We start from the raw sequence: 115343 nt of genomic DNA on the forward strand, positions 1-115343 counted from the left end.
GCGGAATATCGCGACTACCGTCGTACTTCTATCTGACGCTTTGCCCGGCGGCAAACTGCTGCCGGGCGTTCAACACTTGCGCTTTTGCGCAACTTACGATTACACTTTCACCACCGATTAACATTCTGAAAAACAAAAGGAGGATACTTATGCTGTACTGTGAACGTTTTATCGTTTCACATGCTTTTGGCGATCGCCAGTGCTCAAGCGTTATCGGTATCGTGCTGCGATAACTTCTGCTTGAGCGAAGCTAACTTCTAAATCCCCTTCTCTCGGGCTTACCGGGTTATCGTCAGCGATGTTTGACGAGGCGTTTTTACGCCTGTAACTCTTGAGTAAGCAACAATGAGCACATTACTAACCGCACAATCCTTACACGTTGATACGGCATTCGGCACGCTATTCGACGATCTTTCCTTTACCCTGAAAAAAGGCGACCGCATCGGGCTTATCGGTTACAACGGCTGCGGCAAAAGCACGCTGTTAAAACTGCTCGATGGCACGATCTCGCCCACCAGTGGGGCAATCGCGCAGGCGAATCACTGCCATCTCGCGCGTGTAGAACAACATCTACCTGACGATATACTGCCTCTTACGCTGCAGGAAGCCGTTCTCGCTCAATTTCCCGAGCATGAACGCGCAGCTCAGCAGTGGCGAGTTGAAGCACTGCTTGCCGAAATGGGTTTTACGCCAGAGAATTTATCTCTTACAGCGCAAACGTTGAGCGGTGGCCAGCACACGCGCTTGCTATTAGCGCGGGCACTGATGCGTAATCCAGACCTGCTGCTGCTGGATGAGCCGGGTAACCACCTGGATTTGCCTACATTACTGTGGCTTGAGCAGTTCTTACAGAACTGGTCTGGCAGTTTTGTGGTGGTCTCCCACGACCCGCAACTGCTGGATGCGGTGACTCACGGAACCTGGATCTTGCGCGATCGCACCCTCCATGCGTTTGATCTACCCTGTAGTGCAGCGCGTAAGGCTCTGGCAGAAAGAGATGTCAGCGATGCTCTGCGCCACAAGGCTGAGCAAAAAGAAATAGACCGGGTGACTGCCAGCGCCAAACGGCTGGCAACCTGGGGGCGGGTCTACGACAACGAAGATCTCTCCCGCAAGGCCAAGCAGATGGAAAAACAGGCACAGCGCCTGAAAGAGGTACAAACAGAAGTGACGTCAGGAAGTCAGTGGACACTAACATTGCAGGGTGATGCCCTGCGTGCAGATCGTTTGCTGGAGATGACCAATCTGTCTGTAGCCCCTGCTCCTGGTGCAGATACACTGTTTTCCATTGCCGGTATCCGGTTAAAAAGCGGCGATCGCGTGGCGATTGTCGGGCGTAACGGTTGCGGGAAATCATCGCTGTTAAGGCTTATCTGGCAACAGTTCCAGGCACAGATAGCATCAACTTCACTGGTGTTACACCCGCGCGTTACGCTGGGTTATTACGACCAGACGCTGCATCAGCTTGCCGATAACGATTCATTGTTTGACGCGCTGGAAGCGTTTGCCCCGCAGCCAGAGATTCGCAAGATGGCGCTGATTAGCGCGGGATTTCCGTGGGTTCGTCATGCGCAGCGGGTCAGTACATTAAGCGGCGGTGAGCGCTCCCGGCTACTGTTTGTGGGGCTGACGCTTGCACGCTACAGTCTGCTGATGCTCGATGAACCGACCAACCATCTGGATATGGAAGGCAAAGAGGCGCTGGCAGAAACGCTACAAAGCTATAACGGCGGCGTGTTGCTGGTCAGTCACGACCGGCAGCTTATCAGCCAAAGCTGTAATCGGTTCTGGTTAATCGACAATGGCGAACTCAGTGAATGGCACGATCTGGAGGCGGTCAATGCGCGTATTCGGGAAACGTCTGCGGAGATAACCGTTCCCAAAACGGCGGTCGTAGAGAAAACTGAAATAAGCGGTGACAGCGATAGATTACTGGAACAACTTCTCGATCTTGAGCAGCGTCTGGCCGACGATCTCGCCCGCAAACCGAAACATCAAAAACCGTTGTTACAGGCGCAATGGCGCAAGGAGATAGAGGAGATAACGGCGAAACTCTGATAGCAACGCCCGGTGGCGTGACGCTTACCGGGCCTACAAAAACGTAGGCCGGATAAGCGCAAGCGCCATCCGGCAATGCGTTATTGCTGCGGTTTTTTCTCTTTCCAGGCATCCCAGGCCTGTTTGATCTCTTGCTTTGCCGTAGCGGCATCATTGAAACCGTTTAATTCGACCTTCTTGCGCCCTTCCGGCAGATCTTTGTACACGCGGAAGAAAGATTCCAGACGTTGAACTTCAATCTTGGGCAGATCGCTTAACTCTTTGATGTCGTCATAAGTGGGGTCAATTTTACTGGCCGGAACAGCGACAATTTTGTCGTCCTTTTCACCGCCGTCGATCATCTTCAGTACGCCAATAGCGCGCAGCTTAATCAACGTTCCCGGAGCAAGCGGCGCACGGGTATAAAAAATGACATCCAGCGGGTCGCCGTCACCGGCTAAAGACTGGGTGAGTGAACCGTAGTTGGCGGGATAGGCAACCGGCATTGACTGGAAGCGATCGGCAACGATAAAACCGGTTTTGGCGTCGGTTTCATATTTAATCATTCCACCTGCCGGAATTTCGGTTACGGCATAAAACTCTTCCGGGTTATTCTCCGGCTGAGGAAATTCGAGGATGTTCTGCGCCTGAGCTGAAGCACAAAGAAACACGCTGACAGCGAGTAATTTTTTCACCAGATGCATTGTCTTTTAACTCTTCTATTATCGGAAAGACAACACCTTACGTTCAGTAGATGACAGAAACATGACGTTTTTTTGGCAAAAAAATGGCGCTACCGATGTAGCGCCATTGCGTAGAGGGAACATCAGGGATTAGTTAACCCCTTCCTCGCTCTCTTTTTTCGCTTCTTGTCTTTCAACTTCGCGATACCAACGTGGGTGATGTTTCTTCGCCCAGCGACGGCTCACTTTCCCTTCGACCATACCTTTAATCGATCCTTTCACCCAGAATGCCATATACATATGGATGAGGATGGCGTGCATCAGGATAATCCCCGCCGCCGCATGGATCAGCAGGCTATAGCGCACGACCTGCATCGGGAAGAACTGCGCAAAGTACGGACGCCAGATAATGATACCGGTAATCAGCAGCACGAAAATCATGCTCATAATCGACCAGAACATCATTTTCTGCCCGGCGTTGTATTTGCCCACATCCGCCACTTTGTGTTCATTGCCTTTCAGTACTTCCACAATGTTTTTCAGCCACGGAATATCTTTCTTATCCGGGATGTTGTGGTGCACAAAGCGTACAAACATGAACATCAGCGCCACGAAGATCAGTATGCCGAAGAACGGGTGCAAAATGCGTCCCATCTGCGGCGTACCGAAGGTTTGCGTCAGCCATTGCAGAGTCGGGAAGAAAAATGAAATCCCCGACAGCGCTACCAGGAAGAAGCAGATCACCACCGTCCAGTGACAGGCGCGGTCGATAAATTTCGTGCGCACAATCATTTTCGACTTACTCATGATGATCCTCCTCGTCGTCGTCCACTTCCTTATTCGGACCAATACCAATGTAGTGGTAAATCAGTCCGGCGAAGGTGGCGATAAATCCGGCAGCGGCCAGCGGCTTCAGCGCCCCTTTCCACAGATTGATAGAGGTATCTATCTGCGGGTCTTTTGGCAGACCGTGATACAGTTCAGGCTGGTTGGCATGATGCAGAACGTACATGACGTGCGTGCCGCCCACACCTTCCGGGTTGTAAAGACCGGCATGTTCAAAACCGCGTGCTTTCAGTTTTGCCACACGCTGTTCGCCCATTTCCAGCATTTCCTGCTTGGTGCCGAAATGTATTGCCCCGGTCGGACACGTTTTCACGCAGGCAGGTTCCTGCCCGACGCTGACTCGGTCCACACACAGCGTACATTTATACACGCGGTTATCCTCTTTATTGAGGCGCGGAATATTAAATGGACACCCGGCAATACAGTAGCCGCAGCCGATGCAGTGCTCTGACTGGAAATCGACAATCCCGTTGGCGTACTGGATGATGGCCCCGGCAGACGGGCACGCCTTCAGGCAGCCCGGATCTTCACAGTGCATACAGCCGTCTTTACGAATCAACCACTCCAGCTTGCCGTTCTGTTCGGTTTCGGTAAACCGCATCACCGTCCAGGACTTGGCGCTGAGATCGGCGGGGTTGTCATACACCCCGACGCAGTGGCCAACTTCATCGCGGATATCGTTCCACTCTGAGCATGCCACCTGACAGGCCTTACAACCTATACAGGTGGAAACGTCGATCAGCTTCGCGACTTCTGCTTTGTAATCACGGGCCTGAGGCGGCGGCGTGATGGAGTTTGTTGCGGACCGTTTGATGATGTCCTGCGTTTCCATAGACATATGTTCGCCTCCCTTACGCCTTCTCGATGTTAACTAAAAACGCTTTGTATTCCGGCGTTTGCGAGTTTGCATCACCGACATTCGGCGTCAGGGTGTTGGCGATAAAGCCTTTACGCGCGACTCCTTCAAAGCCCCAGTGGATTGGGATCCCAACCGTTTCAACCTGCTGACCGTTGACGTTCAGGGTACGCAGACGACGAGTGACCACGGCAACTGCGCGAATAAATCCACGTTTGCTGCTGACTTTCACGTGATCGCCGTTGTTGATCCCTTTCGCTGCCGCTAGCGTTTCGCTGATTTCCACAAACTGCTCTGGCTGGGCAATCGCATTCAGTAATGCGTGCTTGGTCCAGGTATGGAAATGTTCGGTCAGACGATAGGTCGTCCCGACGTACGGGAAGTCCTGTTTCGTGCCCATACGGAGTTTATCCGCTTCGTACAGACGAGCTGCCGGGTTGGAGATCACATTCGGGTGCAGCGGGTTAGTACCCAGCGGCGTTTCCATCGGCTCGTAGTGTTCCGGGAACGGACCTTCCGCCATCTTATCGATAGCAAACAGACGCCCCAGCCCTTCCGGCTGCATGATAAACGGATTGGTGCCACTGCCCGGTGCCGCGGTGTTGAAGTCCGGGATATCGTTCCCCGTCCACTTCGTACCGTTCCACTGGATAAGCATGCGTTTTGGATCCCACGGTTTACCCTGCGGATCCGCCGAAGCGCGGTTATACAGTACGCGACGGTTCAGCGGCCATGCCCAGGCCCAGCCCAGCGTATTACCGAGACCTGACGGGTCGGCGTTATCGCGATTGGCCATCTGGTTGCCCTGTTCGGTCCAGCTACCGGTATAAATCCAGCAGGACGATGACGTAGAACCATCATCGCGCAGCAACGCAAAGCTGTTGAGCAACTGACCTTTTTTCGCAACCAGCACGCCGTTGGCATCATAGAGATCTTCCAGCGCATAGCCGTTGTTCTCTTTTGCCACTTCCTCGGAATGCGGTTCGTCCGGCTGCTTATAGTTCCAGCTCATTTTCAGAACGGGCTCTACAGCTTTACCGCCTTCAGTGCGATACATGTCGCGCAGACGATGGTAAATACCGGCCAGAATTTCGCCGTCGTTGCGGGCTTCACCCGGTGCGTCCTGACCTTTCCAGTGCCACTGTAGCCAGCGGCCGGAGTTGGCAATGGAGCCGTCCTCTTCCGCAAAGCAGGTCGATGGCAAACGGAAGACTTCGGTCTGAATCGATGCCGGATCGACGTCGTTTGATTCACCGTGGTTCTGCCAGAACGTTGAGGTTTCGGTCACCAGCGGATCGATAACCACCAGATACTTCAGTTTGCTCAGGCACTGCACCACTTTGTTTTTGTCCGGGAAGGACGCAACCGGGTTAAAGCCCTGACAGATGTAGCCGGTGACTTTTCCGCTATCCATCATGTTGAAGTATTTGATGACGTCGTAGGACTGATCCCACTTCGGCAGCCACTCAAAGCCCCAGTCGTTCTCTTTCTGCGCTGCATTGCCGTAGAAAGATTTCATCAGGCTGACGAAGAACTTCGGATAGTTGCCCCAGTAGTTAACCTGATCGGCCAATGTCGCTTTTGGCGTATTAGCAGCCAGATAGGTTTGCAGATCCGCCTGTTTCTCTGACGGCAGCGTCAGGTAACCTGGCAGACTGGTAGAGAGCAGACCTAAGTCGGTTAATCCCTGAATGTTGGAGTGACCACGTAAGGCGTTAACCCCGCCACCTGCCATCCCCATGTTGCCGAGCAGCAACTGGATCATCGCCATGGTTCGGATGTTCTGTGCCCCGACGGTATGCTGTGTCCAGCCCAGCGCATACAGGAACGTAGTGGTGCGATCGGCTGCGCTGGTGGAAGCCAGCACTTCGCAGACTTTCAGGAAGTCTTCTTTCGGCGTACCACAAATGTTTTCCACCACATCCGGCGTGTAGCGGGAAACGTGCTGTTTTAACAGGTTCCAGACACAGCGAGGATGGCTTAACGTTTCATCGCGTTTCGCGTAGCCGTTTTCATCGAACTGGTAGTTCCAGGACGATTTATCGTATTGGCGTTTTTTCGCGTCATACCCGCTGAACAGACCGTCTTCAAAAGCATAGTCATCCCGCACCAGCAGGCTGGCGTTGGTGTAATGCTTAACGTATTCAGCGTTAATTTTGTTATTTTCAATCAGGTACAGCAAGACGCCGGACAGGAACGTAATGTCCGTGCCGGAACGAATTGGCGCATAGATATCCGCCACCGATGCTGTACGTGTAAAACGAGGGTCAACAACAATCAGCGTGGCATCATTGTTGTTTTTGGCTTCCATCGCCCAGCGGAATCCCACTGGATGTGCTTCAGCGGCGTTACCGCCCATCACCATCACGACGTTAGCGTTTTTGATATCAACCCAGTGGTTGGTCATCGCACCGCGACCAAATGTTGGAGCAAGACTTGCTACCGTTGGTCCGTGTCAGACGCGCGCCTGGTTGTCTACTGCCAGCATGCCGAGTGAGCGCACAAATTTTTGCGTCAGCATGCCGGTTTCATTACTTGCCGCAGATGCACACAACATCCCGGTTGAAAGCCAGCGGTTTACCGTTACGCCCTGCTCATTCTTCTCAATAAAGTTGGCGTCACGGTCAGTTTTCATCAGCTTCGCGATACGGGTGAATGCTTCATCCCAGCTGATACGCTGCCATTTGTCGGAACCAGGAGCGCGATATTCCGGGTAACGCAGACGGTTTTCACTGTGCACGTAATCCAGTAATCCTGCGCCCTTAGGACATAATGCCCCGCGGCTCACCGGATGATCCGGATCCCCTTCAATATGGTAAATCGACTCTTTGGCGTTTTTTGCTCCATCTCCCAGGCTATACATTAATAGCCCGCAACCTACGGAACAGTATGTGCAGGTGTTTCGGATCTCTTTGGCGCGTAACAGCTTATAGTTTCGCGCCTGAGCCAGTGCCATTTTGGGTGCAAAACCCAAAGCGGCTACTGTTGTTCCCGCCATACCGCCCGCGCAGATTTTAAAAAATTGTCTGCGGCTGACGTCCATTGCTTTCCTCTTTTTTGCAGGGATTCGTACAGGACATCTCTCAAATCGCGCCAGCGCGGCATAATTGAAAGATGACATGTACAACTTCGCGACGAAACTATCAGCTATATCCATATTTTTTTTGCGTCAAATCAATAACGAAACGGTTCCGCTACTAAATAGTGCACTTTGTTTAACCTTTGTACCCATAAGGGAGTATGTGAAAAGCAATTAATTAGCGCGCTACGGTGTAAAGGTGCTATAAATTTCAGCTTAAATTTTTGCCAGTACCATGGACAGACAATCAGAATGACAAAACAAAAAGCAACGTTAATTGGGCTCATTGCCATTGTGCTCTGGAGTACGATGGTCGGACTCATGCGTGGGGTAAGTGAAGGACTGGGTCCTGCGGGCGGCGCAGCAATGATTTTTTCGTTAAGTGGCCTGTTGCTGATTTTTACCGTCGGCTTTCCGAATATAAGAAAGATTCCTGTGCGTTATTTAATCGCGGGTAGCGTGCTTTTTGTTACCTATGAAATATGTTTAGCGCTGGCTCTCGGTTATGCGGCTACTCGTCACCAGGCTATTGAAGTCGGTATGGTCAATTATCTCTGGCCGAGTTTAACGATATTGTTTGCTATTTTATTTAATGGTCAAAAAACAACCTGGCTGGTAATCCCTGGATTAATTATCGCATTGACCGGGGTTTGTTGGGTATTGGGTGGTGAAAACGGCCTTAATCCTGGTGAAATTATAAACAACGTTGCCAGCAGTCCGCTGAGCTATTTCCTCGCCTTTTTGGGCGCATTTATCTGGGCAACGTATTGCACGGTGACCAATAAATATGCAAAAGGCTTTAACGGCATTACGGTATTCGTTTTACTGACGGCCGCAAGTTTGTGGGTTTACTATTTTATGACTCCGCAACCAGAAATGATTTTCAGCACTTCGGTGACTATTAAAATGTTCTCAGCGGCATTAACGTTAGGATTTGCCTATGCGGCGTGGAATATTGGCATTTTGCATGGCAACGTGACCATCATGGCGGTAGGTTCCTATTTTACTCCAGTGCTCTCCTCCGCCCTGGCTGCTGTGTTACTCAGCGCCCCGTTGTCGCTATCTTTCTGGCAGGGGGCATTGATGGTTTGTGCGGGTTCGCTACTTTGCTGGTTGGCAACACGCCGCGCCTGAAAAAAATCCGGGTTTTATCGCGCAAATCTAAAACCCGGCTACACTGTAATCAAATTAATGAATAATAAATGTTCATTCCACTTGTGGCTTATGTTTATTTTTGTTTAATTAAATGTTAATAATTGGTAATTAATTAACTCCAGAAAATATTTCATGCTTATCTATAATCCTCGACATGTATATATTACACCTGCGTGACTAACGTCATTTAAACCATAGGCGGCACAATAGTCCCCTACGTAAATATACCCATTCAGATTTGTCACATATAAAGATTAATACAATCAGCTATATTATGTAGATCTGGATCACACAAACTCAAATATTTCGCAATATTATGAAACTTATTATTGAACTTATACCACTGCGTCATTTAAAAATAGTTTGCCATTGACGAACCCCTTCGTTTAGCAATGGTTTAGGAAACACACCAAGAAAAAATTATAAGGATTATTTAGAATGAAACTTAAATTAGTTGCAGTGGCAGTGACTAGCCTGTTGGCGGCAGGTGCGGTAAACGCAGCTGAGGTATATAACAAAGACGCAAACAAACTGGATATCTACGGTAAAGTTCACGCTCAGCATTACTTCTCTGACGACACCAGCAGCGATGGCGACAAAACCTACGCACGTCTGGGCTTCAAAGGCGAAACTCAGATCAACGACCAACTGGTTGGTTTTGGTCAGTGGGAATATGAATTCAAAGGCAACCGTTCCGAAAGCCAGGGTTCCGAAGCAGACAAAACCCGTCTGGCATTCGCTGGCCTGAAATTCGCTGAATACGGTTCTTTCGACTACGGTCGTAACTACGGCGTAGCTTACGACATCGGCGCATGGACCGACGTCCTGCCTGAGTTCGGTGGTGATACCTGGACCCAGACCGACGTATTCATGACCCAGCGTGCTACCGGCGTTGCAACCTATCGTAACACCGACTTCTTCGGTCTGGTTGAAGGTCTGAACTTTGCCGCTCAGTACCAGGGCAAAAACGATCGTACCGATGAAGTTGAAGCGAACGGTGATGGCTTCGGTCTGTCTACTACCTATGAATACGAAGGTTTCGGCGTTGGTGCTACCTATGCGAAATCTGACCGTACCGATCGTCAGGTGCGCAACGGCACCAACGGTCTTTACGCTTCAGGTCAGAATGCGGAAGTGTGGGCTGCTGGTCTGAAGTATGATGCGAACAACATCTACCTGGCGACCACCTACTCCGAAACCCGCAATATGACCACATTCGGTAAAATCGACGGTATTGCTAACAAAACTCAGAACTTTGAAGCTGTTGCACAGTACCAGTTCGACTTCGGCCTGCGTCCGTCCATCGCTTACCTGAAATCCAAAGGTAAAGATCTGGGTGCATACGGCGACCAGGATCTGGTTGAATACGTAGACTTGGGTGCTACCTACTACTTCAACAAAAACATGTCTACCTTCGTTGATTACAAAATCAACCTGCTGGATGACACTAACTTCACTAAAAATGTTGCGCAGATCAGCACTGACAACATCGTAGCTGTTGGTCTGAACTACCAGTTCTAATTTTGTTGTAGTCTGAATACAAAGCCAGTCCTTCCAGGGCTGGCTTTTTCTCTTAATGTAGACTCGGTCATAAGGAGTATGCCGTGCAGACATTCACTGGTCGTTGTCTTTGCGGACAGAGTCATTTTACCGTTGACGTCGAAATGCTGGATGTCTATGCCTGCCACTGTACGCTGTGTCAGAAATGGTCAGGCGGCATCGCCATGTATCTGGAAGCCAGCGCTCACCCGCTGATGTCGCCAGAATCGGCAGAACCTTCGCACTTCCCTTCTTCAAATCGTGGTGAACGGTTCTTCTGTTCCGGCTGCGGATGCCCACTGTGGTTTACTTTGACGGACAGCGATCGCTACTTTATTCCGTGGACACTTCTGGAACTTAATGAGGTAGATCGCCGCCGCCTGATATTAGCGGCAGAAATCTATACGGAAACACAGCCTGCGTTCTGGAGACTGACGGGGCAATACGCTCGACTGAGTGGGAAAGAAGTCGAAGAGATGGATTACCCCTGTCATTTAGCTCACTAGTTATTAACGTTGTACCTTTGCCAGACTGAACCACATTCCTATCGCTAATACGATAAGCATGCTGCCGGCGCTGCTTAATGCCACGCTATGTGACCAGGTGAACGCTTCTCTGGCAGCCGTCAGCAATGCTTCACTCAGTGACGGCGGGAGCGAGTGCGCCAGTTGTACCGCCTCCCCCATTGACGATGAGGCACGTTCCATTTCCTGCGCATTAAGTCCGGCTGGCGGCAGAATCGATGTAGAAAAGCTACGGCTCAGCAGTAAGCCAAAGATAGCGATCCCAAGTCCTGCCCCCAGTTCATAAGCCATTGTCTCGATGGCGCCAGCGGCCGCGGCTTTTTCCGCCGGCGCTGCTGCCATGATAGCCGCTGTTGAAGCCAGGAGCGCACTGGCGGCGCTAAAACCAAGCAAAGCCATCAAAATCCAGGCTTGTACCTGTTGGCTACTGAAATCCGTCATCGCCAGGCCGTAAAAACTAACGGCGCTCAGCGCCATGCCCGCCGTTGCCACACAACGTAATCCCAGGCGTGAAACCAGCATACCGGCAATCGGTCCGCTGAAACCACTGGCCAGCATCACCGGCAGCATGAACAACCCTGCCTGATACGGTGTTAAACCGTGAACAAACTGTAGTTCCTGTGCCATCAGCAACTCAAAACCCACCAGCGTTATCATCGCGGTCATCGCCATCACTACGCCACTTAAGATAATGCGGTGCGTGAACAGACGCATATCAATCATCGGGCGGGCTGCCGCAAGCTGGATACGGACAAACTGCCACAACAGTAAAGCGCCGGTTAACAGCGTCAGGGCGATGGCAACGGTCGCCGTATGCCCTTTCAGCGCGGTTTTGGCGCTGTAAACCAACAGCAGAATGGCAACAATCAGCATGATCGCATGACCAAAATTTAACGATTGATCGCGACGTCCGGCCTGGCGTGGCACTAAGCGTGCGGTTAAGGCCATTACCACCAGGACAATTGGTACATTAATTAAGAATACGGACCCCCAGTAGAAGTGCTCCAGCAGCATCCCGCCAACCAGTGGGCCAAACGCCGCACCGCCGGAACCGACCGCTGCCCAGACGCCGAGCGCCATATTTCGATGCCGTTGCTCAGAGAACGTGGCGCGAATACCCGCCAGCGTTGCCGGAACAATCATCGCCGCGCCAATCGCCAATACCGCCCGGGTGGCAATCAGCCAGCTTGCGCTATGAGCAAAAGCGGCCGCCAGCGATGCGAGACCAAATAATCCACCACCTAACAGCAGCAGACGTTTAAAGCCGATGCGATCCCCCAGCGCGCCCATTGGCAATACCATACCGGCCATTACCAGGGAATAAATATCAATGATCCACAGCAGCTCGTTACCACTGGCACCCAGCGTCATACTCAGCGTGGGCGCGGCAACGTGCAGCACCGTTGCATCAATCGCAACAGGGATGTAGACCAGCACAATAATGACTAACGTTAACCACTGACGAAACATAAAACTCCCTAACGAAACCAAAACTGGACACATGTCCAGCTTTAGCGATCCTACGGAAAATTGAACATATGTCCAACTTTTTGTTAGACTGCGATCTATACGGATACAGGAGGAATGATGAGCTATCTAAATCGGGATGAACGTCGGGAAGTGATTCTGCAAGCGGCAATGCGTGTCGCACTTGAAGAAGGATTTTCCGCCATGACGGTTCGACGCATTGCTGCCGAAGCTCACGTCGCGACGGGCCAGCTACATCACCATTTCGCCTCTGCCAGTGAGCTCAAATCCCAGGCATTTGTGCGCCTTATCCGCACCCTACTTGATGCCGAACTGGTCAGCGAAGACGCCAGCTTCCGTGAGCGGCTGCATGCGATGCTAGGCAGTGAAGATGGTGGTCTGGAACCCTATATTAAGCTATGGCGTGAAGCACAGGTTGTTGCGGGTAAAGATCCGGAAATTAAAAGCGCCTACCTGTTGACCATGCGAATGTGGCACGAAGAAACCGCCAACATTATTACCCAAGGACAGAAAGCCGGTGAGTTCTCATCCACGCCTGATGCCGCCGACGTCGCATGGCGTTTAATCGCATTAGTCTGCGGCCTGGATGGTATGTACATATTAGGTATTGAGGAAATGGCCGATCCTGCATTCGATCGTCATCTTGATCGTATGATTACGCAGGAGTTATTTATTTGATGTAATAGATGAATTAACAATACATCTTTTATGTTTACAATTAGTAACACTTAAGCAACGTGTAATTCTCCTATCACGCCGCGTTATTGCACTTTTTTATCTATTCTTTCAGTCAATATTCCTAAAACTTTTCAATAGTTTCTAAAAAGAAGCCGCGCGGCGCTGCATGCGTTTATTTCTTTTTCATGAACGGCATGTGCATGGAGAATAATATGTCATCATCAAATGAGAAAAATAATCGTTATCTTTTAACGGACTGGAAACCAGAGAACCCCGGCTTTTGGGAAAATAAAGGCAAGCACATTGCGCGCAGAAATCTCTGGATATCAGTAAGTTGCCTGCTGCTTGCGTTCTGCGTCTGGATGTTGTTCAGCGCCGTTGCCGTAAATCTGAATAAAATTGGCTTTAATTTCACCACCGACCAACTGTTTTTATTAACGGCACTGCCTTCTCTTTCTGGTGCAATATTGCGCGTTCCCTACTCCTTTATGGTACCTATATTTGGTGGGCGTCGTTGGACCATTTTTAGTACGATTATTCTGGTTATTCCCTGTGTCTGGCTCGGATTTGCCGTGCAAAATACCACTACTCCGTTCGGTGTATTTATTATCATTGCGCTGATGTGTGGTTTTGCTGGCGCTAACTTTGCCTCCAGCATGGGCAATATCAGCTTTTTCTTCCCCAAAGCGAAGCAAGGTAGCGCATTAGGCGTTAACGGTGGTCTCGGCAACCTCGGCGTCAGCGTGATGCAGTTGATCGCGCCACTGGTGATCTTTCTGCCCATATTTACCTTTTTGGGCGTACAGGGCGTACCACAAGCTGATGGCTCGTTATTGTCGCTGGCCAATGCCGCATGGATTTGGGTGCCGTTACTGCTGATAGCCACCGTGGCAGCGGGCATGGGAATGAACGACATTGCCAGCTCGAAGGCCTCAATTGCCTCCCAGTTACCGGTCCTCAAGCGTTTTCATCTGTGGTTATTAAGTCTGCTGTATCTCGCCACCTTCGGTTCATTTATCGGTTTTTCGGCAGGCTTTGCCATGCTGGCGAAAACCCAGTTCCCCGACGTGAATATCCTGCAACTGGCGTTCTTCGGCCCCTTCATCGGCGCGCTTGCACGATCGGCGGGCGGTGTTATCTCTGACAAGTTTGGTGGTGTACGTGTCACCTTAATTAACTTCATCTTTATGGCACTGTTCAGCGCCCTGCTGTTTCTCACTTTGCCCGGCTCGGGCGAAGGTAGCTTTATCGCGTTTTACTTGGTGTTTATGGGCTTGTTCCTGACCGCGGGTCTGGGTAGCGGTTCAACCTTCCAGATGATTGCGGTGATCTTTCGCAAAATCACAATTTATCGGGTGAAGCTGCGCGGTGGTACCGAAGAGCAAGCTCAGCGGGAAGCGGTAACCGATACTGCAGCCGCACTGGGATTTATCTCCGCCATTGGCGCTGTGGGGGGCTTTTTCATTCCTAAAGCGTTTGGCTCATCGCTGGCGTTGACCGGCTCTCCGGTGGGTGCCATGAAAATATTCCTCGTGTTTTACATCGTCTGCGTGCTGGTGACCTGGTTGGTCTATGGCCGTAAATCACAAAAAAAATAACAAAATGGATACCGCAGGATCGGACATTCAGGTAGGCCGGATCAGGCCTGGCGTTCGATTCACCGTCGGCAATATTATCGAAGCAGGAGTTATGTCATGAGTAAACTGTTAGACCGCTTTCGCTACTTTAAACAAAAGGGCGATACGTTTGCCGAGGGGCATGGGCAAGTAATGCACACCAACCGGGACTGGGAAGACAGCTATCGTCAGCGCTGGCAGTTCGACAAAATTGTGCGTTCTACCCACGGCGTTAACTGTACCGGCTCATGCAGCTGGAAGATCTACGTTAAAAACGGGCTGGTGACCTGGGAAACGCAGCAAACCGACTACCCGCGTACCCGTCCTGACCTGCCAAATCATGAGCCCCGTGGCTGTCCACGCGGCGCCAGTTACTCGTGGTATCTCTATAGCGCGAACCGCCTGAAATATCCGCTGGTGCGTAAACGCTTAATCGAATTGTGGCGCGACGCCCTCTCCCGCCAGCCCGATCCGGTGCTGGCCTGGGAATCCATTATGAACGACCCGCAAAAATGCCAGAGCTACAAGCAGGTACGCGGGCGCGGTGGGTTTATCCGTTCTAACTGGAAAGAGCTTAATCAGCTGATTGCTGCCGCCAACGTCTGGACGGTGAAAACCTACGGCCCGGATCGCGTGGTCGGCTTCTCCCCGATCCCTGCGATGTCGATGGTTTCCTATGCCGCCGGCACACGCTATCTCTCGCTAATCGGCGGAACCTGTCTGAGCTTCTATGACTGGTACTGCGACTTACCGCCCGCGTCACCGATGACCTGGGGCGAGCAGACCGACGTTCCTGAATCCGCCGACTGGTATAACTCCAGCTATATCATCGCCTGGGGCTCTAATGTGCCGCAGACCCGTACCCCGGATGCGCACTTTTTCACAGAAGTACGCTACAAAGGCACCAAGACGATTGCCATTACGCCGGACTACTCGGAAGTCGCCAAACTGTGCGACCAGTGGCTGGCACCTAAACAAGGGACCGACAGCGCGCTGGCAATGGCCATGGGCCACGTCATCCTGAAAGAGTTCCACCTCGACAACCCCAGCGATTATTTCCTCAATTACTGCCGTCGCTATACCGACATGCCGATGCTGGTTTTACTGGATGCCCGGGAAGATGGCAGCTACGTGCCTGGACGCATGATGCGTGCTTCAGACCTTGTCGATGGTCTGGGCGAAAGCAACAATCCGGAGTGGAAAACGATAGCCTTTAACAGCGCAGGTGAACTGGTTGTCCCGAACGGATCTATCGGTTTTCGCTGGGGGGAGAAAGGCAAATGGAACCTGGAACCACTGGCGGCTGGCGCTGAAACTGAACTTTCTCTTTCGCTGCTCGGTCTGCATGATGAAGTGACCGGCGTCGCATTCCCCTATTTTGGCGGCAACGAAAACCCACATTTTCGCAGTGTAAAACAAGAACCGGTGCTGATCCGTCAACTGCCGGTAAAACATCTTACCCTCGCTGACGGTAGCCGTTGCCCGGTAGTGAGCGTCTATGATCTGGTGCTGGCGAATTATGGCCTCGACCGTGGTCTGGATGACGTTCATAGCGCACAAGATTACAGCGAAGTGAAAGCCTACACCCCGGCCTGGGGCGAGCAAATTACCGGTGTGCCACGCCGTCATATCGAACAGATCGCCCGTGAGTTTGCCGATACGGCACACAAGACACATGGCCGTTCGATGATCATTCTCGGGGCTGGCGTTAACCACTGGTATCACATGGATATGAACTACCGTGGCATGATTAACATCCTGGTGTTCTGTGGTTGCGTGGGACAAAGCGGCGGCGGCTGGGCGCACTATGTGGGTCAGGAGAAACTGCGTCCGCAAACCGGTTGGTTGCCGCTGGCCTTTGCGCTGGACTGGAACCGTCCGCCGCGTCAGATGAACAGCACCTCGTTTTTCTACAACCACTCCAGTCAGTGGCGTTATGAAAAGCTCACCGCGCAGGAACTCCTCTCTCCGCTGGCCGATGCGTCGAAGTTTAGCGGACATTTGATTGACTTTAACGTACGTGCTGAACGAATGGGCTGGCTGCCGTCTGCGCCGCAGCTTAACCTTAACCCATTGACCGTCAAAGCGAAGGCGGAACAGGCTGGGTTATCTCCTGCGCAATACACTGCCCAAGCGCTGAAATCGGGTGATATTCGTTTTGCCTGCGAGCAGCCGGATAACGGCATAAACCATCCGCGCAACCTCTTCGTCTGGCGCTCTAACCTGCTCGGTTCCTCCGGTAAAGGGCATGAATACATGCTCAAGTATTTACTGGGTACCGAAAGCGGGATCCAGGGGGAAGCGCTCGGTTCAAGTGAGGGGATTAAACCTGAAGAAGTTGAATGGCAGTCCGCGGCGATAGAGGGCAAGCTCGATCTGCTGGTTACCCTCGATTTCCGTATGTCCAGCACCTGTTTGTTCTCCGATATCGTTTTGCCAACCGCGACCTGGTATGAAAAAGACGATATGAACACCTCGGATATGCATCCGTTTATTCACCCGTTGTCCGCGGCGGTCGATCCGGCATGGGAATCGAAGAGCGACTGGGAAATATACAAAGGCATCGCCAAAGTATTCTCTGAGGTTTGCGTCGGACACCTTGGACAAGAAACGGATGTGGTGTTGCAACCGCTGCAACACGACTCTCCGGCAGAGCTGGCACAGCCGTTTGACATTCTGGACTGGCGCAAAGGCGAATGCGATCTCCTGCCGGGGAAAACGGCACCGAATATCGCCGTTGTGGAGCGTGACTACCCCGCCACCTACGAACGCTTTACTTCACTCGGTCCGCTCATGGACAAGCTTGGTAACGGTGGGAAAGGCATTGCGTGGAATACCCAGGCGGAAGTCGATTTCCTCGGCAAGCTGAACTACACCAAACGCGAAGGCCCGGCAAAAGGACGCCCGCTGATTGACACCGCGCTGGATGCCTCTGAGGTGATCCTCGCCCTGGCACCGGAAACAAACGGTCAGGTGGCGGTGAAAGCCTGGGAAGCGCTGGGGGCGATGACCGGACGCGACCATACGCATCTGGCGTTGAACAAGGAAGACGAGAAGATCCGCTTTCGCGATATCCAGGCGCAACCACGCAAAATCATCTCCAGTCCTACCTGGTCCGGGCTGGAAAGTGAACATGTTTCCTATAACGCAGGCTATACCAACGTCCACGAGCTGATCCCATGGCGTACCCTGTCCGGTCGCCAGCAGCTGTACCAGGATCACGCGTGGATGCGAGCGTTCGGTGAAAGTCTGGTGGCGTATCGTCCGCCTATCGATACCCGCAGCGTCAGTGAAATGCGCGAGGTTCCGCCTAACGGCTTCCCGGAAAAAGCGCTCAACTTCCTGACGCCGCACCAGAAATGGGGGATCCACTCTACCTATAGCGAAAACCTGCTGATGCTGACGCTGTCGCGCGGCGGACCGATTGTCTGGATCAGCGAGACCGATGCCAAAGAGCTGGGCATTGAGGATAACGACTGGATTGAAGCTTTCAACGCCAACGGTGCGCTCACCGCACGTGCAGTGGTGAGTCAACGTGTGCCGCCGGGAATGACCATGATGTATCACGCTCAGGAGCGAATCATGAATATCCCTGGCTCTGAAGTCACCGGGATGCGTGGCGGGATCCATAACTCGGTTACCCGCGTCTGCCCGAAACCCACGCACATGATCGGTGGCTATGCGCAGTTGGCATACAGCTTCAACTATTACGGTACGGTCGGCTCTAACCGCGATGAGTTCATCATGATTAGAAAAATGAAAAATATTAACTGGCTGGATGATGAAGGTCGCGATCAGGTACAGGAGGCGAAAAAATGAAAATACGCTCACAGGTAGGCATGGTTCTTAATCTGGATAAGTGCATCGGCTGCCACACCTGCTCCGTCACCTGTAAAAACGTCTGGACCGGGCGTGAAGGGATGGAATATGCGTGGTTTAACAACGTCGAGACTAAACCGGGGATTGGGTATCCAAAAAACTGGGAAGATCAGGAAGAGTGGCAAGGCGGCTGGGTTCGCGATGTCAACGGTAAGATAAGACCGCGTCTGGGCGGTAAGATGGGCGTCATCACCAAAATTTTCGCCAACCCGGTGATCCCGCAAATCGATGATTACTACGAACCGTTTACCTACGATTATCAGCATCTGCATAGCGCGCCGGAAAGTAAGAATCAGCCCACCGCACGTCCGCGTTCGCTGATCGATGGTAAGCGGATGGACAAGATTATCTGGGGTCCAAACTGGGAAGAGTTACTTGGCGGCGAATTCTCAAAGCGTGCCCGCGACCGTAACTTCGAAAAGATGCAAAAGGAGATGTACGGCCAGTTCGAAAACACCTTCATGATGTATTTACCGCGCCTGTGCGAGCACTGCCTGAACCCAAGCTGTGTCGCCACCTGCCCAAGCGGTGCTATCTATAAACGTGAAGAAGACGGCATTGTGCTGATCGACCAGGACAAATGTCGCGGTTGGCGCTTGTGCATCAGCGGCTGTCCGTACAAAAAAATCTACTTTAACTGGAAAAGCGGTAAGTCTGAGAAGTGCATTTTCTGCTACCCGCGTATTGAGTCCGGCCAGCCGACGGTATGTTCGGAAACCTGCGTTGGGCGTATCCGTTATCTCGGCGTATTGCTCTACGACGCCGACCGCATCGAAGAAGCGGCCAGCACCGAGCATGAGACCAATCTCTATGAGCGTCAGTGCGATGTGTTCCTCAATCCGCACGATCCGGCGGTCATTGAAGAGGCGTTAAAACAAGGTATTCCGCATAACGTCATCGAAGCGGCCCAACGTTCGCCAGTCTACAAAATGGCGATGGACTGGAAACTGGCGCTGCCGCTGCACCCGGAATATCGCACCCTGCCGATGGTCTGGTATGTACCGCCATTGTCACCGATTCAGTCGGTCGCCGACGCGGGCGGACTGCCGCACAATGGTAACGTTTTGCCGGCGGTTGAGTCGCTGCGAATTCCGGTTCAGTACCTAGCTAACATGCTCAGTGCGGGTGATACCGGTCCGGTGCTGCGCGCGCTGAAACGTATGATGGCCATGCGTCACTATATGCGTGCGCAAACAGTGGAAGGTGTGACGGACACCCGCGCGATTGAGGAAGTGGGTTTGACCGTTGAGCAGGTTGAGGAGATGTATCGCTATCTGGCCATCGCCAACTATGAGGACCGCTTTGTGATCCCGACCAGCCACCGTGAAATGGCGCGCGATGCCTTCCCGGAGAAAAACGGCTGCGGATTTACCTTCGGTGACGGCTGCCATGGCTCAGATACCAAATTCAACCTGTTTAACAGTAGCCGTATTGATGCGATCGACATCACCGAAGTGCGCGATAAAGCGGAGGGTGAATAATGCAAATCCTGAAGGTTATCGGCCTGCTGATGGAATATCCCGACGAGCTGCTGTGGGAGTGTAAAGACGACGCGCTGGCGCTTGTGGCCAGCGATGCCCCCATGCTTACCGAATTTAGCCAGGGATTGCTCAATGCGCCACTGCTGGATAAACAAGCGGAATGGTGCGAAATCTTTGACCGGGGCCGGGCCACCTCTCTGCTGTTGTTTGAGCACGTCCACGCCGAGTCCCGTGACCGGGGTCAGGCGATGGTGGATTTGTTGGCGCAGTACGAAAAGGTCGGGCTACAGCTCGACTGCCGCGAACTGCCGGATCATCTGCCGTTGTATCTGGAGTATTTGAGCGTGTTGCCGGAGGCCCAGGCCAAAGAAGGACTGCAAAACGTTGCACCGATTCTTGCGCTGCTTGGCGGACGCTTAAAACAGCGCGATACGCCGTGGTATCAACTGTTTGACGCCCTACTGCTGCTTGCCGGAAGCCCTCTTTCAAGTGACAGTGTCACTAAACAGGTTGGTGCTGAAACCCGCGATGATACCCGTCAGGCGCTGGATGCGGTGTGGGAAGAGGAACAGGTGAAGTTTATCGAGGATAACGCCACCGCCTGCGACAGTTCACCGTTACAAAACTATCAACGACGCTTTAGCCAGGACGTGGCGCCGCAGTATGTCGACGTCAGCGCGGGAGGCCCGAAATGATACAGTACCTGAACGTCTTTTTTTACGACATCTACCCGTACCTGTGCGGTACGGTATTTATCCTCGGCAGTTGGCTACGCTATGACTACGGGCAATATACCTGGCGCGCCTCTTCCAGCCAGATGCTGGACAAACGCGGCATGGTGCTGTGGTCAAACCTGTTCCACATCGGCATTCTGGGGATCTTTTTCGGTCACCTGTTCGGCATGCTAACGCCGCACTGGATGTATGCCTGGTTCCTGCCGATTGCGGTAAAGCAACAGATGGCAATGATTGCCGGTGGGCTTTGTGGCGTACTGACGCTGGTTGGTGGCGCAGGTTTGCTGGTGCGCCGTCTGACCAACCCGCGTATTCGTGCGACATCTTCCACCGCCGATATTCTGATCCTCTGCGTTCTGTTGATTCAGTGTATCCTCGGCTTAACCACCATCCCGTTCTCTGCGCAACATCCAGACGGCAGTGAAATGCTGAAACTGGTCGGTTGGGCGCAGTCAGTGGTGACTTTCCAGGGCGGCGCATCTGCGCATCTGGATGGTGTGGCGTTGATTTTCCGTTTGCATCTGGTTCTTGGGATGACTATCTTCCTGCTGTTCCCGTTCACTCGCCTGGTCCACGTCTGGAGTGCGCCGTTTGAGTACTTTACCCGTCGCTACCAAATAGTGCGTTCCCGCCGATAATTGAACTCTGATGCCCGGTAGCGCTTGCGCTTACCGGGCCTGCATCGCTATCCCGCTTTTTGTGCGTTATGATGCTTCTCCATTTCAGGGAGAACGCTAATGAAACCACAGGTTTACCACGTCGATGCCTTTACCCCGGTCCCTTTTCGCGGCAACTCAGCAGGTGTGGTTTTACATGCTGATGGACTGAGCGACGCGCAGATGCAGCTCATCGCTCGCGAGCTGCGTCATTCAGAAACCGCATTTCTGCTGACCAGTGACGACAGCGATGTTCGCATCCGCTATTTCACCCCGACGGTCGAAGTTCCTATCTGTGGGCATGCTACCGTCGCCGCGCATTACGTGCGGGCCAGGGTGCTGAGTCTGGGTAACTGCACGGTCTGGCAAACCTCGCTGGCCGGACGTCATCGCGTGGATATTGACGCTACCGGGAACGACTATCGCATTAGCCTTGAGCAAGGTGAACCGGGTTTTGAACCTCCGCTGGAGGGCGCTGTTCGTACTGCGATTCTCGATGCGCTGCACCTGAGCGAAGACGATATGCTGGCAGGCTTACCCATTCAGGTTGCCACGACCGGGCATTCGAAAGTGATGATTCCACTGAAACCCGAGGTGGATCTCGACGCCCTTTCCCCTGATTTACCGGCTTTGACCGCCATCAGCCAACAAATTGGCTGTAACGGTTTCTTCCCTTTTCAAATCCGCGAGGGCGAAAACGCCACTGATGGCCGCATGTTTTCACCTGCTATTGGTATTGTGGAAGACCCGGTTACCGGCAATGCCAACGGTCCAATGGGCGCATGGTTGGTCCACCATGGGCTGATGGCGCATGATGGGAAAACGTTACGTGTTCAGGGGCATCAGGGCCGTGCGCTCGGGCGCGACGGGATTGTTGATGTGACGGTGACTATCCGTGAAAACCAGCCGAAAAAAGTCACCATTACCGGTTCGGCGGTGATCCTGTTTCACGCAGAATGGGCGATAGATTTTTAATTGTTCCCGAAAGCCGGATAAGGCGATGACGCCGCATCCGGCATGACTTCCGATGCCCCTATTTCCCCGCCTCCGGATGCGTATCAAACGCCGCCATTACCGTCGCTAACTCATCTTCGGTAAACCCATGCTTCACGTCATCCACACCCAGTCCAAATCGTTCTTGCAACAACGCATACAAACTGGCGACGTCAGGCAAATTAATCTGCTCTACCGCATGTCCATCCTGATAATGGGTAAAGTGAAAATTGGTTAACGTTAATTTCCCGCCGTCGGGCAGATGACGGCACATCAGCAGATGATGGCGAAAATGTGATTGCGGCCAGTGTGCGGACCAGAAGTTGCCCATCAGATAATCGCTCTGATGCTGCACGACCAGATCGAAACGGTACATTGACTGCCAGTGTTCGTGATGACGGAACTGGAGGATCCAATCTTCACCTTCCTGAATCAGCCGATATTCGCCGTGTGGCGTCTTCTGCTCAGTGTTGGCCTGCAGACGAATTGGTGCTGTCAGCGTTTGCCCGCCGAAACCAACGTCGGCAATCCACTGTTCACCCTGTAATTCAATCAGCAACAAACGATGCGTGCGCGGCGGCAGGCTTGACGGATTTGCCAGTACCACGCGACCGAGAAGGCTACGTACGTTAAAACCGATTTCGCGTAGCGCGCGTTCAAACACGCCGTTCTGTTCAAAGCAATAACCGCCACGACGCGCCGTTACCAGCTTCTCTTCCAGCGACAAATCGTCAAGCTGCATCTCTCTTGGCAGTAATACGTCCAGGTTTTCAAAGGGAATCGCGGCGTTATGCAGTAAATGCAGCGCTTGCAAGGTTTCAATGTTGACGTTGGCCGAATCTGACCAGCCAATACGGACAAAGTAAGCGGTTAAAAAAGGCGTCATACGGAGTTCCTGTTCGATTAATGCAGTACTTATAACGTATTTTTCGTTTTACGCTGTCGATTTTGTGCGTTGTTAATTCCTGTGAGGCGACAAAATCGCTAATACCGTTAATATCTATGTTTATTGTGGTGTGTTATCTCTCAGCCAAGGAGCATCCATGAGCCATTTTCGTCCGATCGAATTAAAACATGCCAGCCGGCTACTCAATCATGGCCCAACGATATTGATAACCAGCCGGGATGAGCATACCGAGCGGCGAAATGTGATGGCTGCGGCATGGTCAATGCCCGTGGAATTTGAGCCGCCGCGGGTAGCAATTGTTGTTGATAAGACCGCCTGGTCGCGGGATCTCATTGAACGTAGCGGTAAATTCGGCATCGTTATTCCGGGTATCGCCGCCGTCAACTGGACCTGGGCCGTAGGCAGCGTTTCCGGTCGCGTGGAAGATAAATTCAACTGTTACGGCATTCCCGTGGTGCAAGGACCCGTGCTAGGTTTACCGCTGATAGAAGCGAAATGTCTGGCCTGGATGGAGTGTCGCCTGTTGCCAGCCACGGCGGCACAGGAAAAATATGACACTCTGTTTGGGGAAGTGGTCTCCGCTGCCGCTGATGAGCGAGCCTTCGTGGAAGGACGCTGGCAGTTTGATGATGGCAAGCTCAATACTCTGCATCACCTTGGGGCCGGAACGTTTATCTCCAGCGGGAAACGTATTATCGCAGGTGAATGATAGTATGCTAACGGATGGCAGTTCTGCTCTGTCATCCGCAACTGTTTTCTTAAAACCTCTGAAAAACCAGTTAGATAAATTACTCTGCCTTCCTTGCCTAATCATTCATGTGAATTATAGTTAATCTTGCACTAACTCAAATACCTAATCAAAACGCTATCCGTCAAAGCAGCATCCCCAACTGTACTTTTGAAGTGTCAGAGAGGTTTTACGATGCAACTTAATAGAATCGCACAAAGTTTTATACTTGCTGGGTTACTCACATCGTTTTCTGTTCCCCTTATGGCCGCTGAAGCCCCCAAAGACGCTACAGCCGCCACGCAACAAGCCAACAACGCGCTTTACAATCAACTGCCCTTCTCCGATAACACCGACTTTACCGACGCCCACAAAGGCTTTATCGCCCCACTCCCGCAGGACGTGATCAAGGGCGAGCAGGGAAATGTTATCTGGAATCCGCAGCAGTACGCGTTCATCAAAGAAGGCGATAAAGCCCCGGATACGGTAAACCCGAGCCTGTGGCGTCAGTCTCAGTTGATCAATATCAGCGGGCTGTTTGAAGTAACGGATGGCGTTTACCAGATTCGTAACCTCGATCTGTCAAACATGACCATTATTGAAGGTAAAGAAGGCATCACCGTCGTTGACCCGCTTGTCTCGGCAGAAACGGCCAAAGTCGGGATGGATCTTTACTTTAAAAACCGCGGTCAAAAACCGGTTGTCGCGGTAATTTATACCCACAGCCACGTTGACCATTACGGCGGCGTTCGCGGCGTTGTTGATGAAGCCGACGTTAAAGCGGGCAAAGTGAAAGTTTATGCACCAGCCGGCTTTATGGAAGCCGCGGTCGCTGAGAATATCATGGCCGGTAACGTCATGAGCCGCCGCGCGAGCTACATGTACGGCAACCTGCTAAAACCTGATGCCAAAGGCCAGGTCGGCGCGGGGCTGGGAACCACGACCTCAGCGGGAACCGTTACCCTGATTGCGCCAACAAATATCATAGAGAAAGATGGACAAAAAGAGGTCATCGACGGCCTGACCTATGACTTCATGCTGGCCCCGGGTTCCGAAGCACCGTCGGAAATGCTGTGGTACATCGAAGAGAAGAAACTGATTGAATCCGCTGAAGATGTCACCCACACCCTGCACAACACCTACTCCCTGCGCGGGGCCAAAATTCGTGAGCCGCTGCCGTGGTCCAAATACATCAACGAAGCGATTGTGCGCTGGGGTGATAAAGCCGAAGTGCTGATGGCGCAGCACCACTGGCCAACCTGGGGTAATGACAAGGTGGTCAGCCTGCTGAAAAGCCAGCGCGATCTGTATCGTTACATCAACGACCAGACGTTACGCATGGCTAACGAAGGTCTGACCCGCGATGAAATCGCCGCCAACTTTAAGCTGCCGAACTCACTGGCCCATACCTGGGCTAACCGCGGTTACTATGGTTCCGTGAGCCATGACGTAAAAGCGACCTATGTGCTCTACCTCGGCTGGTTTGACGGCAACCCGGCAACGCTGGATGAGCTGCCGCCGGAAGAGTCTGCGAAGAAATTTGTCGACTACATGGGCGGCGCTGACGCCATTTTGCAGAAAGCCAAAACCGACTATGACCAGGGTAACTATCGCTGGGTGGCTCAGGTGGTGAGCAAAGTGGTATTTGCCGATCCAAATAACCAGGCCGCGCGTAATCTGGAAGCGGATGCGCTGGAGCAACTGGGTTATCAGGCTGAATCCGGCCCGTGGCGTAACTTCTATCTGACCGGGGCGCAAGAGCTGCGAAACGGCGTAGTCAAAGGCCCAACCCCGAATACCGCCAGCCCGGATACCGTTCGCGCCATGACGCCGGAAATGTTCTTCGATTATCTGGCGGTGCATATTAACGGACAAAAAGCAGGTGATGCGAAGTCTGTATTTAACATCGATCTTGGCAGTGATGGCGGTAAATATAAGCTTGAACTGGAGAATGGCGTCCTGAACCATACCGCCAATGCCGAAGCGAAAGATGCCGACGCCACTGTCACGCTTAATCGCGATACGCTGAACAAAATCATCCTCAAAGAAGTGACGCTGAAACAGGCACAAGACAGTGGTGATGTGAAGATTACCGGTGACGGCGCCAAGCTTGATGCCATGCTCGGCTATATGGATAAATTCGAATTCTGGTTCAACATCGTTACACCATAAGCACAACGAAAACGGGCGGAAATCCGCCCGTTTTTTCTTACATGCTGTAGCCAGGTTTTTTAATCAACCTTGCCATCTGCGGCGCAATTTCCGCATCCCACACGCCCTGCCACGCCTCTGGCTCAACTTCATTGAGCGCCACGCTGACTGAACTGTCTTTGCTTTGCAAATGGCGAATAATAACCTCGGAAATATCCGCCGCCAGGGCGGTTTTTTGTTCGTCGGTAAGAGAGCGAGGAAAACATTTAATATCAACGTGCGGCATAGCAGATTCCTTATTGTTTTGGGTTGCAGGTAACTTATGCGGACTCTCGTTCTACCAGATGAAAACCGACATCAATAATATCGTCTTCACGCGGAATTTGTTCGATACGATCGGCAAGCAGTGAGGCAGCACGTTGCCCGATGGCCCGTCTGTCGACGCTGACGGTGGTGATGGCGGGCCGGTTGCTGGCAGCAAAATCCAGATCGCCAAAACCGATTACCGCTAACTCTTGCGGCACGCGTATACCGCGGCTCTCGGCTTCCATGATCGCCCCCTGAGCTAACGTATCTGAGCTACAGACAATGACATCAAACTCGCGATCCGCCAATAGCTGCGTCAATCCTGCGCGTCCCAATGCCAGAGAGGCCGGAAGCGGGACATCCACCTGTGTGTCAGCCGCAATACCATGACGACTCAACGCATCGCACAGTCCTTGTTTACGCTGGCCTGCCCGACGATCGGCTGTCCATAACAACCCCGGACGTCGATAACCTTTTTCCAACAGATAGTCTGCCACCGCCTGCCCGACCTTTTCATGCGAAAAGCCGACCAGCATATCGATGGGTGTTGGGGTTAAATCCCAGATTTCCACGACCGGGATGGCCGCATTAAGAATCACCTTTTTCAGCTCGGCGGTATGATGAATACCGGTAAGTACTACGCCATCCGGGCGACGAGAAAGCAGCGTCGCCACCAGCTCTGCCTCAGTTTGCGGCGTATAACCCGACACGCAAAGCAAAATGTGGTATCCGCGTTCTGCCAGTTCATCACTTAATGACTGGATAGTATCGACAAACATATTGTTGTTAATTTGCGGAATAACCACGGCGATAAGCTTGCTGCGACGTGACGCCAGTCCCCCGGCCAGTGCGTTGGGAATATAGCCGGTGGCGCGCACCGCCTGCATCACTTTTTCCACCGTTTTCGGGCGCACCAACTGCGGGGTATTCAACGCCCTGCTCACCGTCATGGGTGACAATCCCGCGGTACGGGCAACATCTTCCAGCGTGGGTGCGCGCGGTGGTTTGGGATTTTTCACTGTCGATGCCCTTGTCAAAAATCGCTGATTTATGCTGGCATTATTCATCATGATTTGGGCTATTGCCAGCGACTCTCGGCGATAACGCTGAGAAAACAGCAGCTTAGTTAATTATCGTTAATTAAAATGATAGCGCAATCACAACAGTTTGTGCATTTCTCCATAAAGTACTGGAATGTGACGTCGTTTATAATTTACCACCCTTTTCTCTCTGTATTTGTGAGCAATTGTTCAAATCGCAGTCAATTCGCTGGCACAGTGATTGCGCTAACATTAAAAATGATAGCGCAATCATTTGTTATCACCAGGAGAGAACAATATGTCTTTAAGTGCCAATTCCGATGCCGTGACCTATGCCAAATCGGCCAACGCCAAAACCGCAGCAGAAACCGGTGACCGTATTGAATGGGTAAAACTGTCTCTGGCTTTCCTTCCGCTGGCAACACCCGTGAGCGATGCCAAAGTGCTCACCGGTCGCCAGAAACCGCTAACCGAAGTCGCCATAATCATTGCCGAGATCCGCAGCCGCGACGGGTTTGAAGGTGTGGGATTTAGTTACTCCAAGCGGGCTGGCGGCCAGGGAATCTATGCGCATGCCAAAGAAATTGCCGATAACCTGTTAGGCGAAGATCCAAACGATATCGACAAGATCTACACCAAGCTGCTGTGGGCTGGCGCTTCCGTGGGGCGCAGCGGCATGGCGGTACAAGCCATCTCCCCTATTGATATCGCATTATGGGATATGAAAGCCAAGCGTGCAGGATTGCCGCTGGCAAAACTGCTTGGCGCGCATCGGGACTCTGTGCAGTGCTACAACACCTCCGGGGGATTCCTGCATACGCCGCTGGATCAGGTGCTAAAAAACGTGGTTATTTCCCGTGAAAATGGCATTGGTGGTATCAAACTCAAGGTTGGTCAGCCAAACTGCGCTGAGGATATTCGCCGCTTGACCGCGGTTCGTGAAGCACTGGGGGATGACTTCCCGCTAATGGTCGATGCCAATCAGCAATGGGATCGGGAAACCGCCATCCGTATGGGACGTAAAATGGAGCAGTTCAATCTAATCTGGATTGAAGAGCCGCTGGACGCCTACGATGTTGAAGGCCACGCCCAACTGGCCGCCGCGCTTGATACCCCAATAGCCACCGGTGAAATGCTGACCAGCTTCCGCGAACATGAACAGCTGATCCTCGGCAATGCCAGCGATTTTGTGCAGCCCGATGCACCGCGTGTGGGGGGAATTTCGCCGTTCCTGAAAATTATGGACCTGGCGGCTAAACATGGTCGCAAACTGGCTCCACACTTCGCTATGGAAGTTCACCTGCATCTGTCCGCCGCTTATCCACTTGAACCATGGCTGGAGCATTTCGAATGGCTGAACCCGTTATTTAATGAACAACTTGAGCTGCGTGATGGCCGGATGTGGGTTTCCGATCGTCACGGTCTGGGCTTCAGCATCAGCGAGCAGGCGCGCCGCTGGACGCAATTAACCTGCGAGTTTGGCAAACGACCTTAATGTATTTGGCGGGTAAGCAATACCCGCCCTCCTCCCCTACAAAAACGCTCTCAACCTTATGAAAGGAGTGGGTGATGAACACAATAATAAAGCGCACAAAAGTGCGTTACGGCATTCTGATATTTCTGTTTCTTGCGACCGTATTTAATTATGCCGATCGCGCGACGTTATCCGTCGTGGCGCCGATTATGAGCAAAGAATTAGGTTTTGATCCTGAAGCTATGGGGCTGGCCTTTTCTGCCTTCGGTATTTCTTATGTCATTATGCAACTACCCGGCGGCTGGCTGCTGGATCGCTATGGCTCGCGTCTGGTATACGGCTGCGCACTGATTGGCTGGTCGCTGGTGACTATGTTTCAGGGCACCATTTATCTGTACGCCAGCCCGCTTGTCGTATTGATTATCTTACGATTACTGATGGGTGCGATTGAAGCTCCGGCCTTTCCGGCCAACAGTCGATTAAGCGTGCAGTGGTTTCCTAATAACGAACGGGGCTTTGTTACCTCAGTCTATCAGGCCGCGCAATATATCTCGTTAGGGATCATTACGCCGTTAATGACGATTATTTTGCATAATCTCAGCTGGCATTTTGTGTTTTATTACATTGGGGCAATAGGCGTTATTCTTGGCATCTTCTGGTTGGTCAAAGTCAGAGATCCTATGCACCATCCAAAAGTGAACCAGCAGGAAATTGACTATATCCGGGAAGGCGGTGGCGAACCGTCGCTGGGTAATAAAAAAGAGCCACAGAAGATTACCTTTGCGCAAATTAAAAGCGTCTGCGTCAACCGCATGATGATTGGCGTTTACATCGGACAGTTCTGCGTAACGTCAATTACCTGGTTCTTCCTGACCTGGTTCCCTACCTATCTGTATCAGGCGAAAGGCATGTCGATCCTCAAAGTGGGGTTTGTTGCCAGCATCCCTGCCATCGCCGGTTTTATCGGTGGATTATTGGGCGGCGTTTTCTCCGACTGGCTATTAAAGCGCGGCTACAGTCTGACGATTGCCCGTAAGCTGCCGGTTATCTGCGGGATGTTACTTTCCTGCGTCATCGTTATCGCCAACTACACTTCGTCAGAATTTGTGGTGATCGCGGCGATGAGTCTGGCGTTTTTCGCTAAAGGCTTTGGCAATCTGGGATGGTGCGTTCTCAGCGATACCTCGCCAAAAGAAGTGCTTGGCATTGCAGGCGGCGTATTCAATATGTGCGGCAATATGGCCAGTATCATCACGCCACTGGTAATCGGCGTCATTCTGGCGAATACCCAGTCTTTTGATTACGCCATTCTGTACGTCGGTTCGATGGGGCTGATTGGCCTGATTTCTTATCTGTTTATCGTGGGTCCATTGGATCGTATTACGCTGACCCCTTCTGTCGCGTAATTTAAACTTATGGCGATAGTTCGCCCGCTGTTCCGGGATTTGCACTCCTGCGGAACAGCGTTTTTTTATTCAAATAATCTTATTGCTTTTCAGTACAGTACGCAGTCTCGGATGCTGACAAACCGCATCGGCGATGGCGCTAATATTCGGCGTGTTGTCCTGAAACCAGTCATGCCCTGGTCCCCAGGTGCGCATAACGGCAATGTAAATGTCCAGCAGTGTTAGCTGATCCCCAAATGCGTACGGCTCGGCGCTTAGCTGGTTGTTCAGCCACATATAGAGGGATTTACGGTACTCGATACAGTTCTTTTTCAACTGAGCCGGGGCGTCCGGTACCCATCGACCAGGATAATCGGCATAGGTAAACGTGGGATAGACATTTGCGACCAACCATATCAGCAGACGCTGAAACTGCTGGCGCTCAGGGTGCCCAACGGGTGGCGAAAGTTCAGGGCGACGATCGAGGATCATCAGCGCGATCGCCGCCGTTTCCGTCATCACGCTGCCATTTTCCAGTACCAGCGTGGGCACCTGACACAGTGGATTCATTGTTTTAAGCAACTCTCGTGCAGGGCCATCGCAGTCAAAACCGTCCACATCAATAAAGCTGTAAGGGATATCCGCCAGTGTGAGCATCACTTCACTGATGGCCGATCCCCAGCCCGGCACCCCATAGACCTTAATCATGCTGCAACCCCAAAGTTAAAACCCTAAGTGTAGAGCAGCATTCGACAACCTATGCAGGCATGATTATTACTTTCATAATAACAATGGTCGAATACCGGGGGAGAATAAGCAATGCGTTCCAGTATGTTTGAATACATGAACATTTTTGTACAGGTTGTTGAGCAAGGTGGATTTGCCAGAGCCGCAGATGTGTTACACCTGCACCGCCCTGCGGTCACCAAAGCTATCCAACATCTTGAAGACGATCTGGGGGCAAAGTTGCTTAACCGCACGACTCGTAAAGTGAGTCTGACAGAAGAAGGTGATGCCTTTTACCAACGCACAAAAATACTGCTCAGCGATGTTGATGACATCATGGCTTCTTTTTCACCTACTCGCCCGCCACGCGGAAAACTCAGGGTTAATGCTCCTCTGTCGCTTGCGCACTCCGTGTTAGTTCCTGCGCTGAAAGATTTCCAGTCGCGATATCCTGACATCGAGATGGTACTCACCTCCACCGACCGTAGAATCGATATGCTTGCCGAAGGCATCGATTGCATGATCCGTATTGGCGAGCTACAAGATTCGACCTTGATCTCCAGGCGGCTTGGTGAGGTCAAAATGGTGACCTGTGCTTCACCTGATTATCTGCAAAGGCAGGGGGTGCCGCAGGTGCCAGAGGATTTATCCCGACACCAGGCGCTTAACTTTTTTAGCGAGCGTCATCGCGAAGCGCTGGAATGGACCTTCATCAATAGAGGTAAAACCGAATCGTTCACCCCCGCAGGGCGGATAAGCGTTGATAACTCCGATATTCTGTTAACCGGCTGCTTATCTGGACTCGGCATTATTCGTGGCGTTCATGCTGTCCTTGCGCCCTATCTTCAGTCAGGCCAGCTTGTTGAGGTGCTGGCCGATTATACCGGAGAATCAAAACCAGTTTCGGTGCTTTACCCGGACAGACGTCATCTCGCCCCTCGGGTTCGGGTATTCATTGACTGGTTATGCGAACTTTTTAGCCAACAAAAACCGCGGCTTCAGGGATTATTACAAAATAAGTAATAATGAAGTTCCGCAACAGCGGTTTTTCACTCTCATCTGAGTCGTTAAATTGTGCAGACCCAATACAGAACAATTTACTGAGGTCTGCTATGTCTAAGGTCGTAGTTTTTAATCAAATTGGTGGCGCTGAAACCCTGAAGATTCAGGAGATGCAGGTTCCCGCGCCTGATGCAAATGAGGTTCAGATCCGCGTGCGGGCTATTGGTATCAACCGTGCTGAAGTTATGTACCGCACCGGACAGTATATTTACCAACCTAATTTCCCGGCGCGACTGGGTTATGAAGCCGCTGGAGTCATTGAATCAGTGGGAGACAACGTACGTGAGTTTGCACCTGGCGATTACGTTAGCGTCATCCCGGCATTCAGCTTTCATCAATATGGAATGTATGGTGAAGTCGTTAATGCCCCCGCTCACGCGGTCGTAAAGCATCCACAAAACCTGAGCTTTACTGAGGCTGCTGCCAGTTGGATGATGTATGTGACCGCTTTCGGTGCGCTGGTTGAATATGCGGATATTAAGCCCGGTGATAACGTGCTGATCAATGCTGCTTCCAGCAGCGTCGGACTGGCGGCAATTCAGATTGCTAACATGCGGGGAGCAAAACCGATTGCGATGACACGGACCAGTGAGAAACGTGATCAGCTGCTGCAACTGGGCGCGGCAGAGGTTATTGCAAGCCAGGAGCAGGATCTGGTGGCCGAGATTCAGCGGATTACTGAGGGTAAAGGAACCCGCGTGGTGTTCGATCCGGTCGGTGGCCCAGCGGTGGCAAAAATTGCCCAAGTGATGCCAGCCGGTGGGCTCTTTTTCCAGTATGGTTCGCTTGATTCACGTGACCTTTCTATCCCGGTCATTGAGATACTCGGCCGTCATCTGACCTTCCGCGGCTATGAGATTTTCGAAATCACCACGGATGCAGAAAAACTTGCGCGGGCGAAACGGTTTATCTTTGAAGGATTGCAGTCTGGCCAGCTCAAGCCGCTGATTGATAAAACCTTTGCCTTTGATGATATCGTCGAAGCACATCAATACATGGAAGCCAACGGCCAGGTAGGCAAAATCGTCGTCACTGTATAACCTCTGTGCGGCACAGCATTGTGCCGCAATGTATCTCAAAGCACTTTCGACAAAAACTGCTGAGTGCGCGTGTGGCATGGATGATTCAGCACCTGCTCGCTGCTGCCCTGCTCGACGATTTTGCCATCGACCATAAACACCACCTGATCTGCGACTTCTCGGGCGAAGCCAATCTCATGCGTTACCACAACCAGCGTGGTTCCCGACTTCGCCAGCGCTTTAATGACATCCAGTACTTCACCGACCAGTTCAGGATCCAGTGCAGATGTAGGCTCATCAAACAGCATGACGCGCGGATTTAGCGCCAGCGCACGGGCAATAGCGATACGCTGCTGCTGACCGCCGGATAAGTGACGCGACCAGGCATCGGCTTTATTCCGTAACCCTACCGCATCAAGCAGTGTTAATGCCCGCTCGGTGGCGGCTTTACGCGTTGCCAGTCCGTGCGCAATGGGCGCTTCAATCAGATTCTCCAGAACCGTTAAGTGCGGGAACAGATTAAAGTTCTGGAACACATAGCCGACATTAACCCGCTGGCGCAAAATTTCCGCCTCTTTCAGCTCATACAGCTTGTCTCCCTGTCGACGATAGCCAATGTAATCGCCATCGATTTGAATAAACCCCTCATCGACGCGTTCCAGATGGTTGATGGTCCGCAGGAGTGTTGATTTCCCTGAACCGGACGGCCCAAGAATGACCGTTACCGTGCCGGGAGGGATCTCCAGAGACACATTATCCAGCGCTTTGTGGCGACCAAAGTATTTGCTAACGCCGGTAATAGAAATATGGCCTTCAGGCAAGCGGGACATGGACGGCCTCCTGCTGTGGGCGTTGACGACTGCGTTTTTCTGCACGACTTACCCGGGCGGTATTGATGGCTGAACGTCGTTCGCTGCGTGCCAGCGCACGTTCGACCAGGTGCTGAATTAACGACAGGACGCTGGTGATCACCAGATACCACACCGCACCTACCATCAACAGCGGGATCACTTCCTGCGTGCGGTTGTAGATCATCTGGATGGTGTAGAACAGCTCCGGCATTGCCAGCACGTATACCATCGCCGTCCCTTTCGCCAGGCTGATGATTTCATTGAAGCCAGCAGGCAAAATGGTGCGCAGCGCCTGCGGCAGAATAATCCGCAGCGTACGTCGCCATGCCGGTAAGCCCAGCGCTGCCGCTGCCTCGTACTGACCGTGATCGACCCCTAAAAATCCACCGCGAATAATTTCAGCGGTATAGGCGCTTTGTACCAACGTCAGGCCAACCACCGCAGTAGAAAACTGGCCGAGCACATTGATGGTCTCAAAACTTCTCCACTGAATGGGAGTGAACGGAATACCAATTGTCAACGTGTCGTACAGATAGGAGAAGTTGTACAAAACGATCAGCACCACAATCAGCGGTAACGAACGAAACAGCCAGATGTACCCCCATGCCAGACCGTTCAACATCCAGGAAGATGAAAGCCGCGCCAACGCCAGCAGACCGCCGATGACAATACTCAACAGCGTCCCGATCAGCGTCAGTAACAGCGTTTGCCCGAGGCCGGACAAGATAACCGGATCAAAGAACCAGCGGGCAAACACGCTCCATTCCCAGCGCGGATTAAACGCCACGGACTGAAGAATTACCGCAAGGGCAAATAAGGCAATGACCGCGCCTACGGTACGCATGGGATAACGTGCCGGTACGACTCTAATGCTATCTGTCGTTTTCATTTTCTCTCCTCAGGCGATTCTGGCCTGACCGGCAATAGTCAGCAGTTTGGTAAAGCGCAGCCGTCCATCAAACGGCGGCAGGCTGTACTCTTCGGGATCGCGCGTCGTATCAAATTGCGGATCGTAGCCCTGGCTTAAATAAAGTCTGACGGCCTCCGGCTGGCGAAATCCCGTGGTCAGATAAATCCGGCTGTAGCCTGCGAGCAGCGCTCTACGTTCCAGTTCCTGCACCACGCGCGCTGCCAGCCCCTGCTGACGCAGGCTGCTTTTTGTCCAGATACGCTTAATCTCGGCGGTGTCCTTGTCGTAAGGTTTGTAAGCCCCGGTGGCGATAATTTCGCCGCGGCGCTCCAGTACCACAAAAAGTCCCTGCGGCGCCAGATACCATTCGGTCAGTTCCACTTCAGCGTCGCGAGAAAAGTAATCGCCATAGCGGGCGGCATATTCACCGAACAGACCGTTCAAAATGGGCTGCAGTTCGCTGGCTTCCGGTGAGAGCACGCGAAATTGATCGCTCACGATGACCTCCTTAGTCGCCTAAACCGACCGGGTTGATTTCAGATTGTGGAATGCGTTCCACCCCTTCTCCCCAACGATTCAGCACCTTGTCATAGTCGCCGTTGCCAATCACGCCGTTGAGGGCGGTTTGTACCGGCAGAACCAGACCGCTGTCTTTTTTCAGCGTCACAGCGATATGTGCCGCTTTTGGCCAACCGCCATCAACGCTACCCACTAATTGCGTTTTACCGTTGAGTGCAGCTTTCCACGCGCCGATTACATTAGGACCGAAGTAGGCATCGGCGCGGCCTGACTGCAGGGCCAGGGTTTGCGCGGCATCATCTTTGGTATACACCGGCGTAAACGGCTGTAACCCTTTCTTCACGTTCTCATCGTTCCAGGCCAGCAGGATGGCTTCCTGGTTAGTCCCCGAACCGACGATAATGCGCAGTCCGGCGATATCTTCCGCCTGCTCGATTTTCTTCAGCTTGCTACCGGTTTTGACATAAAAGCCAAGAGAGTCCTTCCGATACGTCGCGAAATCGAATTTTTCTTTGCGTGCTTTGGTGACGGTAATATTGCTGATCGCGGCATCGTATTTGCCGGAAGTGACGCCCAACGGCCAGTCTTCCCATGACGTAGGTACAACGTTGAGTTCCAGCCCCAAACTGTCAGCCACCAGACGAGCGATGTCCGCCTCGCTGCCGATCAGCGTTTTATTGTCATCGGCAAAGACGGTCAGCGGCGGCTGGCTGAGCCCGGCAATCGCCACGGTGAATTTGCCCGGTACGGCCAGGTGCAGGTTTGCGGGCAACTGTGCAATCGCCTGCGGATTTTTTACCGTATTAATCGGCGCTTTATTGGCTTCCAGGCTTACGCCCGTGCCATTAATCGTCACCTCATTTGCCCAGACGGTAGCGCTGAAAGCCAGTGACAGCGCGAGGAATAGTGATTTTTTCTGCATAGCGTTTTTCTCTTATTGTGTGAATTGATTTGCAGGTGTCGCTAATCCCAGGCTTGCGCGCAGGGTCGTACCGGGATATTCATGGCGGAACAGGCCGCGCGCCTGAAGCTCGGGGACAACCTGTTCGACAAACCGCGGAAAGGTATCCGGCGTGCCACCCTGGATGATAAAACCGTCTGCGGCTTTTTCGTCGAACCACTGTTGCAGTCCGTCGGCAACCTGTTGTGGCGTGCCGCTGAAACGCGGACGAGGACTGGCCGCTTCCAGAGCAACCTGACGAAGTGTTAAACCACGCTCGCGTGCGTTGCGCTTGATCTCATCAGTCGTACTGCGAAAGCTGTTTTGTCCGAGAGAGCCCAGATCCGGGAACGGTGCGTCCAGCGGATATTGGGCAAAATCATGATGTTCAAAGTAGCGGCCAAGATAGTTCAGCGCGTCAGTAACGGAGACCAGCGCAGCGGTAGTCTGATACTGCTGCTCAACGTCCTCTGCGCTGTCGCCAACAATAACGCTAACGCCCTGGAATATATGCAGTTGATCGGGATGTCGTCCGGTGTTTTCCAGCTGACTTTTTACATCCTGATAGAACGCTTTCGCCTCTGCCAGCGACTCCTGATGGGTAAAAATGGCATCAGCATTCTGTGCCGCTAATTTTTTACCATCTACTGAAGCGCCCGCCTGAAATATAATCGGACGGCCTTGTGGCGTACGCCCAATATTTAACGGTCCGGCGACCTGGAAATAATCTCCATGATGGTTAAGCGTATGCAGTTTTTGCGGATTAAAAAATTCTCCACTTGTTTTATTACGGGTGAAAGCATCGTCTTCCCAGGAATCCCACAGCCCTTTCACTACCTGTAAATATTCATCGGCAATACGATAACGCTGGGCATGCTCTGGATGCTGAGCGCGAGAGTAGTTTTTTGCCGATCCTTCCAGAGGTGACGTAACCACGTTCCACCCGGCGCGCCCCTGGCTGAGATGGTCCAGGCTAGCGAACTGCCGAGCGGTAGTAAACGGCTCGCTGTATGATGTGGACACAGTGCCAACCAGTCCCAGATTCTGGGTGATGCTGGCCAAAGCGGATAATACCGTCAGCGGCTCAAAACGATTTAAAAAGTGCGGGATTGATTTTTCATTAATATACAGACCATCAGCGACAAAAATAAAATCCAGCTTCCCTTTTTCCGCAATAAGCGCCGTCTCTTTGACAAAATCAAAATTAATACTGGCATCGGCCTGAGCCGCCGGATGACGCCATGCGGACATATTTCCCGATGCGCCATGCAGAATAGTGCCGAGCCGTAGTTGCCGATTTTCAGCCATAATAACCCCTACCCAACAGGTAAACTTAAAGATGTGCGAATGCCGTTTTTGCTAACTGCACAAAATAATGCGCGGCAGGTTCAATTAAACGCTCGTCCGGATTGAATCCCGGGTGATGTAATCCGTATTCACTGGCGCTGCCAATACTGACAAATGCGCCAGGCGTATTTTGCAGGTAGACGGCAAAATCCTCCCCGCCCATATGCAGGTCGGCATGGTGGGTGGTGTAGCCTGATTGTTTCGCCACCGCGGTGGCAATATCGGCCCAACGATCGTCATTTACTAACGCGGTTGGCCCTGCATGCCAGATTACATCGATTTGTGCGCCAAAGGCGTGGGCAAATCCGGCGGCGATGTCATTAACCCGGGCCTTAACCTGCTGCTGTACCTGGGTTCGGTGCGTTCTGAGCGTCCCTTCCAGCTCAACGGACTCTGGCAGTACGTTCCATGTGTTTCCTCCCTGAATACGTGTCACGCTGAGCACCACCGAATCCAGCGTGTTAACGTCGCGACTGGCAACGCTTTGCAACACCGTGACCAGTTGGCTGGCGAGCAGAATGGCATCTTTACCTTCATGCGGACGCGCCGCATGTGCGCCCTTGCCATTTATGCGCAGTACGAAGCGGTCGACATTGGCATAAAATGCGCCGCCGCGTGTGGCAAATTCGCCCACCGGCAAACCGGGCTCATTGTGCATACCGAAAATAGCCGCTACGTTTTGCAGCGCACCGGCGCGGATCAACGTTTTTGCGCCGCCAAAACTCTCTTCAGCTGGCTGAAACAAAATACGTACTCGCCCCGGTAAGGTTGTTTCCTGTTGTTTTAGCAGAAGTGCTGCACCAAGCATAACGCTGGTATGGACGTCATGCCCGCAGGCATGCATCACGCCCGGCGTGAGGGAGCGAAACGGAACGTCGGCGCTTTCTTCTATCGGTAGCGCGTCGATATCCGCCCGCAGCGCGATGACATCTTCCCCCTGACCAATTTCCGCGACCAGACCGGTTTTCAGCTCGAATGGCAGAATGTCGACGTCCGCAGCGTGCAACCAGGCGTGAATGCGCGCCGTGGTTGCTTCCTCCTGTAGAGAAAGCTCCGGATGCTGATGTAGTTCACGACGCCAGTCGATAAGCGTTGAGCCGAGAGTCATCAGAGCACCTCCACGGCATTATGGGCTTGCGCCAACAAACGCAGCGATGTCAGACGCGCATGCCCTTGCGCCACTGGCGTGTCGATAATGAATTCGTCAATGCCAAATTGCGTATGCAGAGCATTCAGCTTTGCCATCACCTCCTGAGCGGTGCCGTGTAGCAACGCCTGCTCACGACGCGCGATTTTGCGTGGTGGGCTGCCAGACTGAGCGGCAAACGCCAGCGCCTGTTCTTCGCTGGGTACCGTGACACGTTGACCATCTTCCAGCTCCACGCCCCAGAGTTGTACGTTTTCCGCCAGTTGCGCAGCGGTGTCGTAACTGTCAGCCACAATCACCTGCACGGCGACTATCGTCGGGCGTGCACTGTGGGTCTGCCAGAAGGACAAAACGTCATGCAATAACGCTTTGTCACCATTGAGGTGCGCTGCGAAGATGAAATTCCAGTCGGATTGTGCTGCTAGCTGCGCGCTTTGCACACTGGCTCCCAGTACAAACCTTTCCGGTGGTATCGGTGGAATTGGCGTCGGGAATACCGTTTCCCCGCTTTCCGTTCCGCTCAGCGCCAGCCAATTGTTAAGCTGAGAAAGCTGGTCGGCAAAACTACCTTTTTCTTCCTGATGCAGTCCATGCTGTAACGCCTTGGTCGACAACGGTAAGCCGCCAGGGGCTTTCCCTACGCCGAGATCGACACGTCCAGGAGCCAGTGATGCCAGAAGATTGAAGTTTTCCGCCACTTTGTACGGGCTGTAATGTTGCAGCATCACGCCGCCGGAACCTACGCGGATATGCTGGGTTTGCCCGAGGATCCAGGCGATCACCAGCTCCGGCGATGGGCTGGCCAGCTGTGGTGTATTATGGTGTTCCGCGATCCAGAAACGATGGTACCCCCACTCTTCTGCCTGTTGCGCCAGGCGCAACGTCCGGGAAAGCGCGGTCGCGGCAGTTTCACCTTCCCCGATGGGGCTTTTATCCAGAATACTCAGGCGATATGACATGTTACGAGCCTATGTTTGTTAACATGTCTTTATTATTAATTTATCAAATAGCCATACTGAAACATTTAATTCACATTTGCTCAGCTAAAAAGTAGATAACAACCCCTGTCGCTGCCAGGGTTAAAATTTGGATCGCCCAGTACAGGTTGTAACGCCAAACTAAAAAAACACCCGCAATTAATAGCCTACGAAATATAATAGGGTCGTTGCCATCACGGTAATAACATTAAAATCATTTCATGCCAGTTTTCTTTTTACGAAAAGGTTTTTTAACGCGATTTACGTTAAGTCAGTTTAAACGACTTGTCACGTTATACGCTTGTATTAATTGTTTCAATTTTATGACGCAGGATGAATGATTTACATAGAAATTTTTATTTTAACTACTTCCACAGAATTGATGATTAGTAGAGAATGCAACGTTTCTTATTAAAACGGTCTAAAACAGATTTTTATATCCCCCGATTTTATTGCGGGGATTTTTGTATGGATTATACATAGCACCATGGGACCTCTATGAAAAGTAACATGCCCGTTACACAAATTGAGCACGCACTTAACGATAAAGCGACGCTGCTTTCTACGACGGATAAAGAAAGTCATATTACCTACGCTAACTCCGCGTTTATTGATGCCAGCGGATTTAACGAACAGCAATTAATGGGCGAACCGCATAATATTATTCGCCATCCCGATATGCCTCCCGCGGCGTTCGCCGATATGTGGTACACGCTACAGCAGGGAGACAGCTGGACGGGGATGGTGAAAAATCGCCGGCAGAATGGCGACCATTACTGGGTTCGCGCCAACGTTACGCCGGTCTGGCACAATGAAAAACTCACCGGCTACATCTCGGTGCGTACCGTTCCTTCGCGCGATGAAATAACTCAAAGCGAAAGCTTATATCATAAAATTAATAATCAGCAGCTTAAAGGATTTCGACTTTTTAAAGGCATTGTCATTCGTCGCGGAATATTGTCATGGGCATCAATGTTTAAATGGCTGAGCATTAGCCAGCGCGTCAATTATTCTTTAGGGGTAATCGCCCTGCTCGCTGTTCTATTTCTCTTCGCTCCTGTTAATCCATTTATTCAGGCGGGAGGGTTGCTGTTCTTATTTCTGATGCTTGCTATTTACCTTAAGTATCAAATTTGTCAGCCAGTTAATACGCTACTGACGCAAATGAAGAAAGTGGTCTCCGGGAGAAAACCTGATAACTGTCATTTAAATCGAGTGGATGAGATCGGAATGCTGATGCGTCTGGTTAATCAGTCCGGGCTTAATCTGAATTCACTGGTCGATGATGTCAGTACGCAAATATCCGGTATTCGCGCCATCAGTCAGCGGGTATCAAAAGAAGGTACGGCGCTGCACAAGCGTTCAGAAGAAACCTCTGCCGACCTGCAACAAACCGCTGCCGCCATTGAAGAAATTGGTAGCGCCGTACAGCAAACTGCTGAGACTGCGGCTCATACTATGACCATGGCCGATAAAACCAGCGCCAATGCGGCAGAAGGCGGCGATATTATGAAACAAACTATTGCCATGATGCAGGCGATATCGCGTGACAACGGGCAGATAGTCGACATCATCGGCGTTATCGACAGTATTGCTTTCCAGACTAATATTCTGGCGCTCAATGCCGCGGTTGAGGCCGCGCGAGCCGGGGAGTCCGGGCGTGGTTTTGCCGTTGTGGCGGCAGAGGTCCGTAATCTGGCGCAACACTCGGCGTCTGCAGCAAAAGAGATCAAACAACTGATCGAGAAGAACGTCGCCAACGTCAATAGCGGCGTCAAAATGGTGGAGCAAACGGAAACGCATCTCACCGGGATGATTGGCGATGTCCTGCAGATGTCGATGATGATCAAAGATATTAGTCTGGCGACGCGTGAGCAAACCCAGGCGCTGGATCTGATTAACGATTCTATTTCACGCGTTGGTACCATGACACACAATAACGCCGAGATGGTGGAGCGTGTCACCGATGCTACCGCCGATCTGACTCAACGTTCATCGCGCTTACAGCAGGCCGTTCAGGTCTTTGGCGTATCAGCATAACCTTACGGCGCTTATCGGATGAATGTCTCGATAAGCGCACACCTCTCCACGTATTTACACCCTTCTCTTTTATTTGCTGAATCGAGGCCACACCGCGCCAGTGCTGGCTGTACAAAATGCTGAATTCTTGTTATCGGGGCTTTGCGGAACCGAACAATTGAATGTAGGATGCTCGGCCGGCAGTTTTCACCCATAACACAATGAAGAGTAAGGCTGTTTTCGCCGCAGCTGGTGCGGCAAAAAGGATTTGGTATTTTTGTCAGGTCAACAGGAAAAGTAATGAACACAAACAACACGCAAGCCGCGGAACAACATGCGGCGAAACGACGCTGGTTGAATGCCCACGAAGAGGGGTATCACAAAGCGATGGGTAATCGACAGGTACAAATGATCGCCATTGGCGGCGCAATTGGTACCGGGTTGTTTTTAGGGGCTGGAGCACGCTTGCAGATGGCGGGTCCCGCTTTAGCGCTGGTTTATCTGGTGTGCGGTATTTTTTCGTTCTTTATACTGCGCGCGCTTGGTGAACTGGTTTTACATCGCCCTTCCAGCGGCAGCTTTGTCTCCTACGCTCGTGAATTTTTAGGTGAGAAAGCCGCCTATGTGGCTGGCTGGATGTACTTCATCAACTGGGCGATGACCGGCATTGTCGATATCACCGCGGTGGCGTTGTATATGCATTACTGGGGCGCATTTGGGGATGTACCGCAGTGGGTGTTCGCCCTCGGCGCGCTGGCTATTGTCGGCACCATGAACATGATCGGCGTGAAGTGGTTCGCGGAGATGGAGTTTTGGTTTGCACTGGTCAAAGTGCTGGCGATTGTGATTTTCCTGGTGGTGGGTACCGTCTTTTTAGGCACTGGAAAGCCGCTGGATGGTAACGCCACCGGTTTTCACCTGATCACCGACAACGGTGGATTCTTCCCACATGGCCTGCTGCCGGCGCTGGTACTGGTTCAGGGGGTGGTTTTCGCATTTGCCTCTATTGAACTGGTGGGCACTGCCGCTGGTGAGTGCAAAGATCCGCAAACCATGGTGCCAAAAGCGATCAATAGCGTTATCTGGCGTATTGGTCTGTTCTATGTCGGTTCTGTGGTGCTGCTGGTTCTGTTACTGCCATGGAATGCCTATCAGGCGGGGCAAAGCCCGTTTGTTACCTTCTTCTCCAAACTGGGCGTGCCGTATATCGGCAGTATCATGAATATTGTGGTGCTCACCGCGGCGCTTTCCAGCCTTAACTCTGGGCTGTACTGCACCGGGCGTATTTTACGTTCCATGTCGATGGGCGGATCGGCGCCTAAATTCATGGCTAAAATGAGCCGTCAACAAGTACCCTGGGCTGGGATCCTCGCCACGTTGGTCGTCTATGTCGTCGGGGTATTCCTGAACTATCTGGTGCCGTCGCAGGTGTTTGAGATCGTGTTGAACTTCGCGTCGTTGGGCATTATTGCGTCGTGGGGCTTTATCATGGTCTGTCAGATGCGTCTGCGCCGGGCCATAAAAGAAGGTAAAACGGCAGACGTCAGCTTTAAACTGCCGGGCGCTCCGTTTACCTCGTGGCTGACCCTACTGTTCCTGCTGAGTGTGCTGGTGCTGATGGCGTTTGACTATCCAAACGGCACCTACACCATCGCGTCATTACCGTTGATTGCCATCCTGCTGGTTGCAGGCTGGTTCGGTGTGCGTAAACGCGTCGCGGAAATCCACCGCACCGCGCCATAATGGCTGAAGGCCTGACAGGTTAACCCTTCAGGCCTTCTTTTTTAGTTCGCTTCAATCAACTGCGCTACATCGCTGCTGTTAATTTCCCGCGCATTTCCATCCTGATCGGTATAGCTGGTCATTCCCGTATCTTTATCCAGTTTTGGCTTGCCCTGGGTGGTAATGGTTTGTCCGCTTTTGGTCGTCATGACGTAATCGGTGGTGCATCCTGCCAGGGTAAACAGCATTACGCCTGCACAAAGACAGATAAATGGCTTTTTCATGGTATTCCCGTGTTATTCAGTTAGCCGTTGAGGGCGTAGTGTAAGTCCCTGAAGTGGGTCGGGCTACCGCCGGGGTGTAACGAGGCGTATCGTGGGGTTTAGAGAAATGACAGGAGGGGTTTCCCCCTCCAGATTTTTTACAGCGCAATACGAATAACATCGTCCGGCTGGGTAGCTTCCTTCTCGCGGGTAGATTTCTGTTTCACGCTGACGTACAGGGTTTTACCGTCGGCGGAGAGCGCCAGGCTATTCGGGAACGTTGGGGTCTCGAATGTTTTGACGACTTTATAGCTTTTCGCGTCGATCACACTCACTTTACCGGCCTGGCGATGAGTCACGTAGGCTTCATTACGCGCTGGGTTGAACAACACGGCCAGGGATTCCGGCGCGGCGACTTTTGCCAGTACATTGCCATTACGGGTGTCGATTACCAGCACTTCCGCCGCTTTAGAGTCGGTGACAAATGCGCGGTTGCCCGCTGTGTCCAGGCTCAGGTTGATAAAGAAATGCTCTTTCCCATCATCCAGCAGTTTTTTGCGGCTAAGAATTTTGTTGGTGGCGGTGTCGATGGTAATGAATTCACCGTCCGCATTGGCGGTGTACAGGCGTTTAGCCTTGCTGTCGACCGCCAGAGCGGTGCTCATTTTGCCGGTATTTTGGATGGTGTCCTTCAGCTTGATCGTCTCACCGTCCACCACCCAAATCACACTCTCTTTACCAATACCGCTAATGTATACCGTGTTGGTAGCATCATCGGCGACCAGCTCACGCGGCTGCAGCGGGCGAACGTCTTCAGAGCGCTTACGCGCATCCAGCACCAGACGTCCTTTCACCGCGCCCGTTTTGGCATCCATCGCCGTTACCGCGCTGTTTACCGTGTTGCCGAACCACAGCGTTTGCGTGGCGTTGTTGATGGTGGCACCAAACGGTTTGAGATCGTTATGAATCACTTGAGTCACTTCGAGGGTGACCGGGTCAAGGCGGTAAACCACCCCGCCGGTATCCAGTTTGCGGCTCTGTGAGGTCGCCAGCCACAGCGCGTTCTCTTGCTGGCTGTACGCCATTTCATAGGCGCCTTTGCCCACGGCTTTGCGCAGCAGTTCTTCTGCGGCCTGCGTAGTAAAAGATGATGCAACGAGCAGTGAACCTAACAGTAAAGAACCACGCAGACGCGGTGAAAACAGATGACGTAAAGACATGACGACTCCCTTTGATAAATTCGTTTGTTACTGCTTCACATAGCTTCAATGAGCAAAATCATGGTTTTGCCTTTTTAAGAATGAGAATAGTAATCATTATTTATCTCAATGTGGAGTGTTTATTCGCTTTCGTGTAGTAACCTTCTTATTTTCTCCATGAATAATCGCTTTTCATCCAGATAACGTCATTGGCATTTTACCAGGCCTACATTTTGTACGAAGCAGGCCTGGTTACAGGCATTCACCGTCTTCCACCTTTACGTATCAATCCTCAGCAAGACGAATCACTACCTTGCCGAAGTTTTTGCCGGTCAGCAGACCGATAAAGGTTTGTGGCGCATTTTCCAGACCGTCGGTCACCTGCTCGCGGTAGTGGATTTTGCCCTCTTTAACCCAGCGCCCCATCTCCCGCTGAAATTCATGAATGCGGTGCCCATAATCCTGACCAATGATAAAACCCTGCATGCGGATACGCTTTTTCAGCAGCGTTGCCATTAACAGCGGTAATCTGTCAGGTCCGGCCGGAAGCGACGTGGCGTTATAACCACTGACAAGGCCACAAAGTGGAATCCGCGCTGAGGTATTGAGCAGTGGCAGAACGGCATCAAATACTTTTCCGCCGACGTTTTCGTAATAAATATCGATCCCCTGCGGGCAGGCTTTTGCCAGTTGTTGCGCAAAATCTTGTGCGTGGTGATCGAGGCAAACATCAAAGCCCAATACCTCGGTGGCATGTCGGCATTTCTCTGCCCCACCCGCCACACCGATCACCCGACAACCTTTAAGCTTACCGATCTGCCCGACCGTTGCGCCAACCGGCCCGGTTGCGGCGGCTACCACCAGCGTTTCTCCCGCTTTCGGCTGACCGATATCCAGCAGGCCCATATAAGCGGTAAACCCCGGCATACCCATAACACCCAGCGCCCAGGAGGGATGTTCGGGATGATCGCCAAGCTTCACCAGCCCGTTACCGTCGGAGATGTCATAGTCCTGCCAACCGCTGTAGCTCAATACCCATTCGCCTGGCTGGTAGTCCGGATGGTGGGATGACACCACGCGACTTACGGTCCCCCCCACCATAACACCACCAATCTCTACTGGTGGTGAGTAAGATGGCTCATCGCTCATACGGCCACGCATGTAGGGATCGAGGGAAAGATAAACGGTGCGCAGCAAAATCTGGCCTTCACCTGGTGTTGCCACCTCATCTTCTTCAAGACGGAAGTTCTCTGGGACCGGCGCGCCATGCGGGCGGGAAGCCAGTACCCAGCGACGGTTACGATTAGTCTGTTGACCCATGATGTGCTCCTCTGCTTTTGGCATGAATCCATCAATAGTAGCAGTCTGTGCCTGCTATTTAGCTGACGACGTGGTTTAACCGCACAACCAGGTAAACGCAGGGTTGCGCGGTTTCATTGATAAACCGACAGTCATTCGGCGGGCCTAGTTCCAGGCAATCACCTGCCTGCATTTTATGGCGTACGTCCCCTTCGACAAAGACTAATTCACCCTGCTGTAACCAGATAAGTTGTCTGGCCTGCACATAGGAAGAGGCTGGCATCGGGATATCACTTCCGGCGGGTAATTCGATCTGTACCAGATCGATAGGCAGATCGCTGCGCGGTGAAACATGGCGGCGCAGATAGTGACTTTGCGGGTCGTGCCAGACGGGCTGATCGACGAAGCGCAGCAGCTTGCCCTCCTGCATTTCAGCCCGCGCAATCAGGGTAGACATGCTGATGCCAAACGCACCGGAAAGCCTACCCAGCAGCGTAGCCGTTGGACTACTCTCGCCGCGCTCTATTTTATGGATCATCGCCCGCGACACGCCCGCGCGCTCGGCAAGTTCCGTGAGTGACCAACCGCGAGATTCCCGCTCGATGCGAATTCTTGCACTGATCCGTTGATTTATGCTGTCTTCAATAGTATTCATATTGTAATACTATAGTGAACAACCCCTGAGGTTCAACATGTCAATTCGATTTGCCAGCAAGGAAGACTGCGCCGCCATTGCAGAAATCTACAACCATGCGGTACTGCATACGGCGGCTATCTGGAACGATCAAACGGTCGATGCCGAAAACCGTATTTCCTGGTATGAAGCCCGCCAATTGATGGGGTATCCGGTGCTGGTGAGTGAAGAGAATGGCGTGGTTACGGGATACGCCTCCTTTGGCGACTGGCGTAACTTTGATGGCTTCCGTCATACCGTTGAACATTCGGTGTATGTTCATCCTGAACATCAGGGAAAAGGGCTAGGACGGGCACTGCTCAGCAGACTGATAGACGAAGCCCGCGCATGCGGCAAGCATGTGATGGTGGCAGGTATTGAATCTCAGAATCAGGCATCACTGCATCTGCACGGCTTGCTGGGTTTTAAAACCACCGCGCAAATGCCGCAGGTTGGCACCAAATTTGGGCGTTGGTTGGATCTGACCTTCATGCAGTTACAGTTAGACGATCGCCGCGATCCGGATGCCCGTAGATGAACCAGACGCTGACCCTCTCCTTTCTGATTGCCGCAGGTATTGGTCTGGTGGTGCAAAATACCTTGATGGTACGCATCACCCAGACGTCCTCGACGATCCTCATCGCCATGTTGCTTAACTCGCTGGTCGGGATCGTGCTGTTTGTCAGCATACTGTGGTTTAAGCAAGGAGCTGCGGGATTTGGAGAACTGGTATCCAGCGTGCGCTGGTGGACGCTCATCCCCGGATTGCTGGGATCGTTCTTTGTTTTTGCCAGCATCAATGGGTACCAAAATGTGGGGGCCGCTACCACTATCGCGGTGCTGGTGGCTAGCCAGTTAATCGGCGGGCTGGTGCTGGATATTCTACGTAGTAACGGCGTGCCGCTGCGGGCGCTGGTGGGGCCGGTCTGCGGCGCGGTAATGTTGGTCATCGGGGCGTGGCTAGTGGCGAGACGTTCGTTTTAATTGCCTTATGGCGCTTCGCTTATCCGACCTACAGAGCGTGTCTGCAGGCCGGATAAGTGAAAATCAGAGGATTGTGCCACCTTTGGTCAACTGTTCGCGACGGGCTTCCATATCCTCTTTATGTTGACGACCATGATGTGCGATCGCCGTACGCAAACGCTGTTGCTGGGTATAGCGATCTTCCCGGCTCAACGCGACATCATCGCTGAGCTCAATCAGCAATTCATTCATATGCGTAATGACGCTCTCTTCAATGGCGGCATCAACACGTGCGCTGACCTCATCCAGATGCGACATAACCTCTCCTTAACTCATTAATTTAATTTTGCTTTTGAAAAATCACTGCCCATCAGGCTGACGCTGTATCCGCTGACATTGCTGCGCGTAGCATAGAACGTTTTACCGTTTGCCAGGGCTATCCACGGAGCCTGCTGGTAGAAAATCTCTTGCGATTGCTGGTAAAGCGCGGCGCGCTCTTCCGGTTTACTCACCAGCTTCGCCTTTTGAACCAGCGAATTATACTCTTTATCGCACCAGCGCGCGGCGTTAGATCCGGTTTTTATGCTGTCGCAGCCCAGCAGCACATCGGCGAAGTTATCCGGATCGCCGTTGTCTGACATCCAGCCAAACAACGCGGTGTCATGCTCACCTTTACGCATTCCGGAGAGATATTCCCCCCACTCGTACGACACAATTTTCGCTTTCACGCCCACCTTTGCCCAGTCGCTCTGGATCATCTCAGCAATCCGTCGGGAGTTCGGGTTGTAAGGGCGCTGAACCGGCATTGACCACAGCGTCGCTTCAAAGCCGTTTTCCAGCCCCGCCTGCTTCAGCAGATCTTTCGCCTTTTGCGGGTCGTAAGTGTAATCCTGCAGATCTTTATTGAAGCCCATCATATTCGGCGGAATCGGCGATTTTGCCACCGTACCGGAACCTAAAAAGACGGCGTTAATAATGGCCTTTTTATCGGTCGCGTAGTTTAGCGCCTGACGCACCAGTACGTTATCAAACGGTTTTTTCTCGGTATTAAACGCCAGATATCCGACGTTCAGCGCTTCAACCGAATGCAGCGTCAAATCTTTATTCTTTTTAATCTCGTCAAACTGTACGGGGGCTGGCGCCGGGATTATCTGGCACTCATTGGTTTGCAGTTTTGCCAGCCGCGTCTGGACGTTTGGCGTGATTGAGAAGATCAGGTGCTTCGTTGGAACGGCGCCATCCCAGTAGTTAGGGTTGGCAAGATAGCGGATTTGCGAGTCCTGCTTGTACTGTTGCAACACGTAAGGCCCGGTGCCAATCGGCCAGTTATCGACGTTTTCCGGGGTGCCTTTTTTCAGCATCGCGTCGGCATATTCCGCAGAAAGGATGGAGGCAAAATCCATACCCCAGTCGGCAAGAAACGCGGCATTAGGTTCATTGAGGACAAACTGAACGTGAAAATCATCAACCTTCTTCACTTCTTTAATCAGTTTATCCAGACCGACATCGTTAAAGTATTCGTAGCTTCCCTGAGAAACCTTGTGATACGGATGATCGGCATCTTTCTGCCGTAATACCGAGAAAATCACGTCATCAGCGTTGAAGTCGCGGGTCGGTTTAAAGAATTTATTACTGTTGAATTTCACGCCCTGACGCAGGGTAAACGTGTAAGTCTTACCGTCCGGGGAAATCGTCCAGTCCGTTGCCAGAGACGGTATCGGGGTATTCTTTACCGGATCAAAGTTGATGAGTCGGTTGTAGAGCACCTGTGAACTGGCCACAAATGAAGGACCTGAACTGGCGATTTGCGGGTTAAATGACTCCGGCGATGCTTCAGATCAGTAGATGATGGTGTCAGTATTGGCCGCGAACGCAGCGCCTGACGGTAAGACTGTGCTGAGAGCCAGCGCGAGTAACGTTTTCCTTGCAATCATGGTTATAAGCCTTCTTATTTTATTATTAACCGAGATATCAGAGCATAGCTGACAAAAACTGACCAATAACAAATCACTATCAGGTTATTCTAATCCGGTGTATTTCGCTGAATAATTCATCACCCTAAGCGAATTAATTTCCCTTAAGTCTTTTTCAAAACGTCAAGATTTTTCCCGGCACTCTATGCCATGAAAATTAGCCCCTTTTTGCCTCTCTTTCGCCGTTTGCTCGTTTTTATAAAACGTAAAGTAGATACGTGAAGAAGTCTAAGGGGTAACAACGTGGCAAAAACTCTCTTGCGCAGCGGCAATTTGGATGACTATCAGGCCGTGGGCGGCGGTGGTCAGGCCGTGTTTGATTCAGCATTGCAAATTCGTGAAACGCTTCGTCTGCGTAAACAGCAGGCGATGGTGGATTGTCTGGCGATCCCACAAATTAACGACAGCGGCGATCGGGTTGACTGGTATTCCCCGATAGAAGGGAAAGCCGTGGCGTGGAAAGCCGCTGATGAAGAGGCACGTTTTCGTGCGCTGCGCTATCTGGGAAGCACGCTGGAAAATGCGGCGACCCTGAGCCGTAAAAGTCTGCAATCGGGGAAAACCTCGCTACAGCTATTTGGCTCGCTGCTCGAAAAAGCCATCCAGTTTCCCGGTGAAAACCACGTATTTCTGGTTGATGGCAAACCCGTTATTACGTTCTGGGGCTTCGTCAATTTGAATGAAAATCCCCGCGACGATGTCCTCGACTGCCTGCGCATTGCCGATGTTCCTCCTGTGGTTACCGTAGCAGAGCCAGAACAGGAAGCAGAAATCGCACCGGAAATTACCTTTGCCGAGGCCGATGTCCCCTTACTGACGCCGGTCGTTGATCTGCCAAAACCGACTGAACCTGACCCCCCGGTCATTGTTAACGAACCTGAAGTTACTGCGCCGCCGGTACAGGAGAAGCCCATACGCCGCCTGCCGCTGTGGAGCCTGCCCGTTGCCGCAGTGATTATTGCAGCCATCGTTGGGCCGCTGCTGTGGAAGCAACAGACCGCCCAGCCCGGACCCGCAGTCGCCGCTGTTGAAGTCGCTAAGGTTGATATGGCACCGCTGCCAGCATTGACATCTGCACTGCCCCTGCATCGTGCTGAAGTGACTCCCGCGGTGAAGAAAGAGAAACCTGTCGAAGGACCGGTGGTGATTGCCGCAATTCCAAAAGATGCACTGGTGATGGATGCCAACCAGATGAAGGCAGGAACGACACGTTTTCTCAACGGTAACTGGCGCGTCATGGTCGATGTTAAAGATCCGGTGAGCGGCAAAGCGCCGTCCCTGCGCTATCAGATCCAGGCCAATAAAGGCACTGCACGCGTGGTTCATGGTGACAATATTGTTTGTCGTGCCGAGATTTTCTCCGGTTTGCACCAGTCGGGTGAATTAATGATTAAGAGTCGCGGCAATGCCCGTTGTACCGACGGGTCACGTTATCCGATGCCTGAAATTACCTGTAAAGCGGGAACCAACGACGTCGCCGCCTGTACCGCGCGTTATGACGATCACGCGGAAATCCCTCTGACGATCAAAAAGATAGGTGCCTGATTTTATGTTGGTGAATCTGTGTGATTACAAACAGAGCGTGACGCTCATCGCCAATAGCGGTGTACAATTTCTGGATTTCGGCCTCACGCCGCAGGAATCTGCGCACCATGGACGCTTTGTGCGCAAAACGGCAAACGGTCCGCTACTGCGACTGGACTTCGATCTGACGTCAGGACGCTATACCCTACCGGGCAGCACCGGCGCACAACCCGAAGTGGTGAAGCCGGAAAGTACCCAGACGTTACATTATTCGCTGGACGTGCTCGACGGTGTCTGGCTGCCGCTGCCGTTTCTGCGCTTTAACCCGCCGCGTACGTTTGTTGAAGGCCCGGATAACTGGGCACGCGTGCAGGTGCGAAAGCTTGCGCAGCCGGACAGCGCGGGTAACACCCACCGTGTTACCGTAGCGCTGGACAGCCAACTTACTGAAAATGCCCCTGCGGCGTTAACTCCCAACGAAAATGATCTGCTTAACGGTACACGGTTTGCGCTGGCCTGGCATGACAACGAAATTGCTGATTTCCTTGACCAGACCTGGATTGACGGCTGGTTGCGCGAATCTTTTATGCACCATGTCACCCAACATGAGAACCGCTCAGAACAAGAGATCCAGCAGGCGCTGCGTAACTTTGAATACCAGGCGCACTGGCTGAATGTGCTGACCCTGTTAGGTGAGCAGCTTTCTGTCCCGGAAGTGAAACTGGTTACGCACACCCTTAGCACACCCGCCATTCCCGTCGATCTTATTTTGGATATCGGTAATACCCATACATGTGGTGTCCTGATTGAAGATCACGGGGATGCCAATGACGGGCTGCGTCAGACCGCTGAATTGCAGGTCCGTTCGTTAAGCGAGCCGCAGTTCCTCAACGATCCGCTATTCACCAGTCGGCTGGAGTTTTCCGAAGCGCGCTTTGGTAAGCAGCATTTTTCCGTTGAGAGTGGGCGTGATGACGCCTTTATCTGGCCGTCGATTGTGCGTGTGGGTGATGAAGCCCGTAAGCTGGCGATGCAGCGTATGGGCACCGAGGGCAACAGTGGGATCTCAAGCCCGCGCCGCTATCTGTGGGATGAAACGCCGGTGTTACATGACTGGCGCTTTAGCCAGATGAATGGCAAAACCCAGCGCGAACCGCTGGCTACCGCCTTCCCGCTGATGAACCTGATGAACGATGACGGGCAACCGCTGTTCAGCCTGCCGCAGGACGATCGTCTACCAGTGTTCTCACCACAATACAGCCGCAGCACGCTGATGACTCATATGTTGTGCGAAATACTGGCCCAGGCGCTGGGGCAAATTAACAGCGTAGCGACGCGTTTGCGCCTCGGATTCCCGGCGTCTCCGCGTCAGTTGCGGACGCTGATCCTGACCCTACCGTCGGCGATGCCCAAACAGGAGCGCGAGATTTTCCGCCTGCGCATGTTTGAAGCTATTGCCCTGGTCTGGAAAGCGATGGGCTGGCACCCACAGGATGAAGACTTCACCACCCGTAAGCAGCAGGAAAAAAGTGTGGTTCCCGTACCTGAAATTCAGATGGAATGGGATGAAGCCAGCTGCGGGCAACTGGTGTGGCTGTATAACGAGGCTATCTCACACTACGATGGCCACACCGAATCGTTCTTTAACTCCCTTGCCCGCCCGGACCGTTTGCCGGAGCCTGGTGAGACTAAAGGCCGTGCGCTGCGCGTAGCATCGATCGACATTGGCGGCGGGACAACGGATATGGCCGTCGTTCATTACCAGCTTGATGACGGCGTTGGCGCGAATGTCAAAATTACCCCGCATCTGCTGTTCCGTGAAGGTTTTAAAGTTGCGGGCGATGACATGCTGCTGGACGTGATTCAGCGCTGCGTGTTGCCTGCGCTGCAAACCCGCTTACAACAGGCTGGCGTGACCGACGCCGCCGCATTGCTGGCCACGCTGTTTGGCGATTCCGGGCGCATCGATACTCAGGCAATTCTGCGTCAACAAACGGCGTTACAGCTCTTTATGCCGCTCGGTCATGCGGTCCTCTCTGCCTGGGAACAAAGCGATATTAACGACCCGGTCGCCGGGCTACATGCCACCTTTGGGGAACTCCTGAGTCAACAACCCACGCGCAACGTGATGAACTACATCCAACAAGCTATCGACCATGCGTTACCAGCAGGGTCGCCTGCGTTTGATGTTCTGAGCGTGCCGTTACAGGTACAGTTCAGGCAGTTACAAGAAGCACTATTGGCGGGGCAATTTACCCTGACTTCCCCGCTGCACGCGGTTTGTGAGGCCATTTCACATTATCGCTGCGATATCTTATTAGTGACCGGCAGGCCCGCCTGTTTACCGGGTGTACAGGCGTTGATCCGCCATCTGCAACCTGTCCCGGTTAACCGTATGATCTGGATGGATAACTACCGCGTGCATGAGTGGTATCCGTTCAGCCAACAGGGGCGAATTGGTAACCCTAAATCCACCGCTGCTGTAGGCGCTATGCTGTGCAGCCTGGCGCTGGATTTGCGTTTGCCACGCTTTAACTTTAAAGCTGCCGATATCGGAGCTTACTCGACCGTACGCTTTCTCGGTGTGCTGGATAATACGGTCAATACCCTGCGTGATGAGAACATCTGGTATCACGATATTGATCTGGATAAACCTGGGGCGAAGCTGGATGCCCGGTTGCATTTCCCGTTACGTGGCAACGTGACGTTAGGATTCCGGCAACTGGCAAACAGCCGCTGGCCTGCCACGCCGCTGTATACGCTCAGCATAAACTCTGCCGAACTGGCAAAGACTATCGCCGGAGATGGCGTGTTGAATGTTCGGCTGCAGCTACGCGGCGGCAGCAAAGAAAGTGGCCCGGAATTCTTCATCCTGAGTGATGCCTGGTTACAGGATGGCACCCCCGTTGCCGCCAATGCCTTAACGTTAAAACTGAATACGCTGGCAGACCGTCGCCATAGCGGAAGCCATTACTGGATTGATAGCGGGAGCGTGTACCTGAAATGAGTAAGATGTTAAATACCGCGCAGGCCGCCATCGAGTGGGTGGTAGATACCCGTCAACGTGCAGCGCGTCTTGATGATGAAGCGGATGCCCTGCTGGCACAGCTTACGCTAGCCGCAGTGAGTGAATCTGCGCTGAAGACGACCTTTTCATCGCAAGGATGTATAGGGTTATATGGACACTCACAATCGGCAAAAGCACATCTGCTGGCGGCATTGTGCTGCAATGCCGCTGGCAAAGTGAATATTGTTACCCCGGATCGCAGCTTTGATTATTTCTCGCATATTAATCCGGGCCATGCACCAACCAATATGGCGATCCGCTTTACGCGCGATGAAAATCCGCATGATAGCGAATGGCCGTTGCGTCTGCGGTTGCTCAGTGAAGCCGAACTGGTACAGCTATTTATCGCCCAGTTCAGTGCGCTCCCGGACAACCGACAGGTCGAGAAATCGATTATTGAGGCGCGCCTGGAAAAATGGCAAACGCTGCGTCAGCGTCACCCGGTCCCGGGCATTACCGCACATGATGTCGCGGCAATCGGTCGTTTCTGGCGTTCCTGCGTACCGGCAAACCAGCAGCAAATTGACGATGCGCTATGGCACCAGTTTGCCACGTTGCTACCCGCACTGGATCTGACTACCCGGGCAAACGCCTGGGCGTTACTGTGGGGAGAACAACCGGAGCTGACGCAGCAGTGGCTGGCGCTGGCGCACACGTTGCAACAAACCGGACACGCGCAAGAATTAGCGGCCCCGCTGAGCCTGCTGGTTGATCATTTTGGTTTACCTGCTGAAAGTTTCCTGGCCCAGGTGGCATTGACCGGCAATAATGAGGCGCAAAGCGATGTGGTGGTTCATCCGATTGAAAATCATCAGTTGCTCAATGCGGTCAGCCTTTCTTTGCCGTCACTGGCGCTGCTCACGCGCGAGCTGGTCCTGACGGTTGAAGACGCGGTGCTGGAGAATGTCGATCTGCTCGATATTCCCCTCGCCCCGGATGCTCATCCGCATCCACTGTGGCAGGCAAAATTAGGTTGGATGCTGGAACATTATCGCCAGCATCTGCAACCGGATGTGCTCTTAATCTGCAACGCGGTCTCTGCCCGCGCCCAGACGCCCGCCATCACCCGCAAGCTGTTGGGCTGGGTCAACGATACCCAACCCGTTCATGATGCCGCATTACCGGGCGTGGTTTGGGCCATTACCCCGCAGGATGCGCGTTTTAGTACCCAGCAAAACCTTGATGAATCCGTGCAGCAATTAATGGGCAAGCCCGGGCTGCATTGGGGTACGTTGCAGGCGCTGGATAAACATAGCTTACAACGCCTTGTCGAATGGCTGACTCAGGCAACTTCACCACAGCAGCGCCAGGCCAGGTTGACCTCTCTACGCGAGCAGCATCAACAGCGCATCCGCGAAACCCTGATAAGCTGGATTAATCCCGCGCAAGCCGAATCGGGTAGCCACGAGTCGGTGATCCGCCAGTTACAGGCGCAAGCGGCAAAACATGGCGAACTGCTGGATGGTTTGCTCCCGCCGATGCGCATTTTTGAGTCGCTGCTGCGTATTCAGCAACCGCGCGAGGAGCAGGTAAGCGGTTTATTTAATGAAGAGATTGATCTTTTTGCCGAGGTGCGTGACACACTGCACTCGCCAGAAAGCCAGGAAACCGGATATCAGGCACACAAAATGTGGATTAACCACATGCGCCAGTGGTGTCGCGATGAAAATAATGCCCATCGTTTACGACTCGATCCCCGTACGTTAAGGCAGGTTGCCGACATTCTCGTCACCACCAGCTATCGCCTGGAAATGCCACAACGCTTACAGCGCATTATGCAGCGAGAAAACGTCTGTGCCGCGCAGCTACACGCCGATATTGGTGATTTTATTACCTGGCTTGGATTTGCCGACGTTGCTGAGGAACAGCGCCCTGCCAGCAGGATCCAAAAAGGATCGGCTATTTTTAGCGCGCCGAAGCAATCGCCGATGCTACGCCTGACGAAGCTGGATGAACAACCCTCGCATGGTGCAAGCCGTTACGTTTACGACTGGCTGGTTGCCTTGTACACCCGTGCGAATGAGAATGCGGGATATCAGCACCCACAGGATGTCACTGAAACCGACAAAAAACGATTAGATGCCCTGCTTTTCTCCTGAAACGGCGAATACGCCGTCATCAGAAAAGAGAAAACATCAGCGCAACGGGAAAACTCATCGGCCAGGTCGCCCCGACTAATACCGCGCTAAGAAAGCGAATCCGCTTTTTATCGCGGGAAAGAAACCAGGTGATGATTGCCGTGATGACGGCCATCACCGCATAAAAAACCAACATTTTTTGGTATAGGGACATTTAAGGCATCCTGGCCAGAAGGGAAAATCGCGCGCAATATGCTCTTTTTCATGACTCACATCAAGTTTTATTAATTAATTTAAGAAAAACGGCTGTAAAACAACCCATTTTCATTATGTTCAGAATTCGTACTATTGCGGATAGTTATAAGCCGTACTATACCCATAAGGGTTAAAACGAAAGGTGGCAAAAATGAATGTTTCCAGTAAAACTGTGGTGCTGATAAATATATTTGCTGCTGTAGGACTTTTCAGTCTGATATCCGCAAGGTTCGGCTGGTTTGCTTGATGTAACTCTTCTTGATTAATTGCAGCGTCCGCTGGCAGAGAGGATCTTCTCTCTGCCATCAGTAAACGATCTTCCCACTCTGCTATCACTGGGTAAATTATCCTTAATATGTAATACCCCTAATCCTTCTGCGGCATTATATTGCCCGAATAACGGCCAGGTGTTGTGCCGGTATGTTGATGGAAGAAAGCAATAAAAGCACTGTCGCTGACAAACTCCAGATATTGCGCGACCTTGCTGATATGGCATCCATCAGCCAACATTTCCATGGCTTTTAACAACCTAAATTGCTGCCGCCAGTCCTGATAATTCATCCCGGTATCCCTGATAAATATTCGACTGATCGTCCTCTCGCATGCCCCAACCTGTCGGGACAATTGATTCAGTCGTGGTGGCAATTCACCCATGCGTAATCCCTTGAGCCACACGTTAAGCCGCGGATCTGAGGGATATTGCAATGTCCAGTTTTCACTGCGGGCGGCACGCATTTCCTCACAAAAAACGGTAATAAGGCTGGACTGCTGTGCGGCAGGCATTTCCCATGGCCAGAATGCCATACGTTCTATCACTTCAAAAAAAAGCGGATTAACTTCGACTATCTGCAGCGGTAACTCAGATAACGGCAATGTGGTTGAAAAATACAAAGAGCGATAAGCCATGACACCACGCATTATGGCGCGATGTACCGTGCCTGCCGGGATCCAAACCGCACGACGTGGCGGTAGCAGACACAGGGCCTGCTCCAGTTCAATCGTAATACTTCCCGCTGCCGAAAAAAGTAGCTGATGACGAAGATGACTGTGCCGCCCGGAATCATGTACGCCCATATCGGCAGCAATACCGATTACCGGTTTATCAAAGCTATCCGCATCAAAAGCATCATCGGGGGCAATTTTCATTATACGTCCGATATTTGATATTTAAAGTCCTGATAATGGTAATGCGACATATTCCTTTCAGCAATAATGCCCGCCTGTTTTCTGTCTGTCTGGATATTGCTATGAACACACTTCGTCGCCCACCGCTGTGGCTTCTTACACTACTGATTATGTTTCCACAACTGGTGGAAACCATTTACAGCCCGGCATTGCCGGGTATCGCTATCTCTTTTCACGTAAGCAGTGAGCGCGCGGCTCAAACGCTCTCCGTTTATTTTGTTGCTTTCGCCGTCGGCGTAGCGATGTGGGGGTGGCTAAGCGACTGCATCGGACGACGTTGGGCGATGCTGGCAGGACTTATCTGCTATGGAACAGGTTGCGCAGCAGCTGTTGTTGCCACCGACTTCAGCGTTTTGCTGATGGCGCGGATGATCTCCGCCATCGGTGCGGCTGCCGGGTCGGTCGTGGTACAGACCATGCTAAGGGACTGTTATGAATCAACTGCGCTATCCCGCATATTTTCTGTAATGGGTGCTGCGCTGGCATTGAGTCCAGTTTTTGGCCTGCTAAGCGGCGGTTGGCTGGTAAGCCTGTATGGCCATACCGGTGTCTTTGTTGCCCTTGTGCTGTTGGCGCTGCTACTGCTAATACTGACAGCGACCATGCTGCCAGAAACCCGGCCCGAACATACGCTCAGCCCGAAGCTTGCCGGATTGTTCTCCCGCATGATGCGGGACAATGATTTGCGGAAAAACGCCATGCTGGTTGCCCTACTGAACACCATGCTGTTTAGCTATTACAGCCTGGCGCCGTTTCTTTTCGGGCAATTAGGATGGAGCTCCAGAGCCTTTGGCTGGACGGGGTTACTACTTGCGTTTGCTTCTCTGTCAGGTAGCCTGCTGAACCGAAGACTGTTAACGACTGGTCTGACGCCGGAGCGACTGGTACGTTATGCCTGTGCGCTGGCAGCGTTGTCAGGTCTCGTCGCGTGGTGTTTACAGCACTCCGCGTGGATCCTGATTCCGGTGTTCGGCGTGGTGATTGCCTATGGTATCGCCATTCCCAATGTGCTGAGTCAGGCGCTGCGTCACTACCGTGAACAGGCCGGTGCCGCCGGTGCTTTGTTCGGATTAAGCTATTACCTGTTACTTGGGATGATGCTGGGTTTAGCAGGCATGGTGCAGCAACTGGGGCTGGTTCTGAGCGTCTGTGCCCTACTCGCCTGGCTTTGCAGTCTGGGCCGTAGATAAACCCGATGGCGATCCTGAAAGCACAAAGCCCCGGCTATATGCTGGGGCTTTGTTGTATCAATTAGCCTGACCTCGCGGATATTTCCAACTTACCGCCGTCCGATGGCGACGAGGCCAGTGGCGCGAATAGTATAGACACACGTATGCCAATATTTAGCTATCCGTGCCCCATTCGCCGATCGCGCTTAAGATATTACTCATGCTTGATCATAACATGGCGAATAACCGTGTAATCCTCCAGCCCATAAACCGACATATCCTTTCCATAGCCGGACTGTTTTTGCCCACCGTGCGGCATCTCGCTAACCAGCGTGAAATGGGTATTGACCCAAGTGCAACCATATTGCAGGCGAGCGCTAAAGCGATGCGCTCGCCCAACATCCCGGGTCCAGACGGAGGATGCCAGGCCGTATTTCGAATCGTTGGCCCATGCCAGCACCTGATCTTCATCATCAAATACGGTCACGCTGACCACCGGACCGAAAACTTCCCGCTGTACGATGGCATCGTCCTGCTTCGCCCCAGCAAGCAGCGTCGGGGCAAAATAGTAGCCTGAACCATCCACTTTTTTACCGCCGGTGATGACCTTAATATGGCCCAACGCTTTAGCCTCATCGACCGCTTTAGTCACGCGATCGAGATGTGCCTGCGAGCTCACCGGTCCCAGCTCGGTCGATTCATCATTCGGCGGACCGATTTTCAGGCTGGCAACGGCGGCGCCAAGTTTTTCGACCAGTGCATCATAAATGCCTTTCTGGGCATAAATTCGGCAAGCGGCGGTACAGTCTTGCCCGGCGTTGTAATAACCAAAGGTCCGCACGCCGCTCACCACAGCATCCAGATCGGCATCATCAAAAATGATCACCGGAGCTTTTCCGCCCAGTTCCATATGCGTACGCTTAATTGACGGCGCGGTGTGCTGAATAATGTGTTCGCCGGTTGCAATGGAGCCGGTCAGCGAAACCATGCGCACTTTTTCATGGCCGGTCAGCGGATCGCCCACCGTTTTACCGCGACCAAACAGCACGTTAATCACGCCAGCCGGATAAATGTCTTTGGCGAATTCGGCCAATTTAAGCGCCGTCAGCGGGGTAATCTCTGACGGTTTAATCACCACGCAGTTTCCCGCCGCCAACGCTGGAGCCAGCTTCCACGCCGCCATCATCAGCGGATAGTTCCACGGCGCAATAGAGGCCACCACGCCCAGTGGATCACGGCGAATCATCGAGGTATGCCCTTCCAGATATTCACCGGCTGCCTGTCCTTGCAGGGTACGCGCCGCGCCGGCGAAGAAGCGGAAAACATCGACGATAGCGGGTATTTCATCGTTGAGGACACAGTGCAGCGGCTTACCGCAGTTAAGTGATTCCAGCTCAGCGAAGGTTTGCGCGTTATCAGCAATAGCATCCGCCAGTTTCAGCAGCAGTTCAGAGCGGACTTTCGGCGTGGTTTGCCCCCAGGTGGCAAACGCGGCGTCTGCTGCACGTACAGCGGCATCAACCTGCATTGCTGACGCCTCAGCAATCTCCAGAATGAGTTCACCAGTGGCAGGGTTATAGACTGGCTGCTTTTCACCTTCACCGTTGACCAGCTCGCCATTAATCAGTAATTGATGTTGCATAGCAATTTCCCATATCGTCGTTTATTTACCGTTTCCGGCGAGAGTGTCGCCTTCACGCGTTAGCCACCAGGCCCCTAAAATTGGCAGTGTTGTCACCAGCATTACCAGCAATGCCACAACGTTGGTGACCGGCACATCCCGTGGACGACCCAATTGATTGAGCAGCCACAGAGGAAGTGTTCTTTCATGTCCGGCGGTGAACGTTGTCACGATGATTTCATCAAACGACAAGGCAAACGCCAGCATCCCCCCCGCCAGAAGTGCCGATGCCAGATTTGGCAGCACGACATAACGAAAGGTTTGCCAGCCATTGGCGCCAAGATCCATAGACGCTTCGACCAGACTCCATGAGGTACGGCGAAAACGCGCCACAACGTTGTTAAACACCACCACCACGCAAAACGTCGCATGGCCCACCACGATCGTGAGAAAACCCGGTTCCAGGTTGATGGTTTTAAACGCCGTCAACAGCGCAAGGCCGGTAATAATGCCCGGCAGCGCGATCGGCAACAGTAGCAACAGCGATATTGCACTTTTGCCAAAAAAGTCCCTACGCCACAGCGCGGCCGCGGCCAGCGTCCCCAGAACAAGGGCAATAGCTGTGGACAACGCAGCGATCTTAAGTGACAACGTCACAGACTCCAGGATATCGCTACGCTGCGCAGCAACGCTAAACCACTTCAGTGTTAATCCCTGGGGTGGAAAACTAAAAGCAGCCTCCTCAGTATTAAAAGCATAGGTGGCGATGATGAGGATGGGAAAGTGCAGGAAAATAACCCCGCCCCATGCCGCCAGTTTGAGTAGCCAGGGTGCGCGTTCAGAGTGCATCGAAAGCTCCCAGACGCTTCACGAACGCCAGATACAGTGCGATTAACACAATCGGCACCAGAGTAAATGCCGCCGCCATCGGCATATTGCCGATCGCCCCTTGTTGCGAATACACCATATTGCCGATGAAATAGCCCGGCGGTCCCACCAGTTGCGGCACAATAAAGTCGCCCAACGTCAGAGAGAAGGTAAAGATCGAACCCGCTGCAATGCCCGGTATCGCCAATGGAAGCACCACATAGCGGAAGGTTTGACGCGGACGCGCGCCCAAATCAGCAGAAGCCTGTAACAGCGACGGCGGAAGTCTCTCCAGCGCGGCCTGTACCGGCAGGATCATAAACGGCAGCCAGATATAGACGAACACCAGGAAACGCCCTAACCCTGAAGTCGACAGCGTATTGCCGCCTACCGCAGGTAATGTCAGGAACGAAAGCAGCAACGGCTCCAGCCCAAGGTGGGTTAAAAACCACTGCGCCACGCCGTCTTTAGCCAACAGCAGCGTCCACGCATAGGCTTTAACGATGTAGCTGGCCCACATTGGCAACATTACGGCAATATAAAAAAAAGCCTTCATTTTGCCGCTGGTATAGCGAGCCATATACCACGCCATCGGAAATGCCAGAATCGCGCTGGCGATGGTGACCGCTACCGCCATCGTCAGAGTGCGCAAAATGATGTCGTAGTTAGCGGGATTAAACAGCGCCTGCAAATTCGCCAGCGTCAGGTCTGGTGTGACCGACATGGTGAAATCGTCGAAGGTATAAAAACCTTGCCACAACAGTGTCAGTAATGAGCCAAAGTAGACGATGCCAAACCACATCAGCGGTCCGAGGAGCAGCAAAAACAGCCCCAGCCCCGGATTACGCCAGAAGTAACCTGAGATCCGATTCAGGTTGGTCGACTGTGGAGGCGAATGTAAGACGTTCATAGCCATTCACCTCTCCTCAACCAGCGGTACCATCACGTCGCGTGACCAGGATGCCATCACCTGCTGACCTGGCGACAACGTTGACGGTAGCATTTCGCCCGTCAGATTCGCCTGGCTAACCAGCAATTTTTCCCCTCCGGCGAGTTTTAGTTCAAACCGCGTCGCCGCCCCCTGATACTGCACCGCCTGGATAACACCCCTGGCCTGAACTTCTCCTCCGGTATCATTCAAGCGAATGTGTTCCGGACGCAGGGAGAACATCCCCTGTAGCCCGCAAACGTTCGCTGACATCGTGGCATCAAAGACATTGGACGTCCCGACGAAACTTGCCACAAACGGTGTCCGCGGACGCATGTACAGTTCGCGCGGAGAATCCACCTGTTCGATGCGACCGTTATTAAACACCGCCACACGATCGGACATCGACAGGGCTTCCCCCTGATCGTGAGTGACGAAAATGAAGGTGATACCAAGGGATTGCTGTAATTTCTTCAGCTCCAGCTGCATCTGCTCACGCAGTTTGAGATCCAATGCCCCGAGCGGTTCATCCAACAGCAGGACGCGCGGCTCATTGACCAGCGCCCGGGCAATCGCCACGCGCTGCCGCTGACCACCGGAAAGTTGCGACGGTTTGCGTTCATAAACAAAACCGAGCGCAACTTTATCCAGCGCCTCTCGCGCTTTGGCGTGGCGCTGTTTTTTATCGATGCCTTTGACCATCAGCCCGTAAGCGACGTTGTCGAGAATCGACATATGCGGGAATAACGCGTAATCCTGAAATACCGTATTTACATCCCGCTCCCAGGGCGGCAATTCGCTGGCCTGTTTACCAAAAATAGTGATTGCGCCGCCTGACAGTTGTTCAAACCCAGCAATCAGGCGCAGACAGGTGGTCTTGCCGGAGCCGGATGGCCCCAGCATAGAGAAAAACTCACCGTCGTTAATCGCAATACTTACCCCATCAACTGCTCGAACATCCCCATACAAACGCGAGACGTTATGAAACTCCACTGCGTACGTCATAAAACCCCCAGCGGAATTAACGACCGCCCATAATGGCGATGTAATCCTGCGTCCAGCGACTGTAAGGAACGAATTTTCCACCTTCGGCAATCGGCGTTTTCCAGAAGGCAATTTTGTCGAAATAACTATAGCCGTTGGTTTCACAGCCTTTTTCACCCAGTAACGGGCTGGCTTTACAACCTTCAGGCACTACTGGCAGAGAACCAAACCAGGCCGCTACGTCGCCCTGTACTTTCGGGGTTAATGACCAGTTCATCCATTTGTAAGCACAAACCGGGTGTTTCGCTTCACTGTGCAGCATGGTGGTATCAGCCCATCCGGTAACCCCTTCTTTTGGGAAGACCGTGGCAATTGGCTGACCTTCGCCTTTCAGGGCGTTAGCCTGATAAGGCCAGGCGCTTGACGCCACCACGCCTTCGTTTTTGAAATCGCTCATTTGCACGGTGGTATCGTGCCAATAGCGATGGATCAGCGCATGCTGATCGCTCAGGACTTTGATTACTGCCTGATACTGTTTTTCAGTGAGCTGATAGGGGTCGGTAATACCCAACTGCGGCTGAGTGGCTTTAACGAATAACGCGGCATCGGCAATATAGATCGGGCCATCGTAGGCCTGAACGCGCCCTTTATTGCTTTTCCCGTCCGCAAGTTTTTGCTCAACAAACACCACGTTCCAGCTATCCGGCGGCGTTGGGAAAATTTTGGTGTTATACATCAGCAGGTTTGGTCCCCACTGGTACGGTGTGCCATAAACTTTTCCGCCAACGTTAAACCATTCGCCTTTTACCACGCGTGGATCGATGGTTTTCCAGTTAGGGATCAGCGCGGTATTAATTGGCTGAACGCGTTTTCCCATAATCAGGCGCAGTGAGGCATCACCAGAAGCGGTAACTAGGTCGTAGCCGCCTTTTGCCATCAGGCTGACCATTTCATCAGATGTGGCTGCCGTTTTTACATTAACCGCGCAGCCGGTATCTTTCTCAAACTGTGAGACCCAGTCATATTGTTTATCGGTTTGCCCACGTTCGATATAACCCGGCCAGGCAATAATATCCAGGCGGCCTTCCGGTTTATCTAATGATGTGGGGGGTTCGGCTGCCTGCGCAGTCATCAGCGTCATACTGAGTGCGCACAGGCTACTGAGGGCAAACTGCTTGCTCATAACGTCTTACTCCTGTCTAAAAAATATTGAGCGGCAGCCTTGCCGTAAATATATGTCCTTTTCTAAAAATAGTCGGGGTGTTGTAAGCGTTCCTGCTGGCGCAAGGAAATTTAATCAGGTTGTGAGCTAACGCTCATTACGCTACAGACTCTGACCAGGGGGTAATCTTCTGGAGTATAGACAAGGAGTTAGACGCAGAGGTGGCAATAGTATTAACTATTGATATTTTGTATGGACGCACCCGATATAAATAATACCGTGGTTCAGCATTCACTATTTCGAAAATAAGAACACGCTATTCATTTATATTGAATAGCGCGTTATGGTTTATTTCATCATTTCACGAATTAATTTACCAAGCTGTTTTACGGCCTGCTCTTCGCGATCTCCCCAGTGCCATGCAGTATTAAAACGAAAAAAACGTGTCCAGCTTCCCGAGGTCGAGAACATTTTCCCCGGCGCAATACTGATGTGGTGTGCCAGCGCATGGGTACTGAGCACACCGGCATCAAGCGGTTCCGGCAGCTCCAGCCACAGAAAATAACCGCTGTCGTTGTGGTGAATTTTGACTTCCGCCGGAAGATGACGCAGCAGCGTTTGCCAGGCCTGTTGTTTACGTTCCGCCAGTTGCCGACGCAAGCGCCGTAAATGCGCGTCATAGCGCCGGGTTGAAAGATAATCAACAAGGGCAAGCTGCATGGGTGAACTGGTAGATAAGGTGCTCATTAGCTGGAGTCGCTGAATACGCCGGGCATGTTTCCCTGCTGCTACCCAGCCAATACGAAATCCTGGCACCAGGCACTTCGAGAAAGACGAACAATGCAGAACGCTGTCGGCGCGATCCCAGGCTTTGGCAGGCAACGGTTTTTCGCGGCCAAAGTACAACTCGCTGTAAACATCATCTTCAATCAACATTACGTGGTATTTTTCCAGCAAGGCGACCAGACGCGCCTTTTTCTCTGCGCTGAGCGTAAAACCCAGTGGGTTTTGGCTGTTGGTCATTAGCCAGCAGGCTTTTACCGGATACTCCTGCAACGCCTGCTCCAACGCAGCAAGATCGATCCCCTCTTTAACGTCGGTGGCCACCGACAACGCCTTCAGACGTAATCGTTCCAGGGCCTGCAACGCCCCGTAAAAACAGGGGTTTTCGACAATCACCCAGTCACCCGGTTCAGTGACCGCTTGCAGGCTCAGATTAAGGGCTTCCAGCGCGCCGGTGGTGATGACGATTTCGTCAGGTGAAATGGTCATCCCCTGTTGAGCATAGCGACGGGCAATGGCATGACGCAGCTCAGCATTCCCCGGCGGCAGGTTTTCAATCACGCTCATGGCGGTGGCAGTTTTACTCACCTGCGCCAACGAGCGATTCAACTGCTGAAGTGGAAACAGCCGCGGGTCGGGGAATGCGGAGGCAAAGGGCATCACTGACGCATCCCGGCTGGCCTGCAACATATCAAAAATGTAGGTATTGATATCCACTGCTTCATCGCGCATGACCTGCACCTGCGGCGCAGCAAGTTCACGTTCGGGGCGCGCGGCGACATAATAACCAGACTGCGGTCGGGCAATAATCCGCCCCTGGCTTTCCAGCAACTGGTATGCGTGTCCGACGGTCATAAAACTCATGCCGCTGCTGACCACCTGCTCACGCAAAGATGGCAAGCGATCGCCCGGCAGCCATACGCCAGACGCAATTTGATCGCGAATTTGCTCTGCCAGTCGCTGGTATTTTTTCATTTTTCGTCCTGATTACCGGTGTCGGTGACAACCACTGTGTATATCAGTTTACATAATCAGGGTATTTTATTTAACTGTTATAGTTAACAGTTTTACAACATCGGTAATGACAGTTCTTTGCCTACGGCGCGTATTTCAAGAAGAGAACGCTATTCAATAACAGGAATCAAGCTTCCAGATTTCATATCAGCGAGTGCAACTTATAACAGCACTGCAACTGTTATGGTTAAAAAGAACTGTTCTGTTTCTGCCTTCCATTGCTCCTCAGACTTAGAATTGCGCTAAATCAATTTTGCCTGCGGAGTTAAGCATGTTCGGTCTTGACGCGTTTCACCTGGCAAGGATCCAGTTCGCGTTTACGGTATCCTTTCACATCATCTTTCCGGCTATTACTATCGGACTCGCCAGTTATCTGGCTGTGCTTGAAGGGCTATGGTTAAAAACGAAAAACCCCACCTGGCGATCGCTTTACCATTTTTGGTCGAAAATATTCGCCGTAAATTTTGGTATGGGTGTCGTTTCCGGGCTGGTGATGGCTTATCAGTTCGGCACCAACTGGAGTGGTTTTTCCGAGTTCGCCGGGAGTATCACTGGGCCGTTACTGACCTATGAAGTATTAACCGCCTTCTTCCTCGAAGCTGGTTTCCTTGGGGTGATGTTGTTTGGCTGGAATCGGGTTGGTCCAGGACTTCATTTCTTTGCCACCTGCATGGTCGCACTGGGTACCATTATTTCAACCTTCTGGATCCTCGCCTCCAACAGCTGGATGCAGACACCGCAAGGCTATGAAATAGTTAACGGACAGGTCGTTCCCGTCGACTGGTTCGCCGTTATTTTCAATCCTTCATTCCCCTATCGTCTGCTGCATATGTCGGTTGCCGCCTTCCTGAGCAGCGCGTTGTTTGTTGCCGCCTCTGGGGCGTGGCATTTGCTGCGCGGGAATAACACACCAGCAATTCGAGCGATGTTTTCGATGGCGCTGTGGATGACATTAATCGTCGCTCCACTGCAGGCCTTGATTGGCGATATGCACGGTTTGAATACGCTGAAGCATCAGCCGGCAAAAATTGCTGCGATTGAAGGACACTGGGAAAATCGCCCCGGTGAACCGACTCCGCTGCTGCTGTTCGGCTGGCCGGATATGGAGCAGGAACGCACCCGCTATGGGCTGGAAATCCCGGCGCTGGGCAGTCTGATCCTGACCCATAGTCTGGACAAACAGGTCCCGGCCCTAAAAGAGTTTCCTAAAGAAGACAGGCCCAACTCCACCATGGTGTTCTGGTCGTTTCGCATAATGGCCGGGCTAGGCATGCTGATGATCCTGCTGGGTACTTTTGCCCTGTGGCTGCGCTATAAGCAGCGTTTATACACCTCACGCCCTTTTCTGCGCTTTGCCTTATGGATGGGCCCCTCCGGTCTGATTGCCATCCTTGCCGGTTGGGTGACCACTGAAGTTGGCCGTCAGCCGTGGGTGGTTTACGGTCTGCAACGTACGGCGGATGCGGTTTCTGCACATGGCGATTTGCATATGAGCATCAGCCTGCTGTCCTTCTTTGTGGTGTACAGCTCAGTGTTTGGCGTGGGTTACAGCTACATGATCCGCCTGATCCGTAAAGGGCCACAGGAAGATGACCCGACTATTCCGCCAACAGGCACGCCTGCCCGGCCGCTTTCAGCCGCCGTCCTCGATTCTCAACCGGAGGCACATCGCTAATGGGTATCGATTTATCAGTTATCTGGTTTGTAATTATCGTCTTCGCCACGCTGATGTATATCGTGATGGACGGTTTTGATCTCGGGATTGGCATTTTATTCCCAGCGATTCAGGACGCTGACGACCGCGATGTGATGGTCAACAGCGTCGCCCCGGTATGGGACGGCAATGAAACCTGGTTGGTGTTGGGCGGAGCCGGATTATTCGGCGCTTTCCCCCTGGCCTATGCGGTGATCGTCGATGCGCTGACCATCCCGTTGACCCTGATGCTAATCGGCCTGATTTTTCGCGGCGTCGCGTTCGAGTTTCGCTTCAAAGCCACACCGGCTCACCGACCATTCTGGGATAAAGCCTTTATCGGCGGTTCAATCCTCGCGACATTCACGCAAGGTGTCGTGGTGGGTGCCGTACTCAACGGATTTTCCGTTACCGGACGCAGCTACAGCGGCGGTTCTTTCGACTGGTTGACCCCGTTCACGTTGTTCTGCGGCGTTGGTCTGGTCGTGGCTTACGCCCTGCTGGGGGCGACATGGCTGGTGATGAAAAGCGAAAATCCGTTGCAGGATAAAATGCGCAGTGTGGCCAAAAAACTGCTGCTGGCAATGTTGGTTGTGATTGCCATTATCAGCCTGTGGACGCCGCTGGCGCACAGTGCGATTGCCGAGCGTTGGTTTAGCCTGCCCAACCTTTGGTTCCTGATGCCGGTTCCGCTGCTGGTTGCGCTTATCAGTCTCTGGCTGTGGCGATCGCTGGGGCAACATAACTGCCATACGCTGCCTTTTGTATTAACGCTGGGGCTGATTTTTCTCGGGTTTAGCGGGCTGGGGATCAGTATCTGGCCACATATCATTCCACCGTCTATTACGCTCTGGCAGGCGGCGGCTCCGGCACAAAGTCAGGGCTTTATGTTGGTTGGCGCACTGCTGATTATCCCGATAATCCTGGTGTACACCTTCTGGAGCTACTACGTTTTCCGCGGCAAAGTTCAACATGGTGAGGGGTATCATTGATGCAACAAACAATCTGGAAACGCCTGATGTGGCTGGTGATCCTCTGGGGCGGCAGCGTGCTGGCCCTGGCCGCCGTTGGTATGTTCTTTCGTCTCCTGATGACGGCCGCCGGATTTAAGTCCTGAATCTCGCCCTGATAACACCCGGTCAGCGCGCTGCACTGCCCGGGTGTTACAAATCCCAACATTGACTAAACAAAAATGTAAAAAACATCGAAATGACAAAACAGAGATTGTCATTATCCCGATTAAAATATTGAATAGTCACCAGGCGAAATTATCGCCAATTCCGCAGCTAACGTACCAGAGGGTGCATGATGTTTAAGAAAGGGTTAACGGTGTTATTGCTGACCAGCGCGCTTTTTTCCGGTCAACTTTTCGCTACTAATCAGGGACATGAATATCTTCAGGTACAGGATGCCGATCACTTACTACGACACACGGCCGACAGCGATGAGCTGCGAGTGACGGCGGAAGAATCCGCCGCCGATCTTCGAGAACACCATCACTGGCAAAAATCACGCAAACCCGATACGCATCTGAGCTAACGATTAACCTTTACGCTTCGGCAGTGTCTTCATCAGTTCTTCGGGGCTGACGGAAGCCACGACGCTGCCCGGCAACGGCATCTTCAGAATGTGATGTTTCATCTTGCCGATCACGTGCATTTCGCACGGTCGGCAATCAAATTTCAGTGTCAGGACTTCATCGCCGTTAACCAGTTGCATCGGCGTGGCTTTCCAGCTTTTAATATTCCCTTTCGCCTGTTTCGGACACAGGTTAAAGGCGAAACGCAGGCAATGTTTGGTGATCATCACCGGCACTTCGCCCTTTTCTTCATGAGCTTCATAGGCTGCATCAATCAACTGAACGCCATAACGGTGATAAAACTCACGCGCTTTTTGGTTGTAGACGTTAGCCAGGAAACTCAAGTGCGTTTGTGGATAAACCGGCGCTGGCTGAGATACCGGTTTGCGGCTACCGCGCTGATAGCTTTGCAGGCGTGCTGCATCCAGCATATCAACGGCTTCACGCCGGAACTGATTTAGTTGACCGTTTGGCACAAACAGCGCGCCTGGCAGATTCACCTGAATATTGCGGGCGTAGTACATCGTCTGACCCAGTTTTGCCAGTCCATCCTGTAGGTTACTCAACGCTTTTTCCGCATTGTTCGCTTCCTCAAACTGGCCGTCCAACGTATGGGTGATACTCACGCCCTCTTCACTGGTGAGCGTCAGAATCAACTGCTCCTGCCAGCCGCCGAGCTCAATATCGATCGCAACACGGCGTTCGCTGGAAGTTTTTGTTAACGCTTGCTGCCAGTTATGATCGAGGTTGCGATTCAGCGGATGATGCGGACGCACTTTGTGCAGGTCGGCGGGCATTTCATTCGGCCATACCCGATAACGATTGTTCCCCGTTTTTTCCACGGTGTTGGCGCGGAATCCAACAACCTCGCGTTTGATTAACACGTTCAGGCCATCCCCGTTTGCCAGCGGTTCAGTCACCTCAACATCGAGATGATCTTTCGCCACCTTCAGGACTTCGCCGACCGGCAAACCGATAAACTTTGGCGAGTCGAATGCGCCGATATCCCCTTTACGGGCATTCACAAAATAATCGGTGCTGCCGCGATGGAAGGTTTTCTCTGTAGATGGGATAAAGAAATGTTCGGTACGTCCCGCTGATGAACGGGCCAGATCGCCGCGTTCTTCAATGATGGCGTCGAGCATCTGGCGATAATGCGCGGTAATATTCTTCACATAACTCATGTCCTTATAGCGCCCTTCAATTTTGAAGGAACGCACACCTGCGTCAATCAACGCACCCAGGTTGGCGGTCTGATCGTTATCTTTCATCGACAGCAGATGTTTTTCATAGGACACCACGCGCCCCTGATCGTCTTTCAGGGTATACGGCAGACGGCAAGCCTGGGAACAGTCGCCGCGGTTAGCGCTGCGTCCGGTTTGTGCATGTGAAATATAACACTGTCCTGAATAGGCAACGCACAGCGCACCGTGAATGAAAAACTCAATGGTCGCATCGGTAGCCTGATGGATAGCGTTAATCTGCTCAAGGCTCAGTTCGCGCGCCAGCACAATCTGGGTGAATCCCACATCAGATAGAAATTTCGCCTTCTCAACGCTGCGAATATCGCACTGGGTGCTGGCGTGCAGTTCAATCGGGGGAATATCCAGTTCAAGAATCCCCATATCCTGCACGATCAGGGCATCAACGCCGGTCTGATACAGATCGGTAATTAACCGTTGTGCGGGCTCCAGCTCATCATCATGCAAGATCGTGTTTAGCGTCACAAAGATTTTTGCCCCGTAACGATGGGCAAAAGGCACTAATTCGGCAATATCTTTCAGGCTATTACTGGCGTTATGACGCGCGCCAAAACCTGGTCCACCAATGTAAACGGCGTCTGCGCCGTGCAAAATGGCTTCGCGCGCAATGGCGGTATCCCGAGCCGGGCTTAACAATTCAAGGTGATGAGGCTGCTGGCGCATACAGTTGTTACCATCCACAAGCGGTAAAAATGGCGGTTATTGTAGTCACAAGCGCGGCGTTTCGGAATAGTTTTCCCGATTAACCGCGTGGGTAATGGATCAGCGAGTGAAAATGAACCGTTTGCTCGCTACTGTTACGGTAGCTATGTGCCGTATCTCCGGCGAAACGGACACCCTCACCGGATTTAAAGGTGCGCCACTGCCCCTCAATACACATATCCAGCAGACCACTAATCACCACCACGTGCTCAATTACGCCGGTTTCATGCGGAGTAGATTCACTGAGCGCGCCGGGTGCCAGCAGTATCGAAAAATGCTCGAAGCACAGTTGCGGATCCCACGGGAACAACGGCGTGACGACCATCGCCTGCTGCTGGGGATCGAATGTTAGCGTGCCGTCTGACTCTGGTGGTGAAATAAACGTTGAAAACGGGACGTTCAGCCCAGTGGCAATTTTCCACAATGTTGCCACCGTTGGACTGGATTCGTTGCGCTCAATCTGCCCCAGCATCGCTTTTGAGACGCCAGTTTCCTCCGCCAGACGCGAAAGGCTCCATTCACGCTGGTGACGTAGCGTCTTGAGCGTTGTGGCCAGATAGTGGGTTAAGTTGTCCATTTTACTCCTTCGTCGCTCTCCTTTCTCGGGCTACAGCTTAGCACTTGTACGCTATAACGCACAGTGCTACAGTAACTGACCGTTATAACGCACGCGGAGTTGCTATGCGCACATTTTCCATCCCCCTGCCTACAGTTTTGTCGGGTTTTGTGGCGGTCCTGGTCGGCTACGCCAGTTCAGCGGCCATTATCTGGCAAGCGGCGCTCGCCGCAGGTGCGACGACCGGACAAATCGCAGGCTGGATGACCGCACTTGGGCTAGCAATGGGGGGCAGTACGCTGGCGCTGACATTGTGGTATCGCGCCCCTGTACTCACCGCATGGTCAACGCCTGGTGCCGCGCTGCTGGTGACGGGCCTGCAAGGGGTATCGATTCAGGATGCTATCGGTGTTTTTATCGTAGCTAATGCGTTGATTGTGCTGTGCGGTATAACCGGGCTGTTTGCCCGTCTGATGAAAATTATTCCCCACTCGCTGGCATCAGCCATGCTGGCCGGGATCTTGCTGCGTTTTGGTTTGCAGGCGTTCAATAGCCTGAACAGTGAGCTTATCTTGTGCGGCAGCATGCTGCTGGCGTGGTTAGTACTAAAAGTGATTGCCCCACGGTATGCCGTAATCGCCGCAATGTTCGTAGGCATAGCTATCGCCCTGGTTAAAGGTGACATTGTCACCGATGGTGTTAATCTGTCACCGGTGTTGCCAGCGTTTATTGCCCCACACTTTTCATTAGCCCACAGTATCAGCATTGCGCTACCTCTGTTTCTGGTTACTATGGCTTCGCAAAATGCCCCAGGTATTGCGACCATGAAAGCATCTGGATATTCGTTACCCGTTTCACCCCTGATTGTTTTTACGGGTCTGCTGGCACTGCTATTTTCGCCGTTTGGCGTCTATTCCATCTGCATCGCCGCCATAACCGCCGCAATTTGCCAAAGCCCCGAAGCCCATCCAGATGCAAATCGACGCTGGCTTGCCGCAGCGGCAGCGGGTGTCTTTTACATTCTGGCTGGAGTGTTTGGCGGTTCGGTCACAGGACTGATGGCAGCCCTCCCCGTAAGCTGGATCCAGATGCTTGCTGGTCTGGCATTACTCGGCACGATTAGCGGTAGTTTATTCCAAGCCTTACATAATGAAGCAGAACGCGATGCGGCCATCGTGACTTTTCTGGTTACGGCCAGTGGTCTGACGGTATTTGGTGTTGGGTCTGCATTCTGGGGGCTGGTCGTCGGCGGTATCTGCTACTCAGTGTTGACATTATTTCGCCGCGCGTAGCTGCGTTGGCGTTTTACCCGTCACTTGTTTAAACCGGTTACTGAAATGGCTCGCCGAACTGAACCCACAGGCCATTGCAATATCCGACAGGCTGCGTGATGAATAACAGACCAGTTGCTGCGCCAGCGCCATACGGCGTTGCATGACGTACTGATGAGGCGCCATATTCATCGACTGGCGAAACATTCTGGCAAAATGGAATTCACTTAGCGCTGCCTCGCTTGCCAGATCGCTCAACGTTATGGGATACGCCAGATGTGCTTCAATATAGGCCAGCACGTTGCGCAATGTGGCAGGCGCAAGCCCTCCGGTGACAACGGGAAGTCGCCATTGCACATTGCTGTAATGCTGGATCAGATGCGTTAACAGTAGTGAAGATGCCGCGCTAAGCGTGAGGTGATTGGCCGGTTGCTGCCAGTCGTTACCAAGCAAAAACTGACGGTAAACCGCCGTGATCCCCGGGTCACTGCCAAACGTATGCTCGTCCAGCGTGAAACTATAGGGGCTTTTGTCCCAAACTTTTTCACCCACTTCTCGCAAATGCGCGTCCGTACAATAGAGATGAACAAAGGAAAGATCGTCACGAATATCCCAACTGGACTCACTCTCTTTCGGCATCAGGCAAAAACGGTCTGGTCCCCCGCCATTCTTCCATCCTCCCGCCGTCTTGTGGTAACTCTCGTAACCATCTGCGATGTATAAACTGAGCGTATGGTGATCGCAATATTGGGTGATGGTATCGCGCTTGTTCGACCAGGCCGCCAGTTGGATCCCTGAATGTAACGCAACCGATTCATGCAGCACGGCATTATGTTTGCGCAAGTTTTCAAAGGCACCGTAGGGCTGAGACATACCATCACATTCAAAATAAGTTAGCAGGCTTTCAGTCTATATCAGCTACATATCGTTAACAGCTGCCTTTTCACTATTACGCTAAAAAAAGCGCAAGATTTTGCAAGTACACCGCAAGCCGATGAAAGTCTCCTGCATTCCGTCGTGACACAGTGTAAGTCTGACGACAAAAAGAGAGAGTTGTATGAACGCACTGTTGTACTGCCTGGTGGTGGTTATTTGGGGAACGACATGGATTGCGATTTATTTGCAGCAAGGTCCGGTTTCTGCGCCGGTTTCTATCTTTTGGCGCTTCGCAGTTGCCAGCTCGGTGATGATAGTGATCCTGTTGCTAAGCGGTAAATTACGCAAACTGTCTGGCCGCGATCATCTGTTTTGTCTGTTACAGGGCGGATGCGTTTTTTGCTTTAACTTCTGGTGTTTTTATACGGCTGCGGCGTGGATTAATACCGGCCTGGAGTCGGTGATTTTCTCGATGGCCGTCCTGTTCAATGCAGTTAATAGCTTCATCTTTTTTGGGCAAAAACCACCGCTGCGCTTCTATATTGCAGCGGGTCTGGGACTGACGGGCATCGTGACTCTGTTTTGGCAGGATTTGCTCAACAGCGGGTTTAATCATTCACTGTTACTGGGCATCGGTTTGAGCGCTCTGGGAACCTTCGGCTTCTCACTGGGCAATATGATCAGTCTGCGTCACCAGAAAAAAGGGTTAGAAGTGTTAACGACCAACAGCTGGGCCATGCTGTACGGCACATTGCTGATCGCGGCCATTGCGCTGGTGCGCGGCGACAACTTCACGCCACAGTGGACATTCAGCTATCTTAGCGCGCTGTTATATCTGGCTATTTTCGGCTCAGTGATTGCCTTTGGCGCTTATTTCACGCTGGTAGGTCGCATTGGTCCCAGTAAGGCGGCATACAGCACGCTGCTGTTCCCGCTGGTGGCGCTGACGTTGTCAACATTGTATGAAGGATACATCTGGCAAGTTAATGCGATTGCCGGATTGGTGTTGATCTTACTGGGAAATCTGGTGATGTTTGCCCGACCGGAAGCATTGATGGGTAAAATACTCTATCGTCGTCGTGTGGCATAAAAAAACGCACCATCCTGAGATGGTGCGTTCATCATTTTTATTGTGGTTTTTTGTTCACATCAAACATGGAGGCATCGGTCGCCATGTCATCAACAACTTTCTTCAACGTTTCGAACGCCATCGGCGTGCTTTCGTTGTTCAGGTCTTTACCTTCACCCTTACGTACAACTTTAATCACCGGTTTATTGGTCGCTGCATCAATCAACTCACCCTCGAAATAGAGGTTGGTATCCATGGTACGGTGACCCGTCGCCATTTGCGTTCCTGCAACGAGCAGTGCAACCGGGACCACTTCATAGAACTGCAGTCCTTCTTTGCTGGTCGCTACACCGGTAATCGCCCCGCGGAAAATCAGACTACGTGGCCCTGGAGTTGTAACCAGAGGTTTACGCTGACCGATCGCCGTTTTCAACTTCGTATTGGTATAGGTCAGTAATTGATCAAGAACCTGCTGCCCTACCTGCGTAGTAGGTTTAGGAACCGGATAATACGTTACCGGGTTATAAACAATGTTGTCATATTTGGATTCGTTGTAGCTCGGGTCAACCCAACGGAGTACCGTTTGTCCCGATGCTGATTTTGTTTCCTTCAGATCAGAGTAATTTTTTAAAAACCCAGAATATTTATCCGGCTCGGTCACTTTTGACGCACAGCCGGATAATGCCAACAAGCCAGTAAGCACTGCAACTTTAAATAAAGTTTGAGTACGCATGAAACGATCCCTTTAGTTTTCGCAATGATGCCTAAAAAGGATAGCAAAACAGTTTCATTTTGGATGTACTAAAAATGGTAAGCACCGCACAATTTTATCTCTGCGCTCAGCACAAAAAATGCTGAACGCAGAAAGAGTTAACCCAAACGGGAGGTTCAGGAAGTTTTGCGTGCCAGCATGGTGGCAAAGCGCAGTTTAATTCGATTACCGTTTTCATCTGTACGATGAAGTTCACCTACGTCTTCGTTATATTTCAGCAGATCCCACCCACTGTAATAGTTGCGTAATTCTCCGGTTTTAAACGCGAACGGAAAACCTACTGTGCACGGAAAATCATCAGTATCCATCGCTGCGACGATTAAGTTATATCCACCCGGTTTAGTACAACGTTGCATATTCTCAATAAGGCCAGGGATCGTTTTAGCTTCAAGGAACATCAGTACAACGGTAGAAAGAATAAAATCGTATTCACCCTCAAAACGTAACGCATTAAGGTCAGCGACCTTCGCGTTGAGGTTGGTCAGCCCCTCAGCCGCTTTGATGCGCTCAAGGTTAGCGATGCTCATTGGGTTTTTATCCCATGCGGTAACGTCATAGCCGTTTGCCGCCAGGTACAGGCTGTTTCGGCCGTTACCGCAGCCCAGATCTAACGTTTTACCTGGTGCAACCACTTTTGCCGCTTCAACGACATCGGAATGCGTACGGGTTAAATCATATTTTTCAGTAAAGTAGTTTTCGTCGCAAAGGGTCATTATTTATCCTCAGATTTCAGTAATGCAGCACGCTCCGTGCGGATGAGCAGTTTCCCCTGCATCAGCAATGCAAACGTACGTATCAGTAATAATGCAATGATAAAATTGGTAAAAATAAACAGTGGGATAGACAGAGTATGAAAAAATCCTGATTCACTGCCGTGTCCAAGATGCAATCCCGTTGTCGCCAACGCAGACACGCCAAACGAGAAGCTCCAGAAAGACGCATTAAATGGCTGTGACAAATACCACGGCATAAGGCGTAGCATGAACAGAAGTTGCAGCAGACCATAACCAAATAGCATTTTAGCTAACGTATCCCCCTCGCCGCCGTTGACGCTAAGCCAGGCGCTACAGGCGACCAGCGCGGGTGCCAACTGTATACCAAGTGAAGTACGTAAAACCGTCGGTAGTTCACCGCAGCTACGTAAACGCTGCAGAATCACCGGCTCCAGGCTAAGCCAGGAAAATACCCCGGCGCCCAAAAACACCAACCCGGCGTCGTTGAAGCCAAGCGCACCACAGGCCATGGCGCTGATAAAATTATTGGCAACGGTTGGCAGATACAGGCCCGGTGTGGTGGCCTCTTCCGGGTGCTCACCACGCCATAATCCTGCCGTTTGCCAGGCGGCGTACGCCAGCTGTATCACCACGCCAATGCTGAACAATCCTAGCGCCAGCGGTCGATACCAAGGTACAAAACCAATCGCGACCAGCATCGTTGTTGCTGGAAACAGACTGACAAAACTGCTCATCACCGGATGACGAATTTCCGCCAGTACGCTGTGCGGAAAACGTAGTAAGCGATTCACAAATGCCAGCGTCAGCAATCCCCAAATGACCATTGCGAGGATCACTAAGCCATCACCAATCCAGTGGCTCACCGGCCACACCTGGCTGGCGTAACGCCACGCAAATCCCATCCCGATGGTACCCAGTACCATGCCAAAATAACCGGCCGGAAGATTGAGGACCCGTTCACTCTGTTTGTTCTTACTCATTTTGTTTATTTTTTAAAGTATATTTGAAATGCATTTTATGGAATATCTGCCGGTTTAGCCAGTGCAGAAAACTTTGCTACGTTTAACTAAGGTGCGCAACATGGAAATGAGCTATGACCAAATACCGTCTAAGCGATGAATCTCGCTCCTTTAGTTACCTGGATAATGGCAATAAAAAAAGTGTATTACTACGCCAAATCATCGCACTCATTGATTTTAATGATGTTAGATCCGGTACGCTCGGTGGCTGGATTGATGATGAAAGCGTTCTGTCGCAAAGCGGTAATTGCTGGATATACGATGAGAATGCGCTCGCGTTTTCCGGCGCGACGATAACCGGAGACGCCCGTATTACACAGGCAAGCGTGGTCAGAGATGGCGCGCAGATTGGTGATGCCGTCTGGATTGACCGAGCAGAAATCAGCCATAACGCGCAAGTGCGTGACAACGTCACCATTCAGGATTCTGTTGTTCGCGGTGAGTGCCTCATCTGCGGTGATGCACGCATTGTGTGTGACTCTGAAATCATTGCGGCCAGAGGGTTAACCCGTGAAAGCGACCAGCTCCTGCAAATTTACGAGCGGGCGGCAGTCAGCAATTCACGCGTGGTCCATCAGGCGCAAATCTATGGCGATGCGATGATCAATTATGCTTTTATAGAACATCGGGCTGAAGTTTTTGATTTTGCACGGATAGAGGGCAACGAAGAGAATAATGTCTGGATCTGCGATTGCGCCAAAGTCTATGGGCATGCACGCGTCATCGCCGGAACGGATGAAGACGCCATTCCTACCCTGCGCTACAGCTCGCAGGTGGCGGAACACGCGGTGGTTGAAGGTAACTGCGTGCTGAAACACCACGTGCTGGTTGGGGGGCATGCGCAATTACGTGGCGGACCGCTACAGCTTGACGGTCACATCCTTATTGAAGGCTATGCCTGTATTCTGGGTGAAGTGCTGATCGAGCATCATATTGAGATAACCGATCAGGCCCAAGTTGAAGCCTTTGATGGCGATGCGATCCATCTGCGCGGGCCAAAAGTGATCAACGGCGAACAACGTATCACGCGCACCCCTATTGCCGGTTTATTCTGAAGAACCATCAATGATGCGGGCGTAGAGATTCACGTCATGGTAATCGCCATTAAGGAATTCCGCCTGTTGCATACATCCTTCCAGTCGGAAGCCATTGCGCAGTGCAACCTGGTTGCTCCTGACGTTATCTACACGACATTTAATCACGAAACGGCGAATCTCCTGGCGCTGCGCATAATGACGAATCATTGCCTGTAGCGCCTGAGACAGAATGCCTTTGCCCTGGTGCTCTTCGTCCAGCCAGTAACCAATATAAGCGGCTTTGTTCAGCGGCTCTATCTGGTTAAACGAGATAACGCCAGCCACCTCCCCTTGTTCGAAAATAAGGAACATTTTGGCGTAGCCGCGCTGGTGCAACATCATATTCCCCTGCACGTTTTTGCGCGTGTCGTCCTCAGATTCGACAAACTGCGGCCAGTTCAGTGACTGTTGGAGCCAGGTTTTATTTTTAAGCACCAACTGATGCAGAGGGGTGACGTGTTGTTCTTCTACCGCCCGCAGTTCCAGCGCGTCACTAACGATAATTATTTCTGACATGTTTATCTCCTTTGCGATCGTAAACGGGGCATTTCTGACTGGCAGTAGCCGATATTACTCTGTTTAGCACCGAGGATGTCTTATTTTTATGCTGTAACAGCAATCACTTAGAAAGAATCTCTGGCGTGGAACCCGTTACTCTGGTGATCCGGGTATCCCCTCATGGATAGACCGTAATGATGACAATAACACTTTCATTCTATTGCTAAGGAGCAAGCATGGCAGCACCTTTGGGTCGTTTAGCACTTATTCCGCTTTTACTGATTACCGCCTGTCACCAACCTGTTTCCACCACGCAAGCAGGCCCCGTTCCCTTTGCGGTCAATAAGCAACAGGTTGTGGATAATACCACGCTGGAAATTTCCCGCAGCGCGCTGGAATATAACATCCATAAAGTTCAGCAACTGCTGGGAGATAAAACCCGGATGTGCGCCATTCTTAAAGGCGACGCGTACGGCCACGATCTCTCACTGGTAACGCCGGTGATGATGCAAAACGGCGTGCAATGTATTGGCATCGCCAGTAACGAGGAAATCAGTACCGTTCGCCAGTCAGGCTATACATCGCAGCTCATGCGCGTGCGTAACGCGACGGAAAAAGAGATGCGCCAGGCGGCGGATTTCGATACCGAAGAGCTTATCGGTAATCTGGATATGGCTAAGCGTCTAAGTGCAATCGCTCAGGAGAAAGGTAAAACTATTCGTATCCATCTGGCGCTGAACTCTGGCGGTATGTCGCGTAACGGTCTGGAAGTCAGTACCGCCGCAGGTCTGGAAGAAGCACGCGCTATTTCCGCATTACCCGGCCTGAAAATTGTCGGCATCATGTCGCATTTCCCGGAAGAAGATGCGGCAGTGGTAAAACGCGATCTGGCCCGTTTCAATACGCAATCAGCCCAGGTATTGAAAATTTCCGGGCTTAAGCGCGAAGATGTCACCCTGCATGTCGCGAATACGTTCGCTACCCTGACCGTTCCAGAATCCTGGCTCGACATGGTGCGTGTTGGCGGTATTTTCTATGGCGATACCATCGCCAGCACCGAATACAAACGCGTCATGACGTTTAAATCTGCCATCGCGTCGGTAAACCATTACCCCAAAGGAAACACCGTCGGGTATGACAGAACCTATACCCTTAAACGTGATTCCGTTCTGGCCAATATCCCGACAGGTTATGCCGATGGTTATCGCCGTGTGTTCAGTAATGCGGGGCACGTGCTGATCCGCGGCCAGCGGGTTCCGGTACTGGGTAAAACATCCATGAATACCGTGATCGTCGATGTAACCGATTTGCCGCAGGTTGCATCCGGTGATGAAGTGGTGCTGTTCGGTAAACAGGGAAATGCGCAGGTTAGTGCAGAAGAAGTCGAAGAAATTAGCGGCGCGTTGTTCACTGAAATGTCGATCCTCTGGGGGGCGACGAACAAACGCGTGATGGTCGATTAACACCTAAAACAGGAAGGGCTTCCGTTTCTCGCAGGAAGCCCTTTTACACAGCAAGCGCCGTTCTACTTAGCTCTCACTGACACTCTCTTTTCGCAATATTTTGAGCAGATCTTCCTTCAGGTGGAGTTTCTGTTTCTTAAGACGAACAATGTCCAAACTATACCCCCGACCATCCGAACCTTCCAGTCTGGAGATCTCATGATCAAGGCTGTTGTGTTTTTCGAATAAGGACAGAAAGCGAGGGTTCTCGGATTTCAGTCGGGAAATAAGGTCTCTGTATTCTGGAAACATACTTTCTCCCTGTTAGTGGACAAGAACGTGTATAAGAAATACACACCCACAGAGTATCCATTTGCTATACAGAAAAATGCGAACAGGATCGAGTAAATAGTGTACAGAGTCGTTACGAGGATGAATGCAGATACGGCTCCCCATCAGGAGAGCCGTAAAGGGCGTGATTAACGCATCTCGCGGTCGTCAACGTACTGACGTTTATCCGGCGCTGGCGGGAAGTACTGATACAGCCAGGTTTCGCTGATGGCGTCACCCTGACAACGCAGGAACATACGCATATCTACCGGATCGGTTGAGTCAGAAGTCGGATACCAGTCAAACTGAATGCGATAACCGTCGATAGGCTCCACGTAGAGGATCTCAATCTGTTTCGCTTCACCGCTGGAGAGCGTAATCACCGGTTCAATGCCTTTCGGCGCAGCCGCTTTTAGATCGCCACCAACGAAGTCAACGGCAAAACGACGCGCCCATTTTTCCGGGTAATGCTCGCCCGGTGCCCATCCTTCCGGGAAGCCGCCCATGCCTGTCCGGGTCGCCATCACGCGAGCCAGCGGTGAACGCACCGGCGGTTGAGCGCTCCAGTACAGGCGATATTTGAATTCCAGCTCATCGCCGGCTTTGATCTTCTTGTCCGGCTGCCAGAAGCAGACAACGTTATCCAGCGTTTCGCCGGTCGTCGGGATCTCCATCAAACCGATGGTCCCCTTGCCCCACTGGTTGCGCGGTTCGACCCACAGACTTGGGCGCTTGTTATACCAGCCCATGATGTCCTGATAATGGGAGAAGTCGCGATCGAGTTGCAGCAAGCCAAACCCTTTCGGGTTGTTATCGGTATAGGCGTTGAACTGCAGCTTTTGCGGGTTATTCAGCGGACGGCAGATCCACTCGCCATTGCCCCGCCACATCGCCAGACGATCTGAGTCATGGATTTGCGGGTGAATAGTGTCGCACATCCGACGCTCATTGTTGCCGCAGCTGAACATGCTGGTCATCGGCGCAATGCCGAGCTGCTTGATGTCTTTGCGCGCATAGATGTGGTTTTGTACATCCATAATCACCTGCGTTTTCTCGCAGTGGATCACGAACTTGAATGCGCCGGTTACGCTTGGGCTGTCGAGAAGCGCATACACGGTAAAAGAGGTTGCGCCCGGTTTAACCGTTTCGAACCAGAAAGAGGTGAAATCAGGAAACTCTTCTTTACTGTCGGTGTAGGTATCTACCGCCAGACCACGGGCCGATAAACCGTACTGATAGGTGTCATCCACGGCGCGGAAATAGCTGGCGCCCAGGAAAGAAACGACATCGCGGCGGGCCAGTTCTGGCGCTTTAAACACGCGGAATCCAGCGAATCCGAGGTCAGTCTGCCCTTCCAATTGTTTGGTATCCACACCCGCGTCGTTGTATTTAAACAGTTCCGGACGGAAGTGAATTTCACGCGCCATATGCGTACTACCATCAACCGAGAACATGCGTACACGACGACGGAAGCCCATTCCCACGTGGAAGAACTGCGCATCAAGCTGACGATTTTCAACATTGTTCCACAGAGACTGCTCTGCGTCATATTGAATGCTGTTGTAGGCCTGCGGCGTCAGTTTCGCCAGCGTTTCCGGTAACGCGCGCGGTGCGCCGCCCCAGGGCTTCTGTGCTAAGTCATGGGCCATCGATTGCAGAACGGAAAAATCAAAACGTACGGTTTTTCCGTCTGCAATGTCAGACTCTGCCGCAAAGGCGGCGCGGGAAAAGAGTGATGCAATACCACTGGTTCCGCACACGGCGGCCATTGCCATTGAACCTTTAATAAATCGTCTGCGATTCATGCCTGAAAGTGAGTCCTTCTGGTCGTGTAAATGGTCCCGCGCCGGTCAAAATCAGCGGCAAGAGAGTGCACATTTCTGACCGCTCACTCTAGACAAAATTCATTAATAATCCAATTGTTGGTCGCCGATTATCTGTACAAAATCGAAAATATTTTATGTCGATGGGAACAGGCCGAATCCCATGTAAATTCCATTAAAGTAAACCACACCGACGTTTACTTCGCTCTTGAGCCTCCTGATATAGCGCAAACTCATCATAAACCGCGCAACCCAGCGCCTGTTCAAACGCGTCGCGGCTGGAATTTCCGTGGCTGCGAGCTTGTGTTTCGTTACCCAAATTGGACTGGAAAATTCCTGCGGCGCTCACCGGTAAAAAATCTTCGTAGGTGATGGGTTGCGCAACCAGCCAGCCCCGTTCAATAAGCGGCTGCGGATCGTCATCCGGGCGAATCGCCTGCCGATGCGCTTCACCCGATGGCGTCAGACGATAGCGGAACCAGGCTAGCCCCTGCTGGCGCAGCAGGAATTCGCTGTCCGGGAAGGCTTTGAACACCTCCTGAAGATGTAGCTGGTGCGTCAGATTGTCTTTCCCCGTTCCCGCTTTATTCAGCAATTCGTCGTACAACGCTCTGCCTTTCGGCGTCAGGGCCACGCCGCGCTGTTCGATTTCACCAAAACGCGCCGTGTGAGTGCCGCGCATTTCACCGGCAAACAACACCGGTTCTTCCAGCGCTTTGAAACTGGTCTGACGCAATAAAATGGGCACCTCGCGGCGCGGCGGCCCTTCAATCAGTATTTTGGGCTCAATGCCGCATTCCGGCATCATCGACTGCACCCGGTCAATATCCAGCGTTCGCGGTGTCAGATGGTTGATATGACAACCGGGGAAGCACACTACATCAGCAATCAGCCGATGTTCGTTATGTAATGCGTGATAGGTCTCTTCATCGACCGTGGCGTGCTGATGCCAGCGGAATGTTTCCAGCGCTTCATGCACAAACTCTTGCGCCTGTTCAGTTGTAAAACTGCCCTGCGCATCAAATTCATCCAGCAGCTCGTGGCAACGGCGGGTGAAAATATCGCGTTTCGCGAGGATCTCAGCGGCTTTTTGCCGCAGCGCGGCGTTTTCGATTAGTTCGAGCCGTAATAACGAGGTGAATACCCGAAACGGATTGCGCGATAGCGAGGCATCGTCGATGGGACGGAAGGCTGTGGAATGTACTGGGACGACCGCCTGGGAGAGATCGTAATAACTCACCGGATACATGCCCATAACGGCAAACATCCGGCGCAGCGTAGAAAGCTCCTGCGCGGTACCCACTCGAATGGCGCCATGACGCTCAACGTTTAGCCGGGCCAGTTCATCCGCATTCGCCAGTTTTTCATGCAGCGTCGGATTATTTTCCAGTACCGCCAGATTCACATCAGCGACAAGTTCCAGCAACGTGCCGTACTGCGGGACTTCCTGCTGGTACATTGCTGACATTGCCTGCGAAAATTGTTCCCGAATCTCATCTGCCGTGATGGTGTTCGCCATAATGTCATGCCTCCAGTGAATATTACCTGGAGTGTAGAAAACGCCGCTGACTCCGGTGGGAAGAATTTACAAAGTGTGACCCCGCGTAAACTTCCCACCCATACAAAAGATGAACAGTACCTACTGGCGTGGTTTCAAATGACTTTCCAGCCAGGGCAGCATCTGTTTTTTACGGCTAAGCATACCTTCTACCTTGCAAGGCTGCGGGATGTCTGAAAGTTCTGATCCAGCAAACCACAGGCTGGTGTCACCCAGATTGATGTCAGTGAGCATCAGCACGACTAACGCAGCATTCTTTTCTTCTGCATAGCTCGCCATTTCTTGACGGAGATCGTCCAGCACCGCATCCACCTGTTGCAGCGCATACAGTTCAAGCTGCGCTACACAGACTGAATGTCCATGGATGGTGAAGGTTTTAATGTCTTTCTGCAGAAGTTCGCGGGCGCTCATCCCTTCCACGCTTGTTTTGGCTGACAGCAGGTCGCGGCTGAAAGCGTCAAGATCCACTCCGGTTTTTTGGGCCAGCGCATCAACCGCCTGACGATCGTCAGAGGTGGTCGTTGGTGAACGTAGCGTGACAGTGTCACTCAATACAGCACCGAGCAGTATAACAGCCTCAGAGGAAGATAACTGGTTGCGTTCATCCTCCGTCATCAGTTGCCACAGCAGGGTTGCGCTACTGCCGACGGGCTTCACCCACACTTCCGGTGGCAGACGGGTGACTAACCCACCGAGTCGGTGATGATCGATAATTCCCACCACGTTACTTTCGGTCAACGATTCCGGCCCCTGGGTAGGCTCCGTGAAATCGACCAGCCAGACATCACGATCGGTCAGTTCAAACGCCAACCGTTCAGGCATCGTCAGCCCCGCATGCTCAAAGATAAACTGCGTTTCGCGGTTAGGCTCGCCCAAACGCCATGCCGTCGCCTGCTGGCCACATAAACTAAGCCAACGCGCCGTCATTGCGGCGGTGCAGATGGCATCACTATCGGGATTAAGGTGCCCTATTACATGTATCATTCATCAGTGCCTTGTGAAGAGAAATCGTTCAAAAGTAAACAATCACCAAAGTATAACGACTGGGCACACTCCCTTCCATGATCCCACTCCCCAGCAATGCTGTACAAAACATAAGCAAAATAAATCAGTTGTAAGTAAAACATGATAAATGTTAATAATATTTTGCTATCAGGTTATCAAAAACAAACAACTTTACTTGTCACCGATACGGCTCTGTTTTTAACATCGCTTATGGAAAAAAATGTTCTGTTCAATCAGCGCATTCGCTTGCGCCACCTTCATACTTTTGTCGCCGTTGCACAGCAGGGAACGTTGGGGCGCGCGGCTGAGACCCTTAACCTGAGCCAACCGGCTCTCTCCAAAACGCTAAATGAACTGGAGCAACTGACCGGGACCCGGCTCTTTGAGCGTGGCCGCCTTGGCGCGCAGTTAACGCTGCCCGGAGAACAGTTTCTTACCCACGCGGTAAGAGTGCTGGATGCGCTCAACACCGCCGGACAAGCGTTAAATCAGCGCGAAGAGTCGCAGACTGATGTAGTACGGATCGGGGCCTTACCCACCGCGGCACTGGGCATTCTGCCTGCGGTAATTGGTCCTTTCCACAAGCAGCAAATGGAGACCACGCTACAGGTCGCCACCATGAGCAATCCGATGATTCTGGCAGGTTTAAAATCCGGGGAAATCGACCTTGGCATTGGTCGCATGGCCGATCCAGAATTGATGGTCGGTCTGAATTATGAATTGTTGTTTCTGGAATCACTTAAACTGGTCGTGCGCCCTAACCATCCGCTGTTGCAGGAAACCATCACGTTAAGTCGGGTAATGGAGTGGTCGGTGGTGGTTTCGCCAAAAGGAACTGCACCTCGCCAGCACGCAGAAGCATTGTTGCAAAGTCAGGGTTGTAAAATGCCGCCAGGCTGCATTGAAACACTGTCAGCATCGCTTTCCCGCCAGCTGACGGTTGATTACGACTATGTGTGGTTTGTCCCTTCAGGCGCGGTTAGAGAAGATTTACGCCAGGCGACGCTGGTGTCGTTGCCGATACCTACCCACGGTGCGGGTGAACCCATCGGTATTCTTACCCGTGTCGATGTGCAACTCTCTCAGGCCGCGCAGATCCTTATCGCCGCAATACGCAAAACCGTACCGTTTTGATGCCAAATATTAAGGGACCATCAGGTCCCTTAATTTATTGTTAAAACGTTTCCCAGTTATCGCCACTGGCCGTTGCCGTCTGCGGACGCGATTGGTCAGGCGTAGTGGTTACGGGAGGGCGTTTAATTGCACTCGTTCCCGTTAAGCGAAATGTACCTACGGCTTCCGTTAAGCGCGCCGCCTGCTCTTCGAGAGATGCCGCCGCAGCCGATGCTTCTTCAACCAGCGAGGCATTTTGCTGCGTAACCTTATCCATTTCTGATATCGCCTGGCTCACCTGTACGATGCCCCGGCTCTGCTCATCAGAAGCCGCCGCAATTTCTAACATAATGTCGGTGACGCGTTTTACCGCATCGACAATATCCGTCATCGTATTGCCCGCCGCGACGACTTCTCCGGAGCCCTGATCAATCAGTCGGACCGATTCGCTGATCAATCCTTCAATCTCTTTTGCCGCCTGAGCGCTGCGGCTTGCCAGCGTACGGACCTCACTGGCCACCACTGCAAATCCACGCCCCTGCTCTCCTGCCCGCGCCGCCTCAACCGCCGCGTTCAGCGCCAGGATATTGGTCTGGAAAGCAATGCTATTAATCACGGCTGTGATTTCGGAGATTTTCTTCGAGCTCGTTGAGATATTGCCCATGGTTTTCACCACGCCAGAAACCATCTGACCGCCCCGACTGGCCTTGCCGGACGCATCTTCCGCCAGCTTGCTTGCGTGATGCGCGTTGTCGGCGTTTTGCTTCACCGTGGCGGTCAGCTCTTCCATGCTGGCTGCCGTTTGTTCAATCGCCGCAGCCTGTTGTTCAGTACGTGAAGACAGATCGGTATTACCCGCCGAAATCTCACTGGTACCGCGGTAGATTTCTTCCGCGCCCTGACGTACCGTGCCCACCGTTTTCCCCAACGATCGTTGCATTGCCTGTAGGTGACGGCTCAGGCGACCAATTTCGCTACGCCCGGTCGGTTCATCTTGCATCGTCAGATCGCCCTCGGAAATTTGCTCAATACGCTTGGCCGCGCGTAACAGAGGATGAATGACCGTGCGGCGCAGAACAATGAACGTCATTACGGTCAGCGCCAGCGCAAGAACGAATGCACCCAGCATAAAAGCCATGCCGAGTTGTGTACGCTGATGCGCCTGTTCGCTTAACTGGTTCGCCCTTGCGGTACGAATGTCGATCGCTTTTAACAATACCTTATTGTAAGCAGAGTCCAGCGGTCGGGCCTGTTCATTTTCATGGTTGATGATCGCTTCAAACATGCCGTTTTTAGCGTACTTCAGCATGGGCTGTAAGCCGTCGGTATAGGCTTTGAAGCTGGCGCTCAGTTCAGCATCTAGCGCTTCATCAGCAGACGTTTTTACCGCGCGTGACATATAAGCGTTAAAACCGTCCTGCGACTGCTTGATCCGTTTTTCTGCCTCGGCAATATTGGCCTTCATGTCATCCATTTCGGCAATACGGCTCGCCGCGCCGGCGTGGATCATATTGATACGCGCGGTGCGTAAGTGGTTAGAGCTGTTAGATAACCCCATCCTGACCTGAATCTCATCGGTCACATCGCGCTGATCGCGATCGGCCTGCATAAGAAAATAGCTTGCCAGCCCGGAACTTAAGGCGAACAGCAGAAGGATGCCACCGAGAATGGAGGAAAACAGCGGAACCAGCCGGATTTGATGCAGAAAGCCCAGTTTATGCTGGGCTTGCATCGATGTAGTGTTGTCCATGACCGTCGACTCTCTTGTAGGGTTTATGCGTGAAAACACGCCCGTTAGATAGTCATCGGCAATCCGGGAAGTTTACTTACCGTGAAAAGCGCCGGATTCGTCACACTTTCACAACATAATTCTAAAAAATTCAGGAAAGTGCCAGCGGTTAAATCCGCTGGCCAATGAATCAGTTATCGCCAAAGTGGATAACGGTACGGATGGACTTACCCTGATGCATTAAATCGAACGCTTCGTTAATCTGCTCTAGCGGTAAACGGTGGGTGATAAACGGATCCAACTGAATTTTCCCGCTCATTGCTTCTTCAACCATGCCAGGAAGCTGAGTGCGCCCTTTCACGCCGCCAAACGCGGAACCGCGCCAGACACGCCCGGTAACCAACTGGAACGGACGCGTTTTGATCTCTTGCCCTGCTCCCGCCACGCCAATGATGATGCTTTCGCCCCATCCTTTATGGCAACATTCCAGCGCTGCGCGCATCACGTTAACGTTGCCGATACATTCAAAGCTAAAATCCACGCCGCCGTCGGTAAGCTCGACGATCACATCCTGAATCGGTTTGTCGTAATCCTTCGGGTTGATGAAATCGGTCGCGCCCATTTCACCTGCCAGCTTAAATTTTTCCGGATTGGTATCAACGGCCAGAATACGCCCGGCTTTCGCTTGCACCGCGCCCTGAATTACCGCCAGGCCAATACCGCCCAGACCGAATACGGCTACGGTGTCGCCTTCTTTCACTTTTGCGGTGTTATGGACTGCTCCAATACCGGTGGTCACGCCACAACCCAGCAGACACACTTTGTCCAGCGGAGCCAGCGGGTTAACCTTCGCCAGAGAGATCTCCGCGCAAACGGTGTATTCGCTGAAGGTGCTGGTGCCCATATAGTGATAAATCGGCTCACCGTTATACGAGAAGCGCGTTGTGCCATCCGGCATCAGACCTTTGCCCTGGGTCGCACGTACGGCCTGGCACAAGTTGGTTTTACCCGATTTACAGAACTTACACTCGCCGCACTCTGCGGTGTACAGCGGGATCACATGATCGCCCGGTTTCAGACTGGTAACGCCTTCGCCTACTTCAACCACAATGCCACCACCTTCATGGCCAAGTACCGCCGGGAATACGCCTTCCGGATCGTCGCCAGAGAGCGTAAAGGCGTCGGTGTGGCACACGCCGGTATGGGTAATTTTAACCAGCACTTCACCTTTCTTTGGCGGTGCGACGTCGATTTCGACAATTTTTAACGGTTGGCCGGGGCCGAATGCAACTGCTGCACGTGATTTCATTTGTCTCTTCCCATTATTGCGAGGTGATGGTGTTATTTTAGATAAGCACGCAGAAGATGGCCGATTTCAGCCATGCGCACAGCACGCTGATCTGGCGTAGTTTCCCCGCTGACCAGCTCGTCTTTCAGATGGATCTCAACCATTTCGCCCATCAGGCCATTGGATGCACCGCGCACGGCGGCAATTTGCTGCAGGATAGCCAGACACGGTTCGCCGGACTCCAGTGCGCGCTCAAGCGCATCAACCTGACCGCGAATACGGCGTACACGGGTGAGAATGCGTTTCTTGTCTTCAGGTGAATGCGGCATACGCCCTCCAGATACTATAGGGGGGTATACTATCAGATTTGTTATTTGGCTGTAAAATATATGATTACTGATTATGTTAACGCATTGATTTTTATTATATTAGTTTGAACAACACCCTGATTGGTTTTAACTGTGTCAGATGCACCCAAAGATTATGTAGATTAATAAGACCTGCCTGAGCCAGTATTGCCAGGGTGATCATTAATGTGGACGCGGTAATCACAAGCATCAAACGACTAATATTTTTCTGGATCCTGATCTGCTGCTTTTCCCGTTTATCTTCAGATTCCCATGAAACAATTGTTGAAATAGCCTTGCCTTGTATATAATATTTTTCATCACTAAATCTGACATCCTCTGTAATTACAAGTGACTGGAGCAGCAGAAAGACCTTCCTCCTGAAATCTTCATTCTTGATATGTTTATACCAAAGCGTCCCGTACAATAGATCAACAACCTCATCACATGTTACTCCAGTGTGAGTTTTCTCTGGCGATTGATGTACATATTCGTTCACCAGCATCTGTAGCAACATTATACGATCAAGTCCACTCAACGCCTTGTTACTGGCGAATGAAGAAAAGAGATTGCTTTTTGCTCTCGTCAGAGCATTTTTTACATAAGCAACACGTGTAAAATAATTTATTGCAAAAAGAAAAATCGAATCAAACCTTAACGGACCTTGCTTTCTCCAATGAATAATCTCAACATTCATTTTTTCAATATCATTGAGTGGAAGGTTTATTTTCTCCATATAGGCGTGCTGCTCAGCATGCCATTTTTCAAGCACAACATTTTTGCCTCTTAGACTCACAAGCTGATATTTTTCTTGTTTTACATCCGAAAAATAAACACCATAGTAATTATATACTTGATCATCCACATGATTTTTCAGAGTAAACCGTGGCAGAAAATAACGCCATAATCTACCTTTAGCTCTCGAAACTAAGGATTCTATGAACATAATTGCGCTCTAACATCTTTAATTTGTCACAGTTAATGATAGTTCACTGTGCGAATAAAAAAGCCCTCCCCATTCGATAATGAAGAGGGCTTTTTGTACACCGATTTAGTGCTTATCAGTGATCTCAACAACGACATGGCGATCTGGAGCAAGGCAATTAATCAGCTGCTGTCCGGTCTGCCCATCACAACTGGATCCTGTGACAGAATCACTCGAACCATGTCCTTGTGCAGTAATATTTGCAGCCGGCATGCCTAACGCGACTAATTCATCGGCAACAGCCTGAGCGCGCTGGGCTGACAGTTGCTGGTTATAATCTGCGGCTCCGGTGCGATCGCTATAGCCAATAACAACGGTCGCTTTGTCTTTGGCCGGTTGCAGACCGGGATTTCGGTATAACTGCGCAATCGCCGCTTTCCCTTCTGGGGTTAATGCTGCTGAATCATAACCAAACATCACATCAGATTTTAAGTTAAAACGCTGAGGTTCAGGCGCAGGAGTTGCGGCAACTGCCGGTGCAGGCGTAACCTCCGCGTCGTCATGCTGGCCAAAGCGATATGACAACCCAGCGGTAACGGAACTAACATCACTTGATACGCCAATCTGGTTTTCATTACCCACATTGCTCACCCATTGATATTCCACGCGTCCAGCCCAGTTCTTGTTAAAGGCATATTCCGTACCAACAGCCACAACCGGACGCACACCAGTATCAAAGCGGTTATTGCCTTTAATATCTGACTCCGCGCGATATCCCATTGCCCCTGCACGACCGTAGAGATCCCAATCAGCAGTCAAACCATAACTTGCTTTCAGCGACAATTGCAGACCCTGGCTTTTCATTTGAGAACCAGAAGAACCATTTTTACCGTTGAATTGCATATTGCCTAAATAATCATAGCCGCCTTCAACTGCCAGCCATGGAGTAATCTGATAGCCTGTAAATACACCACCACCGACGTTATCGCTATCAAAACCAACATCACCATATTTATTACCATTAGCCCCCGTTTGCTGGCTTGCGCTGGTATCAAAGTAATGCGACCAACCAAATTTCCCACCTGCATACCAGGTTCCCGCATCCGCTGCGGCAAATGCCGTAGTCGCGGTCAGCGCATTTGCAATAATGAGTGTAATAAGCGTCTTTTTCATAAATTTCCTATTATAGACTTGCCGTTTGTCAGTTAGTTATCTGTTAGTCGGCGCTACAATAAGATTTTTAATGAAGGCTGATAATCGTTTTTTTATTTATTTCTGGACAGTTTTAGAATCGCTCTGGACGCTTATTTACGATAACAATGGCTATCCCACCCGCAGTAAATCGCTATATCTCGTTGTATAACGCGGTGAAAGCATATCTCGCTTCATTGCCCACGGTTGTTGTATACCTTGTCCGGCAAAATAGAGTGTTCCTTTACCCTTTTCAGCATTGAGTGTATCCAGAACGGCCATCAGCTTATCGCTGTTATGCCGTGGGGCGTTGTCATCAAACAGATTCAACTGCGCAACGCCAGAACTAAAAAAATCGCCCAGCATGACCCCTGCTTTTTGATAACGCAGCCCCTCCCGCCATATTGCGTCCAGGCTACGTGTGGCCGCCTTTATAATTTCCCGACTATCCTGGGTTGGTGTCAGCAGTTTTATCGATGCGCTGTTACCGTAATACGGTTCATTCAGGGAAAATGGGCTGGTTTTGATAAACGTAGAGATAAACCGGCAGAACTGGTGCTCTCTGCGTAGCTTTTCCGCAGCACGTGCAGCATAGGTACAAATAGCCTCTCTCATCGCATTGTAATCCGTAAGTTTTTCACCAAACGATCTTGAACAAATGATCTCCTGCTTAACTGGCGCAAACTCTTCCAACGCCAGGCACGGTTCACCGCGCAATTCCCGCACAGTGCGCTCAAGCACGACGTTGAAATGTTTGCGGATAAAGCAAATATCGGTATCCGCCAGGTCGCAGACCGTTTTAATACCCATAGCGTCCAGTTTTTTACTGATACGGCGCCCGACACCCCAGACTTCATCAACCGGAAGCGCAGCCATCAGCTTACGCTGGCGCTCAATATTCGAGAGATCAACCACCCCGCCAGTCTGTTCCTGCCACTTTTTGGCCGCATGGTTCGCCAGCTTGGCCAGGGTTTTGGTCTGGGCGATACCGACCCCAACCTTAAGATGTGTTTTCTGTAAAATGGTTTCTCTGATTTCCCGACCAAAATCCGTAAGATCCCTGCAGTTTCGCACGCCGGTTAAATCACAAAAGGCTTCATCGATACTGTATATTTCCACGCGTGGAGACAGCTCCTCCAGAATCGACATCACCCTGCTGCTCATATCCGCATACAGCTCGTAGTTCGAACTAAAGCAGAACACGCCGCTGCGCCTGAACAGATCTTTCTGTTTGAAGTATGGCGCGCCCATATTGACGCCAAGCGCCTTCGCTTCCGCGCTGCTGGCAATGACACAGCCATCGTTATTTGAAAGAACAACAACGGGTTTACCTTTCAGGTCCGGTCGGAATGCCGATTCACAACTGGCATAAAACGAATTAACATCCACCAGCGCAAACATAATCAGCCCGCGGCTTTGATGATAAATGTCACCACGCCAAATATATCCAGCGTGTCCTCGCTGCCGATCATGATCGGCGCGTAGGCGCTGTTCTCTGGCTTCAGCATCACCACCGGATGCAATTGCAGGCGCTTAACGGTGAATTCGCCTTCAATAGCAGCAATCACAATGTCTCCGTGGGCCGCTTTTCTGGCACTGTCGACTACCAGCAAGTCGCCAGCACCGATCCCTGCCCCCATCATGGAGTCGCCAGACGATTTAACAAAATAGGTTGCGCTGGGATGCTGCACCAACAGGTCGTTAAGATCGATACGTTTCTCAACGTAATCCTGCGCCGGAGAAGGAAAACCGCAGGGCACGAGATCGCTAAATAGCGGGAAGTGTTTAATTTCGGGGTGTTCAACTGGCTGGAAAAACAACATAATAATCTGCCTCTCATATAACTGTATTTATATACAGTAGTTTTAATGAGGACAGTGATCAAGTGACAGACGTGGCGAACTGAGCGTTGTTTAATCATCTTGCCGGTAAGCGTTTATGCTGTCTGGAAAAATAATTTACGATTTTATTCCATGTTAGCGGTCGCCTTATGGCAAACGCGCGGCATGGTGGATTGTCGCCATTGCCGCGGCCTAAAAAAATGCCCCGCATTTGCGGGGCGTTACCTCAGGAGCGTTTACGCGGCATCATGCGCAGCAGCGTATTATCCTTCCAGAAATAGTGATGCATCAGAGCCGCAACGGCATGCAGGGCAATAACAAAATAGCCCAGGTTTGCCAGCGTCACGTGCCAGGACTTCAGCATATCCACTAAATCAAAGTTGGCCTCTGCTGCATGCGGCATAACGATGCCGAATGCAATCCACGGGTTACCCCGGTTGTACATCATCACCAGCCCAATAATCGGCAGGACAATAAACAACAGATAGATAACCAGATGCCCCAGATGCGCCATGCCGGTCATCATTGGCTTCGGTTTCGGCACAATCGGCGGAGCCGGGTATTTCAGCCTGACCAGCAAACGCGCCACCATCAGCGTTAAAATAGTGATACCGCAGGAGACGTGCACCATGTTGAACAAGGGGCGATAGCTGCGCGGGAAAAATCCGCGAAACTCCATGGCGCTGTACGCCACGATAACTAACAAAAAGACCAGCCAGTGAATACCGATTTGCAGGCCAGAATACTTATTCCCCATAACACTTCCTGAATAAAAACAATAATGCGTCAACATAACGGGCTTTTGTTAAAAATTCATTAACTTTTGTTCACCCATTTTCAGTCGCTTACGCTTAACAGCAAGAACCGCTATTGCCGAGGATGCCTGTCTGGACTAAGCCTGGTAGGGAAAATATGTCGTACCGCCTCATCCTGACAGGAGAAAACCATGAGTAAAATTGGCATTAACGGTTTTGGTCGTATCGGTCGTCTGGTATTGCGTCGGCTACTGGAAGTCAAAAGCAATGTGGAGGTTGTGGCCATTAATGACCTCACCTCGCCCAAAATTCTCGCCTATCTGTTAAAGCACGATTCAAACTACGGCCCGTTTCCCTGGAGCATCGACTTTACCGAAGACGCGCTGATTGTCGACGGTAAAAAAATCGCGGTTTACGCAGAAAAAGAGGCCAAAAATATCCCATGGAAAACCACTGGCGCTGAGATAATCATCGAATGCACCGGTTTTTATACCTCGACAGAAAAAGCCAACGCGCACCTGGATGCAGGGGCCAAAAAAGTGCTGATATCCGCCCCGGCTGGCGATATGAAAACCATCGTCTTTAACGTCAACGACGACACAATGGATGCGAACGATCGGATTATCTCGGTCGCGTCGTGCACCACCAACTGCCTGGCACCGATGGCGAAAGCGCTGCACGACAGCTTCGGTATTCAGCTTGGCACTATGACCACCATCCACGCCTACACAGGAACGCAGTCGCTGGTTGATGGTCCACGCGGGAAAGATCTGCGCGCCTCACGGGCTGCGGCAGAAAATATCATTCCCCATACCACCGGAGCCGCCAAAGCCATTGGTCTGGTCATTCCGGCGTTGAGCGGGAAATTAAAAGGCCACGCCCAGCGTGTTCCGGTGAAAACCGGATCCGTTACGGAACTGGTTTCGATATTGGGGAAAAAAGTCACTGCTGAAGAGGTCAACAACGCGCTGAAAAAAGCCACGCAAAATAATGAGTCATTTGGTTATACCGATGAGGAGATTGTCTCATCAGATGTCATTGGCTCGCATTTCGGTTCGGTATTTGATGCGACACAAACCGAAATTACCGAAGTGGGCGATCTACAGCTGGTAAAAACCGTCGCCTGGTACGATAACGAATACGGTTTTGTCACCCAACTTATTCGTACGCTGGATAAATTTATCAAGCTCTAATGTTCTGGCGGAGGCCCGCCTCCGCCCTCTTTCATTTCCCGCGAATTCAATACGTTGTGAGTCTCTCCCCGTTTTCGATTCACTGACTGTGCTATAGCTAACCTTTGCCACTGAGGGAGCATAGTAATGGAAGCACTGAGTCGTGAAACGTTAGAAAACATGATGGAGCAAGCCGTTGCTAAGGCCGCCACCGTCTCATTCTGGCCGCAGGGTGAAGCCCCCGGAGCAAAAAACAGCGATGCGGTGTTTACGCCTGAACCCCGACATACAGGAACATCTCAGTATGATCGTGCGGTCACCGGTATTCGCGCCCCGGAAATTACCGTTTATGCCCCCGCAAAACCTAACGGCATAGGGATCCTTGTCACGCCTGGCGGCTCTTATCGTCGCGTGGTGATGGATAAAGAAGGCAGCGTACTGGCACCGTTCTTTAACGCTCGCGGTTATACCCTGTTTGTGATGACCTACCGCATGCCGGGTGATGGCCATGAGGAAGGTGCAAACGCGCCGCTGGCCGATGCCCAACGCGCCATGCGCTACATTCGCGCCAACGCCCATGAATGGAAAATTAACCCTGATCGTATTGGCGTATTAGGCTTCTCTTCCGGTGGTCACGTGGCCGCCAGTCTGGGTACCCGGTTTGCCGAACCGGTTTATACGCCGATAGATAACGTAGACGAGCAACCTGCGCGCCCTGCGTTTATGGCACTGGTGTACCCGGTTGTCACCCTGCGCGAAGATATCGGTCACCCGGGATCCCGTCTTGAGCTGGTTGGCGCTAAGCCCGAAAAGGAAGATCTGCGCCACTATTCTCTGGAAGAACGCGTGGATAGCACAACGCCGCCGACGTTCCTGCTACACGCCATTGACGATCCGGCGGTGAAAGTGGAAAACAGCCTCGTCTTCTTTAATGCGCTACGTGAGCAGGGAGTTCCGGTCGAAATGCATCTGTTTGAACGCGGTAAGCACGGATTTGGTATTCGCGATGCGCAAGGGTTGCCGCTGGCCATCTGGCCGGAAATGATGATGAACTGGATCGCCACCAAAGTGTGAGAATGGCGCCGGGTGACCTACAGACTCACCCGGCGAAAAACTTAAGACTGCAAATACACTACCTGCGTTTGCAGGTATTCGTTCAGACCGTGTTTACCGTCTGCCCCGCCAATCCCGGACTTGCGCCAGCCAGCGTGGAAGCCCTGCATCGCCTCGAAGTTTTCGCGATTAATATAGGTTTCGCCAAACTTCAGTCCCTTAATCGCCTTCATTGCCGTATTCAGATTCTGCGTATAGATCGATGAGGTCAGTCCGTAGTCGCTGTCATTGGCCATCGTCAGCGCCTGTTCCAGCGTATCAAATGCCACCACCGGCAGCACCGGACCAAACGTCTCCTCGTGCATAATCGCCATATCCTGGCGCACGTCTAACAGTAACGTCGGTGGATAGTAATAACCTTTACCGGCAACTGCTTTACCACCCAGCACCACACGGGCGCCTTCCTGCACCGCTCGCTCGACTTTTTGCTCTACACGCTCCAGCGCAGCGGCATTAATCAGCGGCCCCATCGCAATGTCATTGCGTTCTGCCGGATTGCCAAACTGCACTGCTTTCATCGCCTCACCCAGACGATTAACGAACTGGTCATAGATACCTTTCTGAACGTATACGCGCTCAGCACAGTTGCATACCTGTCCGGTATTAATCACCCGTGAGTCAACAATGGCCTTCACTGCCAGCTCAAGGTCAGCATCGTCCATCACGATAGCTGGAGCTTTACCACCCAACTCCAGACAAACTTTGGTGATGTTTTTGGCCGCTGCGGCCATAATTTTCTCACCTGCGCCGACGCTACCGGTCATGCTCACCATGGCGACCTTCGGGTTTCCGGCCAGCTCCTGACCGACCGTTTCACCGCGTCCCAGCACCAGGTTAAAGACTCCGCGCGGTAAACCAATGTCATCAACAATTTTGGCAAAGGCGATGGCGTTATTCGGTGTGAATTCACTCGGCTTAATGACGATGGTATTCCCCGTCAGCAAGGCGGGAGCCAGTTTGCGGGCAATCAGGAAAAACGGGAAGTTCCACGGTAGAATGCCCGTCGTCACGCCCAGTGCACGCTTAAACAGCAGGATATTCTCACCCGGGCGATCGCTTTGCAGGATCTCGCCTTCATAGCGACGCGCCCACTCCGCCATGTAATCGATATAGTCGGCGGTAAACGCGACTTCAACGTCAGCCAGTTGTTGAATTTTTCCACCTTCCGCCACAATCAACGCGCTGATTTCATCGGCTCGCTGGCGGATACCTGCAGAAATTTTGCGTAACCAGTTTGCCCGTTCAATGGCAGGCAACGCTTCCCATTGCGGCTGAGCGCGATCCGCAGCATCGATCGCTTTACGCGCATCTTCGGCACGCCCATCGGGAATACGCGAGATAATCTCTTCCGTGGCCGGATTGACGACATCAATCCAGGCGTCATCGTGCCAGGTCACAAACTGCCCATCGATATACATAGGATGTTGTACGGGTACTGACATGCGGCTCTCCTGTGATTGATTTGTTTTTAACAAGTAAAACTATTGTTAATTAATATCAATCATGCATGACGCATTATCGCTGGAGTGGCGGTTCTGTGAACTGCTTCATAAAAGCATCTGGAAAAGTGATGATGAAGAGAAAAAACAGGTGGGCTTTCTGCCCGTTTGCCATAAAACGCCGACAAACGGGCAGCAAAAATTACAGAGAACGGCTCTCCAGTAAGTCGGTCAGCGCGGTATCATTTTTTAGCTGCTGCCAGGCTTGCTCAACGTCCTGGGGAATATCAACATGTACGATAAAATCGTGTCCACAGGGCCCATACCCGGCAGCATCATCCCGCAGGCGCGGAAGCTCACCGGTAATGAGAGAAAGATAGCGATCTACCGACCATAAACCTTCTGCTGCTGGCACAAAATCCACGCCGTTGTGCTGTTGGGCCAGTTCAGGAATGAAACCAGGGAAACTCAGCCAGCGCGGCGCATGCGGCTCATCGCGGGTTACGCGCTGAAACGTGGCCATTGTGCGGCGTTGCATAGTGGGATCCTGCACCACAATGACGGTATGAATGCTTTCTGCCGCCTGATTCAGTAACGCACAGCTAAATCGGGCATTTTCACCGCAGTTTGTCGACTGATCTTCCACCCAAATTTTCTCACCTGGAATTTGCCAGAACTGGTGAGCAATATCGGCAAGGATCGCCGCTTCCGCGCGCCCGGTAGTACGAATGATGTTATAACGCGGATGCCGGGCAATCGCATCATACAGAAAGCGCGTGGAATGACCGATACCACCGCTAATCAGCAAGGGAACCTGTTGCTCTTTCGCGATCCGACAAGCAGCGTCGATGGTCGGAATAACCGCGTTCCCTGCCAGAATCACGCAATCTGACTGAACGGAGATATTCCCCGTAAAATCATTCTGCGCCAGCCATCGCCCTACGGTATTGATAGCCGCAAGAGTGGTTGCGGAAAGTGTCGGAAACTGACTCATATTGATGACTCCTGGTGTTTATCTTTACCGGGTACAGATGCCGGATGGCGACTACGCTTCATCCGGCCTACGGCCCTGCACCGATTTATCCCGAAATCTGCTCCATCGCCTGCAGAATACGTTTATCGGAGATCGGATACGGTGTACCAAGCTGCTGGGCAAAATAGCTGACGCGCAGCTCTTCTATCATCCAGCGGATCTCTTTGACATCGGCATCTTGACGGCGCGCGGGAGGCAGTTTATTGAACCACTGCTGCCAGGCCTGCTGCACACTGTCCACTTTCAGCATCTGTGCACGGTCACGGTGCGGGTCGATAGCCAGTTTTTCCAGACGTTTTTCAATAGCCTGCAAATAACGCAACGTATCGCCCAGACGTTTGAAACCATTGCCGGTAACAAACCCGCGATACACCAGGCCGCCCATTTGCGATTTGATATCCGCAAGACCCAGCGCCATGGTCATATCCACGCGCCCTTTCAGACGTTTGTTGATATTAAACACTGCGGTCAGGATCTGTTCGACCTGCTTCGCAATCTCCACCACCGTATCGTTCAGTTCAGCCCGCACTTTCTCATGCAACGCCGCGAAGCCTTCTTCGGTCCACACCGGACCACCGTTGGCGTCAATTAACTGATCCACACCGCAGGAGATACAGTCGTCAATCAAATCCAGAACTTTACCGTACGGGTTAAAGTACAGCCCCAGCTTGGCTTTATTGGGCAGCTTCTCATGCAAGTATTTGATTGGTGAAGGAATATTCAGTAGCAATAAGCGGCGTAAACCGCACCACATCGCCTGCTGTTGTTCCAGCGGATTATCAAACAGTTTGATGGCAACGCTGTCACGCTCATCGACCAGCGCCGGCCACGCTTTGACCTTATAGTTACCGCGTTTTTGTTCGTAACTTTCCGGAAGCTGGCCGAAGCTCCAGATGTGCAATCCACTCTGTTCGATACCGTCATCGGCCACCGCAGACAATGTTTCCTGAACTTTGCCCTTCAGCGCATCTTTCAAATCCTGTAGCGAACGCCCTTCCTGCAGCTTCTTGTTCTTATCATCCACCACCCGGAAGGTGATTTTTAGGTGATCGGGCACCTGATCCCAGTGCCAGTCATCGCGATCAACGGTAACGCCGGTCATGCGGCGCAATTCACGCTCCAGCGCGTCCAGCAGCGGCAGTTCCAGCGGCGTGACGCGGCCTAAAAACGCTTCCGCATAGTTCGGCGCGGGCACAAAGTTGCGGCGTACCGGTTTTGGTAACGACTTAATCAGGGCAATCACCAGTTCGCGGCGCAGCCCTGGAATTTGCCATTCAAAACCGCTCTCTTCGATCTGGTTGAGCAGCGGGAGTGGAATATGTACGGTCACACCGTCCGCATCGGCTCCGGGTTCGAACTGGTAGCTCAGGCGCAGCTTAAGGTTACCCTGATGCCAGAAGTTCGGATAATCCAGCTTACTGATTTTCTCTGCGCCCTCTTTGATGAGCATGCTCTTTTCAAAGTTGAGCAGATCCGGTGTTTCACGGCTGACCTTTTTCCACCAGCTATCAAAGTGACGCGCAGAAACCACGTCATGGCTGATGCGCTGGTCGTAGAACTCAAACATCGTTTCGTCATCGACGAGAATGTCGCGGCGGCGCGATTTATGCTCCAGCTCTTCGATTTCATTGCGCAGTTTCAGGTTGTCGCGGAAGAAGGCGTGACGAGTCTGCCAGTCGCCCTCCACCAGCGCGTGGCGGATAAACAGCTCGCGGCACAGCGCCGGATCAATCTGGCTGTAATTCACCTTACGGGCCGCAACAATCGGTAAGCCGTATACGGTGACTTTTTCTGTCGCCATCACAGCACCCTGCGCACGTTCCCAGTGCGGTTCACTGTATGAACGTTTGATCAGATGCTGGGCTACCGGTTCCACCCATTCAGGATCGATACGCGCGGCAATACGTCCCCACAGGCGGCTGGTTTCCACCAGCTCCGCTACCATCGTCCACTTCGGCGGCTTTTTGAATAAACCCGAACCAGGGAAGATCGAGAAGCGAGCGTTACGCGCCCCGGTAAACTCCTGTTTATCGGTATCTTTCATCCCGATATGCGACAGTAAACCGGTCAGCAACGCGACGTGGATCTCCCGATATTCAGCAGGTTCACTGTTAACCGGAATACCCAACTCTTTCACCACCTGGCGCAGTTGCGTGTAGATATCCTGCCACTCGCGCACGCGCAGGTAGTTCAGGAAATCGACTTTGCACTGGCGACGAAACTGGTTTGACGACAGTGCTTTTTGCTGCTCGCCGAGGTAGTTCCACAGATTAACAAATGCAAGAAAATCAGACTCTTTGTCGTGGAAACGGCGATGTTTCTCGTCGGAAGCCTGCTGCTTGTCCATCGGACGCTCGCGCGGATCCTGAATGGACAGCGCCGAGGTAATGATCATCGCCTCACGCACACAGCCATGTTTTTGCGCTTCCAGCACCATGCGTGCCAGGCGCGGGTCCACCGGCAGTTGCGACAGCTGACGGCCCAACGGCGTTAACTTGTAAGCGGTTGCCTGTTCGTCGGTGGTTATCGCCCCCAGCTCTTCGAGCAGACGTACACCGTCCTGAATATTGCGCTTATCCGGCGCTTCAACAAACGGGAACGCGGCGATATCGCCCAGCCCCAACGCGGTCATCTGCAAAATAACGGATGCCAGGTTGGTACGCAGGATCTCCGGGTCGGTAAACTCCGGACGCGACAGGAAATCGTCTTCGGAATACAGACGAATACAGATCCCTTCCGAAACACGACCGCAGCGGCCTTTACGCTGATTAGCAGAGGCCTGCGACACCGGTTCAATCGGCAAGCGCTGAACTTTGGTACGGTAACTGTAGCGACTGATACGCGCAGTGCCCGGGTCAATTACGTATTTGATTCCCGGAACGGTCAGCGACGTTTCCGCCACATTGGTCGCCAGCACGATACGGCGACCACTGTGCGACTGGAACACGCGGTTCTGTTCGCTGTTTGAAAGGCGCGCATACAGCGGCAGCACTTCGGTGTGGCGTAAATCCAGCTTATTCAGGGCATCGGCGGTATCACGGATTTCACGTTCGCCGCTCATGAAGATCAGAATATCGCCTGGCCCTTCACGTCCCAGTTCATCTACGGCATCAAAAATTGCCTGCAGTTGGTCACGCTCAGTGTCATCTGCATCTTCAACAATCGGGCGATAGCGCACTTCCACCGGATACGTTCGGCCGGAGACTTCGATAATCGGCGCGTTATTGAAATGCTTTGAAAAACGTTCAGGATCGATGGTCGCCGACGTGATGATAATTTTTAGATCCGGGCGACGCGGTAGAAGTTCTTTCAGATAGCCGAGCAGAAAATCGATATTCAGACTGCGTTCATGCGCTTCATCGATGATGATGGTGTCGTACTGCATTAGCAGCCGATCCTGTTGGATTTCCGCCAGCAGGATACCGTCCGTCATCAGCTTGACCATAGTGTTATCACTGACATGATCGCTGAAACGAACTTTATAACCAATACAGCCGCCAGGCTCGGTCTGCAGCTCTTCCGCAATACGGTTCGCCACGGTGCGCGCCGCCAGACGACGCGGCTGGGTATGGCCTATCAGCCCTTTTACCCCGCGCCCCAGTTCCATACAGATTTTGGGTAACTGGGTGGTTTTCCCCGATCCGGTCTCACCGGCGACAATCACCACCTGATGATCGCGAATTGCCTCCAGAATATCCTGTTTTTTCTGGCTTACGGGCAGGTTTTCCGGATAGCTGATTTCCGGACGCGCCGCTTCACGCAGCACAACTTTACCGGCTGCCTGTTCAATCTCTTTCGCCATCTCCTGGTAAATGGCCTGTTGTGCATCAGGATTTTTAACCTTCTTCACACCGTGCAGACGGCGGGCAAAACGCTGTCTGTCACGCAGCATCAGTGAGTCCAGCTGTTGCTGCAACATGTTGAAGGTTAATTTTTGTTGTTCTGTCATAGCGTTAAAAGGCAGTGCTCTGCCGGGTTAAATCTCTTTTAGATGATGGGTATAGAGTACCACATCGGCGCTTTTCATGTGTTGTTCAATAATTTCGAACATAGGATTCGATATATTGCGCTATCACTGCGACAGGATTGTGAATAAAGTGTCAACAAGCAACGGGGCACTCCCCCTTCAAACACATAAAAGGAAACACCCATGAGCAAGGTATTAGTTCTTAAATCCAGTATTCTGGCAGGGTACTCTCAGTCTGGTCAGTTGTCTGATTATTTTGTTGAACAGTGGCGTGAAAAGCACTCTGCTGATGAAATCACTGTCCGTGACCTGGCTGCAAATCCTGTACCGGTACTGGATGGCGAACTGGTGGGTGCGATGCGCCCGAGCGATACACCGCTGACACCGCGTCAGCAAGAAGCGCTGGCGCTGTCCGATGAGCTGATTGCTGAGCTGAAAGCGCATGATGTGATTGTTATCGCCGCGCCGATGTACAACTTCAACATCCCAACGCAGCTGAAAAACTACTTTGACCTGATTGCCCGCGCCGGTGTGACTTTCCGTTATACCGAGAAAGGCCCGGAAGGTCTGGTGACAGGTAAACGCGCGGTGGTGCTGACCAGCCGTGGTGGTATTCATAAAGACACACCAACCGACCTGATCACGCCGTACCTGAACGTATTCCTGGGCTTTATCGGCATCACCGACGTGAATGTCGTCTTTGCTGAAGGTATTGCTTACGGCCCGGAAGTGGCGTCTAAAGCACAGTCCGACGCGAAAGCCGCTATCGACAGCGTGGTAGCTGCCTGATAATTCCCCCTCTCACCATCCGGTGGGAGGGTTTCTCCGACACTTACTTCTTTCCCTGCATCTGTATCTGTTTGCCGTGAATGCGATTAATATCACGCCAGATGGTTGCATAATCCCTGCATTTCGCCAGATTCTCTTCCCAGCAATGAAGCAAAAATTGTTCAGGCTCCGCGACATCCCGGCTTAACAGCTTGAATACCCAACGATTCCAGACGTACCACTTGAGAAGCCACATGATTTCACCCCACGACGCGACCGGTGTTGGACTATACCAGCATCCATTTTATGCCGTGTGGCAACTATTGCGATGTCGATGAATAATTCAGCGTCGTGTCCCTCTGGCTGTGTGAAAAAACGATTTACTATTTTTTCAACCACTTACCATTAATACCCTGCACATACTCTCCCGGTTTCGCTCGAGCAACCAGCTTTTGCCCGGCCATTTTCGCCACTTCATCTGGCGGAATATTATTGCTCTCTGCCAGTTGCTGATAGCTGGCGTGGCGCGCTTTATTAATCTCACTCACCAGTGCCTGCGTTTCGGCATCGGTTTGCAATGCAACCAGATAGCCATTGAGCGTTTCCCCTACTCGACCCTGCGTTCTGGCTTCATTCAGGGTCAATGCCCACGCATTGCTACTGAGTAAACTCAGGACGACCAGCGCCACTGCAAACTGTTTTCTCATCATGACCTCAGAACAAATCGCTGCGCGATTTCAATAAGCTTTCGACGTCTTTATCAACTTTGATATGGATCTCATGCTCGATTTTGACGTTCATATTAATGGTGATGGGCTCTTTTGGCGCAGCCACTTCGATTCTGGGAGTGCACCCTACCAGCAGAGATGAAGTCAGCAGACCCAGCATGGCAGCTATCGTTTTCATTGTTGTTCCTCACATTCCTTGCCTTCCGGGCAATGGGTTTCCGGCAGCGCTGCATTTTGTTCAAGCCATGCCTGTAAATTGTCGCCAAAACGCAAACTGCGCCATAGCGTAAAGACGTTTTCTTCGTGGGTATAATTCAAATTAACCGTACCTACTTTGCCATCCACCCGACTATTGCCAGTCACGGTTGACTGCATGGTTAAGACACCGAGGTTATCCAGATTTATTTTCGTCCACGAATGGCTTATTTCCATATAACGCAGCCAGTTAATGGCCGCCCCCGCAGCCATGTTATCTTTGACAACCGCATCCGCAGTGTCCTTATCAATACGCAACGTCATCGGCCCTGGATTAGTCAACCAGCCGTCTTTAATGATCCATTTTTCGTTATCCAGCCATAATGGCAACGCGCCACTGACCGGGCCAGACATGGCGAACTGTTTGGGGTTAACCGCGCTGATAAGCTCGCTGGAAGAGATATTCTGCACTCGCAATAAGGCCGGATCATGCTGCGGCATTCGCAGTTGCTGCATGATGATTTTGCCCCCCAGCAGGTCGGCGCTGACATCGCTCAACAGTAACGGGTTGTTTTCACTCCAGGGGTACGCCCCCTGCAGATCGGCGGCGATATTCTTCACCGTCACCTGATTGACCACTTCCGCAATACGCAGTGAAATAGGTCCACGCGTACCCAGCTGCCATGCACCTTCACTAAACCGGAAAGGCAATACAAAATCGACACCGTTGATTTGGTTGTCGGGCATCCAGGCGCTACCGCCTTTTAACACTCCATGACCGCCCGCTTCAAAGCCCTGCTCCGGGGCTGCCGAAAACGCGACCTGCGCATACAGCTCACCTTCTCGTAGCTTCATTTTCCAGTCAGGTGGGACCAGAGGCTGGAATACGGTGAGCGATTGTTTTGGCCACCAGGCCTGTCCGCGCAGGCGGATACCGTCCCAACGACCATTCAGTTGTACGGGCCCAATCGCCCCTGCGTGAAGCTGGCCTTTGAACTGGAAGATTGTCGGATCGCTACCTTCCACGCTGAACTTCAGCGTCGATGGTGGTAACACGCTTCCCCCGGTGAAGGTGGTGTTCCCTGCGTCCAGCGACAGCGCGCCGCTAAATGTTGGTTTGGTTGCATCACGCACCCAGACTATCGGTTCGTCCATCACCAGACGTGGGTTTTCCACCTTCATCGTGCCGTATTGCAGATGATCAAATCCGGTGGAAAGATCAAATAGCTTCAGGGTGTTGTCATGCCATTCCCCTTTACCCGCCACGTCCCAGCGCGCATGCATCGGCGTAAAGCTGCCTTCACCCCAATATCGCCATTGCCAACGCCCGGCATCAGGAAGAAAATCATTTGCCAGGCCATCCAGATGCAGTTCAAAGCCCCCCATCTGGTTTTCATGCGCACGTAAAATAGCCTGCAGACGGCCATCCACGCCGCGTTGTGTGACTTTTACACCTGCCAACGGCCAGCGAATCTCGTCAATATCCAGCGAATCAATCACCCTCCCACGTGAGCGCAGCAGCGCCCCTGGCTCGAAAGCCAATTGCGGATCGTACAGACTTCCGGTGAGTCTGGCGGGTAATTTCGCGTAGAAGATCAGATCGCCCTGTTTCGCTTCACCGGTCAACTGTAGCGGCATATCGCTACTATCCATACCAAGCTTACCTGGCCCCAGCGTTAATACGGCGTTTCCTTTACCGGCATCGCCATGCGTCAGAATGTTCAGACGCCCGCTCACCACCGCGTTTTCCAGACCGGCCTGCCAGTTTTCAACCTTCATGCCCAGCCGGCCACTTAACGGGAATCCCTGATAAGGCCAGTTCCAGCGTCCGTCGCTGATGGTCAGTTGCTGGCGTGTTATTTCCCACGGAAGGTCAAGCAGCGGATCGGCATTATCCCGCGCCATCACGATCAGTTGTCCGCTGTTTTGTTGCCACTCCAGTTCGGCGTCCACAAGCGTAGGCTCTTGCGGCAAACTTAACGTCGCAACCGCATGACCGCTTACCGGTAGTCCATCGGGCACCAGTGGCATCGTAAATTCACCGACCAGTTTTACTGGCGGCTGGCCTTCAAATGCCGCAACATCCAGCTCCGTTACCGTGAGGTTTTGCCCGTGCAAACGCCCCTGAAATTTAACTTTTTCACCCTGGTAACGCAGCTGTTGAGTAGAGGGAGTGAGCGAGAGTGACAGTTTTCCCTGCCATTCCTGCCATGGAGAAAGGATAAGTTTGTCGATGTTAATCCAGGTATTGGGCAGCATTGACTGCCATTCAGCCAGCGTTTTAGGCGCTACCGGCGATGGCTCTGCCTGCGGCAATTTGGCCAGGCAAGCTGAATCCAACTCAATGGTACCGACATTCAGCGCCCAGCGGCTGGGGTGAGACAGATCCGCCTGAGTGATGCGTGCTAGCGGGCAATCTTCAACCAGATAGCGGAGTTCAGGTATATGCAACCCATGCCGTGTCAGCCGCGGGCTCTCATCCAGCGCGATGCGTGTTCCAACGGGTAACCAGATACCCACCAACGTAGGCACCCACAGGCCAAGCGTCATCACTAGCGTCAGCGGCACGAGAATCAATAATAAGAGGAGTGCCAGAACGGCTTTATATTTACCCTTCATGGGTAGTTAATATCCTGATTTAGCGAAAATTTAAGCCGGTTTAGGCCTGTATTGTGGCATGTTTAACTGGATATGCCCACATTAAGGATAGATAACCGATTTATAGGCACGCTGTTACACGTGCCGTCGGGGATATTAAGATTCAGACTCAATGAGGCCTCAGTTGTCCATCGCTATGTTTAGGTCCGATACGACCTGCTTCTATCAGAATTTCCTCAATGAGTTCTTCGAGGCACTCCCTACCATGATGATCGCAGACCAGATGTACCTGCCGGGAAATCTCATCAGGTTTCATACCATCGCATAATGCCGCCTTGAGCATTAGGGTGGCCCATCGTTTTGCTTCAGAGTGAGTCAGCATAACCCCTCCCGATAATTGCTACCTGTATAAGCGTAGCTGTCCGGATGTGATTCGGCTGGCTTTTTACCTGCCGCGATATTCGGGTGTTGAGTTGGATAGAAAAATATCCAGTTGTTGAAATTGTGTAACCTGCCCACACTAACAACAGATACGCTGAAATTATTCATTACGCCTATGACTATCAATAACTTTTTATATTTTGTAAAATAATTTGAATTGAATTAATGTGACGTCAAAATCACTGGAGAAAGTCTTATGAAACTCGCCATCTATAGTACAAAACAGTACGACAAGAAGTATCTGCAGCAGGTTAACGAGGCTTTTGGTTTTGAACTTGAATTCTTTGACTTTCTGTTGACGGAAAAAACAGCCAAAACCGCCCATGGCTGCGAAGCCGTGTGCATTTTCGTCAACGACGATGGCAGCCGCCCCGTTCTGGAAGAACTGAAAAAGCATGGCGTGAAATATATCGCGCTGCGCTGCGCCGGGTTCAATAACGTCGATCTCGACGCAGCAAAAGAGCTGGGTCTGCAGGTGGTTCGTGTTCCAGCTTATTCACCAGAGGCCGTCGCAGAGCATGCGATTGGCATGATGATGACGCTGAATCGCCGTATCCACCGCGCCTATCAGCGTACCCGTGATGCCAACTTCTCTCTTGAGGGGCTGACCGGTTTTACTATGTATGGCAAAACCGCTGGGGTGATCGGTACCGGTAAAATCGGTATCGCTGCACTGCGGATCCTGAAAGGTTTTGGTATGCGTCTGCTGGCGTTCGATCCTTACCCGAGCGCTGCTGCGCTGGAGTTAGGCGTTGAATATGTCGATCTTAAAACGCTGTTTGCCGAGTCCGATGTCATCTCTCTGCACTGCCCGTTAACACCGGAGAATTATCATCTGCTCAATCACGAAGCCTTTGAGCAAATGAAAAATGGCGTGATGGTCATTAACACCAGTCGTGGTGCATTGATCGACTCACAAGCCGCTATCGACGCGCTGAAAAACCAGAAAATTGGTTCTCTGGGTATGGACGTGTATGAGAACGAACGCGATCTGTTCTTTGAAGATAAATCTAATGACGTCATTCAGGATGATGTGTTCCGTCGTCTGTCAGCCTGCCATAACGTGCTGTTTACCGGTCATCAGGCATTCCTGACAGCTGAAGCGTTGACCAGTATTTCTGAGACTACGCTACAGAATCTGGCACAAATATCCAAAGGCGAGACCTGTCCAAACGCCCTCTTCTAATCTCTGTGCTCCCCTGACGTCAGGGGGGCATTTTCAGACAATCACCGATGATAAAACATTCAGTATCATTATTATATTGAATGTATTCCCGTCACAAACGTAGAGAAATTTAATGAAGAAAGTTGTCACGTTGATTGCGCTCAGCATGCTGATGGCTGGTTGTGTGAGCAATGGAAAAGTTTCCGTCAATCGCGAACAGTTGCAGCATCACCGCTTCGTTTTGCAAAGCGTGAATGGTAAAGCCGTCACCGCCACCAACAACCCACCTGAGTTAAGTTTTGGCGAAAACATGACGGTATCAGGCAAGATGTGTAATCAATTCCACGGCCAGGGCAAGCTGTCCGACGGTGAGTTGAAGGTAAAAGATATGGCGATGACGCGTATGATGTGCGCCGATCCGCAGCTTAACGCGCTCGACGGGATCGTCAGCGAAATGTTTAAGCAAGGCGCACAGGTCGATCTAACTGCTGACCAGTTAACGCTGGCGACAGCAGAACAAACGCTGACGTATAAACTCGCGGATTTAATGTAGGAAACGCGGAGACTTAGTAGCTCCCACAACTTCCGGCGGCAAGCGACTGCTCACTACAGCGTTTGCCGTTGGGTAGCGCGCACATCCCGATGGCTGAACCATCCAGTTGACGAGCAACAGAGAGCGAACCGCCAATCATGGCGCAATTAGCTTCTCCAGAACTGGACATTGCTGCCTTCATGCCCGGTGCGACATGCGCGGCGGTTGCCTGCTGAACAGGTTCGCTGCTACAAGCCGATAATAATAACGCGGCACATCCTACCCAAAACGCTGCGCGCATCTTACTCCCCTCTGAATATTAACCAAACGACACAGCCATAAATAATAGGCAGCGGAAACACCGCCGTCGAGAGGCAAAATACGCATTTATGCGCACTGTTTACATTTTCTGGCAATTTTTTGCCTGCTCCTTTGATCAAACCATTCATTCTGTTTATTCCAAGGACACAAAAGCGAAAATCTCTCTTTAGCGCTTTTGCTAAAATAGAAAGATAACAACCAGGATTCGCCGCCGTTATGCGAGTCCCTCTTTTTGCGCAATGTAAGGGTGTCAGTATGATCACAATTGACGGTAATGGTGCGGTTGCTTCAGTCGCATTTCGTACCAGCGAGGTTATCGCCATCTACCCGATTACGCCCAGTTCGACGATGGCTGAGCAGGCGGATGCCTGGGCCGGGAACGGGCTTAAGAACGTGTGGGGGGATACCCCTCGCGTCGTAGAAATGCAGTCAGAAGGCGGCGCGATCGCAACCGTTCATGGCGCGTTGCAGACAGGTGCGCTCTCTACGTCGTTTACCTCATCGCAGGGCCTGTTGCTGATGATCCCAACGCTGTACAAACTGGCCGGTCAGTTGACCCCGTTTGTACTGCACGTTGCGGCTCGTACAATTGCTACTCACGCATTATCGATCTTTGGCGATCATTCCGACGTGATGGCGGTGCGCCAGACAGGATGTGCGATGCTGTGTGCCAGCAGCGTTCAGGAGGCACAGGACTTTGCGTTGATTTCGCAAATAGCTACCCTGAAAAGCCGGGTTCCGTTTATTCATTTCTTTGATGGTTTCCGTACATCCCATGAAATCAATAAAATTGTGCCACTGGCCGACGACACGATCCTCGGACTGATGCCGCAGGCGGAAATCGATGCTCATCGCGCTCGGGCGCTTAATCCTGAGCATCCAGTTATTCGCGGTACGTCTGCGAACCCGGACACCTATTTCCAGTCACGCGAGGCAACAAACCCGTGGTACAACGCGGTTTACGATCATGTAGAACAGGCGATGAATGATTTCGCCGCAGCGACAGGTCGCCAGTACCAGCCATTTGAATATTACGGCCATCCTCAGGCTGAGCGCGTCATTATCTTAATGGGCTCGGCGATTGGAACCTGTGAAGAAGTCGTTGAAGATCTGCTGGCGCGTGGCGAGAAAGTTGGCGTTCTGAAAGTACGTCTGTTCCGTCCATTCTCTGCCAGACATTTACTGCGCGCGCTGCCGGAAACCGTACGCAGCATCGCCGTCCTGGATCGCACGAAAGAGCCCGGCGCACAGGCAGAACCGTTGTATCTGGATGTGATGACCGCATTGGCGGAAGCCTTCAACTGTGGCGAGCGAGAAACGCTACCGCGAGTGATTGGCGGACGTTATGGCCTTTCTTCCAAAGAGTTTGGTCCAGACTGCGTCATGGCGGTCTTTAATGAGCTGAGCAGCGCGAAGCCGAAACCTCGCTTTACGGTCGGCATTTATGATGATGTCACCAACTTGTCGCTACCGTTACCGGAAAACACCCTGCCCGGTACAGCTAAGCTCGAAGCGCTGTTTTACGGGCTGGGCAGCGACGGTAGCGTGTCAGCCACCAAAAACAATATCAAGATTATTGGTAACTCTACGCCATGGTATGCACAGGGTTATTTCGTCTATGACTCGAAAAAAGCAGGCGGTCTGACGGTTTCCCACCTGCGCGTCAGCGAGCAGCCTATTCGATCGGCATATCTGGTGTCGCAAGCCGATTTTGTTGGCTGTCACCAGCTGCAATTTATCGATAAGTATCAGATGGCCGAGCGCCTGAAACCAGGCGGTATCTTCCTGCTTAATACCCCTTACAACGTGGATGAAGTCTGGGCGCGTTTGCCGCAGGAAGTTCAGGCAGTACTGAATCAGAAGAAGGCCCGTTTCTATGTGATTAATGCGGCCAAAATCGCTCGCGAATGCGGTCTGGCAGCGCGTATTAACACCGTTATGCAAATGGCATTCTTCCATTTGACACAAATCTTACCCGGCGACAGCGCGTTGGCTGAATTGCAGGGTGCGATTGCAAAAAGTTACAGCAGTAAAGGACAGGACCTGGTTGAACGTAACTGGCAGGCTCTGGCCCTGGCGCGTGAATCCGTCGCCGAAGTGGCACTCCAGCCGGTTGATCCGCACAGCGCAAACCGCCCACCGGTGGTTTCTGATGCCGCGCCCGATTTCGTGAAAACTGTCACCGCGGCAATGCTCGCCGGCCTGGGTGATGCCCTCCCCGTATCCGCGCTGCCGCCAGACGGCACCTGGCCAATGGGCACCACGCGTTGGGAAAAACGCAATATCGCCGAAGAGATCCCCATCTGGAAGGAAGAGCTGTGTACCCAGTGTAACCACTGCGTTGCCGCTTGCCCGCACTCGGCAATCCGCGCCAAAGTGGTTTCACCTGAAGCGATGGAAAACGCTCCTGCCAGCCTGCATTCTCTGGATGTGAAATCTCGCGATATGCGCGGTCAGAAGTATGTCCTGCAGGTTGCACCAGAGGATTGCACCGGGTGTAATCTGTGCGTCGAAGTTTGCCCGGCGAAAGATCGCCAAAACCCGGAAATCAAGGCCATCAATATGATGTCGCGCCTTGAGCATGTTGAAGAAGAAAAAGTTAACTATGACTTCTTCCTCAATCTGCCGGAGATCGACCGCAGCAAGCTTGAACGCATTGATATCCGTACCTCGCAGTTAATCACTCCGCTGTTTGAATATTCCGGCGCCTGTTCTGGCTGTGGTGAAACGCCGTATATCAAACTGCTTACGCAGCTATATGGCGACCGCATGCTGATCGCTAACGCGACCGGCTGTTCATCAATTTATGGCGGTAACCTCCCCTCAACGCCGTATACCACCGATGCCAACGGCCGTGGACCTGCGTGGGCAAACTCTCTGTTCGAAGATAACGCCGAGTTTGGTCTGGGCTTCCGTCTGACGGTGGATCAACACCGTGTGCGCGTCATGCGGTTACTGGAACAGTTTGCCGATAATATTCCGGCTGAACTGAACGATTCCCTGCATGCTGAAGCGACGCCAGAAGTACGTCGTGAACAAGTTGCAGCGCTGCGCCAGCATCTGAAAGATGTTGAAGGTGCGCAGCAACTGTTAACCGATGCCGACGCGTTAGTTGAGAAGTCCATCTGGTTAATTGGCGGCGATGGCTGGGCTTACGATATTGGTTTTGGCGGGCTGGATCACGTCCTGAGTCTGACCGAGAACGTCAATATTCTGGTACTGGATACTCAGTGTTACTCCAACACAGGCGGACAAGCGTCGAAAGCCACGCCGCTCGGGGCGGTTACCAAGTTTGGGGAGCATGGCAAGCGCAAGGCTCGCAAAGATCTGGGCGTCAGTATGATGATGTACGGACATGTGTATGTGGCGCAGATTTCCCTGGGCGCCCAGTTGAACCAGACGGTGAAAGCTATCCAAGAAGCGGAAGCCTATCCGGGTCCGTCGCTGATTATCGCCTATAGCCCATGTGAAGAGCATGGCTATGATCTCGCGCTAAGCCACGATCAGATGCGTCAGCTGACGGCAACCGGATTCTGGCCGCTATACCGCTTTGACCCGCGTCGTGCAGACGACGGTAAATTGCCGCTGGCGCTGGACTCTCGCCCACCGTCAGACGCGCTGGCCGAAACATTGCTTAACGAGCAGCGCTTCCGCCGCCTGAATGCCCAACAGCCAGAAGTTGCAGAACAACTTTGGAAAGACGCCGCAGCTGATTTGCAAAAACGCTATGACTTCCTGGCCCAACTGGCGGGTAAAGCAGAAAAGAGCGGTACTGAGTAACACCTTTCGTTCAGCATTAAGCTGGAATCAAAAAAAAGCCCGAACAGTTGTTCGGGCTTGTCAATTTATTCGTTGGCTAATTAATAATTACCATCAATATACCAACGAAAAATAAAGCGTGACAATAAAGGCATATAACACGCGCAGAATAGCCCAATACAATTCACTTGTATAATTTTTATTTTATATATATCTTCATCAATTCATTCATAGCAATTATTACCATTTCCGTAGAATTATTTGTTTAAGGTTTTACTTAAGACGTAACAATTCATATTTATCTCTTTACGGAACTTCTCCTTTAGCATGCTTTTACTCCCTACATGGGTAGTCACAGGTTAATAAAAAAACTAAAGGATTATTTCAATGAACAGAAAAGTACTGGCTCTCGTAATTCCTGCCCTGCTGGCTGCAGGCGCTGCTCACGCTGCTGAAGTTTATAATAAAGACGGCAACAAATTAGATCTCTATGGCAAAGTAGACGGCCTGCATTATTTCTCTGACGACGCTAACAGCGATGGCGATCAGACTTATATGCGTATGGGCTTCAAAGGCGAAACTCAGGTTAACGATATGATCACCGGTTATGGCCAGTGGGAATATCAGATTCAGGCCAACGGCACCGAAGGCGATAAAGGCGACTCCTGGACTCGTCTGGCATTCGCAGGTATTAAAGTCGGCGACTACGGTTCATTCGACTACGGCCGTAACTACGGCGTCATGTACGACGTTGAAGGCTGGACCGATATGCTGCCAGAATTCGGTGGCGACTCTTACACCAAAGCAGACAACTTCATGACCGGTCGTGCAAACGGTGTTGCAACCTACCGTAACACCGACTTCTTTGGTCTGGTTGACGGTCTGAACGTTGCGCTGCAGTACCAGGGTGCGAACGAAAATCAGTCACCAGAGCAAGAAGGCACCAATAACGGTGGCGACGATCGTAACATGAAGAACTCTAACGGTGACGGCTTCGGTATCTCCTCTACCTACGATCTGGGTATGGGCGTGAGCTTCGGTGCCGCATACACTTCTTCTGACCGTACTAACGAGCAGGTAAACCATTCGACTGCAGGGGGTGATAAAGCTGACGCATGGACTGCTGGTCTGAAATACGACGCGAACAATATCTACCTGGCAACTATGTACTCTGAAAC

Annotated in this window: 99 protein-coding genes and 1 pseudogene (2 of these 100 only partly in view); 43 read left to right on the forward strand and 57 right to left on the reverse strand. The window is 52.1% G+C overall.

Translation table 11 applies throughout. The features are described from left to right. Together maeA and OGY72_RS05905 are read left to right on the forward strand one after the other, a co-directional pair. Positions 1-36, forward strand: partial view of a malate dehydrogenase gene (maeA, locus tag OGY72_RS05900; RefSeq protein ID WP_181511104.1) — the 3' portion only. Its footprint begins 1662 nt before the window's first position; the window shows 36 of its 1698 coding nt (coding positions 1663-1698); the start codon falls outside the window, past its left edge; it ends in the stop codon at positions 34-36. Between the two features lie 309 nt (positions 37-345). Next, a complete protein-coding gene (locus OGY72_RS05905) occupies positions 346-2058 on the forward strand; it encodes an ABC-F family ATP-binding cassette domain-containing protein (RefSeq protein WP_149384249.1) in 1713 nt (570 codons plus the stop codon). Positions 2059-2138: 80 nt separating this feature from the next. Here the strand turns inward: OGY72_RS05905 and OGY72_RS05910 are convergent, their stop codons facing one another. The 4 genes from OGY72_RS05910 to fdnG form a co-directional block, all read right to left on the reverse strand. After that, positions 2139-2741 (reverse strand): inorganic diphosphatase, encoded by a 603-nt coding sequence (locus OGY72_RS05910; RefSeq protein WP_003833020.1) that lies wholly within the window; start codon positions 2739-2741, stop codon positions 2139-2141. 129 nt (positions 2742-2870) lie between these two features. Beyond that, the gene (gene fdnI / locus OGY72_RS05915) at positions 2871-3527 is read right to left on the reverse strand and encodes a formate dehydrogenase-N subunit gamma (RefSeq protein ID WP_003020054.1); all 657 of its coding nucleotides are present in this window, start codon (positions 3525-3527) and stop codon (positions 2871-2873) included. Next, entirely contained in the window at positions 3520-4404 is an 885-nt protein-coding gene (gene fdnH, locus OGY72_RS05920) for a formate dehydrogenase N subunit beta (RefSeq protein ID WP_003833024.1), read from the reverse strand. The genes fdnI and fdnH overlap by 8 nt, the downstream gene beginning before the upstream one ends. A 13-nt stretch (positions 4405-4417) precedes the next feature. Beyond that, a complete protein-coding gene (gene fdnG / locus OGY72_RS05925; RefSeq protein WP_286547371.1) occupies positions 4418-7465 on the reverse strand; it encodes a formate dehydrogenase-N subunit alpha in 3048 nt (1015 codons plus the stop codon). Positions 7466-7753: 288 nt separating this feature from the next. Between fdnG and yddG the strand changes: the two genes are divergently transcribed. The 3 genes from yddG (at position 7754) to OGY72_RS05940 (ending at position 10701) form a co-directional block, all read left to right on the forward strand. Further along, positions 7754-8635: an aromatic amino acid efflux DMT transporter YddG gene (gene yddG, locus OGY72_RS05930; RefSeq protein WP_063941986.1), complete on the forward strand. Its 882-nt coding sequence runs from the start codon at positions 7754-7756 to the stop codon at positions 8633-8635. A gap of 459 nt (positions 8636-9094) precedes the next feature. Beyond that, a complete protein-coding gene (gene ompD / locus OGY72_RS05935) occupies positions 9095-10177 on the forward strand; it encodes a porin OmpD (protein WP_008784801.1) in 1083 nt (360 codons plus the stop codon). 83 nt (positions 10178-10260) lie between these two features. Beyond that, entirely contained in the window at positions 10261-10701 is a 441-nt protein-coding gene (locus OGY72_RS05940) for a GFA family protein (protein WP_003833032.1), read from the forward strand. Between the two features lie 3 nt (positions 10702-10704). On the opposite strand, the gene OGY72_RS05945 is transcribed toward OGY72_RS05940, so the two are convergent. Beyond that, the gene (locus OGY72_RS05945; RefSeq protein ID WP_286547374.1) at positions 10705-12189 is read right to left on the reverse strand and encodes an MFS transporter; all 1485 of its coding nucleotides are present in this window, start codon (positions 12187-12189) and stop codon (positions 10705-10707) included. A 117-nt stretch (positions 12190-12306) separates the two neighbouring features. Here OGY72_RS05945 and OGY72_RS05950 point away from each other — a divergent pair, with 117 nt between their 5' ends. From OGY72_RS05950 to OGY72_RS05980, 7 genes are all read left to right on the forward strand, one after another. After that, positions 12307-12885, forward strand: a complete 579-nt coding sequence (locus OGY72_RS05950; RefSeq protein WP_279275965.1) for a TetR family transcriptional regulator — start codon at positions 12307-12309, stop codon at positions 12883-12885. A 212-nt stretch (positions 12886-13097) separates the two neighbouring features. After that, positions 13098-14483 carry a NarK family nitrate/nitrite MFS transporter gene (locus tag OGY72_RS05955; RefSeq protein ID WP_198579193.1) on the forward strand — a complete coding sequence of 462 codons (1386 nt, stop codon included), beginning with the start codon at positions 13098-13100 and terminating at the stop codon, positions 14481-14483. Between the two features lie 96 nt (positions 14484-14579). Beyond that, positions 14580-18320: a nitrate reductase subunit alpha gene (locus OGY72_RS05960; protein ID WP_286547379.1), complete on the forward strand. Its 3741-nt coding sequence runs from the start codon at positions 14580-14582 to the stop codon at positions 18318-18320. Continuing rightward, positions 18317-19861: a nitrate reductase subunit beta gene (gene narH / locus OGY72_RS05965; protein WP_286547380.1), complete on the forward strand. Its 1545-nt coding sequence runs from the start codon at positions 18317-18319 to the stop codon at positions 19859-19861. The genes OGY72_RS05960 and narH overlap by 4 nt, the downstream gene beginning before the upstream one ends. Further along, positions 19861-20556: a nitrate reductase molybdenum cofactor assembly chaperone gene (gene narW, locus OGY72_RS05970; RefSeq protein WP_079937278.1), complete on the forward strand. Its 696-nt coding sequence runs from the start codon at positions 19861-19863 to the stop codon at positions 20554-20556. The genes narH and narW overlap by 1 nt, the downstream gene beginning before the upstream one ends. Continuing rightward, positions 20553-21233, forward strand: coding sequence for a respiratory nitrate reductase subunit gamma (narI, locus tag OGY72_RS05975; RefSeq protein WP_286547384.1), 681 nt, complete (start codon positions 20553-20555; stop codon positions 21231-21233). The genes narW and narI overlap by 4 nt, the downstream gene beginning before the upstream one ends. Before the next feature lie 99 nt (positions 21234-21332). Further along, a complete protein-coding gene (locus tag OGY72_RS05980) occupies positions 21333-22226 on the forward strand; it encodes a PhzF family isomerase (RefSeq protein WP_149280955.1) in 894 nt (297 codons plus the stop codon). A gap of 58 nt (positions 22227-22284) precedes the next feature. Here the strand turns inward: OGY72_RS05980 and nhoA are convergent, their stop codons facing one another. Continuing rightward, entirely contained in the window at positions 22285-23130 is an 846-nt protein-coding gene (nhoA, locus tag OGY72_RS05985; RefSeq protein WP_286547386.1) for an N-hydroxyarylamine O-acetyltransferase, read from the reverse strand. A 157-nt stretch (positions 23131-23287) separates the two neighbouring features. Between nhoA and OGY72_RS05990 the strand changes: the two genes are divergently transcribed. Continuing rightward, complete coding sequence (locus OGY72_RS05990) at positions 23288-23860, forward strand: flavin reductase family protein (protein WP_003833054.1); 573 nt, start codon at positions 23288-23290, stop codon at positions 23858-23860. Positions 23861-24073: 213 nt separating this feature from the next. Beyond that, on the forward strand, positions 24074-26050 hold the full coding sequence (locus OGY72_RS05995; RefSeq protein ID WP_286547387.1) for an alkyl/aryl-sulfatase: 1977 nt from the start codon (positions 24074-24076) through the stop codon (positions 26048-26050). Positions 26051-26087: 37 nt separating this feature from the next. On the opposite strand, the gene pptA is transcribed toward OGY72_RS05995, so the two are convergent. After that, entirely contained in the window at positions 26088-26315 is a 228-nt protein-coding gene (gene pptA, locus OGY72_RS06000) for a tautomerase PptA (RefSeq protein ID WP_286547389.1), read from the reverse strand. Positions 26316-26349: 34 nt separating this feature from the next. Continuing rightward, entirely contained in the window at positions 26350-27354 is a 1005-nt protein-coding gene (locus tag OGY72_RS06005) for a LacI family DNA-binding transcriptional regulator (protein WP_166465409.1), read from the reverse strand. Positions 27355-27673: 319 nt separating this feature from the next. On the opposite strand from OGY72_RS06005, the gene OGY72_RS06010 reads away from it, so the two are divergent. Beyond that, entirely contained in the window at positions 27674-28870 is a 1197-nt protein-coding gene (locus OGY72_RS06010) for an L-talarate/galactarate dehydratase (RefSeq protein ID WP_032943493.1), read from the forward strand. 74 nt (positions 28871-28944) lie between these two features. Then, entirely contained in the window at positions 28945-30255 is a 1311-nt protein-coding gene (locus OGY72_RS06015; RefSeq protein WP_164562772.1) for an MFS transporter, read from the forward strand. Positions 30256-30324: 69 nt separating this feature from the next. Here the strand turns inward: OGY72_RS06015 and OGY72_RS06020 are convergent, their stop codons facing one another. Further along, the gene (locus tag OGY72_RS06020) at positions 30325-30942 is read right to left on the reverse strand and encodes a glutathione S-transferase family protein (protein ID WP_286547394.1); all 618 of its coding nucleotides are present in this window, start codon (positions 30940-30942) and stop codon (positions 30325-30327) included. Positions 30943-31053: 111 nt separating this feature from the next. Here OGY72_RS06020 and OGY72_RS06025 point away from each other — a divergent pair, with 111 nt between their 5' ends. Next, positions 31054-31983, forward strand: a complete 930-nt coding sequence (locus OGY72_RS06025) for a LysR family transcriptional regulator (RefSeq protein ID WP_126318048.1) — start codon at positions 31054-31056, stop codon at positions 31981-31983. A gap of 89 nt (positions 31984-32072) precedes the next feature. Continuing rightward, positions 32073-33062 (forward strand): zinc-dependent alcohol dehydrogenase family protein, encoded by a 990-nt coding sequence (locus OGY72_RS06030; RefSeq protein WP_149384238.1) that lies wholly within the window; start codon positions 32073-32075, stop codon positions 33060-33062. Positions 33063-33097: 35 nt separating this feature from the next. Here OGY72_RS06030 and OGY72_RS06035 read toward each other — a convergent pair whose 3' ends face one another. The 7 genes from OGY72_RS06035 to OGY72_RS06060 are packed head-to-tail and all read right to left on the reverse strand — an operon-like array spanning position 33098 to position 39714. Then, complete coding sequence (locus OGY72_RS06035) at positions 33098-33871, reverse strand: amino acid ABC transporter ATP-binding protein (RefSeq protein ID WP_286547398.1); 774 nt, start codon at positions 33869-33871, stop codon at positions 33098-33100. Further along, positions 33855-34781 carry an amino acid ABC transporter permease gene (locus OGY72_RS06040; RefSeq protein WP_286547400.1) on the reverse strand — a complete coding sequence of 309 codons (927 nt, stop codon included), beginning with the start codon at positions 34779-34781 and terminating at the stop codon, positions 33855-33857. The genes OGY72_RS06035 and OGY72_RS06040 overlap by 17 nt, the downstream gene beginning before the upstream one ends. Positions 34782-34790: 9 nt before the next feature. After that, positions 34791-35300: a GNAT family N-acetyltransferase gene (locus tag OGY72_RS06045; protein WP_003833076.1), complete on the reverse strand. Its 510-nt coding sequence runs from the start codon at positions 35298-35300 to the stop codon at positions 34791-34793. A 10-nt stretch (positions 35301-35310) separates the two neighbouring features. Beyond that, complete coding sequence (locus tag OGY72_RS24890; RefSeq protein WP_502873544.1) at positions 35311-36243, reverse strand: ABC transporter substrate-binding protein; 933 nt, start codon at positions 36241-36243, stop codon at positions 35311-35313. Between the two features lie 12 nt (positions 36244-36255). Further along, positions 36256-37569: an LLM class flavin-dependent oxidoreductase gene (locus OGY72_RS24895; protein ID WP_502873597.1), complete on the reverse strand. Its 1314-nt coding sequence runs from the start codon at positions 37567-37569 to the stop codon at positions 36256-36258. A 25-nt stretch (positions 37570-37594) separates the two neighbouring features. Then, positions 37595-38716, reverse strand: a complete 1122-nt coding sequence (locus tag OGY72_RS06055; protein WP_286547403.1) for an amidohydrolase — start codon at positions 38714-38716, stop codon at positions 37595-37597. Further along, positions 38716-39714, reverse strand: a complete 999-nt coding sequence (locus tag OGY72_RS06060; RefSeq protein WP_286547405.1) for an LLM class flavin-dependent oxidoreductase — start codon at positions 39712-39714, stop codon at positions 38716-38718. The genes OGY72_RS06055 and OGY72_RS06060 overlap by 1 nt, the downstream gene beginning before the upstream one ends. A gap of 516 nt (positions 39715-40230) precedes the next feature. Between OGY72_RS06060 and OGY72_RS06065 the strand changes: the two genes are divergently transcribed. Together OGY72_RS06065 and ansP are read left to right on the forward strand one after the other, a co-directional pair. Further along, complete coding sequence (locus tag OGY72_RS06065) at positions 40231-41772, forward strand: methyl-accepting chemotaxis protein (protein ID WP_079937291.1); 1542 nt, start codon at positions 40231-40233, stop codon at positions 41770-41772. Between the two features lie 279 nt (positions 41773-42051). Next, positions 42052-43494: an L-asparagine permease gene (ansP, locus tag OGY72_RS06070; RefSeq protein ID WP_003833088.1), complete on the forward strand. Its 1443-nt coding sequence runs from the start codon at positions 42052-42054 to the stop codon at positions 43492-43494. Between the two features lie 41 nt (positions 43495-43535). On the opposite strand, the gene OGY72_RS06075 is transcribed toward ansP, so the two are convergent. The 4 genes from OGY72_RS06075 to OGY72_RS06090 form a co-directional block, all read right to left on the reverse strand. Beyond that, positions 43536-43757, reverse strand: a complete 222-nt coding sequence (locus OGY72_RS06075) for a YgdI/YgdR family lipoprotein (protein ID WP_003833091.1) — start codon at positions 43755-43757, stop codon at positions 43536-43538. 137 nt (positions 43758-43894) lie between these two features. Further along, positions 43895-44956, reverse strand: a complete 1062-nt coding sequence (gene yncE / locus OGY72_RS06080; RefSeq protein ID WP_286547408.1) for a 7-bladed beta-propeller protein YncE — start codon at positions 44954-44956, stop codon at positions 43895-43897. Positions 44957-45220: 264 nt separating this feature from the next. Next, positions 45221-46255: an NADPH-dependent curcumin/dihydrocurcumin reductase gene (gene curA, locus OGY72_RS06085; RefSeq protein ID WP_148361950.1), complete on the reverse strand. Its 1035-nt coding sequence runs from the start codon at positions 46253-46255 to the stop codon at positions 45221-45223. A 58-nt stretch (positions 46256-46313) separates the two neighbouring features. After that, a complete protein-coding gene (locus OGY72_RS06090; RefSeq protein ID WP_286547412.1) occupies positions 46314-46889 on the reverse strand; it encodes a helix-turn-helix domain-containing protein in 576 nt (191 codons plus the stop codon). A gap of 37 nt (positions 46890-46926) precedes the next feature. On the opposite strand from OGY72_RS06090, the gene OGY72_RS06095 reads away from it, so the two are divergent. Both OGY72_RS06095 and OGY72_RS06100 read left to right on the forward strand, forming a co-directional pair. Beyond that, positions 46927-47445, forward strand: a complete 519-nt coding sequence (locus tag OGY72_RS06095; RefSeq protein WP_003833100.1) for a GNAT family N-acetyltransferase — start codon at positions 46927-46929, stop codon at positions 47443-47445. After that, positions 47442-47891: a DMT family transporter gene (locus OGY72_RS06100; RefSeq protein WP_286547414.1), complete on the forward strand. Its 450-nt coding sequence runs from the start codon at positions 47442-47444 to the stop codon at positions 47889-47891. Before OGY72_RS06095 ends, OGY72_RS06100 begins: the two co-directional genes overlap by 4 nt. 63 nt (positions 47892-47954) lie before the next feature. On the opposite strand, the gene OGY72_RS06105 is transcribed toward OGY72_RS06100, so the two are convergent. Further along, positions 47955-48188: a YdcY family protein gene (locus OGY72_RS06105; RefSeq protein ID WP_003020183.1), complete on the reverse strand. Its 234-nt coding sequence runs from the start codon at positions 48186-48188 to the stop codon at positions 47955-47957. Between the two features lie 17 nt (positions 48189-48205). Further along, positions 48206-49804 (reverse strand): annotated as a pseudogene (locus tag OGY72_RS06110) (ABC transporter substrate-binding protein). A 282-nt stretch (positions 49805-50086) separates the two neighbouring features. On the opposite strand from OGY72_RS06110, the gene OGY72_RS06115 reads away from it, so the two are divergent. From OGY72_RS06115 to OGY72_RS06125, 3 genes are read left to right on the forward strand one after another with little or no spacing between them, the layout of a single operon-like run. Next, entirely contained in the window at positions 50087-51388 is a 1302-nt protein-coding gene (locus OGY72_RS06115) for an SrfA family protein (RefSeq protein WP_286547417.1), read from the forward strand. A gap of 4 nt (positions 51389-51392) precedes the next feature. Then, a complete protein-coding gene (locus tag OGY72_RS06120; RefSeq protein ID WP_286547419.1) occupies positions 51393-54374 on the forward strand; it encodes a virulence factor SrfB in 2982 nt (993 codons plus the stop codon). Beyond that, complete coding sequence (locus OGY72_RS06125) at positions 54371-56533, forward strand: virulence factor SrfC family protein (protein WP_286547421.1); 2163 nt, start codon at positions 54371-54373, stop codon at positions 56531-56533. The genes OGY72_RS06120 and OGY72_RS06125 overlap by 4 nt, the downstream gene beginning before the upstream one ends. A gap of 19 nt (positions 56534-56552) precedes the next feature. On the opposite strand, the gene OGY72_RS06130 is transcribed toward OGY72_RS06125, so the two are convergent. Then, positions 56553-56726, reverse strand: coding sequence for a GhoT/OrtT family toxin (locus OGY72_RS06130; protein ID WP_003020198.1), 174 nt, complete (start codon positions 56724-56726; stop codon positions 56553-56555). A 192-nt stretch (positions 56727-56918) separates the two neighbouring features. Between OGY72_RS06130 and yncL the strand changes: the two genes are divergently transcribed. After that, entirely contained in the window at positions 56919-57014 is a 96-nt protein-coding gene (yncL, locus tag OGY72_RS06135) for a stress response membrane protein YncL (RefSeq protein ID WP_071524268.1), read from the forward strand. A gap of 119 nt (positions 57015-57133) precedes the next feature. Here the strand turns inward: yncL and OGY72_RS06140 are convergent, their stop codons facing one another. Continuing rightward, a complete protein-coding gene (locus tag OGY72_RS06140; protein ID WP_126318015.1) occupies positions 57134-57913 on the reverse strand; it encodes an AraC family transcriptional regulator in 780 nt (259 codons plus the stop codon). 101 nt (positions 57914-58014) lie between these two features. Between OGY72_RS06140 and OGY72_RS06145 the strand changes: the two genes are divergently transcribed. Next, complete coding sequence (locus tag OGY72_RS06145; protein WP_286547424.1) at positions 58015-59142, forward strand: multidrug effflux MFS transporter; 1128 nt, start codon at positions 58015-58017, stop codon at positions 59140-59142. Between the two features lie 193 nt (positions 59143-59335). Here the strand turns inward: OGY72_RS06145 and patD are convergent, their stop codons facing one another. From patD to OGY72_RS06175, 6 genes are all read right to left on the reverse strand, one after another. Further along, positions 59336-60763, reverse strand: coding sequence for an aminobutyraldehyde dehydrogenase (patD, locus tag OGY72_RS06150; protein ID WP_003833127.1), 1428 nt, complete (start codon positions 60761-60763; stop codon positions 59336-59338). 21 nt (positions 60764-60784) lie between these two features. Then, entirely contained in the window at positions 60785-61591 is an 807-nt protein-coding gene (locus OGY72_RS06155) for an ABC transporter permease (RefSeq protein WP_003020204.1), read from the reverse strand. Continuing rightward, on the reverse strand, positions 61581-62525 hold the full coding sequence (locus tag OGY72_RS06160; protein ID WP_003833133.1) for an ABC transporter permease: 945 nt from the start codon (positions 62523-62525) through the stop codon (positions 61581-61583). Before OGY72_RS06160 ends, OGY72_RS06155 begins: the two co-directional genes overlap by 11 nt. Further along, positions 62526-63542: an ABC transporter ATP-binding protein gene (locus tag OGY72_RS06165; protein ID WP_063940776.1), complete on the reverse strand. Its 1017-nt coding sequence runs from the start codon at positions 63540-63542 to the stop codon at positions 62526-62528. Between the two features lie 16 nt (positions 63543-63558). Further along, on the reverse strand, positions 63559-64704 hold the full coding sequence (gene ydcS, locus OGY72_RS06170) for a putative ABC transporter substrate-binding protein YdcS (RefSeq protein ID WP_079937306.1): 1146 nt from the start codon (positions 64702-64704) through the stop codon (positions 63559-63561). 327 nt (positions 64705-65031) lie between these two features. Continuing rightward, a complete protein-coding gene (locus tag OGY72_RS06175) occupies positions 65032-66441 on the reverse strand; it encodes an aminotransferase-like domain-containing protein (RefSeq protein ID WP_279275940.1) in 1410 nt (469 codons plus the stop codon). 310 nt (positions 66442-66751) lie between these two features. On the opposite strand from OGY72_RS06175, the gene OGY72_RS06180 reads away from it, so the two are divergent. From OGY72_RS06180 to OGY72_RS06195, 4 genes are all read left to right on the forward strand, one after another. Continuing rightward, entirely contained in the window at positions 66752-68155 is a 1404-nt protein-coding gene (locus OGY72_RS06180; protein WP_126318004.1) for a cytochrome ubiquinol oxidase subunit I, read from the forward strand. Next, positions 68155-69165 carry a cytochrome d ubiquinol oxidase subunit II gene (gene cydB, locus OGY72_RS06185; protein ID WP_126318001.1) on the forward strand — a complete coding sequence of 337 codons (1011 nt, stop codon included), beginning with the start codon at positions 68155-68157 and terminating at the stop codon, positions 69163-69165. The genes OGY72_RS06180 and cydB overlap by 1 nt, the downstream gene beginning before the upstream one ends. Further along, complete coding sequence (locus OGY72_RS06190) at positions 69165-69290, forward strand: DUF2474 domain-containing protein (protein WP_003020230.1); 126 nt, start codon at positions 69165-69167, stop codon at positions 69288-69290. Before cydB ends, OGY72_RS06190 begins: the two co-directional genes overlap by 1 nt. A gap of 191 nt (positions 69291-69481) precedes the next feature. Then, positions 69482-69712, forward strand: coding sequence for a DUF2554 family protein (locus OGY72_RS06195; protein WP_003833147.1), 231 nt, complete (start codon positions 69482-69484; stop codon positions 69710-69712). A 3-nt stretch (positions 69713-69715) separates the two neighbouring features. On the opposite strand, the gene rlhA is transcribed toward OGY72_RS06195, so the two are convergent. Both rlhA and OGY72_RS06205 read right to left on the reverse strand, forming a co-directional pair. Beyond that, the gene (rlhA, locus tag OGY72_RS06200) at positions 69716-71677 is read right to left on the reverse strand and encodes a 23S rRNA 5-hydroxycytidine C2501 synthase (RefSeq protein ID WP_284969012.1); all 1962 of its coding nucleotides are present in this window, start codon (positions 71675-71677) and stop codon (positions 69716-69718) included. Between the two features lie 79 nt (positions 71678-71756). Further along, positions 71757-72293, reverse strand: coding sequence for a helix-turn-helix domain-containing protein (locus OGY72_RS06205; RefSeq protein ID WP_286547427.1), 537 nt, complete (start codon positions 72291-72293; stop codon positions 71757-71759). 104 nt (positions 72294-72397) lie between these two features. Between OGY72_RS06205 and OGY72_RS06210 the strand changes: the two genes are divergently transcribed. Further along, positions 72398-73564, forward strand: coding sequence for a benzoate/H(+) symporter BenE family transporter (locus OGY72_RS06210; protein WP_286547428.1), 1167 nt, complete (start codon positions 72398-72400; stop codon positions 73562-73564). Here OGY72_RS06210 and OGY72_RS06215 read toward each other — a convergent pair. After that, the gene (locus OGY72_RS06215) at positions 73547-74416 is read right to left on the reverse strand and encodes an AraC family transcriptional regulator (RefSeq protein WP_003833154.1); all 870 of its coding nucleotides are present in this window, start codon (positions 74414-74416) and stop codon (positions 73547-73549) included. The two genes, OGY72_RS06210 and OGY72_RS06215, sit on opposite strands and share 18 nt — an antisense overlap. A 184-nt stretch (positions 74417-74600) precedes the next feature. Between OGY72_RS06215 and OGY72_RS06220 the strand changes: the two genes are divergently transcribed. Beyond that, positions 74601-75509 (forward strand): DMT family transporter, encoded by a 909-nt coding sequence (locus OGY72_RS06220; protein ID WP_003833155.1) that lies wholly within the window; start codon positions 74601-74603, stop codon positions 75507-75509. A gap of 37 nt (positions 75510-75546) precedes the next feature. Here the strand turns inward: OGY72_RS06220 and OGY72_RS06225 are convergent, their stop codons facing one another. The 3 genes from OGY72_RS06225 to tehA form a co-directional block, all read right to left on the reverse strand. Next, the gene (locus OGY72_RS06225; RefSeq protein ID WP_003833157.1) at positions 75547-76221 is read right to left on the reverse strand and encodes a DUF3313 domain-containing protein; all 675 of its coding nucleotides are present in this window, start codon (positions 76219-76221) and stop codon (positions 75547-75549) included. A gap of 155 nt (positions 76222-76376) precedes the next feature. Beyond that, positions 76377-76973 (reverse strand): tellurite resistance methyltransferase TehB, encoded by a 597-nt coding sequence (tehB, locus tag OGY72_RS06230; protein ID WP_003833160.1) that lies wholly within the window; start codon positions 76971-76973, stop codon positions 76377-76379. Then, positions 76973-77974, reverse strand: coding sequence for a dicarboxylate transporter/tellurite-resistance protein TehA (gene tehA / locus OGY72_RS06235; protein WP_003833162.1), 1002 nt, complete (start codon positions 77972-77974; stop codon positions 76973-76975). The genes tehB and tehA overlap by 1 nt, the downstream gene beginning before the upstream one ends. 113 nt (positions 77975-78087) lie before the next feature. On the opposite strand from tehA, the gene ydcK reads away from it, so the two are divergent. Continuing rightward, positions 78088-79068 (forward strand): YdcK family protein, encoded by a 981-nt coding sequence (gene ydcK / locus OGY72_RS06240; RefSeq protein ID WP_149384220.1) that lies wholly within the window; start codon positions 78088-78090, stop codon positions 79066-79068. Here the strand turns inward: ydcK and rimL are convergent. Continuing rightward, positions 79060-79605, reverse strand: coding sequence for a 50S ribosomal protein L7/L12-serine acetyltransferase (gene rimL / locus OGY72_RS06245; RefSeq protein ID WP_148361937.1), 546 nt, complete (start codon positions 79603-79605; stop codon positions 79060-79062). The genes ydcK and rimL overlap by 9 nt on opposite strands. 218 nt (positions 79606-79823) lie before the next feature. Between rimL and alr the strand changes: the two genes are divergently transcribed. Beyond that, positions 79824-81050: an alanine racemase gene (gene alr / locus OGY72_RS06250; RefSeq protein WP_149384218.1), complete on the forward strand. Its 1227-nt coding sequence runs from the start codon at positions 79824-79826 to the stop codon at positions 81048-81050. Between the two features lie 66 nt (positions 81051-81116). On the opposite strand, the gene OGY72_RS06255 is transcribed toward alr, so the two are convergent. The 4 genes from OGY72_RS06255 to OGY72_RS06270 all read right to left on the reverse strand — a co-directional run bounded on the left by OGY72_RS06255 (position 81117) and on the right by OGY72_RS06270 (position 85724). Continuing rightward, positions 81117-81341, reverse strand: a complete 225-nt coding sequence (locus OGY72_RS06255; protein WP_149384217.1) for an HP1242/YdcH family protein — start codon at positions 81339-81341, stop codon at positions 81117-81119. Positions 81342-81508: 167 nt separating this feature from the next. Continuing rightward, positions 81509-83164, reverse strand: a complete 1656-nt coding sequence (locus OGY72_RS06260) for a glucan biosynthesis protein D (RefSeq protein ID WP_103015377.1) — start codon at positions 83162-83164, stop codon at positions 81509-81511. Positions 83165-83357: 193 nt separating this feature from the next. Next, complete coding sequence (gene hglS, locus OGY72_RS06265; RefSeq protein ID WP_126317988.1) at positions 83358-84701, reverse strand: 2-oxoadipate dioxygenase/decarboxylase HglS; 1344 nt, start codon at positions 84699-84701, stop codon at positions 83358-83360. 120 nt (positions 84702-84821) lie between these two features. Next, positions 84822-85724 (reverse strand): manganese-dependent inorganic pyrophosphatase, encoded by a 903-nt coding sequence (locus OGY72_RS06270; RefSeq protein WP_286547430.1) that lies wholly within the window; start codon positions 85722-85724, stop codon positions 84822-84824. Positions 85725-85955: 231 nt separating this feature from the next. Between OGY72_RS06270 and OGY72_RS06275 the strand changes: the two genes are divergently transcribed. Continuing rightward, the gene (locus tag OGY72_RS06275; RefSeq protein ID WP_149384215.1) at positions 85956-86879 is read left to right on the forward strand and encodes a LysR substrate-binding domain-containing protein; all 924 of its coding nucleotides are present in this window, start codon (positions 85956-85958) and stop codon (positions 86877-86879) included. A 40-nt stretch (positions 86880-86919) separates the two neighbouring features. Here the strand turns inward: OGY72_RS06275 and OGY72_RS06280 are convergent, their stop codons facing one another. The 8 genes from OGY72_RS06280 to cybB form a co-directional block, all read right to left on the reverse strand. Then, positions 86920-88608 carry a methyl-accepting chemotaxis protein gene (locus OGY72_RS06280; protein ID WP_149384214.1) on the reverse strand — a complete coding sequence of 563 codons (1689 nt, stop codon included), beginning with the start codon at positions 88606-88608 and terminating at the stop codon, positions 86920-86922. Positions 88609-88777: 169 nt separating this feature from the next. Beyond that, complete coding sequence (locus OGY72_RS06285) at positions 88778-89896, reverse strand: S-(hydroxymethyl)glutathione dehydrogenase/class III alcohol dehydrogenase (RefSeq protein WP_149384213.1); 1119 nt, start codon at positions 89894-89896, stop codon at positions 88778-88780. Positions 89897-89928: 32 nt separating this feature from the next. Next, entirely contained in the window at positions 89929-90204 is a 276-nt protein-coding gene (locus OGY72_RS06290; protein WP_003833178.1) for a metal/formaldehyde-sensitive transcriptional repressor, read from the reverse strand. A 94-nt stretch (positions 90205-90298) separates the two neighbouring features. After that, positions 90299-91087, reverse strand: a complete 789-nt coding sequence (locus OGY72_RS06295; protein WP_286547431.1) for a hypothetical protein — start codon at positions 91085-91087, stop codon at positions 90299-90301. 186 nt (positions 91088-91273) lie between these two features. Continuing rightward, positions 91274-92320, reverse strand: a complete 1047-nt coding sequence (gene ompA, locus OGY72_RS06300; protein WP_286547432.1) for a porin OmpA — start codon at positions 92318-92320, stop codon at positions 91274-91276. 150 nt (positions 92321-92470) lie between these two features. Next, the gene (locus OGY72_RS06305) at positions 92471-93739 is read right to left on the reverse strand and encodes a Y-family DNA polymerase (protein ID WP_286547433.1); all 1269 of its coding nucleotides are present in this window, start codon (positions 93737-93739) and stop codon (positions 92471-92473) included. A 2-nt stretch (positions 93740-93741) separates the two neighbouring features. Next, positions 93742-94161: a translesion error-prone DNA polymerase V autoproteolytic subunit gene (locus OGY72_RS06310; RefSeq protein ID WP_063940791.1), complete on the reverse strand. Its 420-nt coding sequence runs from the start codon at positions 94159-94161 to the stop codon at positions 93742-93744. Positions 94162-94405: 244 nt separating this feature from the next. Further along, complete coding sequence (gene cybB / locus OGY72_RS06315) at positions 94406-94936, reverse strand: cytochrome b561 (RefSeq protein WP_003833183.1); 531 nt, start codon at positions 94934-94936, stop codon at positions 94406-94408. Between the two features lie 189 nt (positions 94937-95125). On the opposite strand from cybB, the gene gap reads away from it, so the two are divergent. Together gap and OGY72_RS06325 are read left to right on the forward strand one after the other, a co-directional pair. Continuing rightward, positions 95126-96127: a type I glyceraldehyde-3-phosphate dehydrogenase gene (gene gap, locus OGY72_RS06320; protein WP_008784871.1), complete on the forward strand. Its 1002-nt coding sequence runs from the start codon at positions 95126-95128 to the stop codon at positions 96125-96127. A 126-nt stretch (positions 96128-96253) separates the two neighbouring features. Next, positions 96254-97180: an alpha/beta hydrolase gene (locus OGY72_RS06325; RefSeq protein WP_126317953.1), complete on the forward strand. Its 927-nt coding sequence runs from the start codon at positions 96254-96256 to the stop codon at positions 97178-97180. Positions 97181-97221: 41 nt separating this feature from the next. Here OGY72_RS06325 and aldA read toward each other — a convergent pair whose 3' ends face one another. The 3 genes from aldA to hrpA form a co-directional block, all read right to left on the reverse strand. Then, the gene (gene aldA, locus OGY72_RS06330; protein WP_063940795.1) at positions 97222-98661 is read right to left on the reverse strand and encodes an aldehyde dehydrogenase; all 1440 of its coding nucleotides are present in this window, start codon (positions 98659-98661) and stop codon (positions 97222-97224) included. 199 nt (positions 98662-98860) lie between these two features. Then, positions 98861-99652 carry a YdcF family protein gene (locus OGY72_RS06335; RefSeq protein ID WP_148361929.1) on the reverse strand — a complete coding sequence of 264 codons (792 nt, stop codon included), beginning with the start codon at positions 99650-99652 and terminating at the stop codon, positions 98861-98863. Between the two features lie 85 nt (positions 99653-99737). Further along, the gene (hrpA, locus tag OGY72_RS06340) at positions 99738-103640 is read right to left on the reverse strand and encodes an ATP-dependent RNA helicase HrpA (protein ID WP_148361928.1); all 3903 of its coding nucleotides are present in this window, start codon (positions 103638-103640) and stop codon (positions 99738-99740) included. A gap of 201 nt (positions 103641-103841) precedes the next feature. Here hrpA and azoR point away from each other — a divergent pair, with 201 nt between their 5' ends. After that, a complete protein-coding gene (gene azoR, locus OGY72_RS06345; RefSeq protein WP_003020341.1) occupies positions 103842-104447 on the forward strand; it encodes an FMN-dependent NADH-azoreductase in 606 nt (201 codons plus the stop codon). A 43-nt stretch (positions 104448-104490) separates the two neighbouring features. Here azoR and OGY72_RS06350 read toward each other — a convergent pair whose 3' ends face one another. From OGY72_RS06350 to OGY72_RS06365, 4 genes are all read right to left on the reverse strand, one after another. Further along, on the reverse strand, positions 104491-104682 hold the full coding sequence (locus OGY72_RS06350) for a hypothetical protein (protein ID WP_008784880.1): 192 nt from the start codon (positions 104680-104682) through the stop codon (positions 104491-104493). A gap of 127 nt (positions 104683-104809) precedes the next feature. Beyond that, entirely contained in the window at positions 104810-105133 is a 324-nt protein-coding gene (locus OGY72_RS06355; RefSeq protein WP_148362672.1) for a YdbL family probable chaperone protein, read from the reverse strand. Positions 105134-105140: 7 nt separating this feature from the next. After that, on the reverse strand, positions 105141-105332 hold the full coding sequence (locus OGY72_RS06360) for a YnbE family lipoprotein (RefSeq protein WP_008784882.1): 192 nt from the start codon (positions 105330-105332) through the stop codon (positions 105141-105143). Further along, a complete protein-coding gene (locus OGY72_RS06365; RefSeq protein ID WP_286547435.1) occupies positions 105329-107968 on the reverse strand; it encodes a YdbH family protein in 2640 nt (879 codons plus the stop codon). The genes OGY72_RS06360 and OGY72_RS06365 overlap by 4 nt, the downstream gene beginning before the upstream one ends. Before the next feature lie 616 nt (positions 107969-108584). Between OGY72_RS06365 and OGY72_RS06370 the strand changes: the two genes are divergently transcribed. Then, on the forward strand, positions 108585-109574 hold the full coding sequence (locus OGY72_RS06370; protein ID WP_003833196.1) for a 2-hydroxyacid dehydrogenase: 990 nt from the start codon (positions 108585-108587) through the stop codon (positions 109572-109574). 112 nt (positions 109575-109686) lie between these two features. After that, on the forward strand, positions 109687-110106 hold the full coding sequence (gene hslJ / locus OGY72_RS06375; protein WP_048216300.1) for a heat shock protein HslJ: 420 nt from the start codon (positions 109687-109689) through the stop codon (positions 110104-110106). A 13-nt stretch (positions 110107-110119) separates the two neighbouring features. On the opposite strand, the gene OGY72_RS06380 is transcribed toward hslJ, so the two are convergent. Next, positions 110120-110386 (reverse strand): putative hemolysin, encoded by a 267-nt coding sequence (locus OGY72_RS06380; protein ID WP_003833199.1) that lies wholly within the window; start codon positions 110384-110386, stop codon positions 110120-110122. 275 nt (positions 110387-110661) lie between these two features. On the opposite strand from OGY72_RS06380, the gene nifJ reads away from it, so the two are divergent. Both nifJ and ompC read left to right on the forward strand, forming a co-directional pair. Continuing rightward, positions 110662-114186: a pyruvate:ferredoxin (flavodoxin) oxidoreductase gene (gene nifJ, locus OGY72_RS06385; protein WP_286547436.1), complete on the forward strand. Its 3525-nt coding sequence runs from the start codon at positions 110662-110664 to the stop codon at positions 114184-114186. Between the two features lie 366 nt (positions 114187-114552). Continuing rightward, positions 114553-115343, forward strand: partial view of a porin OmpC gene (gene ompC, locus OGY72_RS06390; protein ID WP_079937340.1) — the 5' portion only. The gene runs 364 nt beyond the window's last position; 791 of the gene's 1155 nt are visible here — the first part of the coding sequence; it begins with the start codon at positions 114553-114555; its stop codon lies off the right edge, out of view.

Source organism: Citrobacter sp. Cpo221, from assembly GCF_030332345.1.
Classification (GTDB): Bacteria; Pseudomonadota; Gammaproteobacteria; order Enterobacterales; family Enterobacteriaceae; genus Citrobacter; species Citrobacter portucalensis.

Bases quoted from the DNA above. Each gene is read 5' to 3' on its own strand.
- OGY72_RS05905 (WP_149384249.1), top strand. From the start codon at position 346: ATGAGCACATTACTAACCGCACAATCCTTACACGTTGATACGGCATTC.
- OGY72_RS05910 (WP_003833020.1), bottom strand. From the start codon at position 2,741: ATGCATCTGGTGAAAAAATTACTCGCTGTCAGCGTGTTTCTTTGTGCT.
- fdnI (WP_003020054.1), bottom strand. From the start codon at position 3,527: ATGAGTAAGTCGAAAATGATTGTGCGCACGAAATTTATCGACCGCGCC.
- fdnH (WP_003833024.1), bottom strand. From the start codon at position 4,404: ATGTCTATGGAAACGCAGGACATCATCAAACGGTCCGCAACAAACTCC.
- yddG (WP_063941986.1), top strand. From the start codon at position 7,754: ATGACAAAACAAAAAGCAACGTTAATTGGGCTCATTGCCATTGTGCTC.
- ompD (WP_008784801.1), top strand. From the start codon at position 9,095: ATGAAACTTAAATTAGTTGCAGTGGCAGTGACTAGCCTGTTGGCGGCA.
- OGY72_RS05945 (WP_286547374.1), bottom strand. From the start codon at position 12,189: ATGTTTCGTCAGTGGTTAACGTTAGTCATTATTGTGCTGGTCTACATC.
- OGY72_RS05950 (WP_279275965.1), top strand. From the start codon at position 12,307: ATGAGCTATCTAAATCGGGATGAACGTCGGGAAGTGATTCTGCAAGCG.
- OGY72_RS05955 (WP_198579193.1), top strand. From the start codon at position 13,098: ATGTCATCATCAAATGAGAAAAATAATCGTTATCTTTTAACGGACTGG.
- OGY72_RS05960 (WP_286547379.1), top strand. From the start codon at position 14,580: ATGAGTAAACTGTTAGACCGCTTTCGCTACTTTAAACAAAAGGGCGAT.
- narH (WP_286547380.1), top strand. From the start codon at position 18,317: ATGAAAATACGCTCACAGGTAGGCATGGTTCTTAATCTGGATAAGTGC.
- narW (WP_079937278.1), top strand. From the start codon at position 19,861: ATGCAAATCCTGAAGGTTATCGGCCTGCTGATGGAATATCCCGACGAG.
- narI (WP_286547384.1), top strand. From the start codon at position 20,553: ATGATACAGTACCTGAACGTCTTTTTTTACGACATCTACCCGTACCTG.
- OGY72_RS05980 (WP_149280955.1), top strand. From the start codon at position 21,333: ATGAAACCACAGGTTTACCACGTCGATGCCTTTACCCCGGTCCCTTTT.
- nhoA (WP_286547386.1), bottom strand. From the start codon at position 23,130: ATGACGCCTTTTTTAACCGCTTACTTTGTCCGTATTGGCTGGTCAGAT.
- OGY72_RS05990 (WP_003833054.1), top strand. From the start codon at position 23,288: ATGAGCCATTTTCGTCCGATCGAATTAAAACATGCCAGCCGGCTACTC.
- OGY72_RS05995 (WP_286547387.1), top strand. From the start codon at position 24,074: ATGCAACTTAATAGAATCGCACAAAGTTTTATACTTGCTGGGTTACTC.
- pptA (WP_286547389.1), bottom strand. From the start codon at position 26,315: ATGCCGCACGTTGATATTAAATGTTTTCCTCGCTCTCTTACCGACGAA.
- OGY72_RS06010 (WP_032943493.1), top strand. From the start codon at position 27,674: ATGTCTTTAAGTGCCAATTCCGATGCCGTGACCTATGCCAAATCGGCC.
- OGY72_RS06015 (WP_164562772.1), top strand. From the start codon at position 28,945: ATGAACACAATAATAAAGCGCACAAAAGTGCGTTACGGCATTCTGATA.
- OGY72_RS06020 (WP_286547394.1), bottom strand. From the start codon at position 30,942: ATGATTAAGGTCTATGGGGTGCCGGGCTGGGGATCGGCCATCAGTGAA.
- OGY72_RS06025 (WP_126318048.1), top strand. From the start codon at position 31,054: ATGCGTTCCAGTATGTTTGAATACATGAACATTTTTGTACAGGTTGTT.
- OGY72_RS06030 (WP_149384238.1), top strand. From the start codon at position 32,073: ATGTCTAAGGTCGTAGTTTTTAATCAAATTGGTGGCGCTGAAACCCTG.
- OGY72_RS06035 (WP_286547398.1), bottom strand. From the start codon at position 33,871: ATGTCCCGCTTGCCTGAAGGCCATATTTCTATTACCGGCGTTAGCAAA.
- OGY72_RS06040 (WP_286547400.1), bottom strand. From the start codon at position 34,781: ATGAAAACGACAGATAGCATTAGAGTCGTACCGGCACGTTATCCCATG.
- OGY72_RS24890 (WP_502873544.1), bottom strand. From the start codon at position 36,243: ATGCAGAAAAAATCACTATTCCTCGCGCTGTCACTGGCTTTCAGCGCT.
- OGY72_RS24895 (WP_502873597.1), bottom strand. From the start codon at position 37,569: ATGGCTGAAAATCGGCAACTACGGCTCGGCACTATTCTGCATGGCGCA.
- OGY72_RS06055 (WP_286547403.1), bottom strand. From the start codon at position 38,716: ATGACTCTCGGCTCAACGCTTATCGACTGGCGTCGTGAACTACATCAG.
- OGY72_RS06060 (WP_286547405.1), bottom strand. From the start codon at position 39,714: ATGTCATATCGCCTGAGTATTCTGGATAAAAGCCCCATCGGGGAAGGT.
- OGY72_RS06065 (WP_079937291.1), top strand. From the start codon at position 40,231: ATGAAAAGTAACATGCCCGTTACACAAATTGAGCACGCACTTAACGAT.
- ansP (WP_003833088.1), top strand. From the start codon at position 42,052: ATGAACACAAACAACACGCAAGCCGCGGAACAACATGCGGCGAAACGA.
- OGY72_RS06075 (WP_003833091.1), bottom strand. From the start codon at position 43,757: ATGAAAAAGCCATTTATCTGTCTTTGTGCAGGCGTAATGCTGTTTACC.
- yncE (WP_286547408.1), bottom strand. From the start codon at position 44,956: ATGTCTTTACGTCATCTGTTTTCACCGCGTCTGCGTGGTTCTTTACTG.
- curA (WP_148361950.1), bottom strand. From the start codon at position 46,255: ATGGGTCAACAGACTAATCGTAACCGTCGCTGGGTACTGGCTTCCCGC.
- OGY72_RS06090 (WP_286547412.1), bottom strand. From the start codon at position 46,889: ATGAATACTATTGAAGACAGCATAAATCAACGGATCAGTGCAAGAATT.
- OGY72_RS06095 (WP_003833100.1), top strand. From the start codon at position 46,927: ATGTCAATTCGATTTGCCAGCAAGGAAGACTGCGCCGCCATTGCAGAA.
- OGY72_RS06100 (WP_286547414.1), top strand. From the start codon at position 47,442: ATGAACCAGACGCTGACCCTCTCCTTTCTGATTGCCGCAGGTATTGGT.
- OGY72_RS06105 (WP_003020183.1), bottom strand. From the start codon at position 48,188: ATGTCGCATCTGGATGAGGTCAGCGCACGTGTTGATGCCGCCATTGAA.
- OGY72_RS06120 (WP_286547419.1), top strand. From the start codon at position 51,393: ATGTTGGTGAATCTGTGTGATTACAAACAGAGCGTGACGCTCATCGCC.
- OGY72_RS06125 (WP_286547421.1), top strand. From the start codon at position 54,371: ATGAGTAAGATGTTAAATACCGCGCAGGCCGCCATCGAGTGGGTGGTA.
- OGY72_RS06130 (WP_003020198.1), bottom strand. From the start codon at position 56,726: ATGTCCCTATACCAAAAAATGTTGGTTTTTTATGCGGTGATGGCCGTC.
- yncL (WP_071524268.1), top strand. From the start codon at position 56,919: ATGAATGTTTCCAGTAAAACTGTGGTGCTGATAAATATATTTGCTGCT.
- OGY72_RS06140 (WP_126318015.1), bottom strand. From the start codon at position 57,913: ATGAAAATTGCCCCCGATGATGCTTTTGATGCGGATAGCTTTGATAAA.
- OGY72_RS06145 (WP_286547424.1), top strand. From the start codon at position 58,015: ATGAACACACTTCGTCGCCCACCGCTGTGGCTTCTTACACTACTGATT.
- patD (WP_003833127.1), bottom strand. From the start codon at position 60,763: ATGCAACATCAATTACTGATTAATGGCGAGCTGGTCAACGGTGAAGGT.
- OGY72_RS06155 (WP_003020204.1), bottom strand. From the start codon at position 61,591: ATGCACTCTGAACGCGCACCCTGGCTACTCAAACTGGCGGCATGGGGC.
- OGY72_RS06160 (WP_003833133.1), bottom strand. From the start codon at position 62,525: ATGGCTATGAACGTCTTACATTCGCCTCCACAGTCGACCAACCTGAAT.
- OGY72_RS06165 (WP_063940776.1), bottom strand. From the start codon at position 63,542: ATGACGTACGCAGTGGAGTTTCATAACGTCTCGCGTTTGTATGGGGAT.
- ydcS (WP_079937306.1), bottom strand. From the start codon at position 64,704: ATGAGCAAGCAGTTTGCCCTCAGTAGCCTGTGCGCACTCAGTATGACG.
- OGY72_RS06175 (WP_279275940.1), bottom strand. From the start codon at position 66,441: ATGAAAAAATACCAGCGACTGGCAGAGCAAATTCGCGATCAAATTGCG.
- OGY72_RS06180 (WP_126318004.1), top strand. From the start codon at position 66,752: ATGTTCGGTCTTGACGCGTTTCACCTGGCAAGGATCCAGTTCGCGTTT.
- cydB (WP_126318001.1), top strand. From the start codon at position 68,155: ATGGGTATCGATTTATCAGTTATCTGGTTTGTAATTATCGTCTTCGCC.
- OGY72_RS06190 (WP_003020230.1), top strand. From the start codon at position 69,165: ATGCAACAAACAATCTGGAAACGCCTGATGTGGCTGGTGATCCTCTGG.
- OGY72_RS06195 (WP_003833147.1), top strand. From the start codon at position 69,482: ATGTTTAAGAAAGGGTTAACGGTGTTATTGCTGACCAGCGCGCTTTTT.
- rlhA (WP_284969012.1), bottom strand. From the start codon at position 71,677: ATGCGCCAGCAGCCTCATCACCTTGAATTGTTAAGCCCGGCTCGGGAT.
- OGY72_RS06205 (WP_286547427.1), bottom strand. From the start codon at position 72,293: ATGGACAACTTAACCCACTATCTGGCCACAACGCTCAAGACGCTACGT.
- OGY72_RS06210 (WP_286547428.1), top strand. From the start codon at position 72,398: ATGCGCACATTTTCCATCCCCCTGCCTACAGTTTTGTCGGGTTTTGTG.
- OGY72_RS06215 (WP_003833154.1), bottom strand. From the start codon at position 74,416: ATGTCTCAGCCCTACGGTGCCTTTGAAAACTTGCGCAAACATAATGCC.
- OGY72_RS06220 (WP_003833155.1), top strand. From the start codon at position 74,601: ATGAACGCACTGTTGTACTGCCTGGTGGTGGTTATTTGGGGAACGACA.
- OGY72_RS06225 (WP_003833157.1), bottom strand. From the start codon at position 76,221: ATGCGTACTCAAACTTTATTTAAAGTTGCAGTGCTTACTGGCTTGTTG.
- tehB (WP_003833160.1), bottom strand. From the start codon at position 76,973: ATGACCCTTTGCGACGAAAACTACTTTACTGAAAAATATGATTTAACC.
- tehA (WP_003833162.1), bottom strand. From the start codon at position 77,974: ATGAGTAAGAACAAACAGAGTGAACGGGTCCTCAATCTTCCGGCCGGT.
- ydcK (WP_149384220.1), top strand. From the start codon at position 78,088: ATGACCAAATACCGTCTAAGCGATGAATCTCGCTCCTTTAGTTACCTG.
- rimL (WP_148361937.1), bottom strand. From the start codon at position 79,605: ATGTCAGAAATAATTATCGTTAGTGACGCGCTGGAACTGCGGGCGGTA.
- alr (WP_149384218.1), top strand. From the start codon at position 79,824: ATGGCAGCACCTTTGGGTCGTTTAGCACTTATTCCGCTTTTACTGATT.
- OGY72_RS06255 (WP_149384217.1), bottom strand. From the start codon at position 81,341: ATGTTTCCAGAATACAGAGACCTTATTTCCCGACTGAAATCCGAGAAC.
- OGY72_RS06260 (WP_103015377.1), bottom strand. From the start codon at position 83,164: ATGAATCGCAGACGATTTATTAAAGGTTCAATGGCAATGGCCGCCGTG.
- hglS (WP_126317988.1), bottom strand. From the start codon at position 84,701: ATGGCGAACACCATCACGGCAGATGAGATTCGGGAACAATTTTCGCAG.
- OGY72_RS06270 (WP_286547430.1), bottom strand. From the start codon at position 85,724: ATGATACATGTAATAGGGCACCTTAATCCCGATAGTGATGCCATCTGC.
- OGY72_RS06275 (WP_149384215.1), top strand. From the start codon at position 85,956: ATGGAAAAAAATGTTCTGTTCAATCAGCGCATTCGCTTGCGCCACCTT.
- OGY72_RS06280 (WP_149384214.1), bottom strand. From the start codon at position 88,608: ATGGACAACACTACATCGATGCAAGCCCAGCATAAACTGGGCTTTCTG.
- OGY72_RS06285 (WP_149384213.1), bottom strand. From the start codon at position 89,896: ATGAAATCACGTGCAGCAGTTGCATTCGGCCCCGGCCAACCGTTAAAA.
- OGY72_RS06290 (WP_003833178.1), bottom strand. From the start codon at position 90,204: ATGCCGCATTCACCTGAAGACAAGAAACGCATTCTCACCCGTGTACGC.
- ompA (WP_286547432.1), bottom strand. From the start codon at position 92,320: ATGAAAAAGACGCTTATTACACTCATTATTGCAAATGCGCTGACCGCG.
- OGY72_RS06305 (WP_286547433.1), bottom strand. From the start codon at position 93,739: ATGTTTGCGCTGGTGGATGTTAATTCGTTTTATGCCAGTTGTGAATCG.
- OGY72_RS06310 (WP_063940791.1), bottom strand. From the start codon at position 94,161: ATGTTGTTTTTCCAGCCAGTTGAACACCCCGAAATTAAACACTTCCCG.
- cybB (WP_003833183.1), bottom strand. From the start codon at position 94,936: ATGGGGAATAAGTATTCTGGCCTGCAAATCGGTATTCACTGGCTGGTC.
- gap (WP_008784871.1), top strand. From the start codon at position 95,126: ATGAGTAAAATTGGCATTAACGGTTTTGGTCGTATCGGTCGTCTGGTA.
- OGY72_RS06325 (WP_126317953.1), top strand. From the start codon at position 96,254: ATGGAAGCACTGAGTCGTGAAACGTTAGAAAACATGATGGAGCAAGCC.
- aldA (WP_063940795.1), bottom strand. From the start codon at position 98,661: ATGTCAGTACCCGTACAACATCCTATGTATATCGATGGGCAGTTTGTG.
- OGY72_RS06335 (WP_148361929.1), bottom strand. From the start codon at position 99,652: ATGAGTCAGTTTCCGACACTTTCCGCAACCACTCTTGCGGCTATCAAT.
- hrpA (WP_148361928.1), bottom strand. From the start codon at position 103,640: ATGACAGAACAACAAAAATTAACCTTCAACATGTTGCAGCAACAGCTG.
- azoR (WP_003020341.1), top strand. From the start codon at position 103,842: ATGAGCAAGGTATTAGTTCTTAAATCCAGTATTCTGGCAGGGTACTCT.
- OGY72_RS06350 (WP_008784880.1), bottom strand. From the start codon at position 104,682: ATGTGGCTTCTCAAGTGGTACGTCTGGAATCGTTGGGTATTCAAGCTG.
- OGY72_RS06355 (WP_148362672.1), bottom strand. From the start codon at position 105,133: ATGAGAAAACAGTTTGCAGTGGCGCTGGTCGTCCTGAGTTTACTCAGT.
- OGY72_RS06360 (WP_008784882.1), bottom strand. From the start codon at position 105,332: ATGAAAACGATAGCTGCCATGCTGGGTCTGCTGACTTCATCTCTGCTG.
- OGY72_RS06365 (WP_286547435.1), bottom strand. From the start codon at position 107,968: ATGAAGGGTAAATATAAAGCCGTTCTGGCACTCCTCTTATTATTGATT.
- OGY72_RS06370 (WP_003833196.1), top strand. From the start codon at position 108,585: ATGAAACTCGCCATCTATAGTACAAAACAGTACGACAAGAAGTATCTG.
- hslJ (WP_048216300.1), top strand. From the start codon at position 109,687: ATGAAGAAAGTTGTCACGTTGATTGCGCTCAGCATGCTGATGGCTGGT.
- OGY72_RS06380 (WP_003833199.1), bottom strand. From the start codon at position 110,386: ATGCGCGCAGCGTTTTGGGTAGGATGTGCCGCGTTATTATTATCGGCT.
- nifJ (WP_286547436.1), top strand. From the start codon at position 110,662: ATGATCACAATTGACGGTAATGGTGCGGTTGCTTCAGTCGCATTTCGT.